Raw genomic sequence first — 115,343 nt, 5'->3', positions numbered from 1 at the left:
ATGGATCCGGTGTCCCAGGAAACGCTGATTCGCTATCTTGTCGTCAAGAGCCGGTCGGAGATCAGAAAATCCAGATTGTAAGCCATACCGCCTGAATGGATTTTATGGCGGGATTTCAGTGAAAGGGTATTTCTTTGAACATGAATGAAGGGAATGCTTTTTCCCGTGGTCCCCTTCATGTCTCGGATGCGCGGCTGTTAACGGTTCCAGTCAGGATGGCTGAAGAATCTTCCGAACGCCGTGGTGTTTTTGAAACATGTGGGGACGTTTCCTATTGTGCTGTTTTTTCTCCCCCGGAAAAGCCGCTTTCAATCGAATCTTATCTCGGTCTCATGATGACCTGCCAGAATGCCCCACAGAACCTCCAGGCTCCAGAGGAGCTTTCCCCTCTTCTTGTCCATGAAGGGGACACACTGAATCTTGCCTATCTTTTGATGGAAAAAGCGGGTGTCAGGGCGGTTTCCGTTTTCAGCCATTCCGGGGCTTTCCTTGGGGTGCTCACATTGTCGGGGATTACGGATACGATTCTGGGAGAGCGGCAGTTGTTGGTTTTTGAGAATCAGGAACTGCAGAAGCAGATTTTGGACCTGACCAAAAATGCTTCGGGATGGATTTCCCAGATGGAGGAGCTTGTCGGATTCTCCCGCTCGATCCGGGAGATGCTTTCAAGCACCATGCTCGAGGAGTCTCTTCTTGATTCGGGAATCCGCTCCCTGACCAAACTGATCGGAGCCCGATATGGGGCGATTGGTATGCTGGACAAGGAGGGGGATCTGGTGCAGTTCCTCCACACGGGAATGGAGGAGGATGCTGTGGCCCGCATTGGCCATCTTCCGGAGGGAAAGGGGCTTTTGGGGGTTGTCATTTCAGAGGATCGACCCATCTGTCTTGATCGGATCGACAAGGATCCCAGAAGCGCCGGATTCCCGCCGAACCATCCGAAGATGGAGTCTCTGCTCGCCGTTCCCATTTCCAGCATGGGACGCGTTTACGGGCGGGTCTATCTTTCGGACAAGCTGAACAGGGAGCCTTTTTCAAAGGCGGATGAAGCACTGGTTCTTTCCTTTGCCCATTCTCTTGCGCTCATCCTCGACAACAGGACTGAAATGGAGCTCCTCGCGAAGGCACAGTCGAAGCTCCTTCATCAGGCGATGTATGATCCTCTGACGGATCTCCCCAACCGAAAGTTTTTTCAGGACTCTCTCGAACAGATCCTTCGGAACAAGCCGGAGAATTGCGATTCCCAAACTTTTCGGCCATCCTTTTTATTCATCGATCTCGACAACTTCAAGTTTGTGAATGACTCCCAGGGACATCAGGTGGGAGACATGGTGTTGAAGAAAGTCGGAGAGTCTCTGATGCTGGCGGTCAGGGAGGGGGACATTGTGTCCCGGATCGGTGGAGATGAGTTTGCGATTTTCCTTGACACAACCGATGCACCTGAAAAACTCGATACAATCCTGAGACGGATCCTTGACGCGGTGAAGACACCAATCCCGCTCTCTTCCCATGATGTTGTCCTCACGGCGAGTATCGGTGTCGCCGTGTATCCGGATCATGGGCAGACGGTCAACGAATTGATGAAAAATGCCGATCTTGCGATGTATGAGGCGAAAAACTCCGGAAGGGATACTTACCACCTTTTCTCTGGGGAGCTTGAAAAAAGGGTCCGGGTCAGACACGACATGGAGAAAAATCTCAGGGAAGCGATCTCCCGGGAGGAGTTCTGTCTCTACTACCAGCCCAAGATCAATATGCGCCGTGGGGAGATTACCGGTTTCGAGGCCCTTCTTCGTTGGCCCTCCAGGAACATTCCTCCTTCGGATTTTATCGGAGTGGCCGAAGAGTCCGGGTTGATTGTTCCGATCGGTGAATGGGTGATCGAGACCGCCGGAATCATGCTGGACAATTTCTCAAAATGGGGCTACGGATCCTATTCCCTTTCCGTCAATCTGTCGGTCAGGCAGTTCTGGACGGTGGACTTTATCGGATTTTTGAAGGGTGTTCTTTCCAGAAGCCATTTTCCCGCGCACCGTCTTGAGCTTGAGATTACAGAGTCCCAGCTGATGAGGGATACCATCCGCTCTGCCCATTTCATCCGGGAGCTGAAGTCAATGGGGGTCTCGGTTTCTGTCGATGATTTCGGAACCGGGTACTCAAGTCTTGCGTACCTCAAAAATTTTGATCTGGATTCCCTGAAGATCGATCAGTCCTTTATCAGGGATCTGACCCATGATCCATCGGACCGGCTGATTGTCCGGGCGATCATAGCTATGGCCCATGGAATGAGGGTCGGAGTGATTGCGGAAGGTGTCGAGACACTTGAACAGCTGGCGTTCCTGCAGCATGAGCATTGTGACGAGCTTCAGGGGTTTCTGGTTTCCCGTCCTCTTCCCGAAGAGGATCTTCTGCCCTTCATCAAAAACTACAGGCTCGTGAAGGGAGCACTTTTCTCGGATTGAGGCGGCCTTCTCCGGTAAAGGTTAAGGTCGGGGAAAAGTCGTCCCGATTTCGGGATTTTGGTGTTCGTATGCGGCCCATAGAGTCAAGATCAGGGCAATAAGCCCATAGGCCAGAAGGAACCAGGAAAGCTTTTTCCGGGGAAGTCTTTCTTTTTCCGGTGTCATTTCCGGACGCTCGCCAGCCGGAAGGCTGAAGTATTCAAAAATATCCTGGTATAGAGAGACGTTCCTGACGCCAAACAGGTGACATTCGCAGATTTCCATTCCTTCAAAAATCAGGGCAAAACTTTCAGGCGGATCGACAGTTCCGGGGAGTCTCCTGGCGGTAACCTCCCCGACCGGATAACAATGGCTGGTGGCTTCTCCGGTGGTTGTTCCGGTGTCGATACAGAGCTGTTCTCTCTCCACCCTTAAGGTAAATTTGGGTTTTTCCCGAACTCTCATCGCCAGCAGGACAATCGCCAGGAGTGTCAAGAATCCCAGGGAGACGGGGATCAGCCAGACCCAGTGGATGAGAAAGAGCCTTGTGACGGAAAAAAGTCCCACTCCGGCAAAGGCCAGAAAAAAAGTGATCCTTGTGATCCTTTCATCCTTGTGTTCTTTCTTGTCGGATGGATAGACCGAAAGGGAGGCTGGGAGGCTTTGAGCACAATCGTTATTTTGTAATGGCAAATCTTATCTCCCGGTTGTTCTGTGAAGGGTTGCTGGGTCTTCCAGTCGGGGTCTGTGACAGATTCACAGAAACTTTCTGGGGGTCACAGGTCCCTGAAGAAGACAAACCTGTTCCTTCCTGTTTGCTTTGCGTTATACATCGCCAGATCCGCATGTCGCAACAGCTCTCCTTCACTGGTGGCGTTTTCAGGATAGATGGCAATGCCAATGCTGGCCCCGACAGAGATCAGCTTTCCATGAAGGTGGAACGGCTCGTGAATGGAGGCGAGAATTCTTCTGGAGACGGCTGCAATCTCATGATCTCCCCCTGCATTGTTGAGGAGAATGACAAATTCATCGCCTCCGATCCTGTACAGGTCGTCGTCGCTCCGCAAAAGGGCAAGGAGTCTCTGGGCGAGAGCCTTGAGCAGCGTATCTCCCATCTCATGGCCAAATCGGTCGTTGATGGCTTTAAATCCGTCAAGGTCCAGAAAAAGGAGCGCCAGGAGGTTTTTCCGATTGTGGGCGGTTTTGAGCCGGTTGTTGATCTGGGCTTCAAAAAGCGAGCGGTTCGGAAGCTTTGTCAGTGGATCGTGGTAGGCTTTGTCCTGGAGCTCTTCTTCCACTTTTTTATCCTGGGTGATGTCCAATTCGATGCAAACCAGATTGGATGGAATCTCTTCGTCGTCCTTAAAGATGGGGGAGATACGAAGTTCGCCCAGAAAATGTTTTTTTTGCCCGCTTTCCTGTTCATACTCAACGACGAACGGTTCTCCCCTGTACAGTGTTTTCCATGGATCCTTTCCGGGGTCCGCCGGAGAAGAGGCCCCGAAATACGGGTGTTGCTTTCCAATCACTTCATCAAAAGCCAGAGCCGTCAGTTCCAGATAGGCCGGATTGCACCATTCGATCAATCCATGGCTGTCGGTGATGAACATCGGTGTATCGGCGATTCCGAAGGCTTTTTCCAGAAGCTTGATATGGGAAAGCTCTTTCTGCTGAAGGGTGGCCAGAGAAAGCTTTCTCGCAACATCACGGACCATCAGCTTCAGGGGAGCGGAGAGATCCTTTTGGCTGGAGATCCCGACATGGATCGATCCCAAAAGGTTGGCCTGTGGCGCAATCACGGGCTCACTGTAAACGGTCCCGATGCCATTTTTCCTGAGAAGTTCATTAAAGGAGGCACTCTCTTCATGATGCGCATGCTCGACAAGATCAGTCGTACCCCCATCGGGTATTGCGGGATGATTGTTTTTGAAAAGTGTCCGAAGTGTTTTTTCCAGATCCCGGGATATGGCCGAAACACCCTGGAGCTTCGGTGCAAGAGGGGAGCCTGGGTTGGGGGTAATCCAGACCACCATAAAGGGAAATGTTTCAAGCAGGCACTCGGTGACAACACTGGCGATCTTCTGTGCCGACTCCCCGGATATCAGCATCTGGTCGATCTTGAGGAAGAGGTTCTGGATCGATTCAGACTGGTATCTCAGCGTGATGTCCCGGACCGTTATCAAAAAGGACTCTTCCTGTTTTGCGGGGAGCCTGTTGCCATTCAGGGATAAGGGGACTTTTCTTCCGTCGGAGCGGATAAAGATGGTCTCGTATGGGGTCCGTCCCTCAGCCATCTGAAGTTTCTTGAGATTGTCCCGAATGGTTTCCGGGGAGTTGGTTGCAAAGTCTGTGATGGATCTGCCAATGAGGGAGTCTTTTTCGCCAACCCCCATCATTTTGGCAAATCCACTATTGTGGTCTTCAATGGTGAGCGTTAAGCCATTGAGTATATAGATGCCGTCGGGGGAGCTTTCCACCATGCGCCGGTATTTTTCCTCGCTTTCTGCCACTTTCTTTTCCGCCTGCTTTCGTCGGGAGACGTTTCGGAACAGGAGAAGAACACCTTTAGGTGAGGATTGTTCTCCGCTCTCCCTTGCTCCTATGGTTACGGTTCCTTTGGGCTGGTTCTTGAAAAAGGGGGTCAAGGTCGTCGAGACCTCGACGGGGGGCAGATTGTTCCTTTTCAAAACAAGGAAATCGTTCTCAAGCGGGATCTCGTCTTCGAGCACCCTTTGAAAGGAGCTCTCAAAAGATTCCTGGATCTCCTGGTTCAGGAAAAGGTTGTCCGTTGAAATTTTCTGTCCGACGATCTGTTCCGGCTCAACTCCCAGGATGGTCTGACCGGAGGTATTGATGGAAAGCATTTCTCCCGAGGAGGAGAGTTCGATCAGTCCCTCTCCAAGGTTCTTGATCATATTTTCAAGATGAGACAGTGTCTCCCTGTTTTTTTTAAAAAGAGCCTCCTGCAGGGACTGGTCGGAGACCATTTCGATCAGGACTTTCCTTCCATCCCAGAGAGACTCTTCAAGCCTGACGGAAACAGGGATCGTTGTCTTGTCCTTCCGGAGGCACTCTGTCTGGCATTGGTAGACGGAGCCCCCGGAGGCTTCGTCTTGGGAAAGAAACGATCCGACGGGGTCGAGGCAGCCTGCGGGGAGAATATCCCTGTCCCCCATCCGGGCCAATTCCTCCCGTGAATAGCCTGAAAGGATGAGAAATCCTTCATTGGCCAGCACAAACTGCCTTGTCTTGAAATCGATGAAGGCGATTGCGTTTTGGGAATGGTTCAGCGCCTCTGTCAGGGCGAGATAACGATGGGATGCCCAGTAATCCCGAATCCATAAAAAAGAGGCTCCAAGACTTAAAAAGAAGAAGATCGTCAGACCTCCTCCTGTCCAGGAGATCCAAAGGTCGATCTGGTGAAGCTTCTCCATCTTTCCGGACCGGATCTGTTCGCAGTCTTTTTCCATGAGGCTTGCGAGCCGAAGCGGGCTGGAAAGGTTTTCCCCCGCGGAAGGTGAATGGGGTATGAGGCTTTTTTCCAGAAGGGAAAGCCTCTCCATATCCTTATCTGTGAAAATGGATGTGTCTTGCCGGATATCCTTGACGGTCGCCTGGATCTGTTCCCTGTAGCCGGCGATCCGGGAGATGTTTTCCGAAAGGAGGGGGGATTCTTTCAGACTTTTGATATAAGACAGGCTTCGGAGAATGGAATGAAGGTCGTATAACACTCTTGTCACGCCGGATAAGCTGGAAAGCACAGGGGGCTTTAGGGAAAAATCCAGCCATGCCCCTGTTGCAAGGAAGAAAAGAACCGGAAGGAAAAGAATCCCCAGAACCATTTTTTGCCCAAGGGGAGAAAGAAGAGGAAAGATCTTTTCCGGAAGGGTTTTGATTGGATGTGTGGAAAGGGGTGGCCTCTGGCTCATGGATTGTTTCCCTGGGGTGGAGATCCCGTCCGGTGGCCGGCTAAAGGTTTATGACGTCTGATAGATAGGAGGACATCCGGATTGTCAATGGAAGGATTCTATTCCCGATACAGACTTTTTCCAATCTTTTTTCAGATCTTCCGTCTTGCCTCCGGGGGCTGCATGCGCTATCTTCATGGACAATCCGCTTTGCGGTCCAGTGAACTTTTTTCTGATAAGGAGCCGTCTGTGTTTAATCCATGGCATGATCTTGTTCCCGGTAAGGAGTTTCCCTACGAATTTGACTGTCTTGTCGAGATCCCGCAGGGATCCCGCGTCAAATACGAACTCGACAAGGCAACCGGCCTCATCAGGGTCGATCGTATCCTCCACAGCGCAAACTATTATCCGGTAAATTATGGTTTTGTTCCAAGAACGTATTGTGAAGACGGGGACCCTCTGGATATTTTCATTTTCTGTGAGGAGCCTCTTTTGCCCAATACCATCGCCACTGTTCGATCGATTGGGGTGATCGAAATGATCGATGGTGGAGAGTCCGATGACAAGATTGTCGCCATCCTGTCGAAAGATCCGCTGTACAAGGACTATCGTCACATCGAGGATCTTCCGGTCCATCTTGTTCGTCGGCTGACCCGTTTTCTTGAGGACTACAAGATCCTCGAAAACAAGAAGGTCGAGGTCAAGGAAGTCCATGGCAGTCCGATTGCAGCAAAGATCCTGACCCAGGCGGCGGAACTGTATCAGGCCAACATCAAGAAGCTGAATCCCAAAGCCTGAAAGAAGAACTGTGGCCCCGTCAGGGAACAAGCCTCCCTTCGGGGTGGAAGCCCGTCTTGTCAACGTCACAAAAAGATTTCAGGTGGGTGAGGAATGGGTGGAAGCCATTTCCGGGATTGACCTCCGTGTCAGTCCCGGAGAGTTCCTGGCGCTGGAGGGCTCCTCCGGCTCCGGAAAGTCCACCCTTCTCCACCTTCTGGGTCTTCTTGATCGCCCTACATCCGGAGAAGTTTTCCTCGACAACAGCCCGACATCGCACCTGTCGATGAAGGATCGGGCCCTTTTCAGAAATCTGCATATTGGTTTCGTGTTCCAGAACTTCCAGTTGATTTCACGCACAACCGCCCTTGAAAATGTAGAAATGCCGTTTCTGTACCGAAAATCCCCGAATGTCGTTTCTCCAAGGGAAGCGAGAGAGATGGCTAAAAATCTTCTTCACCGGGTCGGGCTTTCCGGGAGGGAGCGACACTATCCATCCCAACTGTCCGGTGGACAACAGCAACGTGTTGCCATTGCCCGGGCTCTGGTGGCCAGTCCCGGACTTCTTTTGGCCGATGAGCCCACCGGCAACCTTGACAGCCATTCTGCCGGGGCCATTCTGGATCTTCTCGCCGAGCTTCGGGAATCTGTGGGCTTCACGCTGGTTCTTGTGACGCATGATCCCGGAGTCTCTTCCCGGGCTGGCCGCTGGGTCCGGGTGAAAGATGGACTGCTTTCGGGATCGGGGGGGCAATGAGACTTGTCGAGAATGGTCTGAGAGCGCTTCTCCGTAATCCTGTCCGGTCGTTTCTGACCATGAGCGGCATACTGATCGGTGTGGCATCGGTGATCCTTCTGGTCAGCATGGGAATGGGCGCGCGTCATCTGATTCTGAAATCGATCTCGAGTCTTGGCCCCAATCTTCTGATCGTGATTCCGGGGTCTGTGACGGATTCGGGGGCACAGGTGGGTGGGGGAACCGACACGACGCTGACCCTTGACGATGCGAGGGCGATTGCCTCTGGATGCCCTGCCATTATGGGAGATTCGGGTGCCTTGAGGACGGCGGCCCAGGTGGTTTCAGCGAGCTCAAACTGGTCGACGGTGGTGATGGGAACGCAGTCCGGGTACCTTGCCATCCGAAATTGGGAGCTATCGGCGGGGGGATTTTTTGGCCATCGGGATGTCATGTCCATGAACCGTCTTGCGGTTCTCGGAGGTCTTGTGGCGAGAAAGCTTTTTGGGGCCCAAAATCCGGTAGGCCAATGGATCCGTATCAACCACTCCCCCTTTAAGGTGATCGGGGTTCTATCCCAAAAGGGACAATCCCCCATGGGAATGAATCAGGACGATATGGTCATCGTGCCCATCACCACCCTCCAGAGCCAGATCATGGGTGTGGACTATCTGGGTGTGATCCTGGCCTCGGCGGTTTCGGTTTCCCGTATGGATGAAGCCAAACGGGAAATAGTCGCACTCCTCCGGATCCGACATCATATCCCCCCAGCCGGAAAAGTGGACTTTTCTGTTCATCCCATGAGCGACATGGCCCAGATGGCGAATCGGCTGACATTGATCCTGACGGTCCTTCTGGTGGCGATCGCCTCGATTTCCCTGGTGGTGGGTGGTGTGGGCATCATGAACATCATGCTGGTATCAGTTCGGGAGAGAACGAAAGAGATCGGTGTCCGGATGGCCATTGGGGCGACTCCTGGGGATATCCTGCTGCAGTTTTTAACGGAAAGCGCTGTCCTTTCACTTCTTGGAGGTGTTTTTGGTGCCGTTATCGCAATCTCCGGGATCTGGCTTGTACGCTTTTTAACCGGGTGGCCGGCACCGGTTCCCCTTTTTCTGAGCTTGGGGTCGGTCGTTTTTTCGGCTCTTCTGGGGATCGTGTTCGGTCTTTATCCGGCGGTTCTGGCCGCACGTCTTGATCCGATGACGGCTCTTCGTTACGAATAATCTGATACACGACAAAGGTTGGGGTATGTCCAGGAAAAAAAAAATCGGTTTGGGAATTTTTCTTTTGGGGCTGACTGTTCTTCTTGTGCTGCATTTCGTTTCCGGATCGAAAAGTAAGGATCTTTCCGGAAAGTTTGTCCTGGAGCCACTCAAGGTTGGAACGCTTGAGATTGAAGTGACCGCGACCGGTCGTCTCAAGGCCATGAAGACCGTTCATGTCGGTACCCAGGTCAGCGGTATCATTACGGAAGTGAAAGGAAGGCATAACCAGCATGTCCGGAAGGGAGAAGTGCTGGCCCAGATCGACCCGTCCATCTACCGGGCGCAGGTGGCGGAGGCAGAGTCCAACCTCTCGAAAATCGAGACACAGATCGCTCTCGACCGGCTTTCCCTTTCAAGGGATGACGATCTATTCAAAAGACACATCATTGCAGAAAACATCTATGACCAGGACAAAGCCAGGCTGTCCATGGACCAGGCCACCAGAAACCAGAGTATCGCCCGCCTGAACCTTGCGAAGGCGAATCTTCGCTATACCACCATTCTTTCCCCTATCGACGGCATCGTTATAGAGAGAAGGGTCCGGATCGGACAGACGGTGACATCGGCCTTTAAAACGCCGAGGCTTTTCACGATTGCGGAGGACCTCTCCCTGATGCGGCTCGACACAAGGGTTTCCGAGTCGGATATCGGGGCGATCAAAAATGGGGAGTCCGTGACCTTTTCCGTTCCGGCATGGCCCGGGAGAACCTTTGGCGGACTTGTGACAATGGTTCGGGTACACCCCCGGACGGTGAACCATGTTGTGACCTATGATGTGATCAGCCGTGTCACCAATCCCGATCTGGCGCTTAAACCCGGGATGACAGCCCTTGTGACAATCCATGTCGGAGTTGTCTCCGGAAAGCCACTGATTTCCAATGCGGCACTCGTCTACCGGCCCGACGCGGAGATGCTTGGAGGGATCGATCTCTCCAAGTTCAAGCACCAGTCAATTGTTTTTCGGTTGAGAAAGAACCGGGTGGAAGCGGTTCCTGTGATCATCGGGGAAACCGATGGAATTCATTCTGTCGTGGTTGGAGGAGATCTGAGTCTGGGAGATCAGGTGATCCTCCGCGATCACATGGGTGACAGCCGGAAAAGCCATGGGGGTCTCTTTGGCGGGTAGTTCCGAAACCAGTTGCTTTCCGGCGGTCAGGGCCTGTATGGGTGGTGGTTATTTTTTTGTAATATAACGTTCGATCGATTTTTCCTGGGTCAGTGTTGCTTCCGTAATCTGGTTCATGGCTTCCAGCAGGACCTTGTGGCCGGTCTGGATTTCGGCAAGAACACTGTCGGTCTGGTTGGCGAGTTCCTTGTTCTTGCTTGCCCTTTGCCGGCTTTCATCCAGAAGATGGACCGTTTTCCGTGTTTCTTCCTGGACCATCCGGATGGTCCCCTCGATTTCCTTGGTCGCTTTGGCTGTCCTTTCGGCAAGTTTCCTGACCTCATCGGCGACCACTGCAAATCCTCGCCCCTGCTCGCCCGCCCTGGCCGCTTCGATGGCGGCGTTCAAGGCCAGAAGATTGGTCTGGGATGCGATCTGGCTGATGGTTTCCAGAATGGAGCCGATTTCCCCTGAACGTTTTCCCAGAAGTCCAACGACATCTCCAAGCTGTTGCATGGCTCCTTCGTTTTCCAGAACCCCTCGGGACATGGAGAGGATGACTTCTTTTCCGCTATCGGCGCGATGACTTAAATTCTCGAGCTTGTGGACGACCTCTTCGACCTTGCTGGAAATCTCGCGTGTTGTCTTCGAAAGATCGCCAATATGCTCCTTGGCGGACACATCGGTGAAAATGGTTGCATAGGCGATCTTTTTTCCCTGTGGGTTGGTGAGAAGGGTTGTGACCGAGGAAATGCGCATGTTTCCAACCGGGATGATCTGGTTGAATCGGATCTCTCCTGGCTTGAGGGCTTCGAGAAGTCCCCGGATCCTGTCCGGATGCTCATGGAAGCGGTGGATGGAGCCACCCATCACATCTGCGGGGGTAATTCCGAAGTGGGATTTGAGGTCATCTTTCATTGCTTCGACGATCTCTTTCATCCGGTTGTTCATGTAAATGATCCGGTTCCCGTCTTTTCCGGTGCCCATGTCAGGAGTGGCGATCGCGATGCCGTCGGTCTGTGTGGCATGGAGGATGCTTGCGATCGAGTCGGGAGAGAGTCTGATCAGGGATTCCAGATCTGTGACGGCACCTGTATCTCCCTGCAATCCGGAACGGCCGGGGATCACTTCAGTGACAGGAGTCCTGTATGTCGGGGGAGTATTTTTTTCGGTGGTTGTCTCGGCGGGAGACTTGGAGGATCGGTTAAAAAACATGTGGGATCCTTTCTGATCGATGTTCCGTTTTTGATAGCAAGAATCAATTTTTTGAATCGGAGAGGATTTTATCCTGATTTCTGTAAAAAGAAAACAGGAGTATCTCCATCATGATGGCATCAAAATCCAGCATCGGAGATGCGTCTTCATTCGCATGGCTCGGGATACATTCTTATCGGTTGTTTTCCGGTAATGGATGATGTTAGTAGCAAGTAGAGTTGTCCGGTTTTATAGCAAATGAGTTGTCCGCTTTTTTTCATTTGAAAACTCCGGGTTTCCCCGTTCTCAGACATGAGCTTCGACCGGGCGGATTCCGGTCGAAGGAGCTTTGGTTCGTGGTTCCTTTTTCGTTTTTGGAATCTCCGGTTTTTCGACAGGATAGTCGGAAAGCTTCCGGGGTCCATGAAACAGGGAGAGCGATCCGTCGGGATGCCGGTGGATCTTGACTGTGGCCCGGACGTAATGGAGCCGGTACCGGTCGGAAGGGATCTGAAGGGTCCGTCCTTCGAAAGACACGCAGTTGTCGTTGCCAACAATCCGTTCGTGGTGCTCACAGAGGATCTCGTCTATAGAGTCTCCGGTCCAGGGAACGAAGGCCGATCCTTCCTCCGGGGCCCGATGGGAAAATTCGGTATTGAAGGCTGGAAGATAGACGTCGGACAGATAGCGGTTGGCCGCTTCCATCGTCGTGATTCCCGCCAGGGCGAGCTCTTTGGGAAGACGCTCCTGATGGGTCCGGAAAGCCCGTTCACTGCGTCCCCGCGCTTCGGGGGAGTAGGCGGCAATCATTTCGATGCCCAGCTGTTTCATCGCCCGTCCAAACTGGGTGAGGTTCTTCTTGTCCACCTTCCCTCCCGCTTCCGGCGTGACCCAGTAGTGGCTGCCCCGGTCTGTGTACAGGGAGGAAGGAAGCCCTTTTTTCCCGATCACCTCCCGTATCCCCTGAAGACTGGATGCGGTTCCCTCCTCCTCCACAAAGAACATGCTGTAATGCTCATTGGTCGCATCATCCATCGTCACCACCAGATCCCAGATCTGTCCGGACACCCAGGGATGACTGCTGGCATCCTGATGGATCATCATCCCTTCCCAGGCCGCACGTTCCCGTCTCTTCCGGTGCTTCCCCTTGCCAGGAGCTTTCCGGACCGCTCCGTTCTCCTGAAGCGTCTTCTTGACCCAGGTATAGCTCCGTTTCCCGCCTTCTTTCCGGTACCAGAAGTGAAAGTGTTTCACGTTCCAGCCATCATGCCGGCTCCGGTACTTTTCGACCAGTCCCAGGGCTTCATCGACCGGGGCCCGTCTCGATGAGGCCTGGGTGAGTCGTTTGTCCAGAATCCCCTGGATCCCTTCCTCCTCGACTCGCCGGACATATCTCCGGAAGGTCCTTTCACTCATCCCGAGAATCCGGCCGGCCTCTTCCTGAGTGAGGCATCCTTTCTTCCATTCATTCCAGGTGTCTTCAAAACGCATCTTCCGGATCTCCTGTAGCACATTTGTTCGGTCCATTCTGGCTCCTCCTCGGACCCATTATGGAACCGGACAAGTCTTGCGCTACAAAACCGGACAGATTATGTGCTCCCTACATTCCGGTAATGGATGATTGCCACATCGTTGCCGATAAGAGATCATAGACACTGTCATATGATTTTATGGGCAGCGGGATCAACCAGGAGAATGACGGACAATGGCTGAAAGTATCCTTTCCCAGGATGAGGTCAATGCCCTGTTGCGGGGCCTTTCGGATGGAGATATTGATACAGAGGGATCCGGAAAGGAAAAGGCCGATGAAGGGGATACCCATCTGTACAATCTGGCCAGCCAGGAGAGGGTCATCCGGGGAAGGATGCCGACGCTTGAGGTCATCAACGAGCGTTTTGCGCGATTTTTTCAGGTGACGCTCTCCGCGACACTTCGAAAAAATATCGAGTTTGCCCCCCAGGGAATCGACATGCTGAAGTTTGGAGAGTTCCTGCGAAAGCTTCCGATGCCATCCAATATCAACATCCTTCGCCTGGAATCTCTCCGGCGGAACATCCTCCTTGTGATCGATGCCAGGTTGGTCTACCTCATCGTGGATCATATCTTCGGAGGGAATGGCCGGGGACATGTCAAGGTCGAAGGCCGGGACTTCACACCGATCGAGGCCAGAATCACGAGAAATATCCTGGATCTGGCCATTGACGACTTTGAAAAGGCGTGGGCACCTGTCTACAGCATGCCCCTGACCTATATCCGTTCCGAAATCAATCCGCAGTTTGCAGCGATTGTGGCTCCGACGGAAATGGTCATTACCCTGGCCTACAAGCTTGAGATAGAAGGTCAGGGACGGATTGTCTACATCTGTATTCCCTATTCGACCATCGAGCCCATCAAGGAGAAGTTGTATACAGGCTTCCAGAGCGACCAGTTCGAGGTCGACAGTCTCTGGGCCACGAGGCTCAAGGATCGTATCGAGGCCAGCCCCATCAAGATCCAGGCGGTGTTGGGAAAGACGACACGAAAAGTTCGTGAGGTGTTGGACTGGAAGGTCGGTGATGTGATTGGTCTGGATCGGCATATCAGTGAGCCGATCGATATCCAGGTCGAGGGGGTTAGCCGTTTTTTGGCCCGCCCGGGAACCCACAGGGGAAACAGGGCCGTCCGGATCGACCGGAGAATTCCACCTCCAACGGTTTATCAGGAAGGGGATAGCGAGGGGGAGATTAGTCTTCCTCCGGGGTAGTCAATCGGTCTGCTGGAGTCTTTTCTTAGGGACAGAACTGGGGATAACGGACGATTGGGAGAGTGCCCGAACTGCGTATACGACCTGGTAATAAGCTTGAGACTTATTGGAATGGCTCTGGCGCTTCATTTTTTAGGGAAGAGGAAAGGCTGGCCGGAAAATGGCTGGGGGACAGGGACTCGAACCCCGATAGACAGATTCAGAGACTGTCGTCCTGCCGTTAGACGATCCCCCATTGCATTTTTCCCCATTTTCACTGAAACGCTGATAAAAATCAAGGACTCCTGAAGTTTTAAAAACCAAATCAGGATGAAGGCCGTATTTTCACGCAGACCCGCTTTGTCTGCTTCATTGTTTGGCTGGCATCATTTTCTTTTCCCGGAACCGATAAGGGGGTTTTGGACCCCTAGAAAATCTTTTTCAGAAATAACCCCATTTGATCCATGAGCCCCGGAGACCGGGGGGTGTTTTGACATTCGGCGGAGGCGATCGGATTTCCTTCAAGAGAAGGAATGATTCTGGGGGGATCATTGCAGCCGGTTTTCACAAGGTTCATGAGAATCCCGGGAGGGGGTGGGGGAACGGAGGGTGTGACGTTCATGAGCCGGATGATCTTTCCCGCTATCGGCAGGGCCAGCGTCGCTCCAAACCCCCAAGTCGGGGAGTTGTCATCGTATCCGACCCAAACCACAACAATCCGGTCAGGACTTGTCGCAACAAACCATGTATCCCTGCCTTTATTGGCCGTTCCCGTTTTTCCTCCCCAGCCATCCGATGTTGTCCAGTGCGAAAGCGACTTTCCGGTTCCGGAGGAGACGGTCCTTCTTAAAAGGTCGCCGACCAGATAGGCCGTTTGGGCTGGAATGACTCGCCGGACAATGGTGGGAAGGGGCGTAAATCTCCGGATTGGTGTCCCTTTTTCCGACAAGATACTGGCAATGGCATGCGGTGTGACGCCATATCCACCGTTGGCAATCGAGGCATACGCCCGGGCAATTTGAAGAGGAGACTGCGGTGTGACGCCAAGTGGCCAGGAGAGAGGCAGATCGCTTGCATCGGGTGAGTCGAGCCCCAGGCTTCTGGCTGTCTTCACCATCTCCCTCGGAGACAATATGGTGGCCAGATGGAGGATCGGCCGATTCAGGGATTGGGTAAAGGCTTCTTCAAGAGTGATTTTTCCGTCCTGGACATTTTCGGCATTTCTGGGGCGCCAAAGATGGCCGCCGGCCGTTATGGCGATGGGATCATTTGAAAGGATTGTCTCGATATTGGCGTGCGGTGGCCCCTGATCGCGAGGATTGAGTGCGACAATGTAGGGAACAATCTTGAACAGGGAAGCCGGTTGTCTTTTTGCCATTATGGCCCTGTTGAATGGAGCCAGTCGGAACGAGTCTCCCCCTGAAAGGGCCAGAATGGCTCCCGAACGCGGATCCATGACGATGGCGGCAGCTTCTAGGGGAGGTTTTTCGGGGTGTCGTTTCCAGACATACCGGTCAATCCGGTGCAGGTCGCCTGCCACCAGTTGGTCGACCTTTTCCGAAAGGACAGGGTCCATTGTCAGTGTGACGTTTGCTCCGGCGGGAAGTTCTCCCATTGTTTTGATGGCCCATGAAGTCAAATAGGGGCCGGGCGGTTTGGGAATCCCTCCTGAAATTCCGAGGGGACTCTTCAGATCCCGGGCGAGACGTTTTCCTTTGAGGTGTCCGGTCTCTCCAAGACTCTCGATGATCCTGTTCCGGATCGCCATGACCCTTGCCGGATGGCGGACGGGGTTATTCCTGTTCGGTGCGCGAAGAATGGCAGCAAGGGTCGCCGATTCCCGATAGCTCAGGCTTCTTGCGGAATGTCCAAAGAACGTCTCGCTGGCAGCCTCTATTCCGATGATTCTCTCTGACCCGCTGGTTCCCCATTCGGTATGGTTCAGATAGAGAGCCAATATCTGGTCGGGAGAGTGGGTTCTGGCGAGCTTGACAGCCAGAAGAACCTCGAGAAATTTCCGTTCAATGGTTTTCTGTTGTCCAAGAAGAATGTTTTTAACCACTTGCTGTGTCAGCGTGCTGCCGCCTTCCCGGAAGGTCCGGGACCTGAGATCAAGAACAAGAGCCCTCAAGATGCCTGTGATGTCAACGGCCGGGGAGTTGTAGAAGTTTCGGTCTTCGGAGACCAGAAGGGTTGTTTTCATTCTCTCCGACACAAGATCCAGCGGGATCGGTCGATACAGGGCAAGAGTCTTGTCGATGATGGTTCCGAGAAAGCCGGGAGGAAGAGAGACAGACTCCGTTGGCTGGGGATCGGGGTTGCCGGGATCGATGGGACTGATGGCGACCAGATATTTCAGATTGCGGGAAAAGACAAGCTTGAAATGTCGTGTGGTTTGATGGGATGACGGATTTTCCGACAGGACGATTGTCCGGAAGTTCGCCATTTTGGCATCAGGTTCGAGTTGGCTGATCAGGGAGGGAGAGATCCTCTCCCCTTTAAAAACCGGAAAGGGAGAGGAGTAGACGGTGACCCCCGGAGCGGAGAGGGTCTTCAGTCGATCTTCCAGTAATCCGTCGAGGTGGCGGGAGAACCCCCACCCAATGGCGAGGACGATCAGGATAAAGGCGGCAAGGGTCAGTGAGAGAGACTTTTTTGTGAAGAAGGGTCCTGCTAGAATGTGGGACAATAGTGGCCTGTCCGTTTCTTTCGGCGAACCTTTCTCCTTGCCTTGTCCGTCAGGGTCAGGTGGCAGTTCTTGTGTCACGTCGTGTGCGGCTCCATTTGATCAGCAGGACTCTCTTGTTGACTTCCTGAAAGGGGACATTCATGAAACAACCTCCAAAACTTTACAACCGAAGGGGGTCTGTTGTGCCGTATGGCTTTGCGATCAGCCTTTGTTTGGTGCTTCTCCTGTCATCTGGTTGTACATCCGAAGAGGGAACAAGGGTCTCGAGCGTCTCTCTCATGAAGCTGAAGACAGGGGTCAGTACCATGGCCGATGTCAAAAACACCCTCGGTGCTCCCGACCGGGTGGAAAAACGGTTTGGAGAGCAGGTCTGGATCTATCGCCACAGGGTGATCAAGGGATTATTCTACCGCCATATTACCGGGAAAAATATAGCCATCTCTTTTGATGAAAAAGGTGTGATCCGGCAGGTACGATCAAGCTCTGTGGACTCCTCCGAAGCATTCTAGTTGCGGGATGTCCCCAACTGGACCGATCCATCTGTGGTCATTTCCGGATACCCCATAGTGAGTGTACTCCCGGCATCGGTCCGGGGAAAGGACATCGGTCACATGATTGACAGCAGGGGAACTTTTTGATGAAGCACGGATTCACCCGGATTCTCTGGTTGACTGCTTTCTGGACTCTTGGAGTCCTTTTTCCGGGACAGATTTCTCCTGTTTGGGGATCCTCCCCAATGGGGTTCCCGGATGATCCGTCTTCTTCCAGAATTCCGGAGACTCGCTCAGAAGATCCAATCGGATCAGTCGTCCCGCTTCCTCCGGACACATGGCCGGCAGAGTCCGGTAATCCTTTCCATAACCCTGTTTTTCTCTCACAAACACCTCTTTCAGAATGGACAAGGCAATTTTCCCGGAATGGAGCGGGAGAGGATTTTTCTTCCGGGATCGTGACCTCTTCCGGCCGGGTTTTTGCCGTTTCAACAACAGGACATGTCGAGGCTCTCGATGTCTCCTCCGGACGTTCTCTCTGGCATGTCCGGCTTGAAGCCCCTGTGCATGCCCCGATGATCCTTTCGAAAAGGATCCTCTATGTTGTTTCATCGAGTCCATCCATAACACTTGACCATCTGCTTTTGTATACCCGGACAAGACATCTGTTGAGGGGGGATGGTTCAGAGAGGGTCTGGGCACTGTCTCAAAGATCAGGTCGGATCCTATGGACACAAAAGATTTCAGGAGCCGTTCTCGGAAGTCCCCTTCTGGAGCCACATACGATTGCCCTGGCGACAGGATCGGGACATCTGCTTTTCCTGTCCCGTCAGGATGGCCACATTGTTGTGGACCTGCCGGTTTCGGATGGTTCGTTCGGGTGGGCATCTCCTCTCGACAGCTCCGATGCGATCTATCTGGCTCAGGAAAATCCGCCGATGATCGACCGGGTGACCAAATCCCCATTGAAGACCGATTGGCGCTTTGCCCTGTCCAACACAACAACCTATGACCGATTTTTCATTGGTGATCCGGTATTGACCGGCGAGGGCATGGCCACCGTTTTCCGGAAAAAGGATTCCGGGGCAATGGTGCTTGTTTCCCTTGATCCCGTAACAGGAAGGATTTTGTGGACACTTTCCCTTTCGGATTCATCGAAGGATATTCCTGAAGAGATGCTGACCCTGGTGGATGCGGACGGGGTCCTGTATGTCCCCCTTCCCGAGAAGGGCGATCTTCTGGCCGTTTCGGATAGTGGTCAACTCCTCTGGAAAAGTCATATCGGGGGATCCCCTCATACAGGGGGGACCGCTGTCGGACGTCTCCTGTTCGTTCCGCTGCCTTCTGGCCATATTGTCGCCATTGATCGAAAAAGTGGTCAAAAGGTCCATGAATGGAAGGGAAAATCTCCTCTTGGCCCCCGTTCACTCTCATTGATCGGTTCAATGATTTTCTTTGCGGACAGGAAAGGGGAGGTCAGGGCGATGGATCTGTCCACCCTTGGAGAAAAGGCGGACCTTCTGTCCAGGACCCCTTTCTTGAATGCCAAAGGGCCATTGAAGGATGCCGTAAAGGGAAAACCCAATGAGTGAACATCCGGAAGAAACAGGTGCTGATCCGAAATTCTGGGAGGAAGGGCCAACGCTTCAGATCGGCCACCCTGTCTTCATGAATTATCGGAGGGAGGAGTTCCATCCCCCTTTTGCGCTCATGGAGGAGATGATTGCCCGGCTTGAGTCGATCGAGAATGAGGGGAGTCGCTTGCCGGAAAATCCCGAATGGGCCAAAAAGGCTTTACGGTCGATCTATGCTCTGGTCGATGAACTCGGCAGCCAGATTGCCTCCGGCATGTCCTGCAATGCGGGATGCTCGGCATGCTGCAGGGTGATGGTGTCGACCTCCAGCGTTGAGGCAGCCCTGATGATCGATCGGCTTTCTGTCGAGCCAGAGGACAGGAAAGAGAGCTGGATGGAGATTGTCCGGGATCGAAATGCCAGGTTGAAGGAACTGGCCGCAAAGACCAGTCCTCCTGCGGATCTTTCAACATTTGAAGGCCTTTTGGCGACTTGTGAAGACTGGGAGAAGGAGAATCTCCCCTGTCCCTTTCTGGGAGAGGGAAATCTCTGCTCCATCTATGAGGACCGTCCTCTTCTGTGCCGGGTGTGCTGGGTTCTGACCGATCCTGAAGACTGCAATCCTGGTGCGGGTCCTCCGGTCAAGTTCCGGACAAAAGTGTTTGAAAAAGCCTATTTTGTGGTTCGGGACATATCTCGCCGTCATCTGAAAAATGGATCGGTGAGCCCCATTCCCTGGTGGCTGGAGTCTCATTGAGATACTCCCTCGACCGGCGATATCTGATGCGGGGGGCTCTTTTTCTGGCGCTTTTTGCCGTCTGGTCCGCCCTTGTTGACAAGGGGATTCTAAGGCCGATGGATCTGGCAGTTGCCAGAGCGTTTCACGACAGGATGCCGGAATTCATGGCCTGGTTTTTTGGTCTGGTTTGCCGCACGGGCAATGTCGAATTTTCGCTGCCCATCTGGATCGTCATTCTCGTTTGGATCATCCGCGGGAAAAAATCCGGAATGGGCGACAAGACTCTGACGGCATTTGTGCTGACGGGATTCTTTTTGGCGGGAAGCATCCTGGAGCATGTCATGAAGCGCGTTCTTTTCCAGCCCCTTCCGTTTCTTTCCAGAGACCCCCTCGATGCCTATCTCCATCCTGTCATCAGCATCAGGACACCCTATTCATACCCTTCTGGCCATACACTCCGGGCATTTATGCTCCTCTCCCTGGTTGCCCTGTGGCTTTACGGGAAAAAGGACGGACCCCGGACACTCGCATATGTTGCGATATGGTCCTCGATCATTGCTGTCGGGGTGAATGCGATCGGTTGGCACTGGAGCTCCGATGTGATCGGATCCCTGCTGTTTGTGGGAGGCGCGCATTTCCTGTCCCGTTCCATTTCCCTTGGTGGAAAGGTTCAGGGGGGAGGATCTTTGGAGTCTGTGTGACGCATAGGAGGGAGAGTGGCGGTGGCTGGAATTTATTCCCTGAAAAGTTCGATATCCCTGTCCATGAAGGCTTCCATCTGTTCAAGAGGCAGTGGACGCGAGATGGCATATCCCTGAAGGACCATGCATTCAAGATCGGTGAGGATGTCCACTTCCGATTTGGTTTCGGCCCCTTCTCCCACAAGGTGAAGAGAGAGGCTCTTGGCCATCTGGATGATGGTTTTGACCATCGACAGGTCAAGGGAGCTGTTTTTCATTTGAAGGACGAACTCCTGGGGGACCTTCAGGATATCGACGGGGAGTCTGGTCAGGTAGGACAGTGATGAATATCCGGTTCCGAAATCGTCGATGGCGATCTTGACCCCCTGATTCCGGATATCCATCAGCCGTTCCCTGGCTCTGGCCGGGTCTTTCATCAAGAGGCTTTCCGTCAGCTCTATCGTGATCCAGCTTGAAAGATCCGGGTGTTCCTGCAATTTCCTGTCAAACAGATCCCAGAATTGCTGGTTCCAGAACTGCCGTATCGAAACATTCATCGCCACCCGGAGTCTCGGTCGTCCATCCCTGTGCCATCTGGAAGCGGTGTTGATGACCTCCTCGAGGATCCATTCCCCAAGAGGAATGATCAGTCCGGTTTCCTCGGCCAGTGGAATGAAATCAATGGGCGGGACGATTTCGCCTGAGGGCTTTTTCCAGCGGACCAGTGCTTCGACTCCGACAATCATGTTTTTGGGAATATCCACCTGGGGCTGATAGAAGAGCGTGAATTCCCGGTTCGCGATTGCGGTCCTGAGGGCATTTTCCTGGTTGTAGCGTTTCCGGATTTTTTCTTCCATGACCGGATCATAGAAAAGCCATCCGTTCTTTTCATGGCTTTTGACCTGGTACATGGCGATATCGGCCTTTCGGAGGAGATCTTCCCCGTCTACGGCATCTTTGGGATAGATGGAGAGACCGATGGAGGAGCTTGTATGGATTTCCCTTTCGTCAACGACCACAGGCATGGAAAGCTTTTCCAGCGTTTTGGTCACAAAACTGGTTGTGGTGAGGATATCCGAGACCTCGGTCAGAAGAATGACAAACTCGTCTCCCCCAAGCCTTGCGACCAGATCGTTCGAGCGCACTCCATTGAGAAGCCGATCGGCGATGACCTTCAGATACCGGTCCCCGGCGGCGTGTCCCATCGTGTCGTTGATTTCCTTGAAACCATCGAGGTCCAGGAACAAGAGAATCAGGGAATAGCCATCCCTTGCCGATCTCCGGATTTCGGACCTCAGTCTGGTCAGGAACGCGGCGCGGTTAAAAAGCCCGGTGAGAGGGTCAATGTTGGCAAGGTTCCAGATCTCGCGATCTTTCTGGATCCTTTGGGAGACATCTTTTTGGATCTGGATAAAATGGGTGATTTTTCCTGAAGGGGATCTCATTGGTGTGATATTGGATTCCACGGTAAAGAATGTTCCGTCTTTCCGCCTGTTGATCAGGATATTGTCGGCGGACTTTCCTTTCAGCAAATTCTCCCAGAGGGTTTCATAGAGGGAGGGGTCATGGCGCCCGGATTTGAGGATCCTCGGGTTGGCGCCGATCAGTTCTTCCCGTTCATAGCCCGACATGTGGACGAGCGCTTCATTGACGGACTCTATCTTTCCGGTGGTATCGGTGATCATGATTCCGTTGGCGACATTTTCCATCGCCGCTTCCTGAAGTCTCAGCCGCTCCTGTTCCGAATAGCGCTCAATCACATTGGAGAGACGTTTCAGGAGTTGTTCGACCCTGTCTTGGGAGAGCGCTGTGATGCTCCCGATGGTCTTTTGCATGATGGTGATGATACCTGCCCGGCCTTCCGTTGCCCGGAACGGAAACGCGTGAATCTCTGCGACTCCGAATGATCTCAGAAGCTTGCAAAAAGGATAGTCCGGATCCAGCTGGGATATGTTGACCGATTCATGTCGTCCGCTTCTGATGGCCTTGAGGGAAATGGAATCGATATCTTTCGATGAGTGGACCGGTTCGGGTATTTTTCTGATCTCCTCGGAAATGCTGGCTTTTTCGGCGGAGAAGGCTTGTGTCCAGAGATTGCCTTCCTGGTCTCCGATCATGATATGGACCCAGATGGATTCGTGGATCTTCCGGACACGCCTCGAAAGATGGGCCAGCAGATCCCTGAGGGAGTCTCCCTTCAGGACCTTGAGGTCGAGTTCGGCGATCAGCCGGTCGATCTCGGACAGTTCAAGTTCTTGGGTAATGTCATTGAAGTGGATGAGCGAATGGGTCCACTCGCCTTCATGGTTCCGAAGCGGAGAGACAATGGCGCGCACCGAGATCCGTCGGTCATCAATCGTCCAGCCTGTTTCAATGCCGTCAAAAACTTCTCCCGAAAGCAAAACCTCTTCAAGGTGCTGTGTCTTGACCTTTTCCGGAGGGCAGGGGAAAAGGGAGGGGAGATGGATGATTTCCGGCCGGTATTCCCTGGCGCCGATCATGCGGTAGAAGGCCGGGTTGGCCCATTCGACCGACCCGTCGGGTTTTGTGATCACCATGGGACTTTGACTCGATTCCATTGCGGACTGTCCAAGACGGATCCTGTTTTGCTCCTCCATCCGGAAAAACGCCAGCCGGATCTTGTCGGTAAAGTCGACAAGAATCTGACGGAGATGGGGGTTCATGTCCTCGGGATGGCGGGCCCATAGGACCAGAATGGTTCTTGGCAGGGTGCCTGGGCCATGAAGGACAGGAATGGCAAAAATCGCTTCGACTCCTGATTTTCGCAGATTCTTGGAAAGAGGGCTCTTGTCCAGTTCGTCTCCGGCAACGAACTCGGGCTTCAACGAGATGATCGCCCGGGAAAAGGAGGTGTTGTGATAGGGGTCGATCTTCCAGTTGACCCCTTTTTCAATAAGGCTTGTGAAATCTCCCGGAAGGTCAAGGGAGGTGAAGTGTTTTTGGAAGGTGATGGAGCCATCCTCTTTGGGAACGGCAAAGGTCACCCCGGTGAAGGAGTAGGCCGTGAAAATTTCCCGGGAGATCATTTCGAGGAGATCGTCGAGTGAACTTCCGGAAAGGATCAGTCGATCCACTTCCCGGGCGATCCGGGTGGATGCTTCCGACTGAAGCTCCCCGGTGATATCCCTGACATGGGTAAGAAAAGATTCCCTGTTCCTGAACATCACTTTTGAAAAGCTCAAGAGAACATTGATATGGCTTCCGTTCAGTCTGGCAAATCGTTGGCGGATGGAATTTTTATATCCGGATGTGCTCTGCGGCGGGAAAAAGATCGCCCTGACAGTCTCTTCCGGTTCGTCCGAGAGGGAAAAAAGGGTTTTCCCGACCAGTTCGCTTTTGTCTTTCGCGCCGATCATCCCGCAAAAGACCTGATTGGTTTCCAGAATCGCAAGCGTTTTGGCATCCAGAAGATAGATGCCATCAGGCGCCTTTTCGAAGATGCTGTTTCGTTCCGACTGGAGCTTTTCGAACTCTTTCTGGTTTTTATAGGCATTCTCGAGTTTTTCCGTGATTTGTTCCAGATGGTTCCGTGTTTTTGGGTCGAGGTCCCTTTCTGTGAGAGCCGCAACTGTCAGGACTCCCCACGGAATCATGGATTCTTCCGAATTGGCCGGGAGAAGATACAGTGCGGCAAGCTTGAACCGGTGGGCCCATCCTGCAAGCGGAGTTCCTAAAAATCCATTCTCTCGCGAGGCGAAAAGGGGTTTGTTTTGGTTCATCGCCTGACCGAGAAGTGTCCTGTTCCCGGGCGGGGTGTCCCAGCGATGGTTCCGGGTGAGCTCAAGGAGCTCTTTTTCATATAGGGGATCGCTGGATTCAACGGCGAGATAGCGGATCCTCTTGTCCTGTGATGTCATGAAAAAGTAAGAGGCGAAAAACGGAAAGATCTCCTGGATTTTCCGGAGAGTAAACCGAACCAGCTCGTCAAGAGAGGAGCCATTCACGATCATCCGGTCAAGTTCGACTGAGAGGAGTGTCGTTTCTTCGGAGATGGTTTGCTGGCTGACATCACGGATATGGACAATGGCCATCCCTTTTCCCCGGATCTCGACCTGGGAAAAGGTCAATTCGGCCTGGAATCGGGAGTTGTCCATGCGACAGATAGGTTTTCTGATCGTCTGACTGACTTCGTGTCCTTCTGCTCCGATTGGATCGCCATCGTTACAGCAGTTCATAAGGTTCCGGAAGTTTGTGGAATGCAGCTCCTCGAGCGTTGAAATGCCGATCATCCCGAGAAATGTCTTGTTGGCGTCCACAATGGCGAAGGTCTTGATGTCATAAAGAACGATACCAAGAGGGGCCTTCGAGAACAGGACCGTTTTCTGGATTTCATCTTCGAGTTGTTCATATGCCCTGGAAAATGAAGTCTGGACTCGTCCGGCAAACACTCTAAGCTGATTTTTCCGGACCTCGGTAAAAGTTCCCGGAGTTTTTGAAAAAAAGGTCAGGATCGCATAAGGAATCCCTTCATCCGCTCCGGAGAGGGAAATCGAAAAGATCTCCTCGATGCCACGATCGGAATACCATGAGGATTGGTCATCCCGATCCAGATCCTCCCTGTTCAGGAAAAGATCGGATCGGACAGAGACGGTCCTCCCGGGAAGGGAATCGGGCTTGAGATTCAGATCTGCCAGGAGGGGACATGAGGAGGTCAATATGGAAGAGGTCAGTTCCGGATCATTTCCAGCCACTTCCTGTTTTTTGAGCGTTCCATCAGGGGACGGGATGACGCAGGTAATGGCTGGAAAGGAAAAAAAAGAGGCCAGTTCAAAAATGGCCCCGCTCAGAATGTCCTCAGGGGGCTGTTTCAGGAGAATCTGCTGGTCGATCTGGCTGCAGATATGGCTGACTTTTTCGGCTTCAGCTTCCTCTGTGACATCGATGACCCTGACAAACAGGAGTCCGGACTGGGGCTCTCCCAGTAATGTGGCGCGAAGTCTTGCATGGAAGAGTGATCCATCCTTCCTTCGGTAACGGGTGGAAAAATTTCCGGATTTTTCGGGTGTTTTCCAGAGTCGTTGGATATTGGTTTCCGTAATGGATCTTGGCGTGGTTGCAAACACGGACAGTGGCGTTCCTGGCGGAAGCTCCTCCGGTCCCCTCCCGAGCATGTTCCGAAAGGTGGCATTGGATTTGACGATGAAGAGTTCTTTGGGATCGAGGAGGAAAACTCCGTCGGGAGAGGGTTCAAAAAGGTCCCACCTATCGGGAGTCATCGCGGACGGCTCATTCTGGAGACAGGAATCATCAAAGTCTGTCATGCGCTGTTTCCATCGGGAGATGCCTCTTTTTGGGGCGAATGCGTTTGTCTTTGCAACATGTTTTTCTGGATGGATTTTAGGAAGTGATTATATCAGAAGTGTAGACCTTCAATCATGTCCTTTCTAGAACATTGGGTCGGGAGTGATCCTCTCCCTTTGAATCGCTTTGGAAATAAAGGGGATGCTTGTGAGGGAGAGACGGTATCAGAATGATGCTCCCCGGGGACCCTGGTGACATCATTCCATCAACTCTATTAAGGGGAGAAAATCGGAAGGCGCCATCTTTCCAGACTGTTCCTGAATCTTTGAGGGGGGTACAGTGTGGAGACATTTCTGATCGGGAAGTTCCGCGATGATCGATCTTTTGATGGAGGATGACACTGGAGGAAAGACATTACCGGGTGGCCGAGTGGCCTGTTGAAGACCGACCAAGGGAAAAGCTTGCGGCAAGGGGAGCATGGTCACTTTCCGATTCGGAGCTTTTGGCGATTCTTCTTCGTGTGGGCTCCCGAAAAGAGACCGTTGTTGCACTGGCACAGCGGCTCTTGGCCCATTTTGGAGGGCTTTCAGCTCTTTCAGCCGCGAGAATACCGGAACTTTCGTCGATATCAGGAGTCGGAATGGCGAAAGGAGCTCAGCTTCTGGCGGCGTTCGAGCTGGGCAGAAGGGCGGCCGCTCCAAGGGATGAGAGAGATCCTGTCATCAGTTCTGGGCAGGAGGTCTATGACATTTTGGGGCCAAAGCTCCGGGATGCCAGGAGGGAAAGTTTCTGGGCGTTGTTGCTGAACCAGAAGCACAGGCTTTTAAAGACAGAGAAAATCTCGGAAGGCTCACTGACAATGACGCTGGTCCATCCCCGGGAAGCTTTTCTGCCTGCGGTCAGGGAATCAGCTGCTGCGGTGATCTTTGTGCACAACCATCCGTCAGGAGATCCTGAGCCATCGGTTGACGATTATAATCTGACGGTTCGTCTGATTGAATGTGGGGAGCTGTTGGGGATCCGTGTGGTCGATCACATTGTTCTTGGTGATCATGCCTTTGTCAGTTTGAGAGACCGGGGAGCCTTCAGGCAAAAATGAAGTTGTGTCTGCTAGAGTCTTCCGGAGCGAAGGATTGAGATGATGAGACCGATTCCCAGAAGACCCGCCACCAGAAAACCGACAAGTCCAACCGATGACACACCCAGAAATTTCGGTCCCTTGGGAGAAGAAAAGATCATGGCCGATCCGATCACCAGGGCTCCGACCAGGATGGAGACGGAAAGGCGATTGCCGGCCTTGTCCATTTCGCCAATCAATTCTTCAAGGTGACGCAGGTTGAAATCCACCCGGATCCTGCCGGAGCGAACCTTGTAAAGGACGCGTTCAACCTCTTCTGGAAGCCTTGAGAAGGCCCTCAGCAAGCTCAGTCCTCCCCTCCGGAAGGACTTTTTCAGGGAGGAAGGTGTCACCTGGCTTTTGATCAGGTTTTCTATGAACGGACGACCTTCGGTGAGCATGTTGAAGCTCGGGTCGAGTGTCCGGCCAATGCCATCCATGATGACGATCGCTCTCATCAGAAGGGTCAGGTCGGGGGGCAGAACAAGCTGGTTGGTCCGGATCACCTCAAATAGCTCTGAAAAAAGGGCTTCGACACGAATTTCCCCAAGTGGCCTGTCAATGAACTCATCCAGAAGTCCGGTCAGGTCTTCCCCCAGGGCGCCTTGTTTTTCCTTCCTGTCGGGGTCGTTTCCAAGGATTCCAAGGCGGTCCATCGTCGAGATCATGAAGGGGATATCCCTCTCGACAATGGAGAAGAGCAGGTCACCCAAAAGAGCCCTTCTTTCCTTTGAGATCCTTCCGAACATTCCGAAATCCAGAAGTCCGATGGCGCCATCAGGCAGCACAAGAAGATTGCCCGGGTGGGGATCTCCCTGAAAGAATCCATTGACGAACACCTGTCGGAAAACCATCCTGGCCCCTCTTTGCGCAATCATCTCGGGCCGGATGCCAATCGCTTGGAAATCCGCGGTTCTGGTGATCTTGATCCCTTCAAGAAACTCCATAACCAGAACGGATTCGGATGAAAGCTCGGGAAAGGACCGTGGAACGACAACCGTTGGGTCATCGACAAATTGTTCCAGGGCAAGTTCCATGTTTCTGGCTTCATGGGAGAAGTCCAGTTCCCATCTGAGGTTTTTGGTGAAATGGCGGCATAGTTCCCTGGGGCGGAAGAGCCTGAGTTCGGGGAGGTGTTTTTCGGCAAGTTCCGCCAGTGTCTTTAAAATCGCGAGGTCTGCCTCGATCGTTTGTGTGATGCCGGGTCTTCGGATCTTGACGGCGACCCGCTCTCCCGAGTGAAGAACGGCTTCATGGACTTGGGCAATGGTGGCCATTGCGATCGGTGTCCAGTTAAAAGACTGGAATTTTTCTTCCGGGAGACTGCCGAGAGCGTTCTTGAGGGCCTCCTTGATCTGGGGCTCCGGAACGGGAGGAAGACTATCCTCGAGTTTCTGGAATTCGTTGATGTAGTCCGGTGGAAAAAGGTCGGCTCTCGAGGCCATGAGCTGTCCGAACTTCGAAAAGGTCGGACCAAGCTCCTCAAGAGCCATCCTGAGCCGGACAGGCCTTGAAAGGGTTCGTGTCTCGGGACGTCTGGTCACCCTCCTGCCTGCGGAAAGAACCGGGCCAAGGCGGAAAAATCCCACGACATCGTCAAATCCGTATTTCAGGAAAACCCTGACGATGAACTTCAGTCGGGAAATGTCGGAGATTGCTCTCGTACCGGGGATCACCATGCAGGAAAGCTCCGGGGGTTAACCCGGAATAGCACCAACGGTGGTGATGTACAGGACAGCCATGGTGTTGGGAAGTCCCAGAAAATCGGTGACTTCATCATCGTAGAATCCTCCGATGCCGCTGGCTCCCACCCCGGCATGAGCCGCTGCGAGGTTGATCCGTTCCCCGATCTGGCCAACATCCATGTGAAGGGTTCTGTACGCCCTCTGTCCGTACTGGATCACCAGGTGTTCAAGATCAGCGACCTGAATCAGGACAAATGCAGCGTCCCGTCCCAGATCCTGTCCGAGGACGAATTCACAGACCGTTTCCGCGAAATAGCCGCGGTTGAGGAGAGTCAGCGTCCCTGCGAGGGGATCGAAGCGATAGAGTCCGGGGATGAGCTCCGTGACCGAATTGACGACGATATAGGATGTGAAGAGATTCGGCTGGAAGAAGTGCGGGACACTGGGAACGACCCCTTCTTCGACGGGGTCGATGTCCTGATAGCCATATTTCAGGATCTCGGACATCCTGGCAAGACTTACGGGAGCCCCGGAGTATTGTCTCGCAGAACGCCTCATGAGAAGGGTCTTGGGGATCTGCCCTTTGAAATCATGTGCCTCCCCGGGAAGGGTAATGGGCTCACCGATGGGAAGATGGGTGCTTTCAGGGGCGGGAAGATGGGTTTTGTCCGGACGTCTGTTCAGGATGACTCCCGGAGGGTCCGCTCCGAGGGAGGAGAGCCGGTGCAGGTCCCGGAAGAGCACTCCTGTTTCAGGATCCTGTGGCGGTGAATAGGGAGGAAGCAGCGGTGATGGATAGAACGGCAGAGACAGACAGGACTCGGTCACATCTTCGGGGCGCAGCAGAGGCATGGCGGCGAGGACAACTTCCTTTTGATCCTCCAGGAACAGGAAGGAGTTGAACGCGTGGTCATTGAATCCCGAAAGGGGAAAGGGAACAAATCCTGTCTCTTTTGCCATGAGGGAGAGATTCCCGATCAGGTGGCCAGTGTCGAGAAGAATTCTCCGGTAGCCCCGTTCGCCATAACGCCATGCAGACCGCTCAAAAAATCCGGAGAGGAAGACGAGGGCCTTTGTTTTGGACAAAGTCGGGTGATGGTAAAGGTAGGAGGAGAGACGGTCCATGAAATCTCCCTCATACAATGGCAGGAGAGAGTGTTCCTTCCCGTTGTAGTGGTAGATCCCATTGGGAATAAAGGGAAGGTCCCGGAAAGCGAGATAGATTTCGGCGGGATAAAGTCCTCCCGCGGAGGGTGCCGCCCGAAGAAGTGTCTGTTCCGATCGGGGTGAATCCAGAATGGCAGTAACACCATAGGAAAAGAAAAGGAGCTGGGAAATCTCCGAAAGCCCCCATGGATAGGGAGGCTGAATCGGAGCTTCTGGAAGGGGCGTTCTGGTAAAGGGAAGATAATTGAAGGGAAGAAAGGGGGTCAGGGAGACGGGATGGTCCGCCTGGTAGTCCTTGAACGGAGCCGGTTTTCTGGAAAAGTCCAGCCCCTTTGTTCTGTGAATGGTCTTTCGATCATATTTGGTGTCGCTGTGATAATATTCGGCACAGGACTCATAAAAGGGTGTCAATGCTTGTCTCCATCTTGTTTATATTCATTCGGTCGTTCTGGAAAGGCCTTCTGGGAGTCAGAAAATCACCCGGACTTTCCTTTACGGATTTCTTGTTCGGACCATGGTTCTGTCCATGGTGGAATGGGACATCCGTAGGAATGAGCAGAATATGTCTTTTGGAACTCGGTCAACCTGTTACCGGATTATATCATGAATTGATGGATGCAGGTGCTTTTTTCGATTGTTGCCATTTCTCAGGGAAGTCTTCTTTCCGGCCACATTTTGAGAAAAGGTTGGACCATCGGGACAAACACATGGGAAGATGGGTTGTCTTTCCGGATCGGGACGGCAATGAGTGATGTTGGGCGATGACAAAGAGGGCGATATAAGATGAAAAAAGGAAAAAAAATTTCTGACTACCTTGATCCGGAATGGATCCATATTTTTGAAATTCCAGGCTTTTCTGACCGGATGGTTCTGATCAGGGGAACGGTTCGACCTGGTCTTGTCGCCCTGGCAGCAGAGCTATCCTCGAGTCTTTCGGGAAACGGACCCCGGGAGTATTGGCCGCATGTGGCAAGTCACATGCGACGCCGGGTGAATCCGCCTCCGGAGACATGGCTTGCTCTTGGTCCTGAAAAAAGGGGATACAAGGCGTATGCCCACTCGGGAGTCTTTATTGGAGCCTCCGGATTGTCTGTGCGCTTTGTCCTGAAAGATGAGGCGGCCGTGGAGAGGAGACATCTCGGAGACTGGATTGCGGGACACGTGAAGGAATTTCTGGACTGGAAAAAGTCGGCGGGAGGTGTTCTGGATTTTGGTCCGGTCCACAACCACCCCGAGAAAACGGCTGGACCGCTCGAGACCGAGCCGGCTCTTCTGGGGAAGAGGCTTGCCGAAAACAAGACAGCAAGCCTCGATATAGGATTCCCTGCGGATTTCAGGATGACTGTTCCCGATCTTGTCGAACAGATCAGGGGGTTTGATCCTCTTTATCTGGCCTCGAAAGGGTCCTGAATCACGATCGTTTCGGAACGCTCGGAGCCCGTTGAAACCATGACAACGGGAACGCCGGTGAGCTCTTCAATCCTTCGGATGTAGTTTTTTGCGGCGATGGGAAGTTCGTTCATTTCCCTCGCCCCCCGAAGGGATGTTTTCCACCCCGGAAGCTCTTCATAGACAGGAACGGCGGCCTCTATGTCGGAGAGGTGTCTTGGAAACTCTGATATGTGTTTTCCGTGCAGGGTGTACCCGGTACAGATCTTGATCGTGTCGAGCTCATCCAAGACATCGATTTTGGTCAGGACGATCCCGGTGAGGCCATTGATTCTGGCTGCGTAGCGGACGACCAGTGCGTCAAACCATCCGCACCTTCTTGCGCGGCCTGTGGTTGCCCCGAACTCGCTCCCCATCTTTCTGAGGTATTCCCCCGATTCATCCAGAAGCTCGGTCGGAAAGGGTCCTGACCCGACTCGTGTGGTGTAGGCTTTTGTAATGCCGATCACTCCGTCGATCGCTGTCGGGCCGACTCCTGTCCCGGTGAGAGCCCCTCCAGCGGAGGCGTTTGAGCTTGTGACGAAAGGGTAGGTTCCGTGGTCGATGTCGAGATGGGTCCCCTGCGCTCCCTCGAAGAGAAGCTGGGATCCTTTCTGGCGCTCATTCCAGAGGTAAAGGGATGTGTCGGTGATATAGGGGGAAAGCCTTTCGCCAACGGCCATGGCATCGGCATAGAGGGTTTCAAGGTCAAAACCGTGTGTCTTGAAGAGTTTCTCCATCAGATAATTCATTTCTGAGAGGTTCTGCTCAAGCTTTTCCCGGAATAGGGCAGGGTGTGCCAGATCTCCGGTCCGGATTCCGATGCGGGCCATCTTGTCGACATAGGCAGGCCCGATTCCCCGGCCTGTGGTTCCGATCCTTCGTGTTCCCTTCATCTCCTCGGACTGTTTGTCGATGGCGCGATGGTAGGGCATGATCAGGTGGCATGCATCGCTGATCTTGAGATTTTTACCGACCTTGATTCCTCGGGTGGCAAGCTCTTCGATCTCTTCGATCAGGGCGTGGGGATCGAGTGCGATGCCGTTTCCGATCACGCACTTTTTTCCTTCGTGAAGAATGCCTGAAGGGATCAGGTGCAGTACAAATTTTTCCTTGCCGACAACGATTGTGTGTCCTGCGTTGTGGCCCCCCTGATAGCGAATAATGCAGTCGGCCCTTTCTGTCAACAGGTCAACGATCTTTCCCTTGCCTTCGTCACCCCATTGGGTGCCCAGAATGATGATGTTTGCCATGAATGGGCTCTACCGCTTTCTTTTTTGTTGGCCTTGAGACCGGTACCGGATGGATGTTCCGGGAGAGTTCCCTCTTCCCGCTGTGATGTCCCGAAGTTGTTCCGAAAAGGATCTTCGGAAGAAGCTCCCGAAAAGACGCAAATCTCCCCTTCATAATTTCGATTTTCGAAAAAGACTGGCCCCATCATAGCATTCCATCAGGGGAGTCTAAAAGGGGAGTCTTCCGGTAGCCTCAGATATGCTTGACGCTTCTGCCGAGATGTTTTTCGACGGAGTTGATCTTTCCCGCGATCCTTCCGGTTTGCCCCGCGCGGGCATCCACCTTGATAGCGACCGAGATCCGTTCGCAATCCTGACTCATTCTCAGATAGCAGTCCCTGACAACGGCCATGACTTCGTCCCATTCTCCCTCGAGGACGGTCCCCATGGGGTTGAGCTGATAGGAGATGCCACTTTTGTCAATGATGTCGAGGGATCTTGAAACATATGCGCCGACACTCGCGCCTTTATCCAACGGGGACATGCTGAATTCCAGTAGAACGGACATGCGGATCTCCTGTCTGAATGGGTTGTTGTCTGTCTGAAAGAAATGAACGGTTGGCCACAGTCTGTCTCTATGTTCATGTTCTGGCTGTCATTCTGTCAATGTTTCCCGTCACAAGCGGGTGAAGTTCTCCGGATGGTTCAGGTGAAGAGTTCACGGGTTTGTCACATTGTCTTGATGTTCCCTTTTTTTGGATTCTATAGGATCGTCCGCGTTCCGGACATCAATCCTTCCGGATGTTCGACAATATTGGACAAAAAACATTGTTGACCTGTTATTGGCTTGTGTCGATCTTTCATCCATTCGTTCTGTTTTCAGAGGAGGTTCTTTCATGCGCAAGACTCGCCATGTCGCCATCGGACTTTCTGTCCTGGCAGCTGGGGTTCTGGCCCTTGCAACACAAAAGCCTGTCTGGGCGGCCAGTCTCGATAACCCCACCCAGGTGGCGGACAACCTGACACCGGATTCCCCTTATTCGAAGCCGCAGCCTGTTACTCAGGCTCCCCCGGTCGATCCGGACAGATTGAACTCCGAAATCCATAATTCCTTTCAGAACCTGATTCCGGATGCTCCTCCACCAGGGTATACCTCGATGGTGGGAAAATGGCAGACCATGATGTACGGGTTTGTGCAGTTCGATACCGTGTATGATTCTTCGAATTCCTTCAATAACTGGCCGTTCAACGCCGGTGCGGCAAACGCCAGTACCGTCCAGGGCGGAAGAACCTCTACTGGGCAGCTCTCCTCCCTTGGTGCAACGGTGGACCACAACGCCATGGGATTTGACGTGAACAACTCTCGTATCGGTTTCGCCCTGTCCTCTCCGGTCTATAACGGGTACAAGATCCGGGCCCTTCTGGAAATGGACTTTCTGGCGAACCCCGGTGAATCCCAATATGGCGGGAGCATCTCTCAGGCGGCGGGTTCCGCAGGCTCCGGTCCGGGCTACCTGACCAACCCGATCTTTCGTATCCGTCACTTCTTCATGGACATCACGACTCCGGACTTCGGGAACTTCCTTCTGGGACAATACTGGTCCCTGTTCGGATGGCAACCTTACAATATCTACAATTCGGTCCAGATCGCGCCAGGTCCGGGAACGCTCTACGGTCGATTCCCCCAGGCCCGCTGGTACAAGATCATCCATCTGACGGACGACAGCCATATCGAAGTGGCTGGATCGGTTCAGATGCCACCCGCGGAGACGTCCGGCGTGCCAACCTTTGTGGAAGGTATCAAATATGCCGATACCGGATGGATGGGAGAAGGGATGATCGGAGATACGGGAAAGGGACAGTTCCCCCTCGCCATCGGATTTTCGGATATCCAGACCAACTATGACGGGTATTTGGGAAATCCTGGAACTACGACGAATAGCTCCACGAAACAGGTCAATGCAGCCAATCCCGCCGGCCAGGGCTTCAACAGCTTCACCTCGGCCTATGCCATCGACCTCTGGCTTCCAATCATCCCGGTCAAGGACGGAAAGCCCGGAAACAACCTGACCCTGACGGCGGAGTACTCCTATGGTCAGGGGGATGCATGGCAGTTTCCGAACCTGAACTACGGAACGAGTGGCGGTCTCAACCAGGGTTCAGCGGCAGTCTATCCGGGTGGAACCTTCTTCATCAACGGAAATGCCTTTGTTCCGCTTGATACCCGCTCCTTCAACGTGGATCTGCAGTATTACTTTCCCGACGATGCCCATACGTCGATCGCCGTCGGTCTTGCCCAGACCGATGCGACAAACCTTCAGAGCATCGCCAACACGGTGGGGGCCTACAATACCGGCGGTGCCGGCTCCACCAACGGTCTGTTCAAGTACTCTGCGGCATGGACGGCCAATACCTTCGCCTTTGTCGACCTCTGGCACGATTTCACTCCAGCCGTTCGGGCAGGTCTTGAATACGGCCAGTTTGACACCCTCTACACCACAGGCATGAACGCCATCGACAACCGCGTCATGATGTCCTGGTTCTACTTCTTCTAAGTCTTTGTATCACCTGGCGCCGGAAGGGAATGTTTTCCTTTCCTTCCGGCAGCTTTTCAGAAAATGTGTTTATCATGCGTTTTGATAGGGGCCGATGGGTCCCAATCTCCGGTTTTCCGATTTGTGACAGATTCTTTACAGCGTTGTTCTCTTGGTGACATCTGATAGATGTAGTGTATCAACGTCGAGAGAAGGTCCTTGTAAAGGAGGTTGTGATGAACGAGCAGGAAAGTCGTCCCATTGTTGTCGTAGTCGATGATGAGGAGGATCTTTTGATCCTCCTGAAGAATCTTCTGGAGCGGGAAGGGTACCAGGTGCTGACAGCAAGGGACGGCGACGAGGGAATATGGCTCCTGCGCCGGGTGATTGCCCGAGGTCGGCTGAAATTTGCGATTCTGGATCTGATGCTTCCGGTCAGGGATGGGATCGACCTTGTCCGCTTCATCAGAAAACAGAAGGAAATCCGTGATGTGCCGATTCTGGTGTTGTCGGCGGTATCCGATACAGACAAACGTGTTCTGGCGCTTGAGGAAGGTGCAGATGATTTTCTGGCCAAACCCTTTTCGACAAGGGAGCTTGTTGCCAGGGTTCATGCACTGGACCGTCGGGTAGAACAGACCCGGCAGGAGTCAACGTCTCCGAGGGGACGTTTCGAGATGGGTGCTCTCCTTGTCGATACCGGGAGACACGAGGTTCGGGTAAACGGTCGTGAAATCCGTCTGACCCCGATAGAGTTTCGGATTCTGGCCCATCTGATCTCGCAGGGTGGATTCGTGATCGAGCGGCACGCGCTCATGATCGCCCTCTGGGGAGAGGACTGGGAGGTTGAGGAGCACAACCTCAATGTCCATATCTGGTCCCTTCGAAAGAAGCTGGGAGAGACTCCGGGGGAACCAAAGTATATCGAAACACTCCGTGGAACCGGGTACCGTCTGAAGGATGTCGGAAACGAGTCTTCCATTCGTGCCGTATCGGGGGAGACCCGATGAAGGGGTGATCATTGGGAGTTTTTGTGGTGAAAAGTATCGAATTGTTTTTCTGAATCGTTTTATTGTTTAAGAAAGAGATCCGGGAGGTTTCCGGACAAGAAGTCCGGTGGGACGATGAAAATGTCATCATTTTGTCATCGATCTGTCATGCGGATGTATCAGCACTGTGGGAAAACTGAAAAAACATTTTCATGAGGAGGTTCACAATGTCCAAACAAATGCCGGAGCGGCTGTTTTCCTTGGCCTCGATTAAGTCTTCGGTATCAACGATCGCCGCTGGGATCTTTGTTGCCACGGCCATGTTCGGTCCTGGCCTTTCATCGGCCTATGCGGGATCGGACCTGACCATTTCGGGTTCCTCGATGCTCTTTCCCCTGGAGCAGGTTTGGGCGGAAGCGTATCAGAAATCTCACAAGGGGGTCCATATTTCTGTTGCCTCGACCGGTTCCGGCTTCGGAATTGCCAATGCCGCCAACGGGAACATCTCCATCGGTGCATCGGATGCCTACCTCACAAAAACCTTCAGAAAGCGCTATTCCAATCTGGTTTCGATTCCGATCGCCTTTGACGATGCCCAGGTGATCTACAATATTCCAGGGGTCGACAAAAAGACTGTCCTGAAGCTTGATGGTCCAACGGTTGCCAGGATTTATCTCGGAAAGATCCGTTACTGGGATAACGCAAGAATCAAGGCGATGAACCCGGATGTGACATTCCCCCACGCCAAGATCAAGGTGACCCACCGGGCAGATGCCTCAGGAACAACTTTTGTGTTTACGGACTACCTGAACCAGACTTCAAAGGCATGGTACAACCAGGTCGGGCGGGATCTGGCTCCTGCCTGGCCGGTCGGCTCAGGATACAATGGCTCCGATGCCGTGGTGGCCGCCGTCATGTCGACTCCCGGCGCGATCGGATATGTCGGTCTTGGCTGGATCAAGGAATATCACCTGTCTTCGGCAGCTCTCAAGAACAAGTTCGGAAACTATGTTGAGGGAACCATCGAAACCATCAAGAAAGCAGGGTATTCCGCTCTGAAAGATCCTGAATTCCCGAATGACTTCAATCGCTCGATCGTTTGGAATCTGAAGGATCCCAATGCCTATCCGGATGCGAATTTCGAGTTCTGGATGGTGTCGACCAACCTTGACGGCAGCTCGATGAGGCAGGTCCGGAAACTGATCTTGTGGGCCCTTGGGCCGGGACAGGCAAAAAAATACACCGTATCAAGCGGGTTTGCTCCACTTCCCTTTGAGCCGTTGAAGCCCCGTTTGAACAAGATTCTGGATCGACTTCTTCCAGGAAACAGCAAAAACGAAGTTTCTCCTGGATAAGAATCGGGGGAGACTTTCGTAATCCCGTCCGGATTAGGGGCATCAATCCCCGCCCGGACGGATTTTTCAAGCGGGTGGTTCGGCCGATGCCGGGCTGCCCGATCTTTGTTTGGGTGACAGTGAACAAGCTCCTTCGGAGTATCTGATGGAAAAGACCAAGGATCAGAAAATGGAAAATATCGAGATGAATGCCGGCGAAGAGATGCTCCCCACCCCGGCCATCGGGGAAGATCGCATTGCTCAACCTTCGCGTCGTCTGATGCGGGGGGCCCACCTGTCACGGGAAGACCGGATGTTCGGATGGACACTTAAAGGGGGAGCCCTTTTCATCCTCATTCTTTTCCTGATCGTTCTTGGCGTTTGTTTTGTCACGGCATGGCCATCGATCACGAAGTTCGGATTGGCCTTTCTCTGGTCATCGGCATGGAATCCGAGCCGGCAGATCTTCGGTGCCTTTCCCTACCTTGTCGGTACCCTTTGGGTGACCGGAATAGCGCTTGTCGTGGCGATCCCTGTGGCGATCCTTTCCGCGCTGTTTCTTTCCGACTATGTTCCCAAATGGCTTGGCGGCATTGTCTCAACGCTTATGGAAATGCTGGCAGGTATTCCCTCCATCGTGTTCGGGGCATTCGGAATTGCCTTTGTCGTGCCACTTTTGAGAGATCACGTCGAACCTTTTATTGCGCGAACCCTTGGCGCCCACTGGGATTTTTTCAACGGGGATCCGATGGGGTACGGAATCCTGGCGGCGGGGCTTGTTGTGGCTTTCATGATCATTCCCCTCGTGGCGACGGTAACAAGGGATTCCCTGCTGATGGTTCCTCGGGAGATGGTCGAAGCATCCTACGCGCTTGGCGCCACCCAGGTCGAAACGTTGCTGTTCGTGAAGCTCAAGGCGGTGATCCCCGGGATTATAGGATCGGTTACCCTGGGGTTCGGCCGCGCCGTTGGCGAGACAATGGCGGTCTTGTTATTGATCGGAAATCAGGGATCGATCCCCCAAACGATCCAGGATGTGGGGTACACCATCAGCGCGCTTCTTGCGAACACCTTTACCTATGCGGTTATTGATCCGCTTTATTCTGCTGCTGAAGTGGAGCTTGGTCTGATCCTTCTTCTGATCACCCTGGTCATGAACACTCTTGGGAGAAAACTCCTGATGAGACTCATGGGCGGCAGGCTTGCCGGCTCGGTTGGAGGAGGGTAAAGTGAATCAGGTCAGGGGGCTTTCCCTTTTCAGGCGGGTCAGAAACGGTGTTTTTGGAACGATAACCGCTCTGGCGTTCATTCTTTCCGTCACACCGCTTCTGGCCATTATCTGGGTCTCCTGGGAAAAAGGGAAAAGCGCGTTAAGCCTTGATTTCTTAACGACTCTTCCTTCCGGATTTCCCGTAGGATCGGAAGGCGGAATCTTAAACGGGATCGTGGGAAGTCTTGTTCTGGCCCTTCTTGCAAGCGCCCTGTCGGTTCCGATCGGCATATGGGCAGGCATGTTCCTGTGGGAAGGGGGGAACGACCGGCTTCCATCAATTGTCAGGCTGTTTTCCGACCTCCTTCTGGGTGTTCCATCGGTGGTGTGGGGCGTGGTGGGGTATTATGTGTTTTCAACCTCCACCGGATTTGGTCTCCACTGGGGTTTTTCGGCCTTGGCCGGTGGACTGACCCTAGGATTTATCATGATTCCGATTGTCACGAGAGTCACAGAGCAGTCCCTGAGAGATGTCCCACGCTCCTATATCGAAGGGGCCTATGCTTTGGGAGCCACCCGATGGCAGACGCTTCGCGGAGTCGCCCTTCCCGGGGCAGTTGCAGGAATCGGGACGGGAATCCTTCTGGGTGTGCTGAATGTTCTCGGACAAACGGCGCCCCTGGTCTTCACGAACTACTACAATACGGGAATTCCCTCCTCCCTCGTGGGAAGCCAGGGAGCGGTCGGCGATTTGGCCATGCAGATTTTCATCTATATCCACGAACCCTCTCCGGAGATGCATACGAAGGCGATGGCCGCTTCTCTCGTATTGCTCGCGATCGTGCTGGTGCTCGATCTTGGGATACGATTCCTGACCTGGGGAGGACGCAAGTTTTCAGCCAGGCAAAGATAGAGGTCAACAAAGAGTTGGGACCAAATGCGTTGTCAATGAACAAAAGAAAAATGAATCAGATAGGACAAAGTATATGGAGAGGCTGAGCATCAGGAACTTTTCCGCCTATTACGGTGAGACTCAGGCGCTCAAAAGTGTCTCTATGGAAATCCCGGATCGGCAGGTTCTGGCTCTGATTGGTCCGTCCGGTTGCGGAAAGACGACCTTTCTCAGAAGCCTGAACCGGATGAACGATTTTGTGAAGGATTTTTCTGTCGAGGGGCAGGTGCTTCTTGACGGGCAGGATATCTATTCGCCGGAGATGCATCCGGTGATCTTACGGCGCCGTGTGGGCATGGTTTTTCAGAAACCGAACCCATTTACCAAATCAATCTTTGAAAATGTCGCCTATGGTTTGAGAATCCAGGGCATCCGGGCAAAAAGCGTTCTGAAAGATGTTGTTGAAAAATCTCTTCAAGCCGCGGCCCTTTGGGATGAAGTCAAGGACAGGCTTGATGATTCGGCCTTTGCCCTTTCCGGAGGTCAGCAACAAAGGCTTTGCATTGCCCGCGCTCTTGCTGTTGAGCCTGAAGTGATTCTCCTCGATGAACCCGCCTCGGCGCTCGACCCCATTTCGACCGCCCGAATTGAGGAATTGATCCAGGAGTTGAAAATCCGTTACACCATCGTGATTGTGACGCATAATATGCAACAGGCCGCCCGCGTCTCTGACCAGACCGTTTTTTTCCTGAACGGGGAGATGGTTGAGATGGGGGTGACCTCCAAGATTTTTACGACACCGTCGGAGTCGAGGACGGAAGACTATATTACCGGGCGATTCGGCTGATCCTGATCCGATTCACCGATGAAAGGGATATTCGTGCACAGGCACTTTGATGCAGAGCTTGATGAACTCAAGGAAAAAGTTTCGGCCATGGGCCGGATGGTTGAAGAACAGCTTGAAGGTGCGATCAGCGCGCTTCTCGGGAGGGATGCCGACAAGGCGGGAGAGATTATTTCGAAAGATCATCAGGTCAATGCCATGGAGGTCGGCATCGATGAAGACTGTATCCGGATGATTGCCCTCTACCAGCCGGAAGCCCGGGATCTTCGATTTATTATTACGGCGATGAAAATCATCACCGACCTTGAACGCATGAGTGACTTGGCGGTCAATGTCTGCGAACGCGTCATCGAGCTTAAGGAAGAGATTCCCTACCCCATTCCGCCGGCCATTCCCCGAATGGGAGAGATCGCCCGGGAGATGCTTCTTGATGCGTTGTCCGCCTTTATCGCCAGGGACACGAAAAAGGCACTCGATGTTTGCCGCAGGGACGAAGAGGTCAATGTGATCCATCGTGAGCTGATCCGGTCGATCGTGACAGAACTTGCGCATGATCCGGAAAGGGTGAGTCCCGCTGTGCGGATCCTTTTCATGAGCCGTTCGCTGGAACGATTTGCGGACCATGTGACCAATGTTGCAGAGATCATCGTCTACCTGGTCGAGGGAAAGGTGATCCGGCACATCGTCTGATCACCGGTTCTCCCTTTACTGTTTTCGCTCTTCTGCTTTCTCGATCATCTCCCTGATGATCGGGAATTTTCTTCCAAAAAGGGTGTATGCAGCGAGGGCATACTCCCTGATTTCGTATTGGGCGGTTTCTTTTGTCCTGAGAGAAAAGAAATTCAAGAGGGAGCGAAGGTTGACCGTCCAGTAGACATCGCTGTAAGCGGCGACAGGAACCGCACCTCTCAATAACTCCCTTGCACGTGCCCTGTAGGGATCCCTTCCGCCCTCGTTCTCCGGTATCACTCCTTTTTTCCTGGCTTCCTCAATGTTTTGACACGCTTGGTCGTATTCTTCCTCATAGAAATCCTGAAGTTCTTCAAGAAGAGCTGTATAGCGATGGACCTGTTTTTCGGAAAGGACGGGAAATCCGTCGACCAGAAGGGCATTTCCCGAGGGGATATAAAACGCTGAAATGGGTTTTCTGTATCTCATGGAAAACTCGTTCCATGTTGAGATCCGATGTTTGACCCATTGTCTCAGAACAAAGATCGGAGCAATAAATCGGTAACGGAAGAGGACTGTTTCAAAAGGGGTCCCATGTTGTTCGGAAAAGAGGTGATAGAGAAGGGAGAGGTCCTTTTCGGACATTTCCGAAGGTGAGTGCAGACGCTTGTTGGAGGTTGAGACCCTTGCTGTATTGAGGATGGTTGTTTCGTCCCCCCATGTATCTTCGAGTTCAATAAATCCAAATGTTCCGATCCTGAATGTTCCCTGTGGATTGTGTTCGCATCGTGTACTGATTTCCTGGGCGATTTCCCTGGTCGAATCATTTTGTCTGGCCATTCGTCGATGATCCTTTTCTGAGCTATTCCCATTTTAGGGAAACAGGTTTGTCGTTCTTAAAGAGTTCATCCCGGCATTATATATTGCCCTTGGATTCATGGATACAGGCCATCTTTTCATGTTTTTCATGAATGAGGAACTTCCATTTATTCTTCAGTATGATTTTTAAAAAAGTGGCATCTTTTAAAGAATATTAAAAATGTATTTTATTTGCACTTTCTTTCGGAAGACAAGGTCCTGTATTCTGAATGGTAGATGAAAAAGTCTGAAGCTCAGAATGAACAAATGGTTGGAGACAAAATGGATTTGAGCAACAAGGAGGAGCCTCTTCCTCCTGGTTCTTCTCTTTTTGAAATATTGCACCGTACAACTCTGGTTTTTCTCGAAGAAATGATGGACCAGCTCGACCGATGGACTTACGAGCGTCGTTTCCATTCCTATCGAGTGAGTGTATTGGCCCTCGAGGTTGGGAAGAGGATGTCCCTGCCGAGCCATCGACTGATGACTCTCCGGGCAGGAGCGCTTCTTCACGATATCGGAAAAGTCAGGATCGATCAGGAAATCCTGAACAAGCCCGGCCCCCTTGATGTTGTGGAATGGAAGGCCATGAAGGAGCACCCGGCCCATGGAAGCGCCATCCTTTCAAGGATCCCGACGCTTGCGTTTGCGAAGGATGTGGTTTATCAACATCATGAGAGATGGAATGGAACCGGATATCCTCATGGGCTAAAAGAATCGGAGATCCTGATCGAGTCGCGCATCTTTGGAGTGGTTGACAGCTATGATGCGATGGTTTCAAGGCGTTCTTACAATATTCCCCAATCTCACGGAGAAGCATTGGACGAGATTGGTCAAAATAAGAGGGTTCTGTTTGACCCGGATGTCGTGGATGCATTTCTGGGGATTCCGAAAAGATTTTTCGAACAGCTCGAATCACTGCAGAGCCATACACGATTTATCCAGGACTCTTTTGATCCTCAAGAATACCTGGCGCTCCTGATTCCTTTGGGACAACACTCAGAAGAGAAATAGAAGCGGGGTCCACTCATGAAAGATCAGACGATTCGTGGTCGCCTCCAATTTCTTCTCCGTCGCCTTCGGTTAGGGGCAGGGGCTTTTTTTATCCTCTGGGCTGGCTTCGTCCTTTTGTATGTCTTCACGGGACAAACCATCCTGAAAGAAGAAGATGAGATCCGGACCACTGAAAAGATTGAAAGTCGCTTCCTTTCTCTCCAGGAGCCGCTGATCGTTTATCTGGAAACACAAAGTCTCTCCCAGAAAATTCGTTTTGACACCATCCTGCAGTCAACCATCTCCAAGATGCCGGATTATTCAGCCTTGTCGGGAGAAGCCCGTTCCCGATTGTTCGGGAAACGGGTCAAGGGGATGCTTTTTCAGGTACAGGCGCTTGGAAACGCCCTGTTTGTTCCCGGTATTGATCAGCGTCAGCGCCAACAGCTGACGCTTTCCTTGACGAACCTGCTGTTTGAGACCGTCCATAATGATATCGGTCCGTTTCTTGACCATCTGAGGTTGAAAGAACGACAGACCATACACCGGATCATTCTGGTGATCCTTTTCAACCTCCTCTTTTTTGTTTCCGAGCTGATCCTGTTTCTATGGCTTGAGGGGCTCCTGAAGGATCTGATGGAGAATGCGGTTCTGAAACCCATTGAGAATCTTGCAATCTGGGCATGGTCTGTAGCCAAGGGAGAATCACCGGATTCCTCTTCGATCGAATCGGTTCCGAAGGATGCGGAAATGCGTGAATTGATCGAGTCGATCAATATGATGAAGGACTCTCTTGAACTGGCATTGGGGCAAACCAGAAGAAAGCTTCAGCACAACGAGTTGCTCTCGATGATCATTCAGGCGTCGGGATTCATGTCCAGGGAACAGGATGTGATCGATGTTTCCCGGCAGGCGCTTGTGACGGTATTCGGCCATTCTCCCGTAGAAATCCATTTCAATCTGAGGAAAGAGAACGAGATCGATGAGTGCTGGGCGATCCGAAAGGGGGGGATGATCACAGATCAGGACTGGAATGGTCTGGTTCGATGCCATCAATGTGAGCATGCCCAGAAAGAGCGGACCTATCTGTGCGCACCGATCCTTTCAGCGGAGGAGACCCTGGGAACGATTACCCTGAGATCGGAAGCCGCAGTCGAATGGTCAGAAGAGGATCGCTCCTTTCTTCGGGATGTTTCGGCTCATGTGGGGATGGCCCTTTCAAAGCTCAGGCTTTTGCACCGCCACAGGAATGAGGCGATCCTTGATCCCTTGACGGGATTATACAACAGGCGATATCTGGATGATTTCTTCCAAAGGGTAATGGCACTCATAAGACGCCATGGAAAGCATTACAGCTTTGTCATGCTCGACATTGACCACTTCAAGGAGATTAATGATACCTATGGTCATGAAACAGGAGATCAGGTTCTGAGGGAGCTGGCGGGTATTATTCGGGGAAGCATGCGGCAGGGTGAGGATATGCCATCAAGGATCGGTGGAGAAGAATTTGCCCTGATTGTTCTTGGAGACAGGGAAGAAGCTCTTGTGGTGGCCGAGAAGATTCGCAAGAAGGTCCTGGACAACTGGTCTCCTCCCCGGGATCTTCGGGTCACCATATCGGCGGGGATTTCGGAGTTGACTCCCGACTGCGTTTTGGCAACTGTGATGAAAGAGGCGGATGAGGCTCTTTACCAGGCGAAGAAAGAGGGCCGGAACAGGACGATCCTTTCCGGCGAGGGAAAAAGCCTTTCCTGAAGACCTTTGATCGTTACCGGCCAATGGCAAGAATATAGAGATGCCGATGACCAAACACGGTCAGCTTTTCTGGGTCTGCTGCCCAGAAACCGGGGACGGGCCGTGCATTGTCGGGCATTTGGGTTATGATGGCTTTTTTCATGAGAAGGGACGTGGGAAAGTCCCTTTCAAGCGGCCGCCTATGGGAGACAGCTTCTTCAAGATAGGCACGGTTGATTGTTGCAAGGCTCCAGTTCGAATTCCTTTTGAAATGAAGAAGAAAGGTTTCACTCGGTCCCCATAGGATGCCAGCGGATGGGAGTACCTCTGTGTCAACTTTGTGGCAGGGGGATATTTTCGATGAGAGATCTTGCGTCGGGACTTGGCAGACAACGGATGGATCCCCTGCAAAAAGTACTCCGGATAGTCCGATCGGCATCATTCCCATTGAAGTATCGATAGCGAGACTGGTCCTTGCCATACGATTGCGGACGGTTTTTCCGTCAGGTCTCTCCCGCGTGAGAAGAAACAGTCTGCAGGACAGGCAATCCTTGTTATCAATCTGGCTTTTACGGATTGCAGGGAGATTTTCGGGACCTTCCGGAGCTCCCTTTGTCAGGCTTTCCGTCAGGGCTTCCAGAGGAGAGGATGAAAGAATGGTTCCCGGAGTCAAAAGGAGACTGTGGCCGTTAAGCACTTCTCCGTTGTTGAATGTGATCCAGAGCGTTTCGTTGGCCTTGTCGAGTTTGATCTCCCTGATGGGTGTCCTGCCGCTTTTTGGCATGAAGTCCGTATATCCTGTAATGTGACTTTGATCGAGGGACAGGTTCAGGACCCTGAGGATTGGTTCTCCTGATGGGCTGAGTCCCGCCAGGTAGGCCAGACGGCTTCCAAGGGCCATCGAGCTGATTTTGGAAAGTGTTTCGGGTGATGGGATCGGAAGATTGATCCATTGCTCATGAAAAAAATGCTGTGACCCCATAGGATGGTCAAGTTTGAAAAGGTGGAGAACAGCTGGTCCATCCGGGTTAAAAAAGAGAAATTTTCGGCCATCTCTTGAGGCGAACAGAAAATGGTCGTCAAGATGAACACCCGGGGGAAGTGGAAGCGTTAACAGAGGTTTCTTATCTTTTGGAACGGGAACCATGAATGCAGAAAGTGAAATGACAAGGAACAGTCCAAAGACGATCTGGAATAAGCCACGGAATGAATCGATTGCGGTCGAATGTTTTCGGGTGATCCTGTCAAAGCCTACCGGGGGTCTCAAGCCTGTTTGTCTCCTGTCTAAAGAACCTTGCACTCTGAAAAGGTCCTCCTGGCCAAATAATGCCGGGAAAAAGCGGAAGGCGTTTTCACCACTGGTCCTTGCGAAGGTCAAAATCCTCATCAAGGATCAACCATTATCACTCGACGGATCCATTCGCCAAGCTGGCAACCGGAGTCCATTTCGACGTATGCTTGTTTCATAAATCGTTGAATTCTTCAGGCGGGTGTAGTCTATCATAAACCTTCGCCCCCTTCGAGGAGTGGTTCAGATTGTTCAGGTCGAAAAGATCGGGGGAGTTGCGGATGATGTCAGTTTTGCCGGAAAAAAAAGAAGGCCATTTCCCCTATCTTTTATGGGGAAAATGGGAAAGCGGTCAGAAACAGGAGACCGGAGTCCCTTTTACGGAGATGATTCCGGGGCCGGAAGGCCGTAACCCATGGCAATATGCTCTTGGGGACAGAAAGACCATTGACCTTGTTTTGTCAGGTCTTTCGAATGCCTCCAGGGTCATGGGGGCGATGACCCGCCACCGTCGCTCTCTGATTCTTTCCGAAACAGCGAGACTTTTGGATGTCAACCGGGAAGCTCTTGCAAACCTTCTTGTCTGTGAAGTTGGAAAGCCGATTTCTGCCGCCCGCTTTGAGGTTGAACGCGCAGCCACGACGTTTCTCCTGGCATCGAGGTTGGCAACGGATTTTGGCAGCCAGCTGATTCCGGGTGACATTGTGCCTCAGGGTGCACGGATGACCGGGATGGTTGAACGGGTTCCAATCGGTCCGGTTCTTGCCATTACCCCCTACAACTTCCCGCTGAATCTTCTTGCCCACAAGGTCGCGCCCGCCCTTGCCTCGGGCTGTCCTGTCGTTGTAAAGCCCGCTCCAAAAGGGGCCCTTTCAGCGCTGGCGCTTGGGAAGATCCTCCTTTCGGCGGGACTTCCTCCGGAAGCACTTTCCATTGTTCCCTGTGATATCCCGGAAGTTCTTTTGATGGTTGATGCTCCGGAAATTCCGGTAATTTCTTTTACGGGCTCAGCGGAGGTCGGTTGGTCTTTGCGGGATCGTGTCCCGAGAAAGCAGGTTCTTCTCGAATTGGGTGGCAATGCGGCGGTTGTGATTTTGAAGGATGCGATCGAAGAAGGTCTTGTGGACCGTCTGATGACCGGGGCATTTGCCTATTCCGGTCAGATCTGTATCTCCATTCAGCGCATTTTGGTCGACCGTTCACGATATGACCGTTTCCTTGAAACGTTTGTGGAGAGGGTTCGTAAAATGGGGAATGAAGGGGGGATAGGAGACCCTGCTTCGTCTTCGACTCTGATGGGTTCACTGATTTCAGAGACTCATGCCACGCGAGTTCATGAAAAGGTCTTGTCTGCCATTTCTCGGGGAGCGGTTTCTTCTCTTCCTGTAAAACGGCTGGGAGCCATGTTGCATCCTGTTATCCTGAGTGGGACAGATGCGGATGATCCCATTGAACAGGAAGAAGTCTTTGGACCGGTTGTTACCGTGAATCCCTTCGATTCTCCCGCTGAGGCGGTGAAAAGGGTCAATGGCTCACGATTCGGGATACAGGCTTCGATCATGACCGGCTCGCTCGAGACAGGAATCCTGATGGCCGGGGAGCTTGAGATGGGAGGTGTCCTTGTGAATGAAATCCCGACATTCCGGCTCGATCACTGGCCTTATGGAGGCGTGAAAGAGTCGGGCAAGGGGTGGGAGGGGGTTGCCTACGCGATGGAAGAGATGACTCGGCCAAGGCTATTGGCTTACCGTCTCCACTGACATTTGGGAATCGGACGTTATTTGGGTAGAAGGGTTTAGTCGATGTGGTCTGAACCCTGAAAATCGTCCCGGGCAATTTCTTCCCGGCAGCTTCGGCAGATCATGACACCGTCGGACCGGTCCGAGAGGATGATCTGGGGTGCGTCGCAGAGTTCGCATTCGACGATGATGGTGGATCGGAACTGGTGTAAAACCGGAATGGCCTGATTGGTTGATGTATTTTCTGACATTGTGTTCTCCTTGAACTGCGGACTATCCGCAGGATGATTTTTCCCGTCTTCTGTCAACATTAGATTGTCACACCATTATGACCTGATAATCAAGATCAGATGACAAAATGTGAAAGGTCGTTCTTTTTTAAGTCCTTTCCGGTTCCTCCGATGGAGGCAAGTGGTGGGAAAAAAATCAGATCTTTGCTGGTGGAATTCGTATGTCATCCTCTTTCTTGTGTTTTGTTTCCTTCCCCTGCATGGAGCAGAAGGGACTGCTTACGCCGATGGGTGTGATCCATTGGCTGATGAGGAGGTGGGGTATCCCCCCACAACGGACTGGGAATGGATCACTGATGCTTGTCCGCCGCCACCATCAGCGGACGCGTCTCCCTCTTTTAACGGAGTGGGAGTGACTCTCTATGGCGGAGTCACCTTTCCAACACGTAATGACTTGTTCGGTGTTCCGGTTCCTTCGGGGATCACTCCCATCAATTCGTTTGTCCAAAATGGCTATGAGGGAGGTCTTTCTGTCAACAGCTGGATCAACCAGAATATCGGATTTCGGATGATGTTGGGCATAGAGGACTTTCCCGGACAAATCGGGGACAGGTCTTTTCAGGCGGGGGAGGTCACCCTGGGACCTGTCTTGAAGCTTTTGGGGAGTCAGACGACCTTTCTCTATCTGGCAATCGATGGAGGAGGAGCACTGAGCGGTCTTGATGTTCAAAATGTCTTTTCAGGAACTGCCTCCTCGGCTTACCTGGATGTGGGGCTTGGTCTGAATATGTCTTTTGTGGCAGTGGAGATTGACTATGTTACCCTGTTCACTCCGGGCGGGCTTCCCAATGGAGAAAGTCCGTTCTTTTTTGTTCCCATTACGATCGGCCTCCATTTGTGAGCTGGCCGTTTTCTTGAGGACTACAGCGGATGTCCTGTTTTCGTGTGAAATTCGGAAACCAGATCCATTGGTCCCGCGATGAGGGGGACTCTTGCATGAAGGTCTGATCCTGGCTTGATTGATAAAATAGAGCGGTCCCCATCTGTGGCAATACCTCCGGCGAACTGGCAGATCAGGGCCATAGGGTAAGCTTCATAGAGAAGGCGGAGTTTTCCATGGTTCTTTCCCGGAGCCCCTTCCGCCGGGTAGAGGTAGATTCCGCCCTTGAGAAGATTCCGGTGAAGATCTCCCACGAGTGCACCAATATAACGGCTTGTCATGACAGGCTTCCTTCCGGACTTGACCCATGTAATGTAATCCTGGATACCTTTTTCCCAGAGAGGAAAATAGGACTCATTTGTGCTGTAGATTTTCCCGCCTGAGGGGAAATGCAGTGGTTCGCCTGTCCCGAGAAACTCTCCTCCAAACGATGGGTCCATCGTAAAAAGATAGGTTTTTTGATCGACCGCGATCACAAAAGAGGTGGATGCGCTATAGAGAATGTATGCTCCTGCAATAAGCTTCCTTTTGTCTCCTCCAAAAATCTCTCCCCGATCTGAAGATGGGGGAGGACTGAATATCGCAAAGATTGACCCGATTGAAGCATTGACCGAGATATTCGAGGATCCATCGAGTGGATCCATGGCGATCAGGAGACCATCGGGGTCAGCTTGGGGGAAGAGGGTTGGCAGGGGTTCCTCTTCGGAGAGAAGTTCCCGGACTTTTTGGGTTTCTCCAAGTAACTGGCAGAAGGTGTCCTGTCCGATCCGGTCAAGTGTCTGAACCTCTTCTCCCTGAATGTTTTCTTTTCCTGCGGAGCCGGTAATACCAAGCAAGGGTCCTCTTGCGATGAGGGACGCCATGATCCTTCCTCCGCTGGTGAGTGCGGAGATGATCGGGAGAAGCTTCTTTTTGAGTTCATCAGGAATTCCTGGCGTTTCCAAAATGATTTCAGCGGGCGTTTTTGTTCGTCTGGCGGATTGGGGTTCCTGATCCATTCAAAAGCCTCTCTCTCGTTTCAAGATTGGGAGTGTTCTGTCGGAAGTCTTGCTGCAAGGGCTTGCTGAAGTTCAATGAGGAGAAGTCCAACCTCCCTGGGGGGGAGAAGAACATGGATCTTTCTGCCCCTTTTGACATGAGATTCAATTTTTTCAACATGGCTGATTGCCTGAAGCAAGGTTTTCTCATCGGATAATAGAGACGACCCATCGGCCAAAAGTTTTTCAAGCTCCTGATGGATATTCCTGACATCCCGCTGATAGCCTTTTTCAAGCGAACAGGGAGAGCAGAACCACTTTGGATGAAGATCTTCCGTATGGGACAAACGGTCATAAGTGCGATTGAAAAAATCTTTTCCCAAACTCACCTTGTAAAGGTCGACGCCCACTTTCCCGCAAGCATCGCAAATCCCTGACGGAACATGAGTGTGGGTGCCAGTCTGTTGGTGATCCGGATGGGATGGGTGATCCTGGTCGCTCAAGGTTGGAGCCTCTTGTCATTTGGGGGTGCTGATGAAAACGTTTCCGAAAGTCTTTTGTCAATATGGGCGATGGTTCTCTCCATCGATTCGATAAATCGTGAACGGCTGCCTTGGCCGGTGGGATCGCTGGCCAGGGCATAACCTACAAAATGATGATTACGCTCGTTGAAGAGAAGCTTTGCCCTGACAATGCGTAAAAGTTCCCTCATCTCTCCTCCGAGAAGAGGATTGGCCGAGGAGAGCAAGGGGAGGAGATCCTCTTCCATTCGATCCCAATGGGAAACGAGAGTGCGGATCCCGGCACTGTCCTCTTCCCTCGGGTTGAAGCACCATTCCCCGGGAGCGCCCGGAAGGTCTTTCCTGATCAGCGGAATATGGCTGGCGACGACTTTCCACCCTTGCATCGTTGTCTGAAGGATATGCGTAAAATCGTGAGGGGCTGATTGATTTGTTGTCGTCAACTGTTCAGTCCTTCCATGTAAGACCTGACGCTATTTGTCAGGGCCCTCAGATTATACCCTCCTTCAAGGATCGAGACAATAAAAGTGGACGGAAAAACGGAAGAAAGCTGTTTCCCTATATGCCGATAGGTTTTTTCCGTCAGAAGAAATCCCCCCAGTGGATCCTCCCGATGGCCGTCAAACCCGGCAGAAACGAGCAACACGTCAGGTGCAAACCTGGTGAGCCTAGGCAGGATGCAGGATTCGAAAGTCCGGTAATAGGCATCGTCAGTGGTTCCTTCAGGGAGGGGAATATCCAGCAACCCCTCTCCTGAATGGCCAGTATGATTCTCTCGTCCGCTTCCGGTACCGGGATAGAAAGGGTACTGGTGCGTGCTGATGGTAAGGACTCCAGGTGTTTTTCCCAGAATTTCTTCTGTGCCGTTTCCGTGATGGACATCAAAGTCGAAGATGGCAATCCGGAGTGTCGGGTTCCAAGAGAGAAGAGAGAGCGCCTGAGTGGCGATGGTGTTGACAAGGCAAAAACCCATTCCGGCTGATCGCCGGGCGTGGTGGCCGGGTGGCCTTGCCAGAAGAAATGCTCTCTGGCTGGAACCGATTTGTTTGTTGATTGTGGTGATTGCTCCGGAAAGTCCTTTCATGGCGGCAAGAGAGCCTGGGGATAGGGATGTGTCTGGATCAATACTGATCGGAAGCGGTTTTGGGGGTCTCTCCAGAAAATCAATATAGGCAGGGTCATGAGCCATCCGAAAAAGAGAAAGGTCTTTTGCAGGTGAAATCTCATGTATTGTGGTCAGTCTCTCTTTCTCCATGGAGATAAAAAGTGTGTTCAGAGATCTCACTCTTTCAGACGATTCCGGATGATTCGATCCGGAATCATGGCTCAGCGAATCCGTGACATAATAGGTCGCGATCAATGAACTCTCCTGCTCCTAAACGTTTTGCGGCTTCCGGAGGTGTTTCCGGTCTCGCGAGCGGATGTCCTCTTTCGCCGAGGTTTCGCGAAGGCGTTTTGGCCTTCGCGTCTGATCGGAATCGAAGGAGGCTTTGACTTCGGACGGTTCCCGCCCTAGTTGTTTCCCTTTTCCGATCCCGCACCGCCAAATCTCTTTTTTCTGGATCTTCCATTCCAGAAGAAGCCGGACCCCCCTTCGGGCGATGACTCGGCTGGCGTTGTGATCGGCATTGTCTTTTAGTCCGCAGTGTTGGCAGATGAACTCGGCCCGGGAAGGCCGGTTGTCCGGGTGAATGTGCCCGCACCGGACGCATTCCTGCGAACTGTATTGCGGTGAGACCTTGATCACGAGCTTCCCGGATCGAAGGGACTTGTACGAAAGGAAGAGGACGAAGAGCCCCCAGCAGGACGACAGGATCGCCCGGTTGAGTCCGGCCTTGGCTCGGGCTCCGTTCTTGGCATACCCTCCCGAATCGTCCTGTTTGCCTTCCGGCTTCCTCGTCATGTTTTTGATCTTGAGATCCTCGACGACGAAGAGGTTCCTGTCCGGTTCCGAGACGAGGTCACGGGTGGCCTTGTGGATCACATCCTTCCGGACCTTTTTTGCGTATTCGAAGGTCCGGGCCAGACGCTTCCGGCTCTTTCTTCGGTTGTCCGAGCCTTTGACCTGTCGCGAGAGTTTTCGTTGCCAGCGTTTTTTGGCCCGCTCCTTCTTCTCCATCCGGATCTTCTGGATCGGGGAGAAATCGATTCTTCGACCGGAGCTTGCCATGACCGGAATCGTCACGCCCCGGTCGAAGCCGAGCGTTTGACTCCGGAGCTCCTCTTCCGAAAACATCAGGAGCCAGGAGTCCGTCGTCCGAGGAGAAGGAGGCGAACCTCTTCCCCGCCCTCGACCAAGACGTGAAGAGAGGAGGGACGGGAATATGGGGTATGGGCCTTGAAGACCAGATCCCCCAGGGGGAACTTCATTGTTCCGAGAACAAGCTCCTCGGTGTGGGTTTTGTCTTTATATCGAAAAGAGAAGAGCTCGGAAGTGATCCAGCCCGATTGCCGTCCGTCTTTTTTCTGGAAGACGGGTCTTCTGGCGATTCCGGAAAAGGATCGTCCCATCGCCTGTTTCCAGCGAACCGCCCCGTTTCTGAGGATCTGGGAGGGGACATCCCGGAGCCAGGGGGTGTCCGGGCCGATGAAACGTGCATACTCCTGATCGATGGGAACGGGTATTCCGGAAAGAGAGACCGCTTTTTTGGCGAAGGCCCGGTCATACCGGTCTTCCGATACCTTGGCATTATAGATGAACCGCTGGTCTCCGATCCATTGGAGCAGGATCTGTTCCTGGGCGGAGTGGGATAGGCGCGAAAGCGCTTGCCGGTCTGCATGGGAGCAGGATACCTTTACTCACATGGAAACTCAAGCAAACAAGTCCTGCTCCAATGTCGTCCATTATCTTAAGCTACATATTGTTTTTGCGACAAAGTACCGGAGAAAAACCCTCACTCCGCTATTTCTCGACTATCTGAAGGGCGCCTTTGGAGACATTCTGGAGGAATGGCGTTGCAGCTTGCTGGAGTTGGAGGCGAAGCGGATCATGTGCCTCTTTTGCCGGAGATTCATCCGGCCCTTAATATCTCCACCCCGATCAACAATTTGAAAACGGCGAGTTCCAGACGAGCGAGAAACCGTTTTTCGGAGCATCTCAAGCCGTTCTACCGGGAGCCGTATTTCTGGCATCGGGCCTACTATGTCGGTGCGTCGGCGAAGCGACGCTGACAACCGTCTTCCGGTATGTCGAAAGCCAAGGGAGCAAGGAAAAACTTCCCAAGCCCAAACCGCCCGCTTGATCCCCGCTTGACCTGCGGTCAAAGAAAGGGAATGCGCGGACAAGTGTTCAGGTCTCCCTAGTTTTTTCAAAAAGTTGATAGGATAGTGTGTCAGACCATTTCTCCTTAATATGGAGTAAAAAATGGAAATGGCATCCTTTGTCAACCGTTTTCCTGTTTTAGAGCATGCTGTGATGAAAGCGCTTGACATCAACTTGAGGGAATGGTTGAATGTTGTGGGATCCTGACGAAAATGTGTGCCATTAGCCATGTCCCTGAAGGAACGTTCCGCCCAAGCCCGGTTTTGAGGGTCGGCAGAGTGTTTTTTTTAGGGTGTGAGCCGTCGGCTCATGTTCAATCGGACCATTAGGGTGACATTCTATCACTATTTTCTTTTTTGGAGGGCTTAATTCATGAGGATTTGGACAATGGCTGTTATGGGTGCAGCTGTGATTGGCTTCGCTTCAGCTCAGGCATTCGCTGGTGAGCTCGACATCCTGAAACCACGCGTTCCAGCTGATCAGCTTGCCGCCGCCAAGGCAATGAATCCCCCTTTCCCCGTGACTGCTGATGCAATTGCGAAGGGCAAGGAAGTTTTTAATGGTGCCGGTACTTGCTATACATGTCATGGTGTTGCTGGTGACGGAAACGGCCCTGGCGCCGCCGGAATGGATCCTGCTCCCCGCAATTTCACCAACAAGCAGTTCGAACAGGTCAGAACATCTGGCGAAATGTTTTGGGTCATCGCCAATGGATCTCCTCTCCAGCCCGCCATGGTGGGTTTTGTGAGCGCAGGACAGATCACAGAAAAGCAGGCATGGGAAGCTGCCATTTATGAGAGAAGTCTCGGCTGCGGAAATGATATGGATTGTGTTGCCGGAAGTGCCAGCTGGGTTGGCAAGCAGCCAGTCAAGGAAGAGGCTGCCGGGAATCTGAAGCCAGAGCTCTTGAACCTGAGCGCCAAGTAATAACGCGTTCATTCTTTTGAACAGTGGAGGTGGTTGACATGTCATCTGCCTCCCTGCTCATGATCTCTTGACATGAAGTGCCCGTTGCTGTAGTTTTCTCCGAATGTGTTTTTTTAGTCCGTTTCTCCTGAAATAGTTGATAGCTGCTGTTTTAAGGTTTATAACCCAGTTTTCCCCCTGATCCCGGGTCCACTTTATATAGGAACATTCCCATATCCCTCAAAACATTCTGAGAAGTTGCCCAAGATGACCAATCAGACTTTCTGTTGAAAGATCAGATTTCAGGAAGTTTCTGTCGTATTTCGGTGGCCGCCCGTAGCCAGGGTCTCCTCAGGGTTTTTGGGACTTGTGTGCCGGTATCCCTGTTTGACAGTGGATTTTCCGGTTATAGATCGGCGATGCCCGTTTTTTGGCCATCGCTGGACAACCATCACCCGATCTGACGTCTGTTCAATAATAAGGAAGCTTAATTTGAGCTCTGACAGGCGAGAGGCATTCATGAATCTTGCGGAACTAAAAGAAAAAAGCATTGCCGATTTGACGGATCTCGCCAAGGAACTCCATATCGAAGGCGCGGTCAACCTGCGGAAACAGGATCTGATTTTCGCTCTTCTCCAGGCTCAAGCCGAAAAAAATGGAACGATTTATGGTGAAGGGGTCCTCGAGATCCTTCAGGACGGTTTTGGTTTTCTCCGTTCTCCACTTTATAATTATCTTCCCGGTCCGGATGATATTTATGTATCCCCTTCCCAGATCCGCCGTTTCAATCTTCGGACAGGAGACACTGTTTGGGGGCAGATCCGTCCACCAAAGGAAGGTGAACGGTATTTTGCGATGCTTAAGGTGGAAAAGGTCAACCTTGAGGATTCGGACACGGGTCGGGAGAAGATTCTTTTTGATAATTTGACTCCGCTTTATCCGATGGAGCGAATCCGTCTGGAAACAACACCGGATGACCTCTCGATGAGGGTGATGGATCTTGCCACTCCGATCGGAAAGGGCCAGCGGGGTTTGATCGTGGCACCTCCGCGCACAGGAAAAACCGTCCTCCTTCAGGGAATTGCCAAGGCAATCGCAAGAAACCATCCCGAGATTGTACTGATTGTCCTCCTGATCGATGAGCGTCCGGAAGAGGTGACCGATATGTTGCGCCAGGTCAAGGGAGAGGTGGTCAGCAGTACCTTTGATGAACCGCCGCAAAGACATATTCAGGTCGCTGAGATGGTTCTTGAAAAAGCCAAGCGACTGGCAGAGTCCCAAAAGGATGTGGTGATTCTTCTGGATAGTATTACCCGTCTTGCCAGAGCTTTTAATACCGTGGCTCCCCCTTCCGGAAAAGTTCTGTCAGGTGGTCTTGACTCCAATGCCCTTCAGCGTCCCAAACGCTTTTTTGGATCTGCCAGGAATATTGAGGAAGGTGGTAGTATCACCATTATTGCCACGGCACTTGTTGATACCGGAAGCAGGATGGATGATGTTATCTTTGAGGAATTCAAGGGAACAGGCAATATGGAACTTCACCTTGATCGCCATCTTGCTGACAGGAGAATCTTTCCGGCGATCGATCCCACACGATCCGGAACCCGTAAGGAAGAACTTCTTCTTGACAAGGATGAACTCAACAAGATGTGGATCTTGCGAAAGGCGCTGAATTCCAATAACCCTCAGGATGATATGGAATACTTGCTGGGGAACATGAAAGGCACCAAAGGAAACAAGGAGTTTCTTGAACGGATGATGAAGGGGTAATATCCCGTTTCATCATTCATTAAATCGTCACTTTTTAGGAGAAAATCATGAAACCAGGAATTCATCCCGAGTATGAAATTGCCACTGTCAGCTGTGCATGTGGAAATACCTTTGAGACAAGAAACACCACAGGCGACCTGAAGATTGAAATTTGTAACCTCTGTCATCCCTTCTTTACAGGAACGATGAAAATCATTGATGCTGAAGGCCGTGTCGATCGCTTCAACAAGAGATATCGTCAGGCTGGCAAGTAAGCTGAACAGAAGGGATCAGGTTTGCCACCCTCTGGCATGATCGAGAAGGTTCGTCCCCGTATCGAGGCAATGATTGAGCGATACAGGGAAATTACCGGTAAGATGGGGGATCCTTCGGTTTCGAAGGATCATACCCTCTATATGAAACTTGCCAAGGACCAGTCGGAGCTCTCTTCGATTGTAGAGGCTTACGAACGTTTCTGCCAGATGGAAAAAGAGCGCTCCGATCTTGACGAGATCCGGAGCGATCCCTCGATGTCTGATCTGATCGGAGCCGAAGAAGAGCGGATCTCCCGGGAGATTGCTTCTCTCGAGGGTAAGCTTCTGGACTCGATTTTTCCTCCGGATCCCTTTGACCAGAAAAATCTTTACCTAGAGATCCGGGCAGGTGCAGGAGGAGATGAGGCGGGTCTTTTTGCCCGTGAACTGGGTCGCCTTTATATGAGATTCATGGATCGGCATCGCCTGAAGGCCGAAATCATGGAAACGAGCGATACCGAAATCGGTGGCTCAAAAGAAATTGTCATTCACGTTCAGGGCCGTGGTGCCTACAGTCTGCTCAAGTTTGAGAGCGGTGTCCATCGGGTTCAGAGAGTGCCTGTTACCGAGGCGGGTGGGCGGATCCACACTTCGACCGTTACGGTTGCCGTTATGCCAGAGGCAGATGAAGTGGATGTGCAGATTGATGCCAAGGACCTCAGAATTGATACTTTTTGCGCCTCATCCGCTGGCGGACAAAGTGTCAATACGACTTATTCGGCTGTCCGCATTACCCATATACCCAGCAATATTGTGGTTTCCTGCCAGGATGAGCGTTCTCAGCTGAAAAATCGGGCGAAGGCAATGAAAGTTCTCAGGTCTCGACTTCTCGAAAGGGAGATGAGTCGTCAAAACGAGATTATCGCCTCTGATCGGAAAAGTCAGGTTGGAAGCGGAGATCGCTCCGAAAGGATTCGGACCTACAACTTTCCCCAAAATCGGGTCACGGATCACAGGGTCGGTTTGACGCTCTACCAGCTTGACCAGGTGATGGAGGGGGAGATAGATCCATTTATCGGAGCTCTCAGGGCACAGGAGAGGGCTCGGGAGATAGAGCAGTTTGGATGAAACCATTTCCTGTCTGATCGCGAATGTCTGATAAGTCCGTTTTCTTTCAAAAAAGGGGCGTTCATGGTAGATCATCCTACTGGCCATGAACGCCCCATGACGGTTGATGAGTGGCTATCATGGGGAACCCGGATGCTTTTGGAGCTTGAAGATGCTCCTGATCGGGAAGCAAGGGGTTTGATGGCATCGATTCTGGGAGGCGTCGGGTCTGTTGTGATCAATGGACCGAGACCATTGCCTCCGGAGTTGGCCGACCTTTACGTCGAACGGATTGCTCGCCGCAGGAATAGAGAGCCGTTCCATCTGATCACTGGAAACGTTCCGTTTTACGGAACGATTTTTTCGGTTTGCCCGGGTGTCCTGATCCCGAGGCCGGAGACAGAGCTCCTGATCGAGCAGATATTTCTCCGGAGACAAGGCTGTCCTCCCAAAAGCATTCTCGAGCTTGGAGGCGGATCAGGTGCCATCATCTGCTCTCTTCTTTCGCTATTTCCGGAGGCAAGGGGGGTCGCTGTGGATATAGAGTCGGCGCCGCTGGAATGTATGATGGAAAACAGAAAGCGGCTATCTCTCGAAAACCGTTTAAGCCTCTTGGCGGGAAATTGGGATGATGCGATTTTGCCAGGTCTCCCCTTTGACCTGATTGTCTCGAATCCCCCCTATATTGCTTCCGGAGAAATCATGAGCCTGATGGACGAGGTCCGAAATTATGAACCCCATCGGGCACTGGATGGTGGGGAGGATGGTCTCGACTGTTACCGGCAAATCCTGTATTCGGACATTCCTTACAGGGTGGCTTCAGGCGGTCTTATGGCGATGGAGATCGGTGCCGGTCAACGTTGGGCTTTTGAGAGCTCCGGACCGTTTGCTCTCATCGAAGGATTTGGTCCGGCTGAATTTGTATCCGATTGGGCAGGACATGATCGGGTTGTGATCTGGGAAAGGAAGGATTAGAGATTGGACCGTTTCCGCATTGAGGGGAGGCAACTGTTAAACGGGACGATTCCTGTTTCCGGTTCCAAAAACGCGGCTTTGCCCATTTTGTTCTCAACCTTGTTGGGGGGGGGACTCACAATTGGGAATATTCCCTGTCTGAGAGATATCACCACTGCCATAAAGTTGCTCTCCCAACTGGGAATTCAGGCAGGTCATGATTCTTCCCGGGCGGCATGGGCCAGCAATATTTCCTTTTCCGAGCGGGATCTGACTCCGACCGAAGCTCCATATGATCTCGTGCGTGTGATGCGAGCCTCCATCCTCTGTCTTGGTCCCCTTTTGGCCCGACGTAAAAAGGCTAGGGTGTCTCTTCCGGGCGGATGCCTGATAGGAGCGAGACCGGTTGACCTGCACCTTCATGCCCTTCAGAAAATGGGAGCCCGCATTTCCATCGATCACGGTTATATTGATGCGTCAACCGATGGATTGGTTGGCTGTGATATCCATTTGTCCTATCCGACGGTGACAGGTACTGAAAATATTCTGATGGCGGCAGTTCTTGCTTCTGGAACATCCAGAATCTCAAACGCCGCACAAGAGCCGGAAATTGCTGACCTTGCCCATTGCCTGGTGGCAAGAGGAGCCAAAATAACGGGAATCGGATCCTCCGTTCTGGAAATAACGGGAGTCGATGAACTTGGGGATGCCAGATACGACGTGATGTTTGACAGGATCGAAGCAGGGACATTTCTTGTTGCCGGAGCATTGATGGGTGATCCCCTCTCCATTTCCGGAGTGCTTCCGGATCAGATGTCATCGATTATCGCAACTCTTGAAGAAATGGGAGCGGAAATCGAAATAACGGGAAACCGGATCACTCTTTCCCGAGTTCTTTTTCCACGGGGATCTACGGTGATGACAGATCCGTATCCAGGATTTCCCACAGATATGCAGGCACAGATTCTTCCCCTGATGGCAATTTCCACCGGACCGTCGACGCTGATAGAAACCGTTTTTGAAAGTCGATTCACCCATGTGATGGAGATGAATCGAATGGGTGCAAACATTGAAGTCAGGGGATCTCATGCATTTGTCAGGGGAGAATGTTCTCTTGAGGGTGCATGTGTGATGGCCTCGGATCTTCGTGCCTCAGCTGGTCTGGTTCTCGCCGGTCTCGTGGCTCATGGAGAAACGACCGTCCAGCGGGTCTACCATATTGATCGGGGATATGAGAGGATCGAGGAAAAGTTATCCGGTGTCGGTGGGAAAATCTGGCGAGAAAGTGAAGAGGTCTGACAGAGGTGGTATTTCTTTGAATCGTTCGGAACGAATTGAAAAAAGCTCGGGAAAGGGAACGGGTTCTTTATCGCTTGCCCTGGCAAAGGGCAAGCTCCTGACCGACACGATGGAGATACTGGAGAGTGCGGGATATCGCTTCCCGGACTTTTCCCCCGGGAGCAGAAAGCTGACATTCCTTTCAGAGGACGGTAGCCTTGAGATACTGATGGTCAGGGGATCCGATGTCCTGTCCTATGTGGAGTATGGCGGGGCCCATATGGGGGTTGTCGGTCTGGATCTGATTCTGGAGGAGGACAGGCCCGTTCTGGAACCGTTGGATCTGAAGATCGGTTTTTGCCGTCTGGTTGTGGCTGCACCTCTCGGTCAGGAAGGACCGCCTCCCCTTGGTCGTCCGATCCGTGTCGCAACAAAATACCCTCGACTGGCAGAAAAGTATTATGTGTCCAGAGGTGTCTCTGTTGAGATCCTGAAACTTCATGGATCCCTTGAGCTTGCACCAAAGGTGGGGTTGTCCGACCGTATCGTGGATCTTGTTGCCACAGGGAAAACCATTCGGGAGAATCATCTTGAAATTGTTGATGAAATCCTTGCCTCGACAGGAAGGATCGTTGTCAGTCGGGCGGCTTGGCCCCAAAGGAATCAGGCAATCAGATCTTTCCTTGAGAGGATTGTCCCGCATGTTCCGAAAGATCCCGTTATCTCTTCCTGACTTGACAGGATTTCCCATTCTTTGAGGAGTCTTTTGGCCAATGAGTGATCCATCCATTTTTTCCGCGAACAGCCGAATTTTCACGCCCGCTTCTCCCATTGAGGCGGAGAATCTCCTTCGCCCGATTTTTGATCGTTCGGAAGATGCTGATGCTCAGGAAGTCAGGGAAGCCGTTCGGGAAATTCTTTATGATGTCCGCACGAAGGGAGATGCCGGTGTCTTAAAGTGGGCAAGTTCTCTTGACGGTTTTTCAGGGGATGAGAAAGCGTTTGCAATTGATCCTGAGAGACTTCCTGTTGCTTGGAACAGTCTTCCTGGCAATGTTCGGGAAGCTTTTCAGGAAGCCAAAAAAAGAATTTGCGATTATCATGTCTCCGCATTGTCCTTATTGCACGACCACCTTCCTTCCCCGGGAAAGGCCGGATTCCGTCTGACCCCACTGGAGCGTGTTGGTATTTATGTTCCTGGTGGAACAGCAGCCTATCCTTCAACGGTTTTGATGACCGCTCTTGTCGCGAAGGTCGCCGGTGTTAAAAATATTGTCGGTGTGACTCCGGCCAGAAATGGAGAGGTTCCGCCCTCCATTCTTGCGGCTTTCCACCTGTCTGGCGTGACGGAGGTGATCGGTATCGGAGGAGTTCAGGCGATTGGCGCGCTGGCTTTTGGAACAGAGAGTGTCATGCGAGTGGACAAGATTGTTGGTCCGGGGAACCGCTTTGTTGCAGAAGCCAAGCGTCAGGTATTCGGACTTGTGGATATTGATATGATTGCCGGTCCAACAGAAGTTGTCATTATTGCGGACGAGACCGCCAACCCCCGCTGGGTTGCGGCCGACCTTTTGGCCCAGGCCGAGCACGATACCCGATCGTCGGCGATACTTCTCACCGATTCCCTTGTTTTGGCAAAGGAGACGGCCCGGGAAATGGATGAAATGCTCGGGAGCCTCCCGAGATCAGCCATTGCGACCGAGTCGATCTCCCGCTATGGATATCTCATGGTCGTTGGAGGAATGGATGAGGCCTTAAGGTTATCCGACAGGATCGCTCCGGAACATCTTGAGCTACATGTGGTTCAGCCGATGACCCTTGTTCCCCGATTGGCTCATGCGGGAGCCATTTTTATTGGAGAAAGCAGTGCGGAGGTTTTTGGTGACTACATGTACGGTCCGAGCCATGTTCTTCCCACTTCGGGATCTGCCCGTTTTTCATCTCCTGTGTCGGTTGAGACCTTCATGAAAAGGACCAGTCTGATCAGAGGATTCGGGAGCCCGGAAGAACAGGAGTCCATGGTTCGGATGACGGCCTTGCTCGCCAGGCTTGAGGGTCTTGAAGGACATGCGAGGTCCGCACTTCAGAGGGCATGTTTGAACGATAAAGAGACCATCTGATGAACTCCTGGATCCGGGAAGATGTCCGGACCATGAAAAGTCCCTTTCTCCAAGAACCTGCTTTTTCCATGTCCGGAGCTGATCCCTCGGAAATTTTCTTTCCTCTACCCTCCGAAGTAAGAGGCGCACTGTCCGACAGGTTGGCTTCTGTTTCTCTCAACCAGTATCCGGATCACAAAGCCAGTGAGCTGGTCAAAGCCCTTTCTGCCCTTTGGGGGGTTGCTTGCGGTAATATCCACCTGGGAAACGGATCTGACGAGATTATCCTGAATCTTTTCCTGGCAACCCGGGGGCCGGTGATCTGCCCTGTTCCGTCCTTTTCCATGTATGAGGTGATCGCCCATGTTGCGGGAAAGACCTTCATACCTGTGGATATGACAGAAGAATTTTCCATTGATCTTGAAGCCATGGAAAAGGTGATGTCCGTCCAGGATATTCCAGGCGTTCTTGTTGTGGCATCTCCCAATAATCCTACCGGACAGGCCTGCTCTCATGACGAGTTGTTTCGCCTCCTCGAACTTGCTCGAAACAGGGGATTTTCACTTCTGGTGGATGAAGCGTATTTCCCTTACCATAAAGAGAGTTTTGTGGGGGCACTGAGTCAATCAGACAATCTTCTTGTTCTTCGGACATTTTCCAAGATGGGCTTGGCCGCGATTCGCCTGGGGGTTCTTCTGGCAAGAGATACGGTGATCCGGGAGATTGATAAGATCCGTCTCCCTTATAATCTGAACTCCCTGACTCAGGAGGCGGCTCTTTTTTTGATCAGGGACCATTTTCATCTTCTCTCGGAATCGGTTGCAATGGTGGTCCAATTTCGGGAAAAGATGGAAAAAGAGCTTTTATCAGTCCCAGGGCTTTTGTTTTTTCCCTCCCGGACAAATTTTCTTCTCGTCCGGTTCTGGCCTGGAACAGGGTCTTTGGTGTTTGCGAAACTTCAGGAAAATGGAGTTCTGGTTCGGGACGTCTCTTCGCACCACCCTTTCCTGAAGGATTGTGTTCGTATCTCGGTTGGATCGCATGAGGACATTGAAAAGCTTATGAAAATCTTGAGACATTTTTCTGAAGGGACAAGGTCATGAATACAGAAACAGGAGTCTTTGCCAACAGAACGTTCTCCGTTGAAAGGAAAACCCGGGAGACGCAAATTGTCGCCTCGCTGAATCTCGATGGGACAGGTCGTTCCAGAGTGGATACAGGTATTCCCTTCCTCGATCATATGATCGACCAGATTGCTCGTCATGGACATATGGATATAGAGCTGTCCGTGAAGGGAGATCTGGAGGTGGACTTTCATCATACGGTCGAGGATGCGGGACTTGTTTTTGGAGAACTTGTCGACAGGTGTCTGGGGGATCGGGTGGGGATTGCCCGTTTTGGACACTTTTTTGCCCCTCTGGATGAATCTCTCGCACATGTGGTGATCGATCTCTCGGGGCGTCCTTACCTCGTATGGGATCTTCCTTTTGAGCGTGGAGAGCGTGTGGGAAATATGGATCCGGACCTGATCATGGATTTTTTTCAGGCGGTTGCGGTGGCTTCACGCTCGACGATCCATGGCCGAATCCTTTACGGCAGGAACCTTCACCACAAGATCGAGGCGATCTTCAAGGCCTTTGCCAGATGTTTGATGATGGCGGCAGAGATCGATCCCCGTCAAAAAAGCGTTCCTTCAACCAAGGGGATATTGTAGGTGAGCTCGGACAAGAAAGCACTGACAGCTGTTCTCGACTATGGTATGGGAAATCTGTTCTCTGTTTCCAAGGCTCTAGAGGTTTCCGGACATGCGGTGACCATGGTTTCATCCGGGGCTCCTCCGGAAGAGGCGACACATCTCGTTCTTCCGGGAGTGGGGGCGTTTGCCCAGGGAATGGAAAACCTCGTCGAGAGAGGCTTTGATCGGGTCATTCTGGACTGGATTTCTTCTGGGAGGCCTTTTTTGGGAATCTGTCTGGGAATGCAGCTTCTCTTTGACGAAAGTTTTGAGTTCGGCCATTACAGGGGGCTGGGTGTTTTTGAGGGATCAGTTGTCGGCTTTGATCCCATGAAGGGGAAGGTCCCTCACATGGGCTGGAACCAGATTGAGAAAAAAAGGGAAGTCGAGATTCTGAAAGGATTGCCGGACCAATTTGATGCGTATTTCGTGCACTCCTTTCATGTGGTTGCCAAAAAAGAACCCGATATTGCGGGCATAACGGATTATCAGGGAAAATTCACTTCGATCGTTGCAAGTGGTCCTGTTTTTGGCGTTCAGTTCCACCCTGAAAAAAGCCAGAGTGCAGGTCTTGCGATCCTGGAGTCTTTTGCCAAATGCCAAAAAGGTGAAAAATGAAGCTTTATCCAGCGATTGATATCCGGAACGGGCATGTCGTCCGATTGACACAGGGGGACTTCTCCAGGGAAACAGTCTATGCGGAAGATCCTGTCCAGATGGCTGCCCAATTCAAGGCAGCCGGCGCGACCCATCTTCATGTCGTGGATCTTGATGGTGCCAGGGAGGGAAGTCCTGTCAACATTGCGATCATCTCCTCCATTGTCCGAATTTTTGACGGATTTGTTCAGACCGGAGGGGGTATCCGTTCTCCGGAAATTGCTCAGAATTACCTTGATGCCGGAGTTTCCCGACTGATTCTGGGAACTTCCGCGCTGACAGATCCGTTTTTTTTAAAAAAAATGGTTGAGCTCCATCAGGATTGTTTCTATGTGGGTGTTGATGTCAAGGATGGTGCGATCGCCCTGAGAGGATGGTTGTCCGTTGATACCCGTGATCCCCTTGAGGTTATGGTCCGTCTGGCCGAGGAGGGAGTCCGCGGATTTGTCTATACGGATATTTCCAGGGACGGGCTCTTGTCCGGTCCGAATTTTGACCGGACGGAAGAGGTCAGGCACTCGGTTCGGGTGCCTGTCATCGCAAGCGGCGGTGTCACATCCCTGATGGATCTTCAGCAATTGCGGGAACGGGGAATTGATGGTGCGATCGTCGGCCGTGCTCTCTATACAGGGGACATGAATCTCTCTGAAGCACTTTCGCTTTTGCAGGGAAGGAGTTAGCAGTGCTTTTGAAGAGGATCATTCCATGTCTGGACATGAAAGCGGGAAGGGTGGTGAAGGGAGTCAAGTTTGCCGACCTGAGGGATGCGGGGGATCCTGTTGAGACCGCTTCCCTCTATGACAGGATGGGGGCGGACGAGATCTGTCTTCTGGACATTACGGCGACTCTGGAGGACAGGGAAGCCTTGTTGGATGTGGTCCACCGGACTGCGGCCAAAGTTTTCCTTCCCCTAACTGTCGGAGGGGGCGTTCGTCAAGTGGAGGATATGCGAAAACTTCTATTGGCCGGGGCAGACAAGGTTTCGGTCAATTCTGCGGCGATTTCCAATCCGGAACTTTTGTCGGATTGCGCACGTCGTTTCGGGAGTCAATGTGTCGTTTTGGCCGTGGATGCCAGGAAAGAAGGGACGGGTTACCGGGTCTATAGTCATGGGGGTACTCGCGATACGGGGATTGACGCACTCGATTGGATCTCTTCGGGTGTTTCAAAAGGAGCGGGGGAGATTCTTCTCACGGCGATTGACCGTGACGGTACCAAGTCCGGATATGATCTTGACCTGATCAGGACCGTTTCCCAACGGGTCAATGTTCCTGTCATAGCAAGTGGCGGAGCGGGTAAGATGGAGGACTTTTTACAGGCATTCGAAGCTGGCGCTGACGCGGCTCTTGCTGCAAGCCTCTTCCATTTCGGGGAGGTCTCCCTTCCGGACCTGAAGCGTTATCTGTCTGATCAGGGCGCTTTGGTTCGAGCCCACTCCGGGTCAGGGAGAGCGCTCCATTTGTCCGGTGATTCCCGATGATTCCCGAGATTCTTTTTCCTCCCGATGGGCTCCTTCCTGCCATCGTACAGGACGTTTCCACCGGTCGGGTTTTGATGTTGGGATACATGAATCAAGAGTCACTTCGTCAAACGCTTGAAAGGAGGCGGGTCGTTTTCTGGAGCAGAAGCCGGAATAAACTTTGGGAAAAAGGAGAAACATCCGGTAACGGGCTTGTTCTGGAAGACCTGAGGGTTGACTGCGATGGCGATGCGATTCTGCTTTTGACTTCTCCGCTGGGGCCGACTTGCCATACCGGTCTTGAAAGCTGCTTTGATACAGCAAGTTTTGAGGGAGTGAGACCAGGATTTGAGGTTTGGGCCAATCTTGGTAAAACCCTCAAAACACGGTGGGATGCGTCACCGGATGAATCTTATGTGGCTTCTCTCCTGAAGGCACCTGTCGAGAAATCGGCAAGAAAAGTGGTGGAGGAGTCCTGTGAGGTTTTGGTGGAGATGGTCAAGTCCAATGATGAAGAGGCCCTGCGGGGTGAATGGGCCGATCTTTTCTTTCATGTCAGGGTGGCCATGGAAAGAAGCCATGTCACATTTGATGAGGTCATGAAAGTTCTGGATGGACGGACAGGAAGAGGAGGTCTTGCAGAAAAGGCCTCGAGGAAGAAGAAGGGGGATATGGGTGGAAGCTGATTGTTTGTTTTGCAAGATGGTCTGTGGCGCGATTCCTGTGACGCTTGTTTGTCAAAACGATGCGGCTATTGTGATCCGGGATATTGCGCCAAAAGCTCCCGTGCACATGCTGGTCATTCCCAAACGTCATGCAAAAGATATGATTTCTTGGTCTGTTGAGGCTCAGTCTGACGAGTGGGGCAAGGTCATGGATCTTTCCAGCCAGGCGGCAAAAGACGAAAACATTGTTGAGAATGGTTTTCGGATTGTGATCAATACCGGCATTGACGGTGGGCAGACCGTTGGGCATCTGCACTTGCATCTTTTGGGGGGACGGGCATTTTCTTGGCCGCCTGGATAGATTTAGAGACTATGGGTTGTTTTTTTCGGAGAGTGTTCGTTGGTTTTAGCTTATGGAAAGAAAAACCATCGGACCCCGGCTGGGAGGCCCGATGGCATTATGAAGAACTTAGAATGATTACTTCTTTTTGGCGACTGCATCCTTGAAGGCTTTTCCAGCGGAAAAACGTGGAGATGTTGTTGCTGCGATCTTGATGGCTGCGCCCGTTGCGGGGTTTCTGCCCATCCTTGCCTTTCTCTTGACGGAATGGAATTTTCCAAAACCGACAACACTGACTTCATTTCCTTTGGCAACACTTTCCGTAACGGTCTTGAACAGATGATCTACCACTTCGCCAACAGCTTTCTTTGTCAATGTTGGGCTTTTGGCTGCGATAGCATCGATCAGGTCGGACTTGGTCATGGTGGATTTGGCCATGGAAGGCTCCTTTGTTCGAATGAGATCTCATCTTTATGGATGATGGCTCATGAAGGTGAACCCCGTTAGGGATGGGGCCTGTTTATGCCGTTCTGAAGCCCATGCTTCTTATGGTATTACCGGCATATCGGTGCGATGCTATCAGACAAAAAAAGATTTCGCAAATGTTTTGGACTCCTGAGGACAATAGTTCATTGGAAAAAATCGGGTATGGGTTCTTTTCACTCATTAAAACAATGGGGAGAAAAATCTGGCAAGGTCAAAATTCCCATAAGTGGCGTCCTTTTCCTGGAATCCGAAGCGAAGCCTCCGGGAAGACGGATAAATTTTTTGGACCGGTCCGGAAGGGGATCCAGATGTTGTCCGAAAGTTCTTTGACAGAAGTCCTTCCAAGCGTTAAACTAAACAAATGTCCATTTTTAGAAATTCAGACCAAAACAAAACTGAGGAGATTTCATGACTGGTGTTCGTATCAAGGAAAATGAGTCCTTTGAAAGTGCGTTGAAGCGGTTTAAAAAACAGTGTGAAAAAGCGGGCATTCTTTCGGAGATCAAGAAAAGGGAACACTATGAAAAGCCCAGCGTTCGACTGAAGAAAAAAGCCCTTTCGGCTCGAAAGAAAGCTTTGAAGCGTGCCCGTATGGCGGTCCGGTAGCAGATGTCACTGTCTCTTCTTGAAAGGATCCAGTCCGATATCAAGGACAGTCTTCGTTCCGGCCAGAAGGAGAGGCTGTCCATTCTCCGGATGGTGATGGCCCAGATCAAGAACAAGGCGATTGAAAAGGGACGGGATGCCCAGCTCACAGAGGATGAGATTGTTGATCTTCTTGCCGGGATGCTGAGGAAGATGGAGGAGTCTGTTGCCCAGTTTACGATGGGCGGACGTGAGGATCTTGCAGAAAAAGAGAGATCCGAGATGGTCGTGATCCGGGAGTTTATGCCCGAACCTCTTTCTGTCGAGCAGATTGATGGACTGATCGCTGAAGCCATAAAAGAGACTCATGCAACATCTGCAAAGGAAATGGGTTCAGTCATGAAGTGGCTGACTCCAAAAACAATGGGTCGTGCAGATAACAGGGTCGTCAGTCAAAAGGTGAAAGCATTACTGGGGGGGTAAGCTACGGTTCTGGGAGATTTTTCTGACCGGAAGGATTACCTTGAAAAAGTTCGGAAAGCATCGGATCTCCTTGAAATAGCGGGAGGGAGACTTTCCCTGAGGAAACGTGGCCGTGTATGGGTGGCCCTGTGTCCATTTCACGAGGAAAAAACCCCGTCTTTTCAAATTGATCCGGAGCGCCAGCTTTTTTATTGCTTCGGCTGTCAGTCAGGTGGGGACGTTTTCCGTTTTGTTGAGCGTCTGGAGCACAAGAGTTTTTCTGAAGCCCTCCAATTTCTCGGAGATAAAGCCGGAATACCACCGCCTGATCGTGCCGGATCCTCGGAAACTTCCGACCGCAGGAAGATTTGTCTCGGGCTTTACCGGGAGTTTGAGGCACAGTATCGTAAATCCCTTCTTTCTCCTGAGGGAGGACCTGCCAGGGAATATCTTTTCGAAAAACGTCAGATCTCCAAAAAAACTTCGGAGCGTTTCGGGCTGGGCTTTTCTCCTGCAGGTCCATTTCCGTTACTTCGTGAGGCCAGTTCTGATCGGTTGAAGGAGATGGAGTTCTTTGGACTCATTCGACCGATGAGAGGTGGTGGCGCGCGCGACTTCATGAATGGCAGACTGATCATTCCCATTCGGACCGAGAGCGGCTCGACGGTCGCTTTCGGGGGGAGAGTCATTGGTGCCAGCTCCGGTCCCAAATACATGAACTCTCCGGAGCATGCCTTTTATCGGAAAAAAGATGTTCTTTTTGGCCTGGACCAGGCGAGGGCTGCTTTGGAGAAGACCCGTCAGGCTGTGGTGGTAGAAGGTTACTTCGATGTGATTGTCCTGTCGGAGTTTGGTCTTTCCAATGTTGTCGCTCCATTGGGAACGGCGCTGACCCCATCTCACCTCCTCCAGCTCTCCAGAATGGTCGATGAAGTGGTACTGATGTTTGATGGGGATCGTGCCGGAAGGAGTGCGATGGCGCGTCTTCTTGAGAAGACAGTTTTTGATTCCCGAATGTCCGTACGCGCAGCGGGAATCCCAGACGGCCTTGATCCGGATGAATGGATCCGTAGGGACGGTCTTGATGCAGTCCGGGAGAGGATTGCTTCGGCCCCTCTTCTTTCGTCTTATGTCGTTGAACAGATGAAGCAGACTCTTGATCTTTCAGGTGAAGAAAAGGAGGAAATCCTTTCCGGTTTCGAGGTTCTGGTCAGAAGGGTGCCCGATCCTCTGGAACAGGATCAATTGCTTTCGATGGGTGCCGGTATTTTTGGTATCGATAAAAGTCTTCTCGCTTTGAGAGTTCTTCAGGGGGGGGATCGAAAGCCGCCGATAGCATCTCCTTCAGATGAAAGGAAGTCCGGAACGACCAACAGCGAGCTCAAGGAGCAGAACCTCCTTGTGGAATTGTTCAGACTTTGGGGGGACGGATGTCATCCCCACCCGTCTGAAGTCTTGTCCCTTGGGGATTTCTCTTTCCTGGAGAAAAAAGAGTTCCTGGAGATTCTTGGACGCCTTTGGGAAAACCCCCAGGCATCTCCGGTTGAAATACAGCAACTGATCTCCCCATCACCGTCACTGACTGTGTCGTGGATGTCCCTTCCCCCAGGGAATGAGGGAAGGGATGAGCGTTTCAGGGATCTTGTTCTGATGGTTCGGCGTCTCGGTCTTCATGCGCGAAAACGCGGAGGACAGAGTTTGCGTCTTGTCTGATGTTCCTTTTGTGTTCTGGAAATGGCTTTTGTTTTTGTCAGGATATGTTCAATGTTTTGTTGAGTCGCTTTCCTTTCGTGGCTGATTTGTGCAGTTCCTTAAGAGATCAATCCTGAAGATTGGATATTGAGAGGGGTGGAATGAGCAAAGGCGAAAAGTTAAATGAAATGAAAGATCTGATCAGTCTCGGCAAAGAGAGGGGTTACCTCACTTATGACGAATTGAACAATGTACTTCCTCCGGAGGCGATTGGGTCAGATCAGCTGGATCACTTGATGAGTTACTTCGGAGACATGAATATCGATATCGTTGAAGAAGATGGCGGTGCCGGTGTTTTTGGAGATGTTGATTCCGAGGATGAGGAAGGTTTTGAGGAGGTTGATCCCCACGCCATCGTGGAAAGTGATGAAGATCCCGATGAAGGGATGGACATGACTCCGGGGGCTCTCTCCAAGATTGATGACCCTGTTCGTCTTTATCTGAAGGAAATGGGCGCCGTTCCCCTTTTGACACGGGAGGGGGAGATTGCCATTGCCCAACGGATTGAAGAAGGCCAGAAGGAGGTCTCCGGCATACTTTTTGGAATGCCCTTCACCATCAAGACGATCCTCTTGTTAAGGGAGAGATTTGAAACGGGTGTCGTCGGGATCAGGGAGATCGTCGATGTTTTTGAAGAGGAAGAATCCGAGGATTCCGAAGAGGGCGAAACCTCTTCCGCTGTGAGGGAAGCCAGGGATCAGTTCATGCTCCAGTCTGAAAAACTCGCCGGCCATTTTGCAAAGATGAATGAATTGGCTGAAAATTGGCACTCTCTCCCAAAGACCTCTTCCAAGCGAAAAGCGGGACGTGACCAGATCAACAAGGTAAAGTCCGACATTGTCGAGTTGATCATGGAGATGAAGCTTCATCGCAAGCAGGTAGAGCTTATGATTCGGCAACTGCATGAAGTGGTTGCCCTGATAGAGCAGTCGACCCGCCAGATGGATCAGGTCAGGCGCAAGCTTGCCGTTCCAAAGGAAGAGATCCTCAAGGCAATCGAGTCGATGGGTTCGGATGGCATTGTTCCTGAAAAATTTTCTTCCTCTGACCGCCATGAGCTTCTTTTGCGATATCGGGACTCGCTCGACAAGGTGAGACGAGCCGAGGCAGATGCGCTTCTATCCGCAGATGAGATTGGGGAGAGAGCCAAACAGCTTGAAATTGGTGAAGAGAAGGTTCGTGAAGCAAAAGCCGAATTGATCAAGGCCAACCTGCGACTTGTTGTCTCCATCGCCAAGCGTTATACAAACAGGGGACTCCAGTTTTTGGACCTGATTCAGGAAGGCAATATCGGTTTGATGAAAGCCGTTGACAAGTTTGAGTATCGAAGAGGGTTCAAATTCTCCACATATGCGACATGGTGGATCAGGCAAGCGATTACTAGGGCCATTGCAGATCAGGCGAGAACGATCCGTATCCCGGTCCATATGATCGAGACGATCAATAAGCTGATTCGCACGACACGACAGCTTGTCCAGCAATATGGCCGTGAACCTCTTCCGGAGGAGCTTGCGAAAGAAATGCAAATGCCGGTTGAAAAGGTGAGGAGGGTCTTGAAAATTGCGAGGGAGCCGATATCCCTTGAAACTCCGATCGGCGAGGAGGAAGATAGTCACCTCGGAGATTTTATTGAAGATAAAAAGTCCATCTCCCCGATTGATTCTGCTGTCCGGTATGATCTGGTCAGGAAAATCGGAAAGGCGCTCGGAACCTTGACTGATCGCGAGGAAAGAGTTATACGTTTAAGGTTCGGAATTGGTGAGTCAACGGATCATACCCTCGAGGAAGTTGGGCAGGACTTCGATGTAACCCGGGAAAGAATCCGGCAAATTGAGGCAAAAGCGCTCAGAAAGCTTCGTCATCCCGCCAGAAGCAAACAACTTAAGAGTTTTGTTGACTGGTAGGGATAAGCGGGGGCCTATAGCTCAATGGGCAGAGCTACCGGCTCATAACCGGTTGGTTCCAGGTTCGAGTCCTGGTGGGCCCACCATATAATAATCATCGCCCGGAGGTTCGGGAAAGGGGGTCGGTTGTCAGGGGACCAGTCACTCCAAGAGACTTTGTCTCTGATTTATCATTTGCAATCCATGGACCTCGAAGGACAAAGGCTACGAGCCCAGACAGAAATGGCTACAGCCGCCATTCAAACGGAAAAGGCTCATCTGGAGTCTCTTGAAAGAAGTCTTGAAATCGCCAAGGAAGAGCTCCGTACACTTGAGATGAACCACCAAAAAATTGAGACGGATCTGAAAGATACGGAACTGCTTCTTCTGGAAGGAAAAAAAAGGCAAAAAGATCTGAAGCATGCGAGGGATATTCAAGCTTTTTTGTCGGAGGCGGAGTTTCGCCGGGATGAAAAAGACCGGATGGAAGAAGAGATTATCGCCAATCTGGAGGCGCAGTCCTCCCTGGCAAAAAGGATCGAGTCCCTGGAAGCGGATCTGGCGACAAAGAAAGAAGTCTACCGGCAAGAGACAGATCGATTTGCTACGGAAACGGAAGAGCGAAAGCAACGGATCGAAGAGATCGAAAAAGCCAGAAAAGATCTGGAAAAGGGATTTGACGAGGACCTTCTCGAAACCTATCAGCGCCTCCGGTCTTCCCAAAAGAATGGCCAGGTGATCACCCGCGTGATCGATGGAGCCTGTGAGTCATGCCGGATTACCCTTCCTCCAAGGACCGTTACCGAAGTCAAGAAAAGAAAACAAATCATGAGTTGTCAGTACTGTCAGCGCTGGCTCTATATCGAGGACGGGAAAGTGTCTTGATCCTTTATTGTGATGGCGCTTCCCGGGGAAACCCAGGGCCATCCTCTTATGGATGGACTCTTGTTGATGAGTCGGGAAAGTGCGTGAGGGAAGCTGGAAAGAGGCTACCGGAAGGGACCAACAATGTTGCGGAATATGAGGCAATGGTAGCGGGTCTCACTGCAGCTTGTGAGTTGGGTATTCGACAGGTGGTTGTTCGGGCCGATTCTGAACTTGTGATCCGGCAGGTTACAGGCCGCTATAAAGTCAAAAGTCCTGGTCTTTTCCCCCTTTATCAGAAAGTCATGGAGCTCTCCGGTCGATTCGACCGGATTTCTTTTGAGCATGTACCACGGGAGCAAAACAAACGAGCGGACGCACTGGCCAACATGGCCCTTGACCAGTCGATCTCTTCCCGGTAGTTCCCCGGATTTCTTCTCCGGGTCCAGTGAAAGATGTTCAGGTGGCCGCCCGGATTCGTCCGGGAGGAAAGTCCGAGCACCAAAGGGCAAGGCGCTGGGTAACTCCCAGTCCCGGTGACGGGAAGGAAAGTGCCACAGAAAAGATACCGCCCGGATTCGTCCGGGTAAGGGTGAAAAGGCGAGGTAAGAGCTCACCGCGGACCTGGTGACAGGGACGGCATGGTAAACCCCGCCTGGTGCAAGACCAAATAGGGGGGCGCTCCCGAAAGGGATAAGATTGGCCCGGTCAAGGCTCCCGGGTAAGGTCGCTTGAGTGCAAGGGTAACCTTGCATCTAGAGTAATGGTCACCCTGCCTTCCTTTTGGGGAAGGTATGACAGAACTCGGCTTACGAACATCTTTCACGGACCCGGGGAGGTTTATGTCCAAAAGAGAGAACCTCCACCCGAATTCCTCCCAGTTATCGGGTGTTTCCCTTTTTTCTGATCCGATACATGGGTATATCCCCTTTGTCTCCAAACCCGATCGGCCAGGTCGCTCTTCAGAACGGGACTTGGTCGACTCTGCCTGGATACAGCGTCTTCGCTCAATCCTTCAGCTCCAAAGCGCAAGACTGGTTTTTCCTTCGGCAGAGCATAGCCGGTTCGTCCATTCTCTAGGCGCAATGCATATCGCCGGGCGATTTGCGGATCATCTTTATCCAGGTTTTAATGAAAGTTTCCCCGGCGCACTTTCTCCTGCCCTGTTTGAGTCCCTTCTCCGAATATCTGCTCTCTTCCATGACAGCGGCCATGGTCCTTTTTGTCACTTCTATGATGATCATGTCCTCAAGACCCGATTCGGCATCTCTCATGAACGAATCAGTCAGGAGATCATTCGGGGTCCCATGAGGGCAACGATAGAAGATCTCGACCGGGCCCCTTGCGGACGGTTTATGGATCAAGAGAGATTGTCTGCGGACTGGGTTGCCTACCTTGTCGGAAAGGGAAGCCGCCAAGACCAGTCGATTCCTGAACCACCGGAGTTTATCAAAACCCTGAAGCCCCTGTTTTCAGGTCTTTTTACAGTGGACAACCTGGACTATATCCTCCGGGATTCATACATGTGCGGTGTTTCCATTGGTCCCGTAGATCTTGATCGAATCCTTTTCTATACCCGATTTCAGGAAAAAACACTTTCGTTTCATCGTTCCGGTTTAGGAGCCCTTGAAATTTTCCTGGTCATCAGATCGTTTATGTACCAGCAAATCTATTTTCATCGGACCACCAGACTTTTTGACATGGAGCTCTCGGGTTTGCTGGGGGATACGGTTGATCTTTTGTGTCCGGGAAATCCTCTGGATGACATGGAGGGTTATCTCTCCCTCACGGATCATTCTCTGATTGAGACGGTCCGACTGTGGAGAAAAGAGACAGACCCCGTAAAAAAGTCTCTGGGAGAAAAGTGGACATCCTTTCTGTTGCGGACAAAGCGGTGGGAGATGGTCTATGAGTCTGAATGGCGATCCGGAAGGGTTCATTCATCCTTTCCGGACGAGTCCTCGGTAAAAGTTAAGGAGATGGATCTTTGCCGCCTTCTGGGGTTGTCTGATGGAGCGTTAAAGATTGATATCGCATCGAGGGATACTCGACCGGAGAATCCGGCAGACTTTCAGAAAAGAGGGCTCCTGGTCTGGGATCCGCTCCTGGAAACCCTGTCGAGGGGGCCAATGACTGAACTGTTGCTGTCCTTGCCGGTCCGTCGGGTGATGATCAGGGTTTTTATCCAGCGTGATGGAAGCCCGTCTTTGCAGAACCAGAATCTCACTCTTGTCGTAAAGGAGGCGTTGGAGGGGCTTCCATGAGTGGTTTGCCCTTGCTTATGGCGAATTAACGCGCTAGATTGGACGGAGTGTGAACGGGATGGGATATCGCCCGATAAACAAGGGGGGAAAAGATGACAATGCTTCTGTTTTTAAGTCTTGCAACGTTGGTGATTGCCTTGGGGATCGTTTCCCTGGTCCTGGGGTTGGGCATTCGCCATCAGATACGGTCGGTTGTAGCTCTGACGCTCGGAGGATCGGTGATCCTTGCTGGACTGGTCCTTTTTTATGAGTCCATGGAGCACCGGAAAATGGAGTCAAGGGCTGATGCTTTTATTGTGAACGCAGGTGCGTATTTCAAGTATCGAAACACTCATCTAAAATCCCGTCCTGTGGCCTCCAAGCCGGTTATTCCCGGAAAGTCCAATGTCGGCCAGAAGCCAGCGGGAGTTCAGTGAGGGAGATGGTTCCCCGATAAATCCCAAATGGTTTTCAAAATCCCAGCTGTTGATTGATGCGATCATGAGATTCTTGGTATTTCTGAGGACATCGCTAACATAGCGCTGGACAGAATACCCTCCTTTTGAGTTCACATAATGTCCCCGCCTAAAATGCGGATGACCGTCATTATAGGCGGCAATCGCATCTTCTCCTGTAGGGTAGCGTTTCAGCAGATAGGCCAGGTAGCGGACGCCATACTGAATGTTCACCATTGGAGAGTAGAGCTTTTTGGGGGCGCCCCTGAAACCCATCATTCTGGCGGTTCCAAGAGTGATTTGCATAAGCCCCCTGGAAATATCATGAATGGCAGGTTCTACTCTTCTCTTCCGGCGATGAAACCCCGATTCCTTTTCGATGATGGCGGCGACCAGCGTAGGGTTCACATGTTGGGTGCATGCTATTTTGGTAATAGTTGCCTGATAGGGAACGGATGAAGTCAGAAGATGTGCCCCAATACACCAGGACACGGATTGAGTGATGAGCCAGTTCATGATGATCCTTTCGGTTTATCAAATGAATTCCAAGGGGAATTCCGGATTCTTTTTCTTAGGTTTCATTATTATAATGTGATCCATTGAGCCTGGTCAAGAAAAAACGAGATCATGGGATCTATATTATGATCTATTTGGAAATTTACCTTATTCGACTGAAATCAGCCTTTTTCAGCTTTTTTAGAAGGTGATTCCAAAATATATCAATTGTGGTGGAGAGGCTTTTAGAATGGACAGGGTCAATGTCGGTACGCAAAAGATCTTTCATACAATCGACCGATGGTTTTCCAAAACCGGAATTGCCTCACGTTCGGAAACCCTCAGAATGATCAGGGAAGGTCGCATTTCTTGGAATGGAAGGATTGTGACTTCTCCTGATCTATCCATTCCGGCACCTGCTGGGGGGTTCCCGGAGATTACTCTCGATGGACACATCCTTTCACCTGCGCCCTTCCTGGTTCTCGCCATGAACAAGCCGAGGGGGATTCTTGTCGGTTTGGATCCGGGAAGAAGGGAAAAAGAAATCGATCGCCTGATCGAGAAGAGTCCATGGGGACCTCAAAATGGTTTTACAGGTAAGATCACTCCTCTTGGCAGGCTCGATATGGCTTCTTCCGGTCTGATCTTGCTGACAAGTCGTCCGGGGGAGCTTGCGGATCTTCTCGATCCTGATTTTGAAGTTCCCAGAACCTACCGTGTACAGGTCAGGCCGGCGATGAAGGCGGAAGATCTGGAACGTGTCAGGAAAGGGGATGCTGGGAGCCCTTGGGGATTTATGACTCCCAAGATCGAAATCGAGAGGGCCAACGAGCGAACAACTTGGCTCGATATCACCCTTTGTGAAGGTAAAAATAGAGAAATACGCAAGATATTGTCAGGGCTTGGATATACCATCCTTCATCTGATCCGGACTCGTTTCGGGGATCTCTGTCTGGGTGATGAAGGGATGAAAAGTATCGGGGGAATATGGGACGTGACCTCACATTTTGGAGGGGGCGGTGGATTTAGAATTGACATAATACTTGACAGAATACAAAGAGGCGATATAATAGATGTGAAAGTAGCAGGGGGGTAAACCCCAAAGGTGGCGGGCATAAGGTTGATGCCCCTATAAGTTATGGACAATTGGCCGTTATGTGACAGGCCAGCATGATTGGAGGTTTCAGATGAACACTCTAAATGGCACTCTTCGTTGGGATCCTGTTCGGGAGCTTGAGGCACTTGGCCGTCGTTTGACTCCGGTTTTTGGTCGGCCCTTCGAGCGCAGGGAAAATGGTGAGTTAAAGAAATCCGAAGCGTCTATGGCGGACTGGGCTCCGGTTGTCGACATTGCCGAGGACGATGCAGCTTATCATGTCATTGCAGAGTTGCCCGATGTGAAAAAGGAGGATGTCAAGGTTGTGATTGAAAGTGGAGTTCTTTCCATCACTGGCGAGCGCACTCGGAAAACGGAAGAGGGCGACAAGAAGACTTACCACCGGGTGGAGAGAATCACCGGGAAGTTTTACCGATCCTTTGTCATGCCGGATGATGCTGACGGGGCTTCTGTTTCAGCCCAGATGAGGGATGGTGTTCTGGACATCCGGATTGGAAAGAGAGCTGAAGCCAAGCCGAAAATCGTTGAAATTCAGGTGGGGTGATTCCGGCCCGGTCCAGCGGAAAAATTGAAAATTGAATGGGGGGCTTTGCCCCCCCATTTTTATTTGGGGAGGAGTGGTGTATGGACGATCTGGTCAACAATGAATCCGGCCGCCCTTTTATGACCACCTCCACCAAAACGTTGAGCGATTCTGGCAACATCAGGGCCACCGTCACTTGATCTCAGGCTGTAAGAAACCCGACCATCAGGCTTGACCGACCATATTCCAACCATATTGTTGAATGTTTTGGCTCTCCCTCCAATTTCAGAGTTCAAAATGGGGCTGTTGACAAAAAATCCTTCTTCCCCTTCATCAAATTTTCCGGGAGTTCCCGTATTTTTGATCGCTTGATCCAGAAGCCGTCCCTGATATCTCAATATGGCCGAGCCTTCCTTGTAGAGATCGGTTTCTTCCGCTGGTTTGTTTTCAAGCTCGATGAGAAAACGGTTCCAGAGAGAAAAGTCCATTGGATATGAGGCCAGCGCCGAATTGATCTCAAGGCTTCCAGGAAGTTTCCAGAGCCAGAGGTCCTTGTCTTCAATATAGCGGATGAGTGCGGGAACATCGGTTCCCGGGTGAAAGTGCTTCCAGGCCAGCGCAGCTCCCGAATGGTTCATATCGAAGATAATGTCCTGATCCCCCGAAAAAAATTGTCCATATTTTTCCTGGGCAGTCTGATGATGGTCGATCATGGAAACACGGAGATTGTTTTTTCGGAGTTCGAAAAAAACCTCGACGGGAAGTGAAAAGTCGAGAATGTAGACATCGGAGCCGGTTGGAAGGGCTGGAAGCGTGTCGCCATAAGAGAGCGGAGTGAGTGTAATCGGGGTTTTGTCAGCATATTTTAGCCATGCGGAAAGGGCTGCGCCGAATCCATCGGAGCACTCCTGATGGTAAAAGACAACAACAGGCGCTTTTTCGATGGAGAAATTTTCTGATTTCAGGGACATGTCAATTCTCCATATGATGGGTCATTGCGAGATCAATTCGGCGAGTTTGTCCCATTCCAGTGTCAGTGCGTCGAGTGATTTTCGGGACTCATTGATCTTGACCTCGATCTTTTTGATATCGCTTTTGGCCTTGTAATCCATTTGCCCGGAAACACGGGATGCGATTTCTTCCTCAAAAGCGGTGATTTTCTGAGTAATGGACTCCATTTCCTGTTCGATGCGGGAGAGTCTGATCTTGAGGAGGTCCCGTTCGTGATCTGTCGAACCGGTTGTTGAAGGTGCTTTTTGTCCCTGGCTGATTTTTGCGTTTGGGTTCTTACCGATTGGGTCCGATTCTCTTGTCAGTGTGGGGGCCATCGGTTGCCCGCCGGATTCTGCACGCCTTTTGGCAACATAAGCTTCATAGGGGGTGTTCCACAGTGGAGTGACCTTGCCGGGCAATACCTCGATGATATCCGTTGCGACCGTTTCGATAAGGTGTCTGTCATGGGTAATGAAGATGAGTGTTCCGCCGTAGGACTGGAGTGCGAATTCAAGACATTCTCGTGAGGCGATGTCCAAGTGGTTCGTCGGCTCGTCGAGAAGAATGAAATTTGCGGGGACGAGGAGCATCCTTGCAAGGGCCAGACGGCTTTTCTCTCCGCCCGAAAGGACTCCGACTTTTTTGGTCACTTCATCCTTGCGGAACAAAAATGCTCCAAGAAGGCTACGGATCTTGGTCTGTGTTTCGGAGTCAGGAGCCTGGGATTCCATGGACTCAAGCACCGTATGGTGGGGGTCGAGAGTCTCAAGCTGATGCTGGGCAAAGTAGGTGATGGTGACATTGGCGCCCGGGATGATCGATCCCTGGTCCGGGTGCATCACTCCCGCGAGCATCCGGAGAAGGGTTGATTTGCCGGCACCATTCGGGCCCACGAGAGCAACCTTGACGCTTCGGTGAATGACAAGATCGAGTGAGGGGATGATGGTTCGTCCCTCGAATCCCTTGGTCACCCCTTTGAGGGAGACCACAATATTTCCCGAGCGCTGGGGCTGTGGAAACTTGAACTTGACTGTTTTTTCCTGGGAATCAAGTTCGATCCTCTCCATTTTTTCAAGAGCCTTGAGCCGTGACTGGGCCTGTGTGGCTTTGGATGCCTTTGCCCGGAATCGCTCGACAAAGGATTCGATTCGGGCAATTTCTCCCTGTTGCCGTTCATAGGCGGTTTCCAGTGCTTCCTGCCGGGATGCCTTTTCTTCAAGATAATGGTCATAGTGGCCAGAATAAACGGTCGCCCTTCCGCTCGAGAGTTCGATGACTCCATTGATGACATTATTCATGAAGGTCCTGTCATGCGAAATCAGGAGGACAGATCCTGAGAACTCGTTGAGAAAACCTTCAAGCCATTCGATAGAGGGAATGTCGAGATGGTTTGTGGGTTCGTCCAGAAGGAGAATGTCCGGATCGGTGATAAGGGTTTTGGCCAATGCAACCCGCATGCGCCATCCGCCGGAAAGTTCCTCGACCCGCATATCCATCTGACGGCTGGAGAAATTCAGGCCGTTGAGGATCTTTCTGGCGCGGGCTTCCTGCTCGAATCCTCCCAGGGCTCCGAATCGGGTTTGCAGATCTCCGTAACGGACCAGCATTTTTTCGTACCCCGGATCATTCTGGAAATCCTGGTCAGACAATCTGGTTTCAATACGCTTCATCTCATCTTCGACTTCCATGAGGGTCGCATCTCCACCCACCACTTCTCCGACCGCTGTCCGGTCCGATACGATTTCAAGATCCTGGGGTAGATAGCCAATCCTTGCGGAGACAGGGAGAATCACCTGACCCGAGTCAGGTTCGAGCTGCCCTGCAATCATCTTGAGAAGGGAGGACTTTCCGGCTCCGTTGGGGCCTACGATGGCCATACGTTCCCGGAGGCTGATCTTGAGGGAGAGGTTGTCGAAGAGGGTGCGCGTCGGATAGTGTTTTGAAAGATTGACAAGACTGATCATGAGTTTTTCTGGAGTCCTTGTAGGTCTATTTGAGGGGATCGGAGAGGAGCCAGGAATTCACGAAAAAGGCAAACACCAGATTTTCTGCCGTGCTTTTTTGGTGGCCGGCGAAGTCAAGAATAGCTCCCATGGATTTCACTTCAATATTATATGCCAAAAAGGGCTTGTCCGGCAATAACAGAGCTTTCCTGTCCCTGAAACCTTCCGTGATCTCTCCCTTGGCAATGCTTCCGTCTCGAGTGTAGGATGGTGGTTCGCGGAGGTTCTCGATCCAGCCGGATAGAATCCATAGGTCACAATCTTACGAAGCAGGGGAATGCCCATGTCGATGCCACGTCCTGACGGACGCAGAAATGATGAATTGAGACTGTTAAAAATGACTCCAGGCGTCAACCTTTACGCAGAGGGATCCGTTCTTGTGGAAATGGGGCAGACACGTGTCCTTTGCACTGTCAGTGTTGAGGAGCGTGTTCCGCCATTTTTAAAGGATCAGGGAAAAGGTTGGGTCACCGCCGAATATGGCATGCTTCCACGGGCAACCCATGAAAGAAATTCCAGGGAGGCGGCAAAAGGCAAACAAACGGGACGAACCCAGGAAATCCAGCGCCTTGTCGGAAGAAGCCTGCGCTCTGTGGTCATTCCCTCTCGTATAGGCCAGCGGACGCTGACTGTGGACTGTGATGTTCTCCAGGCCGATGGCGGGACACGGACGGCGTCGATCAACGGTGGTTTTGTTGCAATGTGCCTTGCGTTCTCCCAGCTGATGAAGGCAGGACTGATTACCCAGTGGCCAGTCGCCGATTATCTGGGCGCTGTTTCTGTGGGCGTTGTGGAAGGCGATCCCCGCCTCGACCTCTGTTACGTCGAGGACAGCGGAGCCGAGACGGATATGAATATCGTCATGACAGGCAAGGGAGCATTTGTGGAAATCCAGGGGACGGCAGAGGAAAAGCCCTTTTCCAAAAAAGAGCTGGACAGTCTTTTGTCTCTGGGTGAGTCGGGTATTACCCAAATCATCAAGGCCCAGAAAGAAATTTTCATGTTCCCGGAACCACTGTCCAATGATTCACGGAATGCGTAATGTCAACTCGTCCTGTTATTACCGTTGCCACAGGCAATTCCCATAAGCTTTCGGAGCTTGAGACTCTCTTCGGTCCGGAGTGGACACTTGTCCCCGCTCCGGCCGATACGGAATTTCCTCCTGAGAATGGGAACTCCTATCTTGAAAATGCCCTGATCAAGGCTCGAGCTCTTGCCCCCTTTGTGGAAGGGTGGATACTGGGAGATGACTCCGGTCTTGAGGTTGATGCACTCGGAGGACTTCCAGGAATCATATCCGCCCGTTTCTCCGGTCCACAAGCCACTTCTCTTGAAAACTGCCATGCCCTCCTGAAGGAGCTTAAGGGGGTCGAGAACAGATCGGCCCGTTTCCGGGCGGTCCTTGTTCTTGTCGAAGGAAAAAGCGGAAAGATTCTGGCAAAATCAGAAGGCGTGATCGAAGGCCGATTGACGAAGGGGCTGTTGGGAGAGGGTGGTTTTGGATACGATCCTCTCTTTATTCCGGATCAATATCAGGTGACCTTCGGAATCCTTCCTGCTTCGATCAAAAATGAGATTTCTCACAGGGCAAGGGCTGTCAGGTCCATCATTCCCAAGCTCAATGCCCTTTTGGGGGGTGTTTCTTGAAGTCTGCAGGATCATTTGTGGATGGTCCTGGAGTTTTTCTCTGGGTGAGTCTTCCAGGTATGGATCTCAGTGGCTCCGATCGAATTTTCCTGGAGGAGATGAGACCTGCCGGAGTGGTCCTCTTTTCGGAGAATATCGGACCTCCATCTTCTCCAGATTCCCTGGGGAGACTGAGAGATCTGATCCGGGAAATCAGAGGGGTGCTGGCACCGGTTCCGGTGATCCTGGCGATCGACCAGGAGGGCGGAAGAGTTGCTCGACTTCAGGATGGAGTGCCAAAACTTCCACCCATGAGAGAACTTTCCCGGGCAGGGGGAATCCCGGAGATTTTTACGGCTGGGTATGAGTTGGGCAGGGCTCTTTCCTCTCTTGATATCGATATGGATTTTGCTCCTGTCCTGGATGTTGATTCCAATCCGGACAATCCCGTTATCGGGGATCGATCCTTTTCCTCCGACCCGGAATTGGCATTTCGTTATGCCATGACCTTTTCTCAGGGGCTTTCCCTGGGAGGAGTCGTCCCTTGCGGAAAACATTTTCCAGGCCACGGGGACACTCATCTTGATTCCCACTTTGCATTGCCGACTGTCCCTGATCCAATGGATGTCCTGTTGCATAGGGAGATTCATCCTTTCAGACGTGCCGTTTCCTGGGGAATCCCGGCGTTGATGACCGCTCATGTCATGTATCCGGAGATCGATCAGGAGTGGCCTGCGACCTTGTCTGTCAAAATTTCGGAAACACTCCTCAGAAAGCGTCTTGGATTCGACGGGCTTTTATTGAGTGACGATTTCAAAATGGCAGGTCTCCGGGATCACTTCCCTTTGACCGTTTCTGTGGAGCGCTCCCTTCTGGCAAGCTGCGACGGACTTTTGGCCATGAAGAGTGAAGATCTTGCAAGACAGATGATGGAGCAGCTCCATCTTCTGTCAAAAGGAAAGCCGGTCTGGTTTGAAAAACGCAAAACCGAGGCTGTCACCCGGTTAAGGAGAGTGCTTTCGATGAGAGAATCCTCCAAAAGCTGGTCATCGTGAGCGGAGGAGTTGCTTTTTTTGATTCCGGAATGGGTGGGCTTTCCGTCCTGAAACACTTTCTTGAACTGTTTCCGGGAACCTCCGTGACCTATTTGGGGGATACGGCCCGTTTTCCCTATGGGACCAAATCGAGAGAGACCATTGTTCGCTTTGCACGGGAAGATGCCCGGTTTCTTGCGGAGATGAACCCTGATCTGATTATTGCCGCTTGCTTTACCGTATCGAGCCAGGCTTTTGATGAGTTTTCCGAAGAGGTCAACCCCATTCCGACTCTGGGGGTTCTTGAGGCAGGTGCGAGGGCCGCGGCGGGATTGACCCGCTCGGGATCGATTGGTGTTCTCGCAACCGAAGGAACGATTAGTTCGAATGCCTATCCCCGTCTGTTTTCCAGAATGAATCCGGCGATTGGGGTTTTTGCGCAGCCCTGTCCTCTGTTTGCACCACTTGTTGAGGAAGGCTGGATCTCCGGTCCAGTCGCAGAGGCTGTTTCAATGGAGTATCTGTCCCCTTATCTGACGAAGTGGAAATCGGTCGATACGATCATTCTCGGATGTACACACTATCCGCCCCTTCTTCCTGTTTTCCAGAAGATTTTGCCGGATGTGAGATTTGTCGATCCGGGTTACGAACTTGCCCGTGAAATCCTGAGTCGTAACCTTGTGAAGAATCATCCGGAAGCGCTTCCCACAACGAGGTTCTTTGTTACAGACGGAGTCGAGAGGTTTTTGCGAATTGGTCAAAATCTTTTGAAACGTCCGATGGGGAATGTGACTTTGGTGGATCCGGTTTTCGAAAAGCTTGCCGAACACGGAGAGAGAGGCTGAAAATCAGGGCCGATTTATCGTTTGTTTTTTTCGGCCTTCCGGGCAGCACAGCTCAGAACGAATTGCCTGATGATCATTTTTGAAAGGTTATCGCCTGAAAGCAGTCTTTCGGGATGCCATTGGACGGCGACGAGAAAAGGATGAGTAGGGTCAAAGACGCCTTCGACCATTCCATCGGATGTTTTTGCAAAGACAGAAAGTCCGGATCCAATCTGATCAACCCCTTGATGGTGGAAGCTGTTGACCTGATAGGTTCCATTTGGAAGCCAGTCAATAGAGGGAGTGGCTTGGACTTGAATGTTATGTGGGGACTTGTGGTCGAGAAAGGATGTTTTTGAGGAAGGAATATCCTGAAGGAGTGATCCTCCCCTGGATACGTTCAACACCTGAAGTCCGCTACAGATCCCCAGACAGGGAGTGGCATCGTCCTCTGATTTTTTAATCAGAGCCTTTTCGAAGAGAAATCGCTCGTCAACCATCCAGTCATTGTTCTCGATTTCCTTGTTTTTTCCATAAAAAGAGGGGGGAATGTCCGGACCGGATCCCGAAATCAGGATTCCGTCGAGAAAGTCCCACTGCGCAATGTCTTCTGAGAAGTCTTTATCTGAAAACTGGAAGGGTAGTATGACAACCAGTGCCCCGGCTTCCCGTAAGGTGCTGACATACGGGGCTTTAAGGAAATGCCGGGGATGGTTTTCATTGTGTTGAGGCTCATAGTCTGCCGTGATGCCGACAATTGGCAGATTTGGCCCCATCTTTAGGGGTCTTTTCTGCTGAAAGAAGAAGACTGGTGGGACGATGGGCCCGAAGAACGGTACCCGCCTCCTGTGGTGCGACGTCCACCGCTTCCGCTTCTGGAAGAGCGATCAGAACCTCCGCCCGATCCATAAGATGGCCTTCCTGATCCTGATCTCGAACCGGAAGAAGAGCCTGTTCTTGGGCGATAGGATGTTGGATGGGGAACGGAGAGGGGGTGTCTGGGAATGGGTTCACCCGTCATGCGTTCGATCGATCTCATCGTGTCGGTGTCGGCAGGATGGTAGAAGGAAATGGCCTTTCCTGTGCGTCCTGCCCGGCCGGTCCGTCCGATTCTGTGTACATAATCTTCGGCGGTTTGCGGGAGGTCATAGTTGATGACGTGGGTAATGCCCTCGATGTCGAGACCACGGGCTGCCACATCCGTTGCAACCAGAATCTTGAGGTCACCTTTTCTGAACTTGGCGAGAACCCGATTCCGGACATGCTGCGACTTGTCCCCATGGAGGGCGTCGGTCGAGTAGCCTTCCCCACTCAGGGAGATGGAGAGCTCTTCCGCTCCGCGCTTGGTTCTGGTGAAGACAATGGTCTGTCCTGTGTGATTCTTGACCGAGTCCAGGATTGTTTTCAGGATGCCCAGTTTTTGGGATCCGTGGGAAACTGTGACAATCTCCTGTTCGATCTGGGGGGATGACGGTTCGCTTGAGTTCAAGCGGATGATCGCAGCGTCTCTCTGGAAGGATCTTGCGAGTTCCTGGATCCTTGGTGGAAGCGTTGCCGAGAATAGAAGAGACTGCCGATCCTGTGGAAGGCCGGCGACAATGGCCTGGATGTCAGGGAAAAAGCCCATGTCGAGCATACGGTCGGCTTCGTCAATGATCACCATGGAAATATGGGCAAGATTGATGTTTCCCCGACGAAGGTGGTCGAGGAGGCGACCAGGTGTCACGACTGCGATGTCCCAGGGTTTTCTGAGAGACATTTCCTGACGTCGGAGATCTGTTCCACCGACGAGGAGGATCTGACGGGAGCGGGTATATTTGGAATAGGACATGGCAGCGGAGAAAGTCTGGTTCGCAAGCTCTCTTGTTGGGGAAAGGATGAGAACCCGGAAGCCTTGCTTTGCTGTTCGGGTCTGGTAAATCCGGTGAAGGGCAGGAAGGAGGAACCCGCCGGTTTTTCCTGTTCCGGTTCGGGCGATGCCGAGTATGTCCCGTCCTTCGATGATCAGGGGAATGGTGGCTGCCTGAATCGGGGTGGGAACAAAATGCTCGATATCATTCAATGCTTTCAATATTTCTGGAGCCAGACCAAGATCGGCGAAAGTGACTTGATCGACAGGCTCGTCTGCCTCAATGTTTTTGACAGGGGATAATGTGGGTTCAACGGATTGATTTTGGAACATGATACGAATACCTCCTAAGATTTTGGGCGCAGAAAACTCCTGACCCGGTTGGGGGAAACCCCCTCCTGGCGAGTCGTTCAAGTCCAGAATGCTCTCCGTCGGACGGTATACAGAGAGGGATTGACTCCATCCCTCTCAGGCAACCCCCACGTTTGATGAATTAGGGAGTAGAATCTTCGGCCGAAAGGCTGAAAACAATTTGGGAGGGTCACGCAAAAAGACTTGAATAATCGACAAACCATAAGTAAAAACGCTGGGCACATGGGCCCAACAGGTACATCCTAGCACCAGAGAGGGCTCTTTGGCAAGGTTTATGCTTGGCAATACTCGAGCTTGAGGAGATCGAATCTGATCAGGTATAATGGATGCCGAAAGAATCGGATTCGCCGAATCTAATAGGGGGCAGGACTCATCTGCCATCCTGAAACATTTTGAGAGCGTTTTCTGTTTTTGAAAATAGCTAATGGGGAAAGGAGTTATTGTGAAAAATCCTCTGGACAGTCTTTGGGGAACGGTTCTGGCCGGGTTTGCCCTGACGGGAGTGCTCTTTTTCGTAGTGAAGGCATTGGTAAACGCCTGATTGTTTTTCGATGGACATCCTGGATCATGAGAACGTTCAATCCCAAGACTCCCGATTACACAATAATGGCTCAGGCTCGGTACTTTCTAAACATTCCATTTCAGGAATCAATTTGAAGGAGATTTTATGGATCATGTGGCAACGGAACTGATCATGCGATGGGGACATTTCCTCGCAGGGATCATGTGGATCGGTCTTTTGTATTACTTCAACTTCGTTCAGGTCCCATTTCTGAAGGCGATCTCTCCCGAGGCCAAGGCCGAGGCTTTCAAGCATCTGGTTCCCCGGGCGCTGTTTTTCTTCCGATGGGCATCCGTTCTGACCGTTCTTTTTGGGCTTTCTATTCTTGGCCAAAGAGGAATGCTTGCTGATGCATTCATGCTCCACAAGGGCGCGGCTGTTATTGGCATGGGTGCCTGGCTTGGCATCATCATGATGTTGAACGTATGGGGCATTATCTGGCCCAATCAGAAGAGAGTCATCGGTCTCGTTCCAGCCCAGCCGGAAGAGAAGGCCAAAGCGGCAAGAAAGGCTTTTCTGGCATCAAGGGTCAACACAATGCTTTCAATCCCTATGCTTTTTTTCATGGGTGCATCAAGCCATGGAGCTGCCTTGTTCCATTGATCACAAGAAATATTTTATGAAAATAAAAAAGCCTGCCCAGTTTTCTGGACAGGCTTTTTTATTTTGTAGGGCAGGGCAGATGAGGGCAACCGTCGTATCCCTATACTTGAGAGATGGAGTATTTTAGGACAAAGCCGAAGGCCAAAAGACCGATGATGGCCTTCATGATCAGAACAAGGATCTTCATGCGATGATGGCTGTCGCTCATTCTTTTGTGATCTTCTCCAGTACAGACAGATCTTTCAGTCCTGTTACGGGCTGATCGAGGTGAACCGGCCGGAATGTGTAGATGATCGGGACGGCTGTGGGAATGTTCAACTCCAGAATGGACTTCTCATCGAGTTGATCAAGGACCATGACGATTGACCTGAGACTGTTTCCATGAGCGACAACAAGAATATTCTCCCCTTTTAAAAGGCAGGGGAGGATTTCCCTGTCGACATAGGGAAGAACGCGTTCAAGAGTCATTTTAAGGCTTTCTCCTCCAGGGGGAGGGACGTCAAAACTTCGTCTCCAGATATGGACCTGTTCTTTCCCATATTTTTTTGCCGTTTCATCCTTGTCGAGCCCCTGGAGATCTCCATAGTGGCGTTCGTTCAGCGCTTCATCCCTGACGACAGGCAATTGTGTGCTTCCGGTGGTTTCCATGATGATCTGAAGCGTTCGCTGTGCTCGTTTCAGATCGGAGGTAAAGGCTTTCGAAAAAGAGATTCCCTTTAAATGATTTCCAGCCCTTCTTGCCTCTTCTTCCCCAAGTTTTGTGATGTCCACATCCACCCATCCGGTGAAGCGGTTTTCAAGGTTCCACTGGCTTTGTCCGTGGCGTACAAGTGCCAGGCATCCGGGGGTGATTTCTTTAGACATGCTCTAGAACTCCTGTAAAATTGGATGTTTTCGTCTTTTAAGACACCATTTGTGGTGACGTCATTAAGTTGATCATGATATGGTATCAAAAGGCATCTGTTTTGGACATTCTTTTCATCCGAATATATTTGTAAATTAAAGAGACGATCTCATAACCACCCAATCGCCCATCGTATTTGCCGTTCATCTGAAATGAGCCATGTTTTGTTGGGGAGTGTGTTTTTGATACTGAGTCCAATGGTGATAAAAATCGTTCCCAAAAATCGACTTTTTCCTGTCTTTACCATTGTTTTTCTGATGCTTGCGTTTTTTTATCCGATGATATCCCGGGCTGCCAATCTGACCGGTAAAATCCTGGCTTTCAGACCGCTCCCCCATCTTGGTCAGAGTTGTGTGTCCTGCCATGGACCGAAGGGGGAGGGACTTGCGGGAAGGGCGACTCCTGAAATTGCCGGTCTCGACGATCTTTATGTTCAACACGAGCTGGATCTTTTTGCGAAAAAAAAACGACCTGGGGTCATGCAAATTGTCGCAGAGGACCTTTCTGCCGAAGAACGCAAACAGGTGGCACAGTATTTTTCAAAGCTGAAGTCGATCAGAAAGACTCCGGTGTTTCATCATGCGTCTTCATGGGGCATCGGTGAAAGACTGGCTCGGGAAGGTCGTCTTTCTGCCGGTATCCCCTCCTGCTTTACCTGCCACGGCCCAGTAGGGAAAGGGGTAGCCCATGCTTTCCCTCCCATTATTGGCCTCTCCCCCGGATATCTCTCAACCCAGCTGTCTTTATTTAAAGGGGGATACAGATCCGGAGATCCCGGCAATCTGATGTCGAGTGTTTCCCGGAAGCTTTCTCCCGAAGAGATCAGTGCGTTGGCACAATGGCTGTCCGGAGGCAATGACCACCCTCCTGTTTCCTTGAATCACCATGGAATTTATATTGCCGGAACGTTTCATCCTCCCGATTGGGATGGTGGTCCTCCGGGTCCGAACGGGGATGCCATCCGGTACGGACGGGAGCTCTTTCTTCACACACGAAAGCTTGCTCCCCAGTTTGACAAAAATGGCCTGAACTGTTCAGCTTGCCATCTGGGTGCGGGGACGATTGCAAATGCTGCCCCTTTATGGGCAGCATTTGTATCGTACCCTGTTTACAGGGAAAAGAATCATAAGGTTGTCACCTATGTTGAAAGGCTTCAGGATTGTTTCCGATTTTCCCTGAACGGGAAGACTCCGGCCCTATCAAGCAAGGAGATTGTTTCCCTCGAGGCATACAGCAAATGGATGGCGGAAGGAGCACCGGTCGGTGCGAGTCTTTCGGGCCGGGGATTCCGTGCATTATCCCCACCGCCCCGTCCCGTCAGCCTCGAAAACGGACGGGCGGTGTACCAGCATAGTTGCGCTCTTTGCCACGGTGCGAATGGACAGGGGCTGGAGCAGGGTGGCCGCCTTATTTTCCCTCCCCTATGGGGTGCCCATTCCTTCAACTGTGGTGCAGGGCTCCACCTTGTCGCGAAGGCAGCATCTTTTATCCAGCACAATATGCCTCTTGGAAATTCCGGAATACTATCCGTTCAGGAGGCATGGGATGTGGCCCGCTATATTGAAAGCCGACCACATCCCCTTGATCCGAGAAAAAGCGTTGTTCAGGGCCATTGATTTCTGATGACGGTCATCATTTTTCAGGGGAATCTCCTGGGGGGCTATTGCCAGATAGGTTCACCGGAGATTCCTGTTGCGGAGCCGATGCAGGCTCTTTTTATCAATATCAATCCGAATCAACGAAGGAGGAAAACGTATGAGTGAATCTGTCTCTCGTCGGGAAATGTTGGGAATGGTGGCGACAATCGGGGCAGCAGGTGCGGCCCTTGGCCTGGGTGTCGGGAAGCTTCCTGAAGCGGCGGCATCTGAAAAACTGGACCTTGAGCCCAAAGGCGATCATCACCTGAAGGCACTTTTGCGAGCACTCGAAAGGGCAAAAGGGCGTCGGGACTATAAGTCGGTGACCATGATCAGTCTCCACAAGGATGAATGGGATCATGAAGCCCTTTCACTTCTGTTCCATTACCGGGCAAAGCCCAAACAGGTATGGGATAACACGGTGATCGGATCTCCCTGGCTGAACCTCATGAGAAATTCCCTGAACGCCCAGGTCTACAGCTTTGGAAAAAAAGATGCTCTGGTGTTGTCCGCAACCCATGGAACGGCTCATCTGGCTCTTTTTGACGATCATATGTGGGAAAAGTATAAACTTCATGAAAAAGCCGGAATGAAATCAGCTCAAAATCCGCTTTTGAAGCGATCCCCTGCTTCGGAAAAGCCTCTTTCCGATCTGAACAATCCTCATGGAGTTTTATCACCGGAAGACAACAATATTCCGGTCCTGCAGGCAAGAGGGGTTGTTTTTCTGGGTTGCCACAATATGATTTGGGAGCTTTCCGGAGCGTTAAAAAAAGGCGGGGTGAACCCAGATCACAAGACCCACGGAGAGATTGCTGCGGAGTTGACAAACCACCTGATTCCGGGAGTTGTCCTGACACCGGGAATTGTGGGAACCATTCCCCTTTTGAGCGAAGCGGGTTTCCACTACGCCCGATCCTAGCCCAACCATTCACCTTTCAGAAAGGGAGGCATTGTGAATCAACGACCTTTGATGACGATACTGGCTGTTTCTCTCCTTCTTGGAGGCGTTTCTTCCGGAAAAACGGTTTGGGCAGATGAGACTTCCACCTATCCGCCATGGAGCCATGGGCATAACAATCCATCTGTCGGAAAAGGGGTGAATGTCACCGTTCCGGATGTGGACAATCTTCCGGATCTCCACGGAAACATGAGCCATCCCGAATTGGTCATGTATGTGGGTGGAAATTACTTTTTTGCAATGGCTCCACTCGTTGAGGCCTTTGAGAAAAAATATCCAAAAATCCGGGGAAAACTCTTTTACGAAACCCTTCCGCCCGGTCTTTTGGCCAAACAGATCGCCGAAAAAGGCCGACTCACTGTCGGTAATGCGACGATGACGGTTCCCGGAGATCTTTATGCGGCGGGTCTTGGACAGGTCCGGAAACTGATTGCGAAAAAGCTTCTGGTTGGTCCTCCAGTGGCCTATGCGACAAATGACCTGACGATCATGGTTCCAAAGGGGAACCCTGCGGGAATCAAGGGGCTTTCCGATCTTGGAAAACCAGGGGTCCGTCTTGTCATGCCCAATCCGGCATGGGAAGGTGTTTCCCGCCAGATCAAGGGCTCACTGGTAAAGGCTGGAGGGGAGAAGCTTTCCAAGACGGTCTATGAGGACAAGGTCAAGAATGGAGAAACAACATTGACCCGCATCCACCATCGTCAGAGTCCGATGTTTCTGATGGCCAAGAAAGCTGATGCCGGTGTGACCTGGCGTTCGGAGGCCATCTTCCAGGAGCAGGTCGGACATGCGATTGAAAATGTCGCCATCCCTGACAGCCAGAATGTCAAGGCGATCTATGCCGCTTCGATCATTCGTGGAGCCCGTCACAAGCTATGGGCAAAGCGGTGGCTCATCTTCCTCAAATCACCGGAGGCCCAAAAAGTGTTCAGGCATTTTGGCTTCAAGTCGGTGACAAAGGCGGATCTGAAGAAGTAGAAGTCTGGGGTCATTGCAGATTCATTGAAAAGGGGCCGATCAGGGCCCCTTTTCAAGTCTTCGGGAGAAAAAAATCACTGGAACCTTTTCAGAAAATCTTCAAGAGCAGGAAGCGGGACGGGGCGACAGATCTCGAAACCCTGAAGGACGTGGCAACCCATCTCCAGTAGACGTTTTTTTTCGGCACCGGTTTCAACCCCTTCTCCGACAACATCAATTCCCATATTTTCCCCAAGGTGGATAATGGTCTTGACGAGCTGCCTGGTTCTATTGTGGCGCTCCATATGAAGGACATAGGCCTGGGGAATCTTGATCTCGTCGACATGAAGTTCCGGAAGATTGGGAAGGAGTGCCGATCCCAGACCAAAATCATCGACCGAGATCCGAACTCCGAATTCCCGGATGGCTTCCAGAAATTCAAGGGACTTTTCAAGATTTTTCATCAGCAGGCTTTCCGTCAGCTCAACGGTCAGCCACGTTGCGATGGCTGGGTCGCGTTTGATTCTCCGGAGAAATGATTCGGTAAATCCCGGGGACCAGAAATGGGTCGGGGAGATGTTGATCGAGAGTCGGACGGGGGGACGTCCGTCTTCGAGCCAGTGATGGATGGTTTCAATGGCACGTTCAATGGTCCATTCCCCGAGCGCCGTCATCAATCCTGACTCTTCTGCCGTGGGCAGGAAGACGTCGGGGAGCAAGAGTCCGTCCTCCGGGGAGTTCCACCTCAGAAGAGCTTCAATTTCCGTGACAAGACCTTTCTGGAGGTCGACGGCCGGCATGTAGTAGAGAGTGAATTCCCCTTTTTCAAGCCCGTTGATAATGGCCTTGGCCTGACTGTGACGCCGCTGTACTCTCTTTTCCATCTCGGGATCGAAAAATTGCCAGTTGTTCTTGTTATGGCTTTTTGCCTGATACATGGCGATATCGGATTTCCTGAGAAGGTCTCCGGCATCGGATGCGTCTTCAGGAAATGTCGCGACGCCCATGGAGGCGGTGATCCGGATCGGCTGGTCTTCGATCAGGATGGGTTCGAGTATGGCATCGAAGATGCGCTGGATCAGAAAAAGGATCTCGTCGATTTCGACAAGGTCTGTGATCAGAAGAACAAACTCATCGCCTCCGAGGCGCGAGGCGGCATCGGTTGAACGAAGTGTTCTTGAGATCCTTTGTGCGACCGTTTTGAGAAGGATGTCCCCTGCAGCATGGCCAAAGGTATCGTTCACCTCTTTGAATCCGTCGAGGTCGATAAAGAGGAGCGCAAGGCTTTTTTGACTTCTCGCCGATCGTTCTGTTTCTGTCCTGAGGCGATCAAGGAGGGCAGCTCTATTGAGAAGACCTGTCAGTGCATCGATATGGGCCAGTTGCCAGATCTCCCTCTCCTGCTGGATCTTTAATGTCTGGTCTTTCTGGATGGCGACAAAGTGAGTGATCTTCCCTTCGGAGTTTTGTATGGGGGTAATGCTGATCTCGACCGTGTATGGTGTCTGGTCTTTCTTGAAAGCATCCAGAACGCCTTCAAACGGTCGGCCTTCCCGGACCGTTCTCAAAAGGGCCTCATGGATTTCCGGATGTCCGTTTCCGTAAGTGGTAAGCCAGGCATTTGTCCCGATCAGCTCTTTTTCCGAATATCCGCTCATCGAAACAAGCGCCGGATTGACCCACCCGATGGTTCCGTCCGCCGAAGTGATCATGATGCCATTCGACACGTTTGCCATGGCGGCATCCTGAAGCCTCATCCTCTCCTGTTCGCTGAACCGCTCCAGAACGATGGAGATTCTTGACAGAAGCTGATTAATGAATGCGATCGAACGATTTCCAATGTTGCTCGTCCGGTCCAGAAACAAGGTCAGGGCTCCGACCGCCTTTCCCTTTTCATGTATGGGGAAGGAATGGATGGTTTCACATCCTGAGGCCAAAAGAAGATTTCGGAAGGGGTATTCATCCGGAGAGTCCTTGAGACGAATTTCCTGATGGCGGTCTTTTCTGGATGCGAGATGTGAAGTTTCTTTTTTGAATCCCTCGACATCCGGAGCGTTTCCGGAGAGCCGAATGGCTGCCGAGAGCTTGGGGTCTTTTGAAACAAAGGAGCGGATCGAAAGTTTGTGGGTTTCATCCAACGTTGCGATTTGGACCGCAAGGGCGTCGTAGATGGACTGGACACCGGAGGTAAGAAGATCGAGAAGTCCCTGGAAATTGATGCCGTTCAAGACGTTGGCGTCAAGCTTTGCCAAAAGCTGGTCGATCTCCATCTCTTCTCGCTCAATGGTCACATCTTTTTGATGGCCGAGAATATGGGCAATTTTTCCCCGATGATCTTTTAGCGGGGTGATCAGCGTCTGGGTGAAGATTCTTCCGCCGCTCTGGCTGATCCCTGAAACTTCTCCTTCGAAGGGTTTTCCGGAGCGTATGAGCTGAAGAAGCGACTTTGCTCCGGATGTTGTCGAAATGGGGTCAGAGAAGATGGATCCGAGGGAGATTTCTTTTGCTGGAACCCGATCCGACCCCAGCATCCGGAAAAACTCATTATTGGCCCACTCGACCTCTCCCTTGGGGTTGGTGATCCACATGGGGTTTTTGGCCGCTTCCATTGACGCTTGCTGGATCCTGATCAGGTTCTGTTCTTCAAATCGGGAGAAGGTGCTCCGGATCTTGAGGGAGAGGTCTTTCAGGAGGGACACGACTCCATCGGAAAGATTTTCCTTTTTTTGAACGGCGACGGTCAGCCCTCCGATGATCTGATTCCCGCTCTGTCTTGTGACTGGAAGAGAGATCATTCCCTCTATGTGATTGTTTTTGATCCACTCTTGAACGATCGGGGTTTGGGGCGAGGAGGCGTCATAGACTTGGGGGACTCCGGAGGTAAGGGCACGGCCCAGAAGCGTCCTGTTTCCAGGCTGTGTGTTCCATTTGAGTGGTGCCAGAAATCCACGGATCTTCTCATCGATTCCGGGGTGGTTTGAGGCAATTTCTATGACCCGGAAGGATCCGTCCGGCTGTGGTGTTACAAAACAGGTCCAGTGAAATCCGAAAAGATCCTGAATCTTCCGGACGATGAATGAGATCAGGTTGTCCAGCGGGTCTCCGAGAAGGATCCGCTGGTCGAGCTCCGCCCAAAGCCGGTTCATTCCTTCAATAAGGATTTCCTGGGTGATGTCCCTGATATGAACCGTCAGGGCCTTTTTATCCCCATAAGGGATGAGTGATACGCTTGTGCTGGTGGTAAAGATCGTTCCATCGGACCGCCTGATGCGGCTTCGGAAAAGGGAAGAATGGCCCGAATATCCTACCAGAAGTTCTGAAAGGAGACTGAAGTCCTGTTCTGAGCTGACGAGGAACTCTTTGATGTGTTTCCCGACCAGTGCTTTTTGATCGGAGACTCCCAGCATGTTGAAAAACACCTTGTTGCTTTCAAGAAGAAGAAGACGTTCCGGATCCAGCAGGAAAATGCCATCCGGAGCCTCATCGAAAATGGCCTTTTTCTGAATTTCGATCCGGTGTTCTTCTAACTGGGCAAAGGCAATCTCAATTCTGCCCGCCAGATCGGTGATCTGTTCCCGAATTTTTTCTGAAAGCTCTTCGGGTTTTTTGACAACGATGCTCAGAACACCCCAGGGGGACTGATTATTTCCCTTCTGAATGGGGACTGCAAATCCCGCTGCGATTCCCAGATCCCGGGCTGTGTTTCCGATGGGAGATCCCCAGTTGATCTCATACTCATCGATTTCAACATAGATGGGACGTTTTTCAATAAAGGCTTTCCCCACGAGAGTCCGGATGCCGGGTGGTGTATTCCACCTCAAGCCTGAAAAGGATTTCAGGATGAATTCATGTATGGCGGGGGATTCTCCGGCAATCTGCAAAAGATTGAACTCTCCCCCTTCGACCGGGAGCATGAAAAGTGTGCAGGCGAATCCGAAAAGACCGGAGAGCCGGTCGACGATCAGGGAGAGAAGATTTTCGGGGGGATCGCCCTTGAGGATCATCCGGTCAATTTCCACGAGAAGGGCATTGATCCCCTTTGTTTCGTAGTCAGACGTGATATCCCGGACATGGAGCAGAAGATATGGTTTGTTGCGATCATGAATGACGGTACCGGTCAGGTCCGCAAAAAAACGGGTTCCGTCGAATCTGGTCAATGGCTCGACTGTTGATGAAAATCCGGATTGACCCGATGTTTGGAGGATCTCCTGGAGTGTCTCTCCGGACCTTTTGAGGAATCGTGAGAGATCCCAAGGAGAGTGATCTGGCGGTGTGCCCACCATTTTCCGGAAGGTTCTGTTGAAATCCATCACCTGGCAGGTTGTTGGGTCAACAAGGAGAATCCCATCAGGGGCGAGATCGAAGAGTCGTGATCGCCCGAAGACATGAGTGTGTAATGAATTCCGGTTCAGACAATCCGCAATGGCAGATGACAGGATCTCCAGATCCTTGAGAAAAGTCTGATCAGCTTCCTCGCTTTTCTCAAGCCCGATCGTCAAAAGCCCAAAAGGGAGATCGCCCTCCTCACCTGTGCCGAAAGGAATTGTGAGGGTTGTCTTGATGCCCATTTTCTGGAGGAGGTCGGAAAGAGAGGGTCCTTTTTCCATGTCAGGGGTTTCGATCTGGATCTTTCCGCTGTCGATCGCTTTCCCGATCGCTGATTTCAGGCCGTCAGGGGTATTCCATCGAAAAGATCTGAAATAAGAGAGGAGGAGATCCGGGTCTCCCTGATCCTTCCCGCTGATTCCTGAAGTTTTCAGGGAGCCATCGGGGGATGGGATGGAGAGAATGGAAAAATGGATTGGAAAAATCGTTCCGAGAGCCCTCTGGAGATGGGTGAAAAAGAGATCAGGCTCTTTACGATCCCTAAAATCCTTCTCCGCCTCTTCGACAAGATGGAGGATTGAACTCCTTCTTGTAACAGTCTGGCGTTCCCGGAAGGTCAGAAGAAAACAGGCCTTTCCATTGTTTACAATTGGGCGACAGTCGACCTCAAGTGAGATCTGCCGTCCGGTCTGGTCAGGGAGATTCACTCCGATAGAAGAGAACGGCTCTCCGGTTTCGAGGATCCTGGAAGTTGCCGTCTTGATGGATCGAAGAACCGAGGTTGGAAGCGGATCGTTCGTAGACAAGCCGGTCAGCTCAGAAAATGCCTGGTTGCTGTCCTGGATGGTGTTCGATTCGGGGTAGAGGATAATGGATGGAACCGGAAAGAGATCGAACAGATGTGGTTGGTTCCTGATGGGATTCTTGGAATCAGCAGAACCCATTTTCCTTGACTCCCCCGGGACCGTTGACTGAGGAACGACGTGTCTTTTGAAACAAAATACCGAAACTCCTTTTTCCATCATGGCACAGGTCGAACCATTGGGTCGACCACCCTAACACCAAGATAGGAAAATCGATCTTTGAAATTAAAGGGAAGATATCGGAATGTCTAGAAAAGTGCAAGTTTTTTTTCGGTTTTCGAGAGTCTTCTGAGGGATACTATGGTGGTTGTCAATCAGGACCGATGATACTGATGATTGATGGATGAGAACTCCCTATAGCTGTTCCTTCGGTGCCTCAGTGGGTGAACTTATGCGTATAATGCTTCTGGAGCGTTGGGTTTGTTGAGCTGTGTTCCATCGTTGTCTTGAAACGGGATAAACTATGGGAACAACGATTGTGAAAAAGGAGACTTCTCATGCGTCTTGTTATGGTTCGACTGGAATCCTTGGGAGACGGTACGGTCATCTGTTCGGATATCATTGATCCCCTGGGAAGGCTTTTGCTGAAGGCTCCAAAGCCACTCGATCCTCTTACGAAGAAAACGCTTCTGAACAGGGGAATCACCGAAGTGGTGGTCGAGGATACACGGGTGCAAAGCCAGGTCGAGGACCTGCAGGATATTGCGATGGAGATCGAGCTTCTCAAAAAGCGATTGTTTCGTCTTTCCGAGAGCCCAGCGGGTGAAGAACTACGGGGGGTTATCCTTGAGACGGTCGAGAGTTTTTACGCCAAGAACCATCATCCTTCGAGTTAGTGATCAACAAGGAAAGCATATGGAGTTCGAGGGCTTTTTGAATGTGTTGGAGGAATCATGGAAATTGTGAACTTGTCGGAAAAGCTTTCTGATCCCAAAACATTTCCGGCTCTTCCGGATGTGGTCACGAGTATCATCCACGAGATCGATCTGGGTGCGATCTCCATTGCCAATCTGGGAAAGATCGTCCAGAAGGACGTGGGATTTGCAACGCAGATCATCCGGCATGCGAATACCGGAGCTTATATCGCCGCCGGACAGGTGACAACGATTACCCAGGCGATCCGTCTGATCGGTTTTCGCATGTTGAAGGGGTTTTGTCTCACTGTTCCCCTTTTTACCAGTGTGAGACATGTGGCGGGGATCGATGCGCTCTGGTATCACAGTCGAGTGACATCTCTTTGTAGCCGGATCCTTGCAGACCGGATCGGATTTCCTGAACCTGAAATTGCGGAGACCGCAGGGCTTCTTCATGATATCGGGAAGGTCTATCTGGCGCTTTATGAGCAGAGTTTTTTTGCGGAGCGGACACAGCTTGCCGACCAGACGGGACAGATGAGCGACTGGTTGTCTGAGAGAAATGCATTCCATATCGATCATTGTTTTATCGGTGCCCGATACGGAAGGCTCTTCCAGTTCCCCCCAGCCATTATCGATTGTCTTCTCTGGCACCATGAACCCCACAAATCGCCCGCCCATCAGGATCTTGTCCACCTGTTAAGGGTCGGGGACGAACTGGCGGTGATTATGGGGGCGGAGCATCCGGATTCGGTTTTTGTCGAGCCATCTCTTCTGTTTTCCCTGGATTTTCTGGGGGTGAACAGAAGTGATTTCCGGAAAATTCTGGAGGAGTGTCTCGACAAGGTCCAGTCCGTGACGTTTGTGGACCTGTGATCAATCGCCCGCTCTAGGTCATGGGGTATTTCATATCATTTTTTCTCTATGAGAATTCTGTAATTCTTTTCTCCTCGCCGTAAAGATCCAATCTTCAGCCATCCTTCGTCATCCTCCTCTTCCTGAGACTGTTTTTCTCCTATTTTTTCAAAATGATTGGCACGTAAAGATTTTTCTATAGAAGTATTTTAAATATATCTTGTGGCAGGCCGACTATTATTTTCCTTGGAAGATAATGAAAGGGATTATGAGTATTAGGCTTTCCCGGGTTTTCGTGTCAGACAAGCGGTTAAACTGCGGTTGATAAAAAGGGTGTTGACAATGGTTATCGTATTGTTTAATCTCCAACAATCCATCGTCACCTCAAGATCTGTTGCAGGGTATATTATCCATATCTTCCCGGGCCATTTTTTCCCTTATCGTTTTTGGGTTGGCCGGCAGATCGTCCGGAAGCCATTGATGGATCTTTTTATAGTCGGCGGAAATGTTCAGGAAGCCAAGTTCCCGGGTTTTTGATCCGAAGGGTGTTTCTCTTTTCTTTCTGGTCCGGCTTTTTTGAAAAAAGATGGGTTCTGGGCAAGACAGGGGTGATTGTTCTGGTGGTTCTTAGTCATTTTTGTTCTCTATTTCTCGTTGATCCGGGCCTTTGTGGGTTTCCGGAGACCAGTCCATGAACTTTACAGAAAGGGAATCTGATGAGAAAAGCGGCTTTGTTTTTTCTCTCCTTCTTCGCCGTCTTGTCCGTGGCGATGATGGTTGCCCCTAAAAAGGCGAATGCCTATCCGGGGTTTGCAAGGAAGTACAACTTCCCTTGTTCTTTCTGCCACATCCAGTGGCCAAAACTGGGTGATACCGGTCATTTCTTCAAGGACCGCGGTTTCATGCTGTCCACCACCGGTAAAGCCAATGGTCTGGACATGATGTTCCAGCAGCCAGCCAACCAGAACTACTTCCCCATCGGCTTCCATATGTCCATGGCGTATTACGGAACTTCCGTGAATGGGATCTCTGACCCAAATTCAGGAAAGCCTGTTCCTGGATGGGCCAATGGCGCTTCTGCCAATACCCCGTGGGATATTGAATCGGGCGGCTTGATCGCTCCCTGGATCTCTTTTTGGGTTCAGCCAGGATACAATGGGAACAGTGGGATGGATATAGTAAAGTTGTGGGTTCGATTTGATGATTTGATGAATACGACATGGTTCAATATCTACGCCGGAAAGACCTCTATGGATACCCCATTTTCAAACCAAAGGAATGTGTATATCGGTACGAATTCCCCTTGGACAATGTATGATTACGTCCCAGGTACCGCAGAAGTTGTAAATAACGGTGGTGCTACCAATGCAGGGTTCGCTTTTTCTGGTGCTACAAACCCGATGTTTTATGATGGGGATCAGGTTGCATTCAACAATGATGTGACCTCTATCCGTTATTTTGGTTATCACATCAATAACGGCGGATGTGGGACCCAGAAAGCTTTCTCTGTCAATCCTTGTGAAACTCGGGTAAGCATCAGTTTCATCCCGAACTCTTCACTGTATGCCGGTCAGAGCGGAATGTCCGGATCTGGGCAGTCTCAAACCTACACTACCGGTAGTAATGCTTCTAGCGGTGCACCTATCCAGTCTAACGGTTTCAACTATTTTATGCATATTACCCAGTCCTGGGGTGGGTGGGGCCGGACCAACGGAGAGCGTCTCGGAGTATTTGCTCTCGTTGGAGAAGGTTCCGCATTGCCCGGCTCAGGATCAGGTGGAACATCTCCCTCAACGGTTTATACCCGTTTCGGAGTTGATGCGATGGCAAACCCGATCCCAAATGGTGGATTGAATATCTTTGCCGCATGGGATATTGTCACAGATCCTACAGGAATGATTGCTCTTAATACTACATCAGGTGCTCCCGGTGCAGGAACTGCAACTGGCGGTGGAGCGACAACCGGTGGTCTTCAGTACATGTCTTGGCTGGTTCAGGCAGACTGGCAGCCGACGTTCCATGGGTTCTTTTCCGCATCCGGAACGAATTCCAATATGATTTCGCTGATCTACAATCAGCTCAATATGATGCAACAGCCAACCTTCTCCGGACTTGCAAATCTTCCGGGGAATTTCAACAATGTCATGGCCTTTACCCTTTCTGACCGTTACTGGCTGTGGGGCTCTGACCGTGCCGACATCTCCCTTTTCGCCCAGTATCAGTACATGATTGACTACGGGGTTTCCGGGATGTTGAGTAGCTTCGCCGGTGCTGCTGGTGGGAACTTTTCACCTGGTGCAAGCGGAGGTTCCTACTTCGGCAACGTCGAAGCCAACAACTTCTCCGTTGGTATCGACTTCGCATACTAAAATCACCTGATCTTGTGTCTCAAAGGGAAGGGGGGAAACCTCCTTCCCTTTTTTATTGCCTTCAGAAGTTCGGCTGATCTAGTCTGATTACAATCTGTTAATTGCTTCCTATTCAATGGTTTTGAATTCTTAACTGAGAAAAATTTCTATAACAATTTTTTGGAGCCTCGATGATTTATTTGCTGAGCACTAAAATATTGAGAGTTTTCATCCTGAGCCTTTTCATTATCTCTGTAGGCGGTTTTTTGAAAATAGCAAAGGCAGGGACGGAATCAGCATCTTTCAGTAAAAAAGGGACACATTCCGGGAAAAAGTCAGCTTCAAAAAAGACACCGGTGTTGCACATGGTCAAAGGTATTTTGGATAAGGTGGATCTTCAGGATCACCCTATGACGCTGACCGCAACGATGAGAGGGGCAAACCATCGGCAAAAGGATGTCGTCTGGAATCTGACCCCACAAACGACTGTGTTTTTCCAAGGGAAAAGTGTCGGAGTCAAATCACTTCAGAAAAATGAGAACGTCTTGATCTATTATCACAAAATCTCGAAGAAACTCTTTGTTGTCAGAGTCCGGATCCTTGGTTCTGCTGTGGTCTTGAAACATCATCATTAATGCTTTATCTGCGCTTCTTTTGAAAGATCTGGCTCTTCCGTCCTTTTATCCTGGCCAAAAGAGTTTCTGATCTCGTGGGGCATGTAATGAAAAAAGAGAATGGCGGCAATGGATGAGACTACACCAAAGACCAGAAAAGAAAATCGGAACCCGACCCTTCCCACCGATATTCCCTGAAGAATCGGCCCTATGACAGATCCCAGAGCCATCGCGATCATCGAAAGTCCCATCAACATATTGAACCCTTTTTTGCCCCGGGTCAGGTCAGCGACAATCAAGGCCACAGAAACCCCGTAGATTCCGGCCGCCACTCCATCCAGAATCTGGCTGGCGAGAAGAATGTCCGTATTCATGCTGAAAGAGCAGATCAGCGCACGAATGGGCATCACAAAAAACGCGATGGAAAAAATGATCTTATGTCCCCATTTGGCGCTGTATTTTGCCGCCCACCATGCAGTGGGGATCATGACCGCCTGGGCGATAAAAACCACCCAGCCCAGTTTTCCATTGCCGCCATCTAAGAATCTGAGATAGAGGAGCAGAAGCGGCATGACCGGAGCATTGGCAATCTGGAACAACGTCGTCGAGATCAAAAGGATCCGGATCGAAGGATCCCGGAAGAAATCGGTAAAAACATTCCAAAGGGTCCTGTTGTCCTCGATTGTATCCATTTCACTATTGGATGACGGATCGGTGAGAGGAGAATCCGCCATTTTGTGATAAATCAGATCCTTCTGAGAAATGAGGAAAATGGATCCACCTGCCAGAATGGATCCAAGACCGATGGGAACAAACCCTGACCATAGCCCGACATGGTGAATGAGAAAGATGGTTCCCATCGCAGAAACCAGAAAGCCTGCATGGTTCCACATCTGTGTTCTTCCCATTGTTCTGGCAAATAGTTGGTGTCCTGACAGGGAAAAGGCCAGGGTCGCCGAGAGGGGAGCAAAGAAGGAACTTGCCATGCCAGATATCAACAAAAAGGAATTTGTCAGGGCATGGCTGTCGACATCAAGGGGAAGGAGGGAGAATGAGGCCCCATATAGCAAAATCACCACCCCCATAAGAAGTCGGTGACGGGGAATCACCTCTGCGATCACACCAGAAAAACCTTGAAATATGACCGTCCCCACACCGATCATCGCTGTAGCGATTCCGATCTCCTGAAAGGACCAATGGTGGTATTTCAGGTAATCGGTCAAAAAGGGAACTCCCACGCCTATGATTTCTCCCAGAAAGAAATTCACAAGATAAAGTCCGGAGAGACTGATCCTTGATGGAGTGGGGGAAGAGGGGAGAGCCATTCGTTTCCTTTGGATGGTGAATTTCCAGTGAGTCTTGTGATCTGGTCAACTCGCTATGGCGCTCTTTTATGGGAGTGGAGATCCTTTTTTCTTTCTCTAGCTTGAATCAGATCTTCTTCGCAGGCAAGAGCCGCATTGATTTCTCCGTTGTCACCTGGAACAGCCGGATGAAGTTGGGGATTTCAGGACTCTCCCTGATGCATTCGTTTCCCCGGTCGGGGATAGGGACTGTTCATCAAGACCTCCGGTGAAGATTGAGTGAATGATCTCTTTTGTGTGGCCGATCTGTTATACAACCCAAGACGAAAGAGCCCTATGATCCAGATGGGTTCAATCGGGGCAAGTATTTTGCTGGGTAAAATCTCCATCTTGTTTTCAGAGATTGGAAAAATATTCCAGCCAAACGCTATTGTGATCAACAATATCAACAAGAGGTATAATACATTTGTTGAGCGTCCAATGGCTCAAAGGCTCAAATGGCGAGTCGGATTTGCTCTTGAGCGCGTTCTTTTAGAGAAGCAATCATATCGGGTGATGTTCTGGAGGATCAGATGATTGAAATCGTGAAAAGCGCCGAACGTGGGCATTCAAATCATGGGTGGCTCGATAGCTATCATACCTTTTCATTTGCTGAATATTACAACCCTAAGCAGATGCAATTCGGCAGTTTGCGGGTTATCAATGAAGACCGCGTTCAGCCTGGACAGGGGTTTGGAAAGCACGGCCACAAAGATATGGAAATCATCAGCTATGTTTTGTCCGGTGCTCTAAATCATCAGGATAGCATGGGGAATGGCTCAACCATTGTTCCCGGAGATATTCAACGGATGACTGCGGGGTCGGGGATTTTGCACAGCGAGTCCATTGGCTCCGGAAATAATCCGGTCCATTTCCTCCAGATATGGGTTTTGCCAAACCGTATGGGCCTGACTCCAGGATATGAGCAGAAACACTTCTCCGATGAAGACAAAAAAAACATGTTGTGTCTTCTGGGGTCATCCGATGGTCGAAATGGGTCCCTGACGATCCATCAGGACGTTTTCTTTTATGGAAGCCTCCTGGAAGATGAATCTGTTTTGAAATTTCCTTTGAGGGAAGGTCGAATGGCTTTTGTCCAGGTGGTTCGAGGAGGGGTGAACCTCAACGGAGAGATACTGAAGGCTGGAGATGGTGGCAAAATTCTGAATGAAGGGCTGATTTCCTTAAAAGGGCTACCTGATGCTGAGATACTGCTCTTTGATATGGTCTGATGGGTTTTAACAGGCAAAGACAATCCTTCTGAAATGGCTCTGCTATATTGTTTCCCCTCTCTATGACTAAGGGAAAGGGGAAATCAGGAACCTTCTTCCGACATTCGGACGAACCCAAGATAGAAACTCTTGAAAAACCATAAAGATGGGTATATGAGGGGTATTTGCCATCCTGTGGGCAGCTTCGGCTGCCCAGACAATCCGGCTTAACCATTCCTCTAACCTGCAAGGAATAACATTCATTCTTGGGTTGGGGTAAGGTCTCTTCTCTCCATCCTAAGGATCTCTGAGGTTAAAATTGTCAGAAAATTTGACATGTGTCATGGTTTTTAATACTCAATTGATCCGTTAAGAAGATCATCGGATTTCATAAGATCTATTAATACAATGATAAATATGTAAAAATATTATCTATTCATCCCCCCAAGTCGAACGATTTTTCTCTGGTAAGAAAATTGCACTCTTCCGTGCGCCAATTACAAAATTGGCCATTTGGCATAGAGATTCCCCGCCTTCACCCTGATCCCTCAAAGAGGTTATGAAAATGAAATGGTTTAAGTGGGGTCAGTGTCCCAGCAATCTAACACTTATTGGTAGTCCCCCAATGCTCAAAACGAATATTCGTAAGGATTATTTGAAATACTTGCTTCTGACTATGGGGCTTCTCGGTACATTTCTACTGCCCAAAAGCTATGCTCAGGCAACTATTTGCATCAATTGCGGGGAGACGCAGACGCTCAATCTGACTCCCGTCCAGGGAGGAACCGCTGATGACCTTTTCAACCAGTTTGACCCTCTTCCTTCCGGAGGAGCCACTCCCAACAATTTCGAGATGGTCTTTCAGGGAAACGTCACCTCGGTCATTCCAGCACAGCCTCTTTCCAATTATACTGATGCTTTCCTTAACCCGAACCCTATCAAGGTCAGCTACAGCGCCTCCTCCAACACCACTACGGTGACATTTTCGGGAAGCAACGGATTTGCCTATCCCTTCGGAAACACCCTCGACCCCCACTTTGGGCTTGATGCCGGACTCCAGCCCGCAACTCCCTTGGTTCTCAGTAATGAATTCTGGAGTTTAAACGGATCGGACATTCAGAACCTACCGGCCGCGACCATCAGTCGTCTGAACGGGGGCAATTCCAACTTGCCCGATCCTTGGGCCATCATTTATCTCAATGAAACGATTACAGGAACTAGCACAACCGGCGGGGTCTGGGAGGAGCTTCCTTTTGTCGGGCCACTCTCTTTTCAAGTCACGAACGGTTCGGCCCAGAGCCTAACACTCTCCGACGTTCAGTATTTTGTGAGTAATACTCAAATCCCGCTCGACAACCTCAACTTCAATGATTACCCTCCAAATAGCTCTCCATTCATCCTTCTGCCCGGACTGAACGGAACAGTGCTGGGCAATGGGCAAACCCTCGATGTATCTCCGACGCCCGAACCCTCCACATGGCTTTTGTTCGGATCCGGTCTGGGCGTCTTGGGAATCATTGCTATCAGGAAAAAGAAGGAGATTCGGATCGCGTCGTAAATGCCGCTCTCTGGATTCTGAGAAAGCGGGTCTCCTCTGCAGGGGACCCGCTTTTTTAGTTCGTATCGGGGTAACCCTTCGGTCCCGCCCGAATCTTTTGATGACCTAACCTTCGCCCGGAAGCAAGTCAGAAAGGATTCTGTTTCCTGATTGGAAAATCCGGATGAAACAGCCTTCCGGTGTTCCTTGTGGTATTGGGAGATATCTTTGGGGAAAATCGAGGAAAGAGAGCGTGAGGAATAAGCTCCAGCACTCGAGGTAGTTCTTTTCCCTGGAGTGACTACGTTTATGAAAGAGGACTTTTTCAAAATATTGATCCACAGGGGTTCCGTCAGTCTGGTCAGTTCGGCTTCTTTTGAGTCTCGAAAGATTGCCCGGTCCAAGGTTGACTGCGTCTTCGTTGGAAATGGCCATTCCCTATGCCGGATCTTTACTCGCCACTCTGTCTATTCCCGTTTTTCAAAGGTCGCGATTTTTTCCTACTGATTATTCGGGACATCTTTTGGAGTTGAGTGTCCCCATAAGTCAAAGGGAAGGGGAAAGGATCTTCATAATTGGCTTGATTATTGGTGCCGGAGAGCGGGATCGAAGCGGTATGGGCTTGCGGCCGAGTGATTTTAGGTCCGATTAGTAAGCTGATTTATCACAGGAAATTTTTTGACAATCCATAAGTGTCGGTCAAGTCCAAAAGTTGCTGTAAATTTTCTTCCCGAGAAATGGAATTCATCAATTATTCGACGACCGAAAGGAGAGAAGGGGTTTTGAGAGGTTCCTGCTTCTTCCACTCCAGATATTCGGCCATGTCGAAATACTTCTTCCCTGTGCTCCATTGTTCGTGGAACTCCGAGAGAAGGGCTCCAATGAGTCGGATCGCCGAGTCTTCGTTGGGGAAGATCCGGATCACACGTTCCCGTCTTCGGACCTCTTCATTCAGTCGTTCCTGGGAGTTCGTGCTTCTGAGCCTGACCCGATATTTCCGGGGAAAGGACAAAATCGTGAGCGATTCCTCAAAGCCTTCATCGAGACACTCCATCGACTTGGGAGCTTTCTTCTCAAAGGTCTCAAAAATCTCGTTCTTTATGGTTCGGGCTTCCTCTTTCGTGTCCGCCCGAAACAGCCGTCCCAGGGCCAGTGCCAGGGACCCTCGTTGAGAGGCCGGCGCATGACCCAGAATATTCCGGAGAAAGTGCACCTGGCATCGTTGCCAGCGGACTCCCTGAAAGTGTCTCTGAACGGCTTTTTTGAGCCCTTTGTGGTCATCGGAGACCACCAGGTCCACCCCACACAGTCCCCGGCTCTTGAGGTCCCGCAGCATGTCGTCCCAAGAAGCCTCGTTTTCGCTGTCTCCCAACGTGAGTCCCAGGATCTCCCGTTGCCCTTCTTCCGAGATTCCCGTCGCGATCAGGGCGGCGACCGGAACCACGCTGTCGTCCTTTCTCACCTGGATCACCAGGGCATCCAGCAGAAGAAAGGGATACGGACCAGCAAGCCTCCGGTTTCGCCAATGGTTGACCCGGGCCGAAAGACCCGTGGCCAGGGAACTCACTGTGGACTTCGAAAACTGGGCGCCACACAACTCTTCCGTGATATGCGTGACCTTACGGGTCGAGACTCCCTGGACCACCATCTCCATCAGCGCCAGAACCAGGGCTTGTTCAGAGCGCTGGTAGCGTCGGAACAGATCGGTCGAAAAATGTCCGTCCCGGGTTTGGGGAACTCGAAGGATCAGCGTTCCCACCCGGGTCATCAGTTGCCGTTCCCGGTATCCGTTTCGATAGCCCGTCCGATCGCTCGAGCGTTCATGACGATCCGCCCCCAGATGCTCGACCATCTGGGCTTCCAGAACCTGGTTCAACACCGATTCGACCAGCTTTTTCATTCCTTCGCCATCATCGGACAGAAGATTTGGCAAAAGATCCGGATTCAGGGTAACGTTAATGTCGGCCATTGTGCTTCCTCCTTGTTGAGAATAGGTTGTCTGGACAACACCCATTCTCGGGGAAGACAGTGGCCTTTTTCAATTTCAAGCCAATTTAGAATTTACAGCATTATATGGACTCAACCTAAGTGTCAATATCTTGTGATGTATGGTGACTTTCTGTTTACACAGGATTTTTTATCCAAAGTGTCCCAAAATTGTCCCAAGGTGTCTCATGATTATTCAGACTAGAACGGACCTGAAAAATCTTCTTTACCATTTCGGCTCCATTGACTTAGATATTGGTTTTGATATCATTTCTCTATGAAGCGAGTCATTTGGATCGGGAATTCGAAAAAAGATCTTCAGCAACATTTTTCCAGAATGGCTCAAAGGGAAGCCGGATACCAGATCTATCGCCTTCAGGAAGGATTCGATCCAAAAGACTGGAAGCCCTTGCATGGGGTTGGCCCTAGTGTCCGCGAGATTCGCATCCATGCGGAGAACGAATATCGGATCATCTATGTCGCACAGTTCGAGGAGGCTTTGTATATCCTTCACTCGTTCGTGAAGAAAACCCAAAAGACTCCCCAGCGGGATCTTGAGTTGGCTCGGGAAAGATTGAACATCGTTTTAAAGGAGAGACGGACATGAATCCGGAATGGGAAGAAGGATCGGAGAATGTTTTTAAGGATCTGGGATTTTCGGAGACTGAGGCGGAACATCTCATGATCCGGTCCCGCTTAATGCTCGAGGTCGAACGATTCGTGGAGAGATCGAAGTTGAGCCAAAGAGAGGCGGCAAAAATACTTGGAATTACTCAGCCCCGCTTAAATGATCTGCTTCAGGGAAAGATTCAGAAGTTCAGTATCGATTCCCTAGTGAAAATGCTTTCTAAAGTGGGAGTTCACGTGGATGTGCATGTGAGTGCTGCCTAAAAGGTAATTGGGATTTCGGAGTATAGTGGATGGGAAATTCTAGACAAAACACAGGGAGGTTTTAAGAACATTATGAGTTCTGTTAGAAAGCATTACTCCACTGATTTGAAGGTCAAGATTGTTCTCGAGATTCTGAAAGAAGAAAAGAGCGTGACCCAGCTGGCTTCCGACCACAAGATCCACTATTCCCAGCTTCTGAAGTGGAAAAAACAGGCCGTGGAAGGGCTTCCGGATCTGTTTAGCGATTCTCGGACCTAAGCGCTCAAAACCACTCATGAAAAAGAAGTCATGGCGTTGGTTCAGGAAATCGGCCAACTGACGACTCAACTGGTCTGGTTAAAAAAAATCCGGGATAGCCTGAGCCATGCCGATTGAAAGGATCTGCTCGACTCCGACTGTCCGGAACTCCCCCTCTCCACCCAATCCAAGCTTTTGAGCGTGTCTCGTTCCGGGCTCTATTACCGGGCGGTTCTCCCATCGCCAGAAGAGATTTCTCTTCGGCACCGGATTGACGAGATCACCACCCGTTGGCCTTTCTTCGGCAGTCGGCGCATTGCGGCTTCTCTCAAAAGGGAAGGACTCATTGTGGGGCGGGAGCGTGTTCAAACATTCATGCGGGAAATGGGGATCGAGGGGATCCATCCAGGGCCGAATCTCAGCAAACGGGCTCTTTCGCACAAAGTCTATCCCTATCTCCTCCGGAATATCACCGCCCAATATCCGCACCACATTTGGGGGGTCGACATTACGTATATCCGACTGGCCCACGGATTGATGTACTTGGTCGCCATTATCGACTGGCATTCCCGGTATGTCGTGTCCTGGGAACTGGACCAGACACTTGAGATGCCGTTTGTCCTGGACTATGTTGATCGGGCTTTTTCGACCGCTCTCCCTGCCATTTTCAACAGCGATCAGGGAAGCCGTTTCACCAGCAACAGCTATATCGAACGTCTCTTGTCCAGGAACATCCAGATCAGCATGGACGGAAAGGGGCGCGCCATTGAAAGTCTCCCCTTTTTTCAAAGGTCGCCATTTTTCCTACTGATTATTCGGGACATCTTTTGGAGCTGAGTGTCCCAAAAAGTCAAAGGGAAGGGGAAAGGATCTTCATAATTGGCTTGATTATTGGTGCCGGAGACCGGGATCGAACCGGTATGGCCTTGCGGCCGAGGGATTTTAAGTCCCTTGCGTCTGCCTATTTCGCCACTCCGGCAAGAGATGGGAAGAGATAGTGTACCGGATAGAGGGGGGAAGGCTCAAGAGCCTTTTGCAGATGGAAGACGACCCTGCCATTCAAGTCGGATGCTGTGATTGTGTCCGCAAAAAACAAGAGGCGTTTTTGTGATCTTTGGTGTGTAGCCATTTAAATGGATGATTGGAAGTTTCTTGGGAGGACTTTGCCAGACCACAAGTGTGAAACAGCCGGTCTTGGTCTCAAAGGTGAATCCGTCCACCTGATCTTTTTGGAAGGGCGAAAGCAAAAAAGAGATTCGCGACTTTCCTTTTTTCTTGATCACCCGTTCATTCCCCGGACCTTGAAGGGAAAGGATATGAACGTATCCTTTCGGATCAGAAATCTCTCCCCGATAGAGAAGTCCCTTTTGTGAAGCAATTGCTGAAATGGTGAAGGCTCCGGGGATATGGGTCAGGTAGATTCCGGAAACCGATTGAAGCAGGGTGCTTTGAAGGGAAGAGGGTTGCTCCCCGGCCCAAACCGATTGTGCTGGAGCGGCCCAATGAACGATGGCCAGAAAAAAAATGGTGATAGATGTTTTACGAAGATGAAGGATGATCTTTTTTTTGTCCAGAAATGGATGCAAGGTATTAAGTCCCCTTTGGCGCATTGATTGGATGGTCAAGGATGAAAGATGCGCCATTTTCCGCACCGCTCATCACCTTTTTTTCTGTCTTTTTTAAGGATTGAAACAGGTTGGATCTGTTTTCCAGAAAATGGTCGAGAGCCTCCATGACCAAATGAGGAGCCGACGATTTCGCAGAAAATGCCAAACCTTGGGAGACCGCCCGTAAAATACGATCTTTCTGAGGATCCAGAGCTCGTTGAAACGGAATGAAAAAGGATGGGAGCCCGGACTCGATCACCTCATGGAATGTATTGTATCCTCCCGAAGAAATGATTCCATCAAAAGCCAACAGCCAAGGTTTCAGGGGCCATAGGGAAAGGATCTTGTCCCGGGGAAATTCCTGCGTGGAGGGGATCCTTGCCAATGGTCCGGTCGCAAGGCGGAAGGAGATCTTCCGGTTGGTCAAAAAATTGGCGACCTTCCCGGATAAGGAAACAGAATCCGGATCCCCTCCCCCGCCGAGTGTCACGAGAAGGGTTGGATCGGTATCGATTCCGAGAAGCTCTCTCGCCTTTTCCCGGCCGTGCAACGATAGGGGGGCTGTTACTGGCCCTATAAAATGGACTCTGGGGTCTGTGTCAAAGAAAGAAGGAAGAGGGACTTCTCCGGGATTGTGGGGAACCAGAATCTTGTGAAAGGGGGAGAGAAGGGATTGGAACTGGTCTTCTGGCCAACGGTCCGGATCGATTTCCCGGAACACAAATATTTTTTTGATGGGCCATTCCAGAATGGCCCTGAGCTCTCCTTCCGGCCCCTCCGGAAAGGTGTCTACCACGATCACATGCGGATCAAACGATGCAATTGCCTGCCAGAAAATGGGACGCACCGTCTGGAGGTAGGACTTCAGGGTCAGTCCTGATTTTTTCGCGCGGGACTTCCCTGGAATCCGGATTGTGAAAAAGGGAAATTCCTCGGGATACGGCCCGGCCTCCGAGTTCGTGAGAAAGATGATCTCATGTTTCGGTTCCGCGTTCCGGATGGCAAGAGCCAAGGACAGAAGTCTGTTCAGATGTCCAAGTCCCAGACCATTTGATGCTGAAAACAGAATGCGCATCAGCTGCGGTCGCTGCTTTCACCAATGGATCCTTCGCGATCTTCCCGGCCGTGATCGCCTCCACCCTGCCATCCTCCCGACTCAGGTGAAGGATAGTAGTTGTTGACCACCTCCGGACGCTCTCCCGAATGCATCATCCAGTCCATAAGCATCATGTCTCCAAAGCCCATGCCTCCCCCCATGAAGCCCATTCCGCCACCGAAGGCGTTTTGGGGTGGCGCATAGTTACCGGTCCTCTGATAATTGCTTTCCATTTCGGACAGACATTTGGGGCAGACCCTTACAAACGCGACTTTTCCATCCCGCTCAAGGGAAATGGTCCTGCCGTTAGTAGCATCATTTCCGTCAAAAATACACTTTGAAGGATCCGATCCCCCTGTAAGGGGCTGATTCTCCGCATTCGGGTGCATGTTGACGGAGGGAGGGACCGGTGTTTCCCCTGACGGGGGAAGAGCTGCACTTCCCGGTTCCATGATGAATCGAATTTGCCTGATGGCTTCATCGACAGGAGCGAGTGCCGCTTCGAACCTCCTGTTTCGGTCTTCCCAGTCCGTCCCCTGTGTATCGGCTTCTTTCATGATCGTCAGGACCCGGACATAGGATGTATCAAGATTGGCAAAAGCCTTTTCCAGAAGATTTTTCTGGTCGGGATGGTCGAGCAGGTAGTAGCTTTTTTCCTCCCTGAGCTTGTCGATGGCGGCAATCAGCCTGGCCCCGGTCTCTTCCATTTGCCTTTTGGTCTGATTTTGCAGTTCGTTTTTTTTCTTTTCACCCAGTCGTCCTGCGACAAAGATCAGAAGGGCGATGGCGAAGACAACAATCATGGCAATCATCAAGGTTGAGTGGCCTCCATGGGATGGTTCGGGTGAAAGCCCGGAGAGGGAGGAGACTGGTGGTGGCAACCGGTTTCCGGAAGAATCCGGAGAGAACTGGCTGGTTTCCCTGACAAGCCTTTCCCTCAGCGTTTTCACATGAGCCTTGTTTCTGGCAAAGGAAAGGGAAGGGTTTGTTTGGATCGCCCCGTCAAGGTATCTGAGCGCTTCATGGTGCCTGTGAAGCCTGTTCGAGGAAAGGGCCATGAAATAGAGAAGCTTTCCTGTCCCAGTCGGGTGGCTTTGATGAAGGTCCCTGAAGACATTGAATGCCGCCTCGAGGTTCCCTTGATGGTAAAGGGTAAGGCCGTCCTCAAAGGTCTGTGCCGCCATGGCATTCGGCGGCATCAGGAATAGAAAGACAAAGAAAAGAAAAGCAGTCAAAGGATTGATGCGGGCAGGCTTCAGGCGATGGTTTCTTTTTCCCATATCAGGGGGCACCAAGGGTTTTCTTGAGATTGGAAAGCTCTGAGTCGATATCCGGGGACTTTTTGTCCAGTTCCCGGAAGGCGGTGTCCAGGTCGGCTCCGGATTGTCGATCCGCAATCTCTCTTGTTGCCTGTGCCTGTGCTTCCATCATGTCGATCTTGTCTGTCATCCGTTTCATTTCAGAGCCAAGATGGCCGGGGTCGATCTCTGCACGAATGCTGTTGACCTCCTGGGAGGCCTGTGCCCTCTCTTCCCGCAGAGAAAGCATGGACTGTTTTCGTGCGAACTCGTCATGCATGTCCCTCAGCTTTGAAAGATCCCCCTCAATTTCGGAGACCACTTTTTGCTGTTCATCCCGCTGCCTGGTCATTTCGGAAAGATCGGCCGAAAGCCGGCTTTTTTCCACAAGAGCTCTTTTTGCCAGATCGTCATTCCCCGCTTTGACGGCTTTTTCCGCCCGCTCCTGATAGAGGGCGACCTGGGATTCATCGTCTCGGATTTTCTGTTCGAGAAGCTTGATTTCGGCCACCGCCTTCACCAGCTCTCCCTGGGCCTTTTGAAGCTTGTCATCCAGTGCTCTCATCTGTTGGGCCATCATGGCAGCAGGATCTTCGAGGTGATCTGCCACGGTATTGGCATTGGCCAGAAAAATGGTTCGAAAGCGCTCATAAAGGCTCATGCACGACTCCTGTATTCTGAAGAGGATGGAAGATTTTTTTGGGGGCCGGAAGCGAGATGTCTCTCGGAGCTGCCGGGAAAGTGATGAAAAGTGTCCACTTCTGAAGCTCCTTTCAGGAAGGAGTCTCCGGAGGCTATGAAAATCGATTCTTTTCGTTCCTGTCCATAGTGGTGGTGCAAAATGCCGACACCAGGATGGACCTTTCCCGAAGGTGTCCTGATCACATTGGACTTTAAAATGGATCGAAATGTTCCCGGCGCGTCCGTCGGATAGCCTCCCAGAAAAGCGGTGAATATCCGCTCGGAATCCCAAAGAGGAATATACCAGGATGTTGCTCCGGCGAGGGCAATGTCGAAAGTGTAGCTTGCGGTATTGAAAAGACTTTCCCAGTGCTGATGGTTGGTCTGGTCCTCGAACTCGTCTCCGGAGGCATAGGGAGAGTGGGTGATATCCAGAACCCTTATGATGAGTGACGTGATCACCCTGTGGTTGAACCTTTGGTCGGAGTTTGCGATCCTCACGGAGGCAAAGATCCGGTATGGGTCGACCGGCCAAAGGGTCAGTCGGGATTCCTCCCTTATGAAGCCAAGAGGCTTTTTCCAGGCTGTTCCTTCAGGGATCTTATGGGAAGAGTCAAGGGGAGCCCTCAAGAGATGGTCACTTGAGGAAGAGCTTCTTAGCCAGTTTGCCGAAAACATGGGAGAATCCTTCCTGAGAGTCGTTCGGTTGGATTGGGTTTCGGAAGTCCCTTTTGAAAGAATACCTTAAGGCCATTATACCCGAATTGTCGGACCGGTTCAAAAGGAGAATGTTGATGTGTAGGCGTTTTGATCGAAAAGAGAAACTGTTATACACGGTTGGTCTCTATTTTTTCTTGGGAGCATGTGCTTTTTTGAACCCTCCTGTCTTTACTGAAAAGCAGCTTTCCGGAGTTGTTACGGACCTCGATCCTTCTTCGATTATCCGGGACTACAAGGAGATTGCCGGAGAGACAGTCTTGATCGGAGGAACCATTGGCGAGATCCGGAACACCAGGGAGAGGGGATTCATGGAGGTCAATCTGTATCCCCTGAACAATGACATGAGACCCGAAAAATCCATGTCTCCGTCCGGTCTTGTCTTATTGCGGTTCGATGGGCCAATCAACCGTTTTGCCCTGACCTCCGGCCAACGGGTGACCGCCATCGGGAAGGTCATGGCCATGCGTCGGCCGGTTCCGGATGGAGATCATCTCCTGAGGCTTGTTGTGATCGATGTTGGTGACCCGAACCATTTGCATACCTGGCCGACGAGAGAGCAGCAGACGGGCGGTATGCCCGGACTCAATTCCAATCCGGGACTGATGCCTTCACCTGGCATGGGAGGACACTAGGAGGTATTTTTGCTTTCGAGATGCTTCTTAAGTGTTTTGAGATCGTCGAAGAGAAAATCGGGTGAAAGGGAGAGAAGCTCCTTTTTGGGATGGGTCCCTGTCGGAATCAGACAGACCGGGACGCAAGCGGCCCTTGCGGCATGGAGATCCCATGGGGAGTCCCCGACAAACAGGGTATTTTCGCGAGATGCCCCTATCCTGGAAAGAGCCTCCAGAATCATGTCGGGGGCGGGTTTTTCGGGAAATCCGTCTCCCTCTCCCAATGTGAACAGCGCCGGAGGGCATATTCCGAGAGAGCGGGTGATGATCCTGGCTTCTTCTCCCATTTTGTTTGTCACAACCGCCGCCGGTATTTTAGATTCGGAGAGAAAGTCCAGAATGTCCCGGGCTCCCGACATCAGACTGGTCTGACTTTCCGCAAGGGGCGTGTAGATTTCCCTGAATCTCCTTGAAGCTTTTTTGACATCCGATTCAGGGAGAAGAATACGGAAGGAATCTTCCAGAGAGCATCCCACGAGTCCAAGCATCGCTTGGTGGGTCAGGACAATGTCCGTTTTCAGCTCCGAAAGGGTCTGGTTGAAGGACAGGAGAATAGGGGCAAACGAATCGACAAGCGTTCCGT

106 protein-coding genes, 3 tRNA genes, 1 other RNA gene and 1 pseudogene (2 of these 111 only partly in view) are annotated in these 115,343 nt (G+C 51.5%); 75 read left to right on the top strand and 36 right to left on the bottom strand.

Annotation, left to right across the window (positions count from 1 at the left end; all coding sequences use genetic code 11):
* A protein-coding gene (locus tag LFE_RS10690; protein WP_014450237.1) for a hypothetical protein crosses the window boundary here: on the top strand, positions 1–81 show its 3' end. The gene continues 510 nt to the left of window position 1, outside the view; 81 of the gene's 591 nt are visible here — the last part of the coding sequence; its start codon lies beyond the left edge, outside the window; the stop codon is at positions 79–81.
* Between the two features lie 59 nt (positions 82–140).
* Positions 141–2,462 (top strand): EAL domain-containing protein, encoded by a 2,322-nt coding sequence (locus LFE_RS13285; RefSeq protein ID WP_148272632.1) that lies wholly within the window; start codon positions 141–143, stop codon positions 2,460–2,462.
* Positions 2,463–2,483: 21 nt separating this feature from the next.
* Here the strand turns inward: LFE_RS13285 and LFE_RS10680 are convergent, their stop codons facing one another.
* Both LFE_RS10680 and LFE_RS10675 read right to left on the bottom strand, forming a co-directional pair.
* Positions 2,484–3,134 (bottom strand): hypothetical protein, encoded by a 651-nt coding sequence (locus tag LFE_RS10680; protein ID WP_014450235.1) that lies wholly within the window; start codon positions 3,132–3,134, stop codon positions 2,484–2,486.
* Positions 3,135–3,217: 83 nt separating this feature from the next.
* Entirely contained in the window at positions 3,218–6,370 is a 3,153-nt protein-coding gene (locus tag LFE_RS10675; protein WP_014450234.1) for a diguanylate cyclase domain-containing protein, read from the bottom strand.
* 87 nt (positions 6,371–6,457) lie between these two features.
* Between LFE_RS10675 and LFE_RS10670 the strand changes: the two genes are divergently transcribed.
* Genes LFE_RS10670 through LFE_RS10655 form a run of 4 tightly spaced genes read left to right on the top strand, consistent with a single transcriptional unit; the run spans position 6,458 to position 10,256 of the window.
* Positions 6,458–7,147 (top strand): inorganic diphosphatase, encoded by a 690-nt coding sequence (locus LFE_RS10670; RefSeq protein ID WP_232502605.1) that lies wholly within the window; start codon positions 6,458–6,460, stop codon positions 7,145–7,147.
* 10 nt (positions 7,148–7,157) lie between these two features.
* On the top strand, positions 7,158–7,883 hold the full coding sequence (locus LFE_RS10665) for an ABC transporter ATP-binding protein (protein WP_014450232.1): 726 nt from the start codon (positions 7,158–7,160) through the stop codon (positions 7,881–7,883).
* Positions 7,880–9,088 carry an ABC transporter permease gene (locus tag LFE_RS10660; RefSeq protein ID WP_014450231.1) on the top strand — a complete coding sequence of 403 codons (1,209 nt, stop codon included), beginning with the start codon at positions 7,880–7,882 and terminating at the stop codon, positions 9,086–9,088. Before LFE_RS10665 ends, LFE_RS10660 begins: the two co-directional genes overlap by 4 nt.
* A gap of 25 nt (positions 9,089–9,113) precedes the next feature.
* Positions 9,114–10,256: an efflux RND transporter periplasmic adaptor subunit gene (locus tag LFE_RS10655; RefSeq protein ID WP_014450230.1), complete on the top strand. Its 1,143-nt coding sequence runs from the start codon at positions 9,114–9,116 to the stop codon at positions 10,254–10,256.
* 48 nt (positions 10,257–10,304) lie between these two features.
* Here the strand turns inward: LFE_RS10655 and LFE_RS14570 are convergent, their stop codons facing one another.
* The gene (locus tag LFE_RS14570; protein ID WP_014450229.1) at positions 10,305–11,450 is read right to left on the bottom strand and encodes a methyl-accepting chemotaxis protein; all 1,146 of its coding nucleotides are present in this window, start codon (positions 11,448–11,450) and stop codon (positions 10,305–10,307) included.
* Positions 11,451–11,735: 285 nt separating this feature from the next.
* Positions 11,736–12,956, bottom strand: a complete 1,221-nt coding sequence (locus LFE_RS10645; RefSeq protein ID WP_014448322.1) for an ISNCY family transposase — start codon at positions 12,954–12,956, stop codon at positions 11,736–11,738.
* Between the two features lie 178 nt (positions 12,957–13,134).
* Here LFE_RS10645 and fliM point away from each other — a divergent pair, with 178 nt between their 5' ends.
* Entirely contained in the window at positions 13,135–14,172 is a 1,038-nt protein-coding gene (fliM, locus tag LFE_RS10640; protein ID WP_014450228.1) for a flagellar motor switch protein FliM, read from the top strand.
* Between the two features lie 161 nt (positions 14,173–14,333).
* Here the strand turns inward: fliM and LFE_RS10635 are convergent.
* Together LFE_RS10635 and LFE_RS10630 are read right to left on the bottom strand one after the other, a co-directional pair.
* Positions 14,334–14,407: transfer RNA gene (locus LFE_RS10635), tRNA-Gln, on the bottom strand.
* A gap of 171 nt (positions 14,408–14,578) precedes the next feature.
* Positions 14,579–16,918: a transglycosylase domain-containing protein gene (locus LFE_RS10630; RefSeq protein WP_148272631.1), complete on the bottom strand. Its 2,340-nt coding sequence runs from the start codon at positions 16,916–16,918 to the stop codon at positions 14,579–14,581.
* A gap of 62 nt (positions 16,919–16,980) precedes the next feature.
* On the opposite strand from LFE_RS10630, the gene bamE reads away from it, so the two are divergent.
* The 4 genes from bamE (at position 16,981) to LFE_RS10610 (ending at position 20,345) form a co-directional block, all read left to right on the top strand.
* Complete coding sequence (gene bamE / locus LFE_RS10625) at positions 16,981–17,349, top strand: outer membrane protein assembly factor BamE domain-containing protein (protein ID WP_014450226.1); 369 nt, start codon at positions 16,981–16,983, stop codon at positions 17,347–17,349.
* A 128-nt stretch (positions 17,350–17,477) separates the two neighbouring features.
* Positions 17,478–18,923, top strand: coding sequence for an outer membrane protein assembly factor BamB family protein (locus tag LFE_RS10620; RefSeq protein ID WP_041774384.1), 1,446 nt, complete (start codon positions 17,478–17,480; stop codon positions 18,921–18,923).
* Positions 18,916–19,662 (top strand): YkgJ family cysteine cluster protein, encoded by a 747-nt coding sequence (locus LFE_RS10615; RefSeq protein ID WP_014450224.1) that lies wholly within the window; start codon positions 18,916–18,918, stop codon positions 19,660–19,662. The genes LFE_RS10620 and LFE_RS10615 overlap by 8 nt, the downstream gene beginning before the upstream one ends.
* Positions 19,659–20,345, top strand: a complete 687-nt coding sequence (locus tag LFE_RS10610; protein WP_014450223.1) for a phosphatase PAP2 family protein — start codon at positions 19,659–19,661, stop codon at positions 20,343–20,345. Before LFE_RS10615 ends, LFE_RS10610 begins: the two co-directional genes overlap by 4 nt.
* A 32-nt stretch (positions 20,346–20,377) precedes the next feature.
* Here LFE_RS10610 and LFE_RS13280 read toward each other — a convergent pair whose 3' ends face one another.
* On the bottom strand, positions 20,378–25,606 hold the full coding sequence (locus LFE_RS13280) for an EAL domain-containing protein (protein ID WP_050989527.1): 5,229 nt from the start codon (positions 25,604–25,606) through the stop codon (positions 20,378–20,380).
* Between the two features lie 374 nt (positions 25,607–25,980).
* Here LFE_RS13280 and radC point away from each other — a divergent pair, with 374 nt between their 5' ends.
* Positions 25,981–26,685 carry a RadC family protein gene (radC, locus tag LFE_RS10600; protein WP_014450221.1) on the top strand — a complete coding sequence of 235 codons (705 nt, stop codon included), beginning with the start codon at positions 25,981–25,983 and terminating at the stop codon, positions 26,683–26,685.
* A gap of 11 nt (positions 26,686–26,696) precedes the next feature.
* On the opposite strand, the gene LFE_RS10595 is transcribed toward radC, so the two are convergent.
* Positions 26,697–28,382 carry an ABC1 kinase family protein gene (locus LFE_RS10595; RefSeq protein ID WP_014450220.1) on the bottom strand — a complete coding sequence of 562 codons (1,686 nt, stop codon included), beginning with the start codon at positions 28,380–28,382 and terminating at the stop codon, positions 26,697–26,699.
* Positions 28,383–28,400: 18 nt separating this feature from the next.
* Positions 28,401–29,966 (bottom strand): SagB/ThcOx family dehydrogenase, encoded by a 1,566-nt coding sequence (locus tag LFE_RS10590; RefSeq protein WP_014450219.1) that lies wholly within the window; start codon positions 29,964–29,966, stop codon positions 28,401–28,403.
* 372 nt (positions 29,967–30,338) lie between these two features.
* Between LFE_RS10590 and LFE_RS10580 the strand changes: the two genes are divergently transcribed.
* Positions 30,339–30,965: a DUF1054 family protein gene (locus LFE_RS10580; protein ID WP_014450218.1), complete on the top strand. Its 627-nt coding sequence runs from the start codon at positions 30,339–30,341 to the stop codon at positions 30,963–30,965.
* Here the strand turns inward: LFE_RS10580 and LFE_RS10575 are convergent.
* Positions 30,941–32,236: an adenylosuccinate synthase gene (locus LFE_RS10575; RefSeq protein ID WP_014450217.1), complete on the bottom strand. Its 1,296-nt coding sequence runs from the start codon at positions 32,234–32,236 to the stop codon at positions 30,941–30,943. The genes LFE_RS10580 and LFE_RS10575 overlap by 25 nt on opposite strands.
* Positions 32,237–32,468: 232 nt before the next feature.
* Positions 32,469–32,783, bottom strand: a complete 315-nt coding sequence (locus LFE_RS10570) for an MTH1187 family thiamine-binding protein (RefSeq protein ID WP_014450216.1) — start codon at positions 32,781–32,783, stop codon at positions 32,469–32,471.
* Positions 32,784–33,111: 328 nt separating this feature from the next.
* Here LFE_RS10570 and LFE_RS10560 point away from each other — a divergent pair, with 328 nt between their 5' ends.
* The 7 genes from LFE_RS10560 (at position 33,112) to phoU (ending at position 40,708) form a co-directional block, all read left to right on the top strand.
* On the top strand, positions 33,112–34,770 hold the full coding sequence (locus tag LFE_RS10560) for a hypothetical protein (protein WP_014450215.1): 1,659 nt from the start codon (positions 33,112–33,114) through the stop codon (positions 34,768–34,770).
* A 215-nt stretch (positions 34,771–34,985) separates the two neighbouring features.
* On the top strand, positions 34,986–35,759 hold the full coding sequence (locus LFE_RS10555) for a response regulator transcription factor (RefSeq protein ID WP_014450214.1): 774 nt from the start codon (positions 34,986–34,988) through the stop codon (positions 35,757–35,759).
* 206 nt (positions 35,760–35,965) lie between these two features.
* Entirely contained in the window at positions 35,966–37,093 is a 1,128-nt protein-coding gene (gene pstS, locus LFE_RS10550) for a phosphate ABC transporter substrate-binding protein PstS (RefSeq protein ID WP_014450213.1), read from the top strand.
* Between the two features lie 145 nt (positions 37,094–37,238).
* Positions 37,239–38,300, top strand: coding sequence for a phosphate ABC transporter permease subunit PstC (gene pstC, locus LFE_RS10545; RefSeq protein ID WP_014450212.1), 1,062 nt, complete (start codon positions 37,239–37,241; stop codon positions 38,298–38,300).
* A 1-nt stretch (position 38,301) separates the two neighbouring features.
* A complete protein-coding gene (gene pstA / locus LFE_RS10540) occupies positions 38,302–39,195 on the top strand; it encodes a phosphate ABC transporter permease PstA (RefSeq protein WP_014450211.1) in 894 nt (297 codons plus the stop codon).
* 73 nt (positions 39,196–39,268) lie between these two features.
* The gene (gene pstB / locus LFE_RS10535; protein WP_014450210.1) at positions 39,269–40,021 is read left to right on the top strand and encodes a phosphate ABC transporter ATP-binding protein PstB; all 753 of its coding nucleotides are present in this window, start codon (positions 39,269–39,271) and stop codon (positions 40,019–40,021) included.
* Positions 40,022–40,054: 33 nt separating this feature from the next.
* On the top strand, positions 40,055–40,708 hold the full coding sequence (phoU, locus tag LFE_RS10530) for a phosphate signaling complex protein PhoU (protein WP_014450209.1): 654 nt from the start codon (positions 40,055–40,057) through the stop codon (positions 40,706–40,708).
* A 15-nt stretch (positions 40,709–40,723) separates the two neighbouring features.
* Here the strand turns inward: phoU and thyX are convergent, their stop codons facing one another.
* A complete protein-coding gene (thyX, locus tag LFE_RS10525) occupies positions 40,724–41,527 on the bottom strand; it encodes an FAD-dependent thymidylate synthase (RefSeq protein ID WP_014450208.1) in 804 nt (267 codons plus the stop codon).
* A gap of 300 nt (positions 41,528–41,827) precedes the next feature.
* Between thyX and LFE_RS13275 the strand changes: the two genes are divergently transcribed.
* A complete protein-coding gene (locus LFE_RS13275; RefSeq protein ID WP_232502523.1) occupies positions 41,828–42,559 on the top strand; it encodes an HD-GYP domain-containing protein in 732 nt (243 codons plus the stop codon).
* Between the two features lie 15 nt (positions 42,560–42,574).
* Entirely contained in the window at positions 42,575–44,293 is a 1,719-nt protein-coding gene (locus LFE_RS10515; RefSeq protein ID WP_014450206.1) for a GGDEF domain-containing protein, read from the top strand.
* A 13-nt stretch (positions 44,294–44,306) separates the two neighbouring features.
* Here LFE_RS10515 and LFE_RS10510 read toward each other — a convergent pair whose 3' ends face one another.
* Positions 44,307–45,539 carry a hypothetical protein gene (locus tag LFE_RS10510; protein ID WP_014450205.1) on the bottom strand — a complete coding sequence of 411 codons (1,233 nt, stop codon included), beginning with the start codon at positions 45,537–45,539 and terminating at the stop codon, positions 44,307–44,309.
* A gap of 302 nt (positions 45,540–45,841) precedes the next feature.
* On the opposite strand from LFE_RS10510, the gene LFE_RS10505 reads away from it, so the two are divergent.
* A complete protein-coding gene (locus LFE_RS10505; RefSeq protein ID WP_014450204.1) occupies positions 45,842–47,320 on the top strand; it encodes an aldehyde dehydrogenase family protein in 1,479 nt (492 codons plus the stop codon).
* 35 nt (positions 47,321–47,355) lie between these two features.
* Here the strand turns inward: LFE_RS10505 and LFE_RS10500 are convergent, their stop codons facing one another.
* Complete coding sequence (locus LFE_RS10500) at positions 47,356–47,550, bottom strand: hypothetical protein (RefSeq protein ID WP_014450203.1); 195 nt, start codon at positions 47,548–47,550, stop codon at positions 47,356–47,358.
* Positions 47,551–47,713: 163 nt separating this feature from the next.
* Here LFE_RS10500 and LFE_RS10495 point away from each other — a divergent pair, with 163 nt between their 5' ends.
* On the top strand, positions 47,714–48,430 hold the full coding sequence (locus tag LFE_RS10495) for a hypothetical protein (RefSeq protein ID WP_014450202.1): 717 nt from the start codon (positions 47,714–47,716) through the stop codon (positions 48,428–48,430).
* Positions 48,431–48,450: 20 nt separating this feature from the next.
* Here LFE_RS10495 and LFE_RS10490 read toward each other — a convergent pair whose 3' ends face one another.
* Genes LFE_RS10490 through LFE_RS14420 form a run of 5 tightly spaced genes read right to left on the bottom strand, consistent with a single transcriptional unit; the run spans position 48,451 to position 52,203 of the window.
* Positions 48,451–49,467, bottom strand: coding sequence for a class 1 fructose-bisphosphatase (locus tag LFE_RS10490; RefSeq protein WP_014450201.1), 1,017 nt, complete (start codon positions 49,465–49,467; stop codon positions 48,451–48,453).
* A gap of 20 nt (positions 49,468–49,487) precedes the next feature.
* Entirely contained in the window at positions 49,488–49,949 is a 462-nt protein-coding gene (locus tag LFE_RS10485) for a hypothetical protein (RefSeq protein ID WP_014450200.1), read from the bottom strand.
* Positions 49,946–50,410, bottom strand: coding sequence for a hypothetical protein (locus tag LFE_RS10480; protein ID WP_014450199.1), 465 nt, complete (start codon positions 50,408–50,410; stop codon positions 49,946–49,948). The genes LFE_RS10485 and LFE_RS10480 overlap by 4 nt, the downstream gene beginning before the upstream one ends.
* A complete protein-coding gene (locus LFE_RS10475; RefSeq protein WP_014450198.1) occupies positions 50,407–51,327 on the bottom strand; it encodes an arginase family protein in 921 nt (306 codons plus the stop codon). The genes LFE_RS10480 and LFE_RS10475 overlap by 4 nt, the downstream gene beginning before the upstream one ends.
* Before the next feature lie 15 nt (positions 51,328–51,342).
* The gene (locus LFE_RS14420) at positions 51,343–52,203 is read right to left on the bottom strand and encodes an RNA-guided endonuclease InsQ/TnpB family protein (RefSeq protein WP_014450197.1); all 861 of its coding nucleotides are present in this window, start codon (positions 52,201–52,203) and stop codon (positions 51,343–51,345) included.
* Between the two features lie 95 nt (positions 52,204–52,298).
* On the opposite strand from LFE_RS14420, the gene LFE_RS14415 reads away from it, so the two are divergent.
* The 17 genes and pseudogenes from LFE_RS14415 to LFE_RS10390 all read left to right on the top strand — a co-directional run bounded on the left by LFE_RS14415 (position 52,299) and on the right by LFE_RS10390 (position 66,453).
* Positions 52,299–52,721 carry a hypothetical protein gene (locus LFE_RS14415; RefSeq protein WP_148272630.1) on the top strand — a complete coding sequence of 141 codons (423 nt, stop codon included), beginning with the start codon at positions 52,299–52,301 and terminating at the stop codon, positions 52,719–52,721.
* Positions 52,663–53,138: pseudogene (gene tnpA / locus LFE_RS14750) on the top strand (IS200/IS605 family transposase). Before LFE_RS14415 ends, tnpA begins: the two are co-directional and overlap by 59 nt.
* A gap of 463 nt (positions 53,139–53,601) precedes the next feature.
* Complete coding sequence (locus tag LFE_RS10460; protein ID WP_041774375.1) at positions 53,602–54,156, top strand: cytochrome 579; 555 nt, start codon at positions 53,602–53,604, stop codon at positions 54,154–54,156.
* Between the two features lie 498 nt (positions 54,157–54,654).
* The gene (gene rho, locus LFE_RS10455; protein WP_014450193.1) at positions 54,655–55,905 is read left to right on the top strand and encodes a transcription termination factor Rho; all 1,251 of its coding nucleotides are present in this window, start codon (positions 54,655–54,657) and stop codon (positions 55,903–55,905) included.
* 47 nt (positions 55,906–55,952) lie between these two features.
* Positions 55,953–56,159, top strand: coding sequence for a 50S ribosomal protein L31 (gene rpmE / locus LFE_RS10450; protein WP_014450192.1), 207 nt, complete (start codon positions 55,953–55,955; stop codon positions 56,157–56,159).
* Between the two features lie 21 nt (positions 56,160–56,180).
* Positions 56,181–57,266: a peptide chain release factor 1 gene (prfA, locus tag LFE_RS10445; RefSeq protein WP_014450191.1), complete on the top strand. Its 1,086-nt coding sequence runs from the start codon at positions 56,181–56,183 to the stop codon at positions 57,264–57,266.
* Positions 57,267–57,329: 63 nt separating this feature from the next.
* Positions 57,330–58,220: a peptide chain release factor N(5)-glutamine methyltransferase gene (prmC, locus tag LFE_RS10440; protein WP_014450190.1), complete on the top strand. Its 891-nt coding sequence runs from the start codon at positions 57,330–57,332 to the stop codon at positions 58,218–58,220.
* Positions 58,221–58,223: 3 nt separating this feature from the next.
* Entirely contained in the window at positions 58,224–59,498 is a 1,275-nt protein-coding gene (gene murA, locus LFE_RS10435; RefSeq protein ID WP_014450189.1) for a UDP-N-acetylglucosamine 1-carboxyvinyltransferase, read from the top strand.
* Positions 59,499–59,514: 16 nt separating this feature from the next.
* Positions 59,515–60,210, top strand: coding sequence for an ATP phosphoribosyltransferase (gene hisG, locus LFE_RS10430; protein WP_014450188.1), 696 nt, complete (start codon positions 59,515–59,517; stop codon positions 60,208–60,210).
* Between the two features lie 40 nt (positions 60,211–60,250).
* Positions 60,251–61,597: a histidinol dehydrogenase gene (hisD, locus tag LFE_RS10425; RefSeq protein ID WP_014450187.1), complete on the top strand. Its 1,347-nt coding sequence runs from the start codon at positions 60,251–60,253 to the stop codon at positions 61,595–61,597.
* Positions 61,597–62,679 (top strand): pyridoxal phosphate-dependent aminotransferase, encoded by a 1,083-nt coding sequence (locus LFE_RS10420; protein WP_014450186.1) that lies wholly within the window; start codon positions 61,597–61,599, stop codon positions 62,677–62,679. The genes hisD and LFE_RS10420 overlap by 1 nt, the downstream gene beginning before the upstream one ends.
* Complete coding sequence (gene hisB, locus LFE_RS10415; RefSeq protein ID WP_014450185.1) at positions 62,676–63,290, top strand: imidazoleglycerol-phosphate dehydratase HisB; 615 nt, start codon at positions 62,676–62,678, stop codon at positions 63,288–63,290. Before LFE_RS10420 ends, hisB begins: the two co-directional genes overlap by 4 nt.
* Complete coding sequence (gene hisH, locus LFE_RS10410; protein ID WP_014450184.1) at positions 63,291–63,929, top strand: imidazole glycerol phosphate synthase subunit HisH; 639 nt, start codon at positions 63,291–63,293, stop codon at positions 63,927–63,929. It abuts the gene before it with no gap.
* Positions 63,926–64,648 carry a 1-(5-phosphoribosyl)-5-[(5-phosphoribosylamino)methylideneamino]imidazole-4-carboxamide isomerase gene (gene hisA / locus LFE_RS10405; RefSeq protein WP_014450183.1) on the top strand — a complete coding sequence of 241 codons (723 nt, stop codon included), beginning with the start codon at positions 63,926–63,928 and terminating at the stop codon, positions 64,646–64,648. Before hisH ends, hisA begins: the two co-directional genes overlap by 4 nt.
* 2 nt (positions 64,649–64,650) lie before the next feature.
* A complete protein-coding gene (gene hisF / locus LFE_RS10400) occupies positions 64,651–65,448 on the top strand; it encodes an imidazole glycerol phosphate synthase subunit HisF (protein WP_014450182.1) in 798 nt (265 codons plus the stop codon).
* Positions 65,445–66,113 carry a bifunctional phosphoribosyl-AMP cyclohydrolase/phosphoribosyl-ATP diphosphatase HisIE gene (gene hisIE, locus LFE_RS10395; protein ID WP_014450181.1) on the top strand — a complete coding sequence of 223 codons (669 nt, stop codon included), beginning with the start codon at positions 65,445–65,447 and terminating at the stop codon, positions 66,111–66,113. The genes hisF and hisIE overlap by 4 nt, the downstream gene beginning before the upstream one ends.
* Positions 66,103–66,453: an HIT domain-containing protein gene (locus tag LFE_RS10390; RefSeq protein WP_014450180.1), complete on the top strand. Its 351-nt coding sequence runs from the start codon at positions 66,103–66,105 to the stop codon at positions 66,451–66,453. The genes hisIE and LFE_RS10390 overlap by 11 nt, the downstream gene beginning before the upstream one ends.
* A 117-nt stretch (positions 66,454–66,570) precedes the next feature.
* Here the strand turns inward: LFE_RS10390 and LFE_RS10385 are convergent, their stop codons facing one another.
* Positions 66,571–66,870 carry an HU family DNA-binding protein gene (locus tag LFE_RS10385; protein ID WP_014450179.1) on the bottom strand — a complete coding sequence of 100 codons (300 nt, stop codon included), beginning with the start codon at positions 66,868–66,870 and terminating at the stop codon, positions 66,571–66,573.
* 456 nt (positions 66,871–67,326) lie between these two features.
* Here LFE_RS10385 and rpsU point away from each other — a divergent pair, with 456 nt between their 5' ends.
* The 10 genes from rpsU (at position 67,327) to LFE_RS13975 (ending at position 75,144) form a co-directional block, all read left to right on the top strand.
* Positions 67,327–67,524 (top strand): 30S ribosomal protein S21, encoded by a 198-nt coding sequence (gene rpsU / locus LFE_RS10375; protein ID WP_014450178.1) that lies wholly within the window; start codon positions 67,327–67,329, stop codon positions 67,522–67,524.
* 3 nt (positions 67,525–67,527) lie between these two features.
* Positions 67,528–67,986, top strand: coding sequence for a GatB/YqeY domain-containing protein (locus LFE_RS10370; RefSeq protein ID WP_014450177.1), 459 nt, complete (start codon positions 67,528–67,530; stop codon positions 67,984–67,986).
* Positions 67,987–67,995: 9 nt separating this feature from the next.
* Positions 67,996–69,678, top strand: coding sequence for a DNA primase (gene dnaG / locus LFE_RS10365; RefSeq protein WP_081495424.1), 1,683 nt, complete (start codon positions 67,996–67,998; stop codon positions 69,676–69,678).
* Positions 69,679–69,818: 140 nt separating this feature from the next.
* Positions 69,819–71,621: an RNA polymerase sigma factor RpoD gene (gene rpoD / locus LFE_RS10360; protein WP_014450175.1), complete on the top strand. Its 1,803-nt coding sequence runs from the start codon at positions 69,819–69,821 to the stop codon at positions 71,619–71,621.
* 10 nt (positions 71,622–71,631) lie between these two features.
* Positions 71,632–71,707: transfer RNA gene (locus LFE_RS10355), tRNA-Ile, on the top strand.
* A gap of 70 nt (positions 71,708–71,777) precedes the next feature.
* Positions 71,778–72,485 (top strand): zinc ribbon domain-containing protein, encoded by a 708-nt coding sequence (locus LFE_RS10350; RefSeq protein ID WP_148272625.1) that lies wholly within the window; start codon positions 71,778–71,780, stop codon positions 72,483–72,485.
* Positions 72,482–72,886 (top strand): ribonuclease HI family protein, encoded by a 405-nt coding sequence (locus LFE_RS10345; RefSeq protein WP_014450173.1) that lies wholly within the window; start codon positions 72,482–72,484, stop codon positions 72,884–72,886. The genes LFE_RS10350 and LFE_RS10345 overlap by 4 nt, the downstream gene beginning before the upstream one ends.
* Before the next feature lie 29 nt (positions 72,887–72,915).
* Positions 72,916–73,291: RNase P RNA component class A (rnpB, locus tag LFE_RS13395), an RNA gene on the top strand.
* Between the two features lie 15 nt (positions 73,292–73,306).
* Complete coding sequence (locus LFE_RS10340; RefSeq protein ID WP_014450172.1) at positions 73,307–74,728, top strand: HD domain-containing protein; 1,422 nt, start codon at positions 73,307–73,309, stop codon at positions 74,726–74,728.
* Between the two features lie 92 nt (positions 74,729–74,820).
* Positions 74,821–75,144 (top strand): hypothetical protein, encoded by a 324-nt coding sequence (locus tag LFE_RS13975; RefSeq protein WP_014450171.1) that lies wholly within the window; start codon positions 74,821–74,823, stop codon positions 75,142–75,144.
* On the opposite strand, the gene LFE_RS13260 is transcribed toward LFE_RS13975, so the two are convergent.
* Entirely contained in the window at positions 75,064–75,678 is a 615-nt protein-coding gene (locus tag LFE_RS13260) for a lytic transglycosylase domain-containing protein (RefSeq protein WP_014450170.1), read from the bottom strand. The two genes, LFE_RS13975 and LFE_RS13260, sit on opposite strands and share 81 nt — an antisense overlap.
* 229 nt (positions 75,679–75,907) lie before the next feature.
* On the opposite strand from LFE_RS13260, the gene LFE_RS10330 reads away from it, so the two are divergent.
* Both LFE_RS10330 and LFE_RS10325 read left to right on the top strand, forming a co-directional pair.
* Positions 75,908–76,753, top strand: a complete 846-nt coding sequence (locus tag LFE_RS10330) for a pseudouridine synthase (RefSeq protein ID WP_014450169.1) — start codon at positions 75,908–75,910, stop codon at positions 76,751–76,753.
* 91 nt (positions 76,754–76,844) lie between these two features.
* On the top strand, positions 76,845–77,318 hold the full coding sequence (locus tag LFE_RS10325) for an Hsp20/alpha crystallin family protein (RefSeq protein WP_014450168.1): 474 nt from the start codon (positions 76,845–76,847) through the stop codon (positions 77,316–77,318).
* A gap of 59 nt (positions 77,319–77,377) precedes the next feature.
* On the opposite strand, the gene LFE_RS10320 is transcribed toward LFE_RS10325, so the two are convergent.
* Entirely contained in the window at positions 77,378–78,268 is an 891-nt protein-coding gene (locus LFE_RS10320; protein WP_014450167.1) for a DHHA1 domain-containing protein, read from the bottom strand.
* Positions 78,269–78,289: 21 nt separating this feature from the next.
* Positions 78,290–80,254 (bottom strand): ABC-F family ATP-binding cassette domain-containing protein, encoded by a 1,965-nt coding sequence (locus LFE_RS10315; protein ID WP_014450166.1) that lies wholly within the window; start codon positions 80,252–80,254, stop codon positions 78,290–78,292.
* 328 nt (positions 80,255–80,582) lie between these two features.
* Here LFE_RS10315 and rph point away from each other — a divergent pair, with 328 nt between their 5' ends.
* From rph to murI, 4 genes are read left to right on the top strand one after another with little or no spacing between them, the layout of a single operon-like run.
* Positions 80,583–81,335, top strand: a complete 753-nt coding sequence (gene rph, locus LFE_RS10310; RefSeq protein WP_041775034.1) for a ribonuclease PH — start codon at positions 80,583–80,585, stop codon at positions 81,333–81,335.
* Complete coding sequence (gene rdgB, locus LFE_RS10305; protein WP_014450163.1) at positions 81,335–81,940, top strand: RdgB/HAM1 family non-canonical purine NTP pyrophosphatase; 606 nt, start codon at positions 81,335–81,337, stop codon at positions 81,938–81,940. The genes rph and rdgB overlap by 1 nt, the downstream gene beginning before the upstream one ends.
* The gene (gene nagZ, locus LFE_RS10300; protein WP_014450162.1) at positions 81,937–82,974 is read left to right on the top strand and encodes a beta-N-acetylhexosaminidase; all 1,038 of its coding nucleotides are present in this window, start codon (positions 81,937–81,939) and stop codon (positions 82,972–82,974) included. The genes rdgB and nagZ overlap by 4 nt, the downstream gene beginning before the upstream one ends.
* Positions 82,971–83,798 (top strand): glutamate racemase, encoded by an 828-nt coding sequence (gene murI, locus LFE_RS10295; protein WP_014450161.1) that lies wholly within the window; start codon positions 82,971–82,973, stop codon positions 83,796–83,798. The genes nagZ and murI overlap by 4 nt, the downstream gene beginning before the upstream one ends.
* 14 nt (positions 83,799–83,812) lie before the next feature.
* Here murI and LFE_RS10290 read toward each other — a convergent pair whose 3' ends face one another.
* Together LFE_RS10290 and LFE_RS10285 are read right to left on the bottom strand one after the other, a co-directional pair.
* Positions 83,813–84,553, bottom strand: coding sequence for a gamma-glutamyl-gamma-aminobutyrate hydrolase family protein (locus tag LFE_RS10290; RefSeq protein ID WP_014450160.1), 741 nt, complete (start codon positions 84,551–84,553; stop codon positions 83,813–83,815).
* Positions 84,554–84,555: 2 nt separating this feature from the next.
* Positions 84,556–85,959 carry a DEAD/DEAH box helicase gene (locus tag LFE_RS10285; protein ID WP_014450159.1) on the bottom strand — a complete coding sequence of 468 codons (1,404 nt, stop codon included), beginning with the start codon at positions 85,957–85,959 and terminating at the stop codon, positions 84,556–84,558.
* 706 nt (positions 85,960–86,665) lie between these two features.
* On the opposite strand from LFE_RS10285, the gene LFE_RS10280 reads away from it, so the two are divergent.
* Positions 86,666–87,163: a urate hydroxylase PuuD gene (locus tag LFE_RS10280; protein WP_014450158.1), complete on the top strand. Its 498-nt coding sequence runs from the start codon at positions 86,666–86,668 to the stop codon at positions 87,161–87,163.
* 204 nt (positions 87,164–87,367) lie between these two features.
* Here the strand turns inward: LFE_RS10280 and LFE_RS10275 are convergent, their stop codons facing one another.
* The gene (locus tag LFE_RS10275; protein WP_014450157.1) at positions 87,368–88,027 is read right to left on the bottom strand and encodes a 2,3-bisphosphoglycerate-dependent phosphoglycerate mutase; all 660 of its coding nucleotides are present in this window, start codon (positions 88,025–88,027) and stop codon (positions 87,368–87,370) included.
* Positions 88,028–88,249: 222 nt separating this feature from the next.
* Between LFE_RS10275 and LFE_RS13255 the strand changes: the two genes are divergently transcribed.
* The 3 genes from LFE_RS13255 (at position 88,250) to LFE_RS10260 (ending at position 91,643) form a co-directional block, all read left to right on the top strand.
* Positions 88,250–89,683 carry a c-type cytochrome gene (locus LFE_RS13255; protein WP_158310269.1) on the top strand — a complete coding sequence of 478 codons (1,434 nt, stop codon included), beginning with the start codon at positions 88,250–88,252 and terminating at the stop codon, positions 89,681–89,683.
* Positions 89,684–89,822: 139 nt separating this feature from the next.
* A complete protein-coding gene (gene tetH / locus LFE_RS10265; protein WP_014450155.1) occupies positions 89,823–90,626 on the top strand; it encodes a thiosulfate dehydrogenase in 804 nt (267 codons plus the stop codon).
* 33 nt (positions 90,627–90,659) lie between these two features.
* Complete coding sequence (locus LFE_RS10260; protein ID WP_014450154.1) at positions 90,660–91,643, top strand: substrate-binding domain-containing protein; 984 nt, start codon at positions 90,660–90,662, stop codon at positions 91,641–91,643.
* 74 nt (positions 91,644–91,717) lie between these two features.
* Here LFE_RS10260 and LFE_RS10255 read toward each other — a convergent pair whose 3' ends face one another.
* Entirely contained in the window at positions 91,718–96,892 is a 5,175-nt protein-coding gene (locus tag LFE_RS10255) for an EAL domain-containing protein (protein ID WP_158310268.1), read from the bottom strand.
* A gap of 416 nt (positions 96,893–97,308) precedes the next feature.
* Here LFE_RS10255 and LFE_RS10250 point away from each other — a divergent pair, with 416 nt between their 5' ends.
* From LFE_RS10250 to LFE_RS10230, 5 genes are all read left to right on the top strand, one after another.
* Positions 97,309–97,647 (top strand): hypothetical protein, encoded by a 339-nt coding sequence (locus tag LFE_RS10250; RefSeq protein ID WP_014450151.1) that lies wholly within the window; start codon positions 97,309–97,311, stop codon positions 97,645–97,647.
* A gap of 57 nt (positions 97,648–97,704) precedes the next feature.
* Complete coding sequence (locus LFE_RS10245; RefSeq protein WP_014450150.1) at positions 97,705–98,541, top strand: HDOD domain-containing protein; 837 nt, start codon at positions 97,705–97,707, stop codon at positions 98,539–98,541.
* 321 nt (positions 98,542–98,862) lie between these two features.
* On the top strand, positions 98,863–99,057 hold the full coding sequence (locus tag LFE_RS10240) for a hypothetical protein (RefSeq protein ID WP_041774367.1): 195 nt from the start codon (positions 98,863–98,865) through the stop codon (positions 99,055–99,057).
* Positions 99,058–99,251: 194 nt separating this feature from the next.
* Positions 99,252–100,889, top strand: coding sequence for a cytochrome (locus tag LFE_RS10235; protein ID WP_232502522.1), 1,638 nt, complete (start codon positions 99,252–99,254; stop codon positions 100,887–100,889).
* Positions 100,890–101,059: 170 nt separating this feature from the next.
* Entirely contained in the window at positions 101,060–101,503 is a 444-nt protein-coding gene (locus LFE_RS10230) for a hypothetical protein (RefSeq protein ID WP_014450147.1), read from the top strand.
* Here LFE_RS10230 and LFE_RS10225 read toward each other — a convergent pair.
* Complete coding sequence (locus tag LFE_RS10225) at positions 101,500–102,807, bottom strand: MFS transporter (protein WP_014450146.1); 1,308 nt, start codon at positions 102,805–102,807, stop codon at positions 101,500–101,502. The two genes, LFE_RS10230 and LFE_RS10225, sit on opposite strands and share 4 nt — an antisense overlap.
* 258 nt (positions 102,808–103,065) lie before the next feature.
* On the opposite strand from LFE_RS10225, the gene LFE_RS10215 reads away from it, so the two are divergent.
* From LFE_RS10215 to LFE_RS10200, 4 genes are all read left to right on the top strand, one after another.
* The gene (locus LFE_RS10215) at positions 103,066–103,362 is read left to right on the top strand and encodes a hypothetical protein (protein WP_148272624.1); all 297 of its coding nucleotides are present in this window, start codon (positions 103,066–103,068) and stop codon (positions 103,360–103,362) included.
* Complete coding sequence (locus tag LFE_RS10210) at positions 103,359–104,057, top strand: pirin family protein (RefSeq protein WP_014450144.1); 699 nt, start codon at positions 103,359–103,361, stop codon at positions 104,055–104,057. The genes LFE_RS10215 and LFE_RS10210 overlap by 4 nt, the downstream gene beginning before the upstream one ends.
* A gap of 604 nt (positions 104,058–104,661) precedes the next feature.
* The gene (locus LFE_RS10205) at positions 104,662–105,594 is read left to right on the top strand and encodes a PEP-CTERM sorting domain-containing protein (RefSeq protein ID WP_158310267.1); all 933 of its coding nucleotides are present in this window, start codon (positions 104,662–104,664) and stop codon (positions 105,592–105,594) included.
* 288 nt (positions 105,595–105,882) lie between these two features.
* On the top strand, positions 105,883–106,080 hold the full coding sequence (locus LFE_RS10200) for a hypothetical protein (protein ID WP_014450142.1): 198 nt from the start codon (positions 105,883–105,885) through the stop codon (positions 106,078–106,080).
* A gap of 244 nt (positions 106,081–106,324) precedes the next feature.
* Here LFE_RS10200 and LFE_RS10195 read toward each other — a convergent pair whose 3' ends face one another.
* On the bottom strand, positions 106,325–107,542 hold the full coding sequence (locus LFE_RS10195) for an IS256 family transposase (protein WP_014450141.1): 1,218 nt from the start codon (positions 107,540–107,542) through the stop codon (positions 106,325–106,327).
* Positions 107,543–107,836: 294 nt separating this feature from the next.
* Here LFE_RS10195 and LFE_RS10190 point away from each other — a divergent pair, with 294 nt between their 5' ends.
* The 4 genes from LFE_RS10190 to LFE_RS10175 all read left to right on the top strand — a co-directional run bounded on the left by LFE_RS10190 (position 107,837) and on the right by LFE_RS10175 (position 109,524).
* On the top strand, positions 107,837–108,166 hold the full coding sequence (locus tag LFE_RS10190) for a type II toxin-antitoxin system RelE/ParE family toxin (protein WP_014450140.1): 330 nt from the start codon (positions 107,837–107,839) through the stop codon (positions 108,164–108,166).
* Positions 108,163–108,450, top strand: a complete 288-nt coding sequence (locus tag LFE_RS10185; RefSeq protein WP_014450139.1) for a helix-turn-helix domain-containing protein — start codon at positions 108,163–108,165, stop codon at positions 108,448–108,450. Before LFE_RS10190 ends, LFE_RS10185 begins: the two co-directional genes overlap by 4 nt.
* Positions 108,451–108,522: 72 nt before the next feature.
* On the top strand, positions 108,523–108,708 hold the full coding sequence (locus LFE_RS13770) for a transposase (RefSeq protein ID WP_014450138.1): 186 nt from the start codon (positions 108,523–108,525) through the stop codon (positions 108,706–108,708).
* Between the two features lie 123 nt (positions 108,709–108,831).
* Complete coding sequence (locus LFE_RS10175; RefSeq protein WP_148272623.1) at positions 108,832–109,524, top strand: IS3 family transposase; 693 nt, start codon at positions 108,832–108,834, stop codon at positions 109,522–109,524.
* 55 nt (positions 109,525–109,579) lie between these two features.
* Here LFE_RS10175 and LFE_RS10170 read toward each other — a convergent pair.
* The 6 genes from LFE_RS10170 to LFE_RS10145 all read right to left on the bottom strand — a co-directional run bounded on the left by LFE_RS10170 (position 109,580) and on the right by LFE_RS10145 (position 114,047).
* A tRNA-Leu gene (locus LFE_RS10170) sits at positions 109,580–109,666 on the bottom strand.
* Positions 109,667–109,709: 43 nt separating this feature from the next.
* Complete coding sequence (locus LFE_RS10165; RefSeq protein ID WP_014450136.1) at positions 109,710–110,273, bottom strand: hypothetical protein; 564 nt, start codon at positions 110,271–110,273, stop codon at positions 109,710–109,712.
* Positions 110,274–110,277: 4 nt separating this feature from the next.
* Entirely contained in the window at positions 110,278–111,369 is a 1,092-nt protein-coding gene (locus tag LFE_RS10160) for a hypothetical protein (protein ID WP_014450135.1), read from the bottom strand.
* Positions 111,369–112,685 (bottom strand): tetratricopeptide repeat protein, encoded by a 1,317-nt coding sequence (locus LFE_RS10155; protein ID WP_148272622.1) that lies wholly within the window; start codon positions 112,683–112,685, stop codon positions 111,369–111,371. The genes LFE_RS10160 and LFE_RS10155 overlap by 1 nt, the downstream gene beginning before the upstream one ends.
* Positions 112,672–113,349 carry a PspA/IM30 family protein gene (locus LFE_RS10150; protein ID WP_014450133.1) on the bottom strand — a complete coding sequence of 226 codons (678 nt, stop codon included), beginning with the start codon at positions 113,347–113,349 and terminating at the stop codon, positions 112,672–112,674. The genes LFE_RS10155 and LFE_RS10150 overlap by 14 nt, the downstream gene beginning before the upstream one ends.
* Positions 113,346–114,047, bottom strand: coding sequence for a DUF4912 domain-containing protein (locus LFE_RS10145; RefSeq protein ID WP_014450132.1), 702 nt, complete (start codon positions 114,045–114,047; stop codon positions 113,346–113,348). The genes LFE_RS10150 and LFE_RS10145 overlap by 4 nt, the downstream gene beginning before the upstream one ends.
* A 116-nt stretch (positions 114,048–114,163) precedes the next feature.
* Between LFE_RS10145 and LFE_RS10140 the strand changes: the two genes are divergently transcribed.
* A complete protein-coding gene (locus LFE_RS10140; protein ID WP_014450131.1) occupies positions 114,164–114,721 on the top strand; it encodes a Slp family lipoprotein in 558 nt (185 codons plus the stop codon).
* Here LFE_RS10140 and LFE_RS13250 read toward each other — a convergent pair.
* Positions 114,718–115,343 carry the 3' portion of an HAD family hydrolase gene (locus LFE_RS13250; RefSeq protein WP_014450130.1) on the bottom strand. The gene runs 43 nt beyond the window's last position, so 626 of the gene's 669 nt are visible here — the last part of the coding sequence; the start codon falls outside the window, past its right edge; the stop codon is at positions 114,718–114,720. The two genes, LFE_RS10140 and LFE_RS13250, sit on opposite strands and share 4 nt — an antisense overlap.

The sequence above is a fragment of the Leptospirillum ferrooxidans C2-3 genome, assembly GCF_000284315.1.
Lineage (GTDB): Bacteria > Nitrospirota > Leptospirillia > Leptospirillales > Leptospirillaceae > Leptospirillum > Leptospirillum ferrooxidans.
Note: the sequence above shows the minus strand (reverse complement) of the source record. Positions and strands in the feature narration are given on the sequence as shown.

Excerpts from the sequence above, each read along its gene's own strand:
- LFE_RS13285 (WP_148272632.1), top strand. The coding sequence starts at position 141 with ATGAATGAAGGGAATGCTTTTTCCCGTGGTCCCCTTCATGTCTCGGAT.
- LFE_RS10675 (WP_014450234.1), bottom strand. The coding sequence starts at position 6,370 with ATGAGCCAGAGGCCACCCCTTTCCACACATCCAATCAAAACCCTTCCG.
- LFE_RS10670 (WP_232502605.1), top strand. The coding sequence starts at position 6,458 with ATGGAAGGATTCTATTCCCGATACAGACTTTTTCCAATCTTTTTTCAG.
- LFE_RS10660 (WP_014450231.1), top strand. The coding sequence starts at position 7,880 with ATGAGACTTGTCGAGAATGGTCTGAGAGCGCTTCTCCGTAATCCTGTC.
- LFE_RS10655 (WP_014450230.1), top strand. The coding sequence starts at position 9,114 with ATGTCCAGGAAAAAAAAAATCGGTTTGGGAATTTTTCTTTTGGGGCTG.
- LFE_RS14570 (WP_014450229.1), bottom strand. The coding sequence starts at position 11,450 with ATGTTTTTTAACCGATCCTCCAAGTCTCCCGCCGAGACAACCACCGAA.
- LFE_RS10645 (WP_014448322.1), bottom strand. The coding sequence starts at position 12,956 with ATGGACCGAACAAATGTGCTACAGGAGATCCGGAAGATGCGTTTTGAA.
- fliM (WP_014450228.1), top strand. The coding sequence starts at position 13,135 with ATGGCTGAAAGTATCCTTTCCCAGGATGAGGTCAATGCCCTGTTGCGG.
- bamE (WP_014450226.1), top strand. The coding sequence starts at position 16,981 with ATGAAACAACCTCCAAAACTTTACAACCGAAGGGGGTCTGTTGTGCCG.
- LFE_RS10620 (WP_041774384.1), top strand. The coding sequence starts at position 17,478 with ATGAAGCACGGATTCACCCGGATTCTCTGGTTGACTGCTTTCTGGACT.
- LFE_RS10615 (WP_014450224.1), top strand. The coding sequence starts at position 18,916 with ATGAGTGAACATCCGGAAGAAACAGGTGCTGATCCGAAATTCTGGGAG.
- LFE_RS13280 (WP_050989527.1), bottom strand. The coding sequence starts at position 25,606 with ATGACAGACTTTGATGATTCCTGTCTCCAGAATGAGCCGTCCGCGATG.
- radC (WP_014450221.1), top strand. The coding sequence starts at position 25,981 with ATGACACTGGAGGAAAGACATTACCGGGTGGCCGAGTGGCCTGTTGAA.
- LFE_RS10595 (WP_014450220.1), bottom strand. The coding sequence starts at position 28,382 with ATGGTGATCCCCGGTACGAGAGCAATCTCCGACATTTCCCGACTGAAG.
- LFE_RS10580 (WP_014450218.1), top strand. The coding sequence starts at position 30,339 with ATGAAAAAAGGAAAAAAAATTTCTGACTACCTTGATCCGGAATGGATC.
- LFE_RS10575 (WP_014450217.1), bottom strand. The coding sequence starts at position 32,236 with ATGGCAAACATCATCATTCTGGGCACCCAATGGGGTGACGAAGGCAAG.
- LFE_RS10570 (WP_014450216.1), bottom strand. The coding sequence starts at position 32,783 with ATGTCCGTTCTACTGGAATTCAGCATGTCCCCGTTGGATAAAGGCGCG.
- LFE_RS10560 (WP_014450215.1), top strand. The coding sequence starts at position 33,112 with ATGCGCAAGACTCGCCATGTCGCCATCGGACTTTCTGTCCTGGCAGCT.
- LFE_RS10555 (WP_014450214.1), top strand. The coding sequence starts at position 34,986 with ATGAACGAGCAGGAAAGTCGTCCCATTGTTGTCGTAGTCGATGATGAG.
- pstS (WP_014450213.1), top strand. The coding sequence starts at position 35,966 with ATGTCCAAACAAATGCCGGAGCGGCTGTTTTCCTTGGCCTCGATTAAG.
- pstC (WP_014450212.1), top strand. The coding sequence starts at position 37,239 with ATGGAAAAGACCAAGGATCAGAAAATGGAAAATATCGAGATGAATGCC.
- pstB (WP_014450210.1), top strand. The coding sequence starts at position 39,269 with ATGGAGAGGCTGAGCATCAGGAACTTTTCCGCCTATTACGGTGAGACT.
- thyX (WP_014450208.1), bottom strand. The coding sequence starts at position 41,527 with ATGGCCAGACAAAATGATTCGACCAGGGAAATCGCCCAGGAAATCAGT.
- LFE_RS13275 (WP_232502523.1), top strand. The coding sequence starts at position 41,828 with ATGGATTTGAGCAACAAGGAGGAGCCTCTTCCTCCTGGTTCTTCTCTT.
- LFE_RS10515 (WP_014450206.1), top strand. The coding sequence starts at position 42,575 with ATGAAAGATCAGACGATTCGTGGTCGCCTCCAATTTCTTCTCCGTCGC.
- LFE_RS10505 (WP_014450204.1), top strand. The coding sequence starts at position 45,842 with ATGATGTCAGTTTTGCCGGAAAAAAAAGAAGGCCATTTCCCCTATCTT.
- LFE_RS10500 (WP_014450203.1), bottom strand. The coding sequence starts at position 47,550 with ATGTCAGAAAATACATCAACCAATCAGGCCATTCCGGTTTTACACCAG.
- LFE_RS10490 (WP_014450201.1), bottom strand. The coding sequence starts at position 49,467 with ATGGATCAGGAACCCCAATCCGCCAGACGAACAAAAACGCCCGCTGAA.
- LFE_RS14420 (WP_014450197.1), bottom strand. The coding sequence starts at position 52,203 with ATGTTTTCGGAAGAGGAGCTCCGGAGTCAAACGCTCGGCTTCGACCGG.
- LFE_RS14415 (WP_148272630.1), top strand. The coding sequence starts at position 52,299 with ATGGGCCTTGAAGACCAGATCCCCCAGGGGGAACTTCATTGTTCCGAG.
- LFE_RS10460 (WP_041774375.1), top strand. The coding sequence starts at position 53,602 with ATGAGGATTTGGACAATGGCTGTTATGGGTGCAGCTGTGATTGGCTTC.
- rho (WP_014450193.1), top strand. The coding sequence starts at position 54,655 with ATGAATCTTGCGGAACTAAAAGAAAAAAGCATTGCCGATTTGACGGAT.
- rpmE (WP_014450192.1), top strand. The coding sequence starts at position 55,953 with ATGAAACCAGGAATTCATCCCGAGTATGAAATTGCCACTGTCAGCTGT.
- prmC (WP_014450190.1), top strand. The coding sequence starts at position 57,330 with ATGGTAGATCATCCTACTGGCCATGAACGCCCCATGACGGTTGATGAG.
- hisD (WP_014450187.1), top strand. The coding sequence starts at position 60,251 with ATGAGTGATCCATCCATTTTTTCCGCGAACAGCCGAATTTTCACGCCC.
- LFE_RS10420 (WP_014450186.1), top strand. The coding sequence starts at position 61,597 with ATGAACTCCTGGATCCGGGAAGATGTCCGGACCATGAAAAGTCCCTTT.
- hisB (WP_014450185.1), top strand. The coding sequence starts at position 62,676 with ATGAATACAGAAACAGGAGTCTTTGCCAACAGAACGTTCTCCGTTGAA.
- hisA (WP_014450183.1), top strand. The coding sequence starts at position 63,926 with ATGAAGCTTTATCCAGCGATTGATATCCGGAACGGGCATGTCGTCCGA.
- hisIE (WP_014450181.1), top strand. The coding sequence starts at position 65,445 with ATGATTCCCGAGATTCTTTTTCCTCCCGATGGGCTCCTTCCTGCCATC.
- LFE_RS10385 (WP_014450179.1), bottom strand. The coding sequence starts at position 66,870 with ATGGCCAAATCCACCATGACCAAGTCCGACCTGATCGATGCTATCGCA.
- rpsU (WP_014450178.1), top strand. The coding sequence starts at position 67,327 with ATGACTGGTGTTCGTATCAAGGAAAATGAGTCCTTTGAAAGTGCGTTG.
- LFE_RS10370 (WP_014450177.1), top strand. The coding sequence starts at position 67,528 with ATGTCACTGTCTCTTCTTGAAAGGATCCAGTCCGATATCAAGGACAGT.
- rpoD (WP_014450175.1), top strand. The coding sequence starts at position 69,819 with ATGAGCAAAGGCGAAAAGTTAAATGAAATGAAAGATCTGATCAGTCTC.
- LFE_RS10340 (WP_014450172.1), top strand. The coding sequence starts at position 73,307 with ATGTCCAAAAGAGAGAACCTCCACCCGAATTCCTCCCAGTTATCGGGT.
- LFE_RS13975 (WP_014450171.1), top strand. The coding sequence starts at position 74,821 with ATGACAATGCTTCTGTTTTTAAGTCTTGCAACGTTGGTGATTGCCTTG.
- LFE_RS13260 (WP_014450170.1), bottom strand. The coding sequence starts at position 75,678 with ATGAACTGGCTCATCACTCAATCCGTGTCCTGGTGTATTGGGGCACAT.
- LFE_RS10330 (WP_014450169.1), top strand. The coding sequence starts at position 75,908 with ATGGACAGGGTCAATGTCGGTACGCAAAAGATCTTTCATACAATCGAC.
- LFE_RS10325 (WP_014450168.1), top strand. The coding sequence starts at position 76,845 with ATGAACACTCTAAATGGCACTCTTCGTTGGGATCCTGTTCGGGAGCTT.
- LFE_RS10320 (WP_014450167.1), bottom strand. The coding sequence starts at position 78,268 with ATGTCCCTGAAATCAGAAAATTTCTCCATCGAAAAAGCGCCTGTTGTT.
- LFE_RS10315 (WP_014450166.1), bottom strand. The coding sequence starts at position 80,254 with ATGATCAGTCTTGTCAATCTTTCAAAACACTATCCGACGCGCACCCTC.
- rph (WP_041775034.1), top strand. The coding sequence starts at position 80,583 with ATGCCACGTCCTGACGGACGCAGAAATGATGAATTGAGACTGTTAAAA.
- rdgB (WP_014450163.1), top strand. The coding sequence starts at position 81,335 with ATGTCAACTCGTCCTGTTATTACCGTTGCCACAGGCAATTCCCATAAG.
- LFE_RS10290 (WP_014450160.1), bottom strand. The coding sequence starts at position 84,553 with ATGGGGCCAAATCTGCCAATTGTCGGCATCACGGCAGACTATGAGCCT.
- LFE_RS10285 (WP_014450159.1), bottom strand. The coding sequence starts at position 85,959 with ATGTTCCAAAATCAATCCGTTGAACCCACATTATCCCCTGTCAAAAAC.
- LFE_RS10280 (WP_014450158.1), top strand. The coding sequence starts at position 86,666 with ATGGATCATGTGGCAACGGAACTGATCATGCGATGGGGACATTTCCTC.
- LFE_RS10275 (WP_014450157.1), bottom strand. The coding sequence starts at position 88,027 with ATGTCTAAAGAAATCACCCCCGGATGCCTGGCACTTGTACGCCACGGA.
- tetH (WP_014450155.1), top strand. The coding sequence starts at position 89,823 with ATGAGTGAATCTGTCTCTCGTCGGGAAATGTTGGGAATGGTGGCGACA.
- LFE_RS10255 (WP_158310268.1), bottom strand. The coding sequence starts at position 96,892 with ATGGGTTCTGCTGATTCCAAGAATCCCATCAGGAACCAACCACATCTG.
- LFE_RS10250 (WP_014450151.1), top strand. The coding sequence starts at position 97,309 with ATGCGTCTTGTTATGGTTCGACTGGAATCCTTGGGAGACGGTACGGTC.
- LFE_RS10245 (WP_014450150.1), top strand. The coding sequence starts at position 97,705 with ATGGAAATTGTGAACTTGTCGGAAAAGCTTTCTGATCCCAAAACATTT.
- LFE_RS10240 (WP_041774367.1), top strand. The coding sequence starts at position 98,863 with ATGGTTATCGTATTGTTTAATCTCCAACAATCCATCGTCACCTCAAGA.
- LFE_RS10230 (WP_014450147.1), top strand. The coding sequence starts at position 101,060 with ATGATTTATTTGCTGAGCACTAAAATATTGAGAGTTTTCATCCTGAGC.
- LFE_RS10225 (WP_014450146.1), bottom strand. The coding sequence starts at position 102,807 with ATGGCTCTCCCCTCTTCCCCCACTCCATCAAGGATCAGTCTCTCCGGA.
- LFE_RS10210 (WP_014450144.1), top strand. The coding sequence starts at position 103,359 with ATGATTGAAATCGTGAAAAGCGCCGAACGTGGGCATTCAAATCATGGG.
- LFE_RS10205 (WP_158310267.1), top strand. The coding sequence starts at position 104,662 with ATGCTCAAAACGAATATTCGTAAGGATTATTTGAAATACTTGCTTCTG.
- LFE_RS10200 (WP_014450142.1), top strand. The coding sequence starts at position 105,883 with ATGAAAGAGGACTTTTTCAAAATATTGATCCACAGGGGTTCCGTCAGT.
- LFE_RS10195 (WP_014450141.1), bottom strand. The coding sequence starts at position 107,542 with ATGGCCGACATTAACGTTACCCTGAATCCGGATCTTTTGCCAAATCTT.
- LFE_RS10190 (WP_014450140.1), top strand. The coding sequence starts at position 107,837 with ATGAAGCGAGTCATTTGGATCGGGAATTCGAAAAAAGATCTTCAGCAA.
- LFE_RS10185 (WP_014450139.1), top strand. The coding sequence starts at position 108,163 with ATGAATCCGGAATGGGAAGAAGGATCGGAGAATGTTTTTAAGGATCTG.
- LFE_RS13770 (WP_014450138.1), top strand. The coding sequence starts at position 108,523 with ATGAGTTCTGTTAGAAAGCATTACTCCACTGATTTGAAGGTCAAGATT.
- LFE_RS10160 (WP_014450135.1), bottom strand. The coding sequence starts at position 111,369 with ATGCGCATTCTGTTTTCAGCATCAAATGGTCTGGGACTTGGACATCTG.
- LFE_RS10150 (WP_014450133.1), bottom strand. The coding sequence starts at position 113,349 with ATGAGCCTTTATGAGCGCTTTCGAACCATTTTTCTGGCCAATGCCAAT.
- LFE_RS10145 (WP_014450132.1), bottom strand. The coding sequence starts at position 114,047 with ATGTTTTCGGCAAACTGGCTAAGAAGCTCTTCCTCAAGTGACCATCTC.
- LFE_RS10140 (WP_014450131.1), top strand. The coding sequence starts at position 114,164 with ATGTGTAGGCGTTTTGATCGAAAAGAGAAACTGTTATACACGGTTGGT.